General features: G+C 52.3%; 104 protein-coding genes, 7 tRNA genes and 4 pseudogenes (2 of these 115 cut by a window edge). 36 read left to right on the top strand and 79 right to left on the bottom strand.

The features are described from left to right. The 9 genes from nuoH to lrhA form a co-directional block, all read right to left on the bottom strand. A protein-coding gene (nuoH, locus tag J1G48_RS07050) for an NADH-quinone oxidoreductase subunit NuoH (protein WP_000118515.1) crosses the window boundary here: on the bottom strand, window positions 1-314 show its 5' portion. The gene continues 664 nt to the left of window position 1, outside the view; 314 of the gene's 978 nt are visible here — the first part of the coding sequence; the start codon lies at window positions 312-314; the stop codon falls past the left edge of the window. After that, complete coding sequence (gene nuoG, locus J1G48_RS07045) at window positions 311-3037, bottom strand: NADH-quinone oxidoreductase subunit NuoG (RefSeq protein WP_001518099.1); 2727 nt, start codon at window positions 3035-3037, stop codon at window positions 311-313. Before nuoG ends, nuoH begins: the two co-directional genes overlap by 4 nt. Before the next feature lie 30 nt (window positions 3038-3067). Beyond that, window positions 3068-4405, bottom strand: a complete 1338-nt coding sequence (gene nuoF / locus J1G48_RS07040; RefSeq protein WP_000800048.1) for an NADH-quinone oxidoreductase subunit NuoF — start codon at window positions 4403-4405, stop codon at window positions 3068-3070. Further along, complete coding sequence (gene nuoE / locus J1G48_RS07035) at window positions 4402-4902, bottom strand: NADH-quinone oxidoreductase subunit NuoE (protein ID WP_000545038.1); 501 nt, start codon at window positions 4900-4902, stop codon at window positions 4402-4404. Before nuoE ends, nuoF begins: the two co-directional genes overlap by 4 nt. A gap of 2 nt (window positions 4903-4904) precedes the next feature. Beyond that, window positions 4905-6707 carry an NADH-quinone oxidoreductase subunit C/D gene (nuoC, locus tag J1G48_RS07030; RefSeq protein WP_000247855.1) on the bottom strand — a complete coding sequence of 601 codons (1803 nt, stop codon included), beginning with the start codon at window positions 6705-6707 and terminating at the stop codon, window positions 4905-4907. Window positions 6708-6793: 86 nt separating this feature from the next. After that, window positions 6794-7456 carry an NADH-quinone oxidoreductase subunit NuoB gene (nuoB, locus tag J1G48_RS07025; RefSeq protein ID WP_000386728.1) on the bottom strand — a complete coding sequence of 221 codons (663 nt, stop codon included), beginning with the start codon at window positions 7454-7456 and terminating at the stop codon, window positions 6794-6796. A 15-nt stretch (window positions 7457-7471) separates the two neighbouring features. Next, window positions 7472-7915, bottom strand: a complete 444-nt coding sequence (gene nuoA, locus J1G48_RS07020; RefSeq protein ID WP_000062993.1) for an NADH-quinone oxidoreductase subunit NuoA — start codon at window positions 7913-7915, stop codon at window positions 7472-7474. Between the two features lie 394 nt (window positions 7916-8309). Then, the gene (locus J1G48_RS07015) at window positions 8310-8462 is read right to left on the bottom strand and encodes a hypothetical protein (protein WP_001121022.1); all 153 of its coding nucleotides are present in this window, start codon (window positions 8460-8462) and stop codon (window positions 8310-8312) included. A 79-nt stretch (window positions 8463-8541) separates the two neighbouring features. After that, window positions 8542-9480, bottom strand: a complete 939-nt coding sequence (gene lrhA / locus J1G48_RS07010) for a transcriptional regulator LrhA (protein ID WP_000606288.1) — start codon at window positions 9478-9480, stop codon at window positions 8542-8544. A gap of 931 nt (window positions 9481-10411) precedes the next feature. Here lrhA and alaA point away from each other — a divergent pair. Together alaA and yfbR are read left to right on the top strand one after the other, a co-directional pair. Then, complete coding sequence (gene alaA, locus J1G48_RS07005; RefSeq protein ID WP_000074540.1) at window positions 10412-11626, top strand: alanine transaminase AlaA; 1215 nt, start codon at window positions 10412-10414, stop codon at window positions 11624-11626. A gap of 93 nt (window positions 11627-11719) precedes the next feature. Further along, the gene (gene yfbR, locus J1G48_RS07000; protein WP_000813882.1) at window positions 11720-12319 is read left to right on the top strand and encodes a 5'-deoxynucleotidase; all 600 of its coding nucleotides are present in this window, start codon (window positions 11720-11722) and stop codon (window positions 12317-12319) included. 105 nt (window positions 12320-12424) lie between these two features. Here yfbR and J1G48_RS06995 read toward each other — a convergent pair whose 3' ends face one another. The 4 genes from J1G48_RS06995 to yfbV all read right to left on the bottom strand — a co-directional run bounded on the left by J1G48_RS06995 (window position 12425) and on the right by yfbV (window position 16030). Next, the gene (locus J1G48_RS06995; protein WP_001012854.1) at window positions 12425-14251 is read right to left on the bottom strand and encodes an SLC13 family permease; all 1827 of its coding nucleotides are present in this window, start codon (window positions 14249-14251) and stop codon (window positions 12425-12427) included. Between the two features lie 76 nt (window positions 14252-14327). Next, entirely contained in the window at window positions 14328-15005 is a 678-nt protein-coding gene (locus J1G48_RS06990) for a sugar phosphatase (protein WP_001555201.1), read from the bottom strand. Beyond that, on the bottom strand, window positions 14998-15492 hold the full coding sequence (locus tag J1G48_RS06985) for a YfbU family protein (protein WP_000426135.1): 495 nt from the start codon (window positions 15490-15492) through the stop codon (window positions 14998-15000). The genes J1G48_RS06990 and J1G48_RS06985 overlap by 8 nt, the downstream gene beginning before the upstream one ends. Window positions 15493-15574: 82 nt before the next feature. Further along, window positions 15575-16030: a terminus macrodomain insulation protein YfbV gene (gene yfbV / locus J1G48_RS06980; RefSeq protein WP_000106617.1), complete on the bottom strand. Its 456-nt coding sequence runs from the start codon at window positions 16028-16030 to the stop codon at window positions 15575-15577. 339 nt (window positions 16031-16369) lie between these two features. Between yfbV and ackA the strand changes: the two genes are divergently transcribed. The 3 genes from ackA (at window position 16370) to yfcC (ending at window position 21531) form a co-directional block, all read left to right on the top strand. Then, window positions 16370-17572 (top strand): acetate kinase, encoded by a 1203-nt coding sequence (ackA, locus tag J1G48_RS06975; RefSeq protein ID WP_000095689.1) that lies wholly within the window; start codon window positions 16370-16372, stop codon window positions 17570-17572. Between the two features lie 76 nt (window positions 17573-17648). Beyond that, entirely contained in the window at window positions 17649-19793 is a 2145-nt protein-coding gene (gene pta / locus J1G48_RS06970) for a phosphate acetyltransferase (protein ID WP_000086692.1), read from the top strand. A gap of 217 nt (window positions 19794-20010) precedes the next feature. Then, window positions 20011-21531 (top strand): putative basic amino acid antiporter YfcC, encoded by a 1521-nt coding sequence (gene yfcC / locus J1G48_RS06965; protein ID WP_000117932.1) that lies wholly within the window; start codon window positions 20011-20013, stop codon window positions 21529-21531. 48 nt (window positions 21532-21579) lie between these two features. On the opposite strand, the gene J1G48_RS06960 is transcribed toward yfcC, so the two are convergent. From J1G48_RS06960 to J1G48_RS06940, 5 genes are all read right to left on the bottom strand, one after another. Then, window positions 21580-22533: a transketolase family protein gene (locus J1G48_RS06960; protein ID WP_000593035.1), complete on the bottom strand. Its 954-nt coding sequence runs from the start codon at window positions 22531-22533 to the stop codon at window positions 21580-21582. Continuing rightward, window positions 22526-23356, bottom strand: a complete 831-nt coding sequence (locus J1G48_RS06955; RefSeq protein ID WP_001103262.1) for a transketolase — start codon at window positions 23354-23356, stop codon at window positions 22526-22528. The genes J1G48_RS06960 and J1G48_RS06955 overlap by 8 nt, the downstream gene beginning before the upstream one ends. Beyond that, entirely contained in the window at window positions 23353-24744 is a 1392-nt protein-coding gene (locus tag J1G48_RS06950) for a PTS ascorbate transporter subunit IIC (protein ID WP_001522266.1), read from the bottom strand. The genes J1G48_RS06955 and J1G48_RS06950 overlap by 4 nt, the downstream gene beginning before the upstream one ends. Window positions 24745-24764: 20 nt before the next feature. Continuing rightward, window positions 24765-25037: a PTS sugar transporter subunit IIB gene (locus J1G48_RS06945; protein ID WP_000699818.1), complete on the bottom strand. Its 273-nt coding sequence runs from the start codon at window positions 25035-25037 to the stop codon at window positions 24765-24767. A gap of 80 nt (window positions 25038-25117) precedes the next feature. Further along, window positions 25118-25561, bottom strand: a complete 444-nt coding sequence (locus J1G48_RS06940) for a PTS sugar transporter subunit IIA (protein ID WP_000901821.1) — start codon at window positions 25559-25561, stop codon at window positions 25118-25120. Window positions 25562-25813: 252 nt separating this feature from the next. Between J1G48_RS06940 and J1G48_RS06935 the strand changes: the two genes are divergently transcribed. Next, window positions 25814-26833: a LacI family DNA-binding transcriptional regulator gene (locus J1G48_RS06935; protein WP_000026949.1), complete on the top strand. Its 1020-nt coding sequence runs from the start codon at window positions 25814-25816 to the stop codon at window positions 26831-26833. A 5-nt stretch (window positions 26834-26838) separates the two neighbouring features. Here J1G48_RS06935 and yfcD read toward each other — a convergent pair whose 3' ends face one another. The 3 genes from yfcD to yfcF are packed head-to-tail and all read right to left on the bottom strand — an operon-like array spanning window position 26839 to window position 28701. Beyond that, window positions 26839-27393, bottom strand: coding sequence for an NUDIX hydrolase YfcD (gene yfcD / locus J1G48_RS06930; RefSeq protein WP_000230215.1), 555 nt, complete (start codon window positions 27391-27393; stop codon window positions 26839-26841). Window positions 27394-27449: 56 nt separating this feature from the next. Continuing rightward, complete coding sequence (gene yfcE, locus J1G48_RS06925) at window positions 27450-28001, bottom strand: phosphodiesterase (protein ID WP_000772458.1); 552 nt, start codon at window positions 27999-28001, stop codon at window positions 27450-27452. Window positions 28002-28056: 55 nt separating this feature from the next. Next, window positions 28057-28701 carry a glutathione transferase gene (yfcF, locus tag J1G48_RS06920; protein WP_000043012.1) on the bottom strand — a complete coding sequence of 215 codons (645 nt, stop codon included), beginning with the start codon at window positions 28699-28701 and terminating at the stop codon, window positions 28057-28059. Between the two features lie 142 nt (window positions 28702-28843). Here yfcF and yfcG point away from each other — a divergent pair, with 142 nt between their 5' ends. Together yfcG and J1G48_RS06910 are read left to right on the top strand one after the other, a co-directional pair. Then, window positions 28844-29491, top strand: a complete 648-nt coding sequence (gene yfcG / locus J1G48_RS06915; protein WP_000566563.1) for a GSH-dependent disulfide bond oxidoreductase — start codon at window positions 28844-28846, stop codon at window positions 29489-29491. Between the two features lie 125 nt (window positions 29492-29616). Then, on the top strand, window positions 29617-30510 hold the full coding sequence (locus J1G48_RS06910) for a TIGR01777 family oxidoreductase (protein ID WP_001166275.1): 894 nt from the start codon (window positions 29617-29619) through the stop codon (window positions 30508-30510). Between the two features lie 51 nt (window positions 30511-30561). On the opposite strand, the gene hisP is transcribed toward J1G48_RS06910, so the two are convergent. From hisP to J1G48_RS06860, 10 genes are all read right to left on the bottom strand, one after another. Next, the gene (hisP, locus tag J1G48_RS06905; protein WP_001293591.1) at window positions 30562-31335 is read right to left on the bottom strand and encodes a histidine ABC transporter ATP-binding protein HisP; all 774 of its coding nucleotides are present in this window, start codon (window positions 31333-31335) and stop codon (window positions 30562-30564) included. Window positions 31336-31348: 13 nt separating this feature from the next. Next, entirely contained in the window at window positions 31349-32056 is a 708-nt protein-coding gene (hisM, locus tag J1G48_RS06900; protein WP_000569771.1) for a histidine ABC transporter permease HisM, read from the bottom strand. Then, complete coding sequence (locus J1G48_RS06895) at window positions 32053-32739, bottom strand: histidine ABC transporter permease HisQ (RefSeq protein ID WP_000965498.1); 687 nt, start codon at window positions 32737-32739, stop codon at window positions 32053-32055. The genes hisM and J1G48_RS06895 overlap by 4 nt, the downstream gene beginning before the upstream one ends. Window positions 32740-32921: 182 nt before the next feature. Then, a complete protein-coding gene (gene hisJ, locus J1G48_RS06890) occupies window positions 32922-33704 on the bottom strand; it encodes a histidine ABC transporter substrate-binding protein HisJ (protein WP_000731868.1) in 783 nt (260 codons plus the stop codon). 237 nt (window positions 33705-33941) lie between these two features. Beyond that, window positions 33942-34724, bottom strand: a complete 783-nt coding sequence (gene argT, locus J1G48_RS06885; protein WP_000754422.1) for a lysine/arginine/ornithine ABC transporter substrate-binding protein ArgT — start codon at window positions 34722-34724, stop codon at window positions 33942-33944. A gap of 288 nt (window positions 34725-35012) precedes the next feature. Continuing rightward, window positions 35013-35582 (bottom strand): UbiX family flavin prenyltransferase, encoded by a 570-nt coding sequence (locus tag J1G48_RS06880; protein ID WP_000825682.1) that lies wholly within the window; start codon window positions 35580-35582, stop codon window positions 35013-35015. A gap of 26 nt (window positions 35583-35608) precedes the next feature. Continuing rightward, a complete protein-coding gene (locus J1G48_RS06875; RefSeq protein ID WP_000380353.1) occupies window positions 35609-37015 on the bottom strand; it encodes an amino acid permease in 1407 nt (468 codons plus the stop codon). 63 nt (window positions 37016-37078) lie between these two features. Then, window positions 37079-38182, bottom strand: a complete 1104-nt coding sequence (locus J1G48_RS06870) for an alanine/ornithine racemase family PLP-dependent enzyme (RefSeq protein ID WP_000281907.1) — start codon at window positions 38180-38182, stop codon at window positions 37079-37081. Between the two features lies 1 nt (window position 38183). After that, window positions 38184-39605, bottom strand: a complete 1422-nt coding sequence (locus J1G48_RS06865; RefSeq protein WP_000072512.1) for an APC family permease — start codon at window positions 39603-39605, stop codon at window positions 38184-38186. A gap of 90 nt (window positions 39606-39695) precedes the next feature. Further along, window positions 39696-41093, bottom strand: a complete 1398-nt coding sequence (locus tag J1G48_RS06860; protein WP_000132307.1) for an alanine racemase — start codon at window positions 41091-41093, stop codon at window positions 39696-39698. Between the two features lie 210 nt (window positions 41094-41303). Between J1G48_RS06860 and J1G48_RS06855 the strand changes: the two genes are divergently transcribed. After that, entirely contained in the window at window positions 41304-42731 is a 1428-nt protein-coding gene (locus tag J1G48_RS06855) for a sigma-54-dependent Fis family transcriptional regulator (protein WP_000168929.1), read from the top strand. A 35-nt stretch (window positions 42732-42766) separates the two neighbouring features. Here the strand turns inward: J1G48_RS06855 and purF are convergent, their stop codons facing one another. The 9 genes from purF to pdxB form a co-directional block, all read right to left on the bottom strand. After that, window positions 42767-44284: an amidophosphoribosyltransferase gene (gene purF, locus J1G48_RS06850; protein WP_000334205.1), complete on the bottom strand. Its 1518-nt coding sequence runs from the start codon at window positions 44282-44284 to the stop codon at window positions 42767-42769. 37 nt (window positions 44285-44321) lie between these two features. Beyond that, a complete protein-coding gene (cvpA, locus tag J1G48_RS06845; protein WP_000262102.1) occupies window positions 44322-44810 on the bottom strand; it encodes a colicin V production protein in 489 nt (162 codons plus the stop codon). A gap of 310 nt (window positions 44811-45120) precedes the next feature. After that, window positions 45121-45795, bottom strand: a complete 675-nt coding sequence (dedD, locus tag J1G48_RS06840; RefSeq protein ID WP_000157031.1) for a cell division protein DedD — start codon at window positions 45793-45795, stop codon at window positions 45121-45123. Beyond that, window positions 45785-47053 (bottom strand): bifunctional tetrahydrofolate synthase/dihydrofolate synthase, encoded by a 1269-nt coding sequence (gene folC, locus J1G48_RS06835; RefSeq protein ID WP_000792281.1) that lies wholly within the window; start codon window positions 47051-47053, stop codon window positions 45785-45787. Before folC ends, dedD begins: the two co-directional genes overlap by 11 nt. A gap of 67 nt (window positions 47054-47120) precedes the next feature. Beyond that, complete coding sequence (gene accD / locus J1G48_RS06830; protein WP_000118383.1) at window positions 47121-48035, bottom strand: acetyl-CoA carboxylase, carboxyltransferase subunit beta; 915 nt, start codon at window positions 48033-48035, stop codon at window positions 47121-47123. 149 nt (window positions 48036-48184) lie between these two features. Further along, window positions 48185-48844 carry a DedA family protein gene (locus J1G48_RS06825; RefSeq protein WP_000364318.1) on the bottom strand — a complete coding sequence of 220 codons (660 nt, stop codon included), beginning with the start codon at window positions 48842-48844 and terminating at the stop codon, window positions 48185-48187. 48 nt (window positions 48845-48892) lie between these two features. Beyond that, the gene (gene truA / locus J1G48_RS06820; RefSeq protein ID WP_000016631.1) at window positions 48893-49705 is read right to left on the bottom strand and encodes a tRNA pseudouridine(38-40) synthase TruA; all 813 of its coding nucleotides are present in this window, start codon (window positions 49703-49705) and stop codon (window positions 48893-48895) included. Continuing rightward, window positions 49705-50718 (bottom strand): aspartate-semialdehyde dehydrogenase, encoded by a 1014-nt coding sequence (locus J1G48_RS06815; protein ID WP_001289141.1) that lies wholly within the window; start codon window positions 50716-50718, stop codon window positions 49705-49707. Before J1G48_RS06815 ends, truA begins: the two co-directional genes overlap by 1 nt. Window positions 50719-50785: 67 nt before the next feature. Then, entirely contained in the window at window positions 50786-51922 is a 1137-nt protein-coding gene (pdxB, locus tag J1G48_RS06810) for a 4-phosphoerythronate dehydrogenase PdxB (RefSeq protein WP_000699176.1), read from the bottom strand. Between the two features lie 103 nt (window positions 51923-52025). On the opposite strand from pdxB, the gene flk reads away from it, so the two are divergent. After that, on the top strand, window positions 52026-53027 hold the full coding sequence (gene flk, locus J1G48_RS06805; protein ID WP_000553397.1) for a flagella biosynthesis regulator Flk: 1002 nt from the start codon (window positions 52026-52028) through the stop codon (window positions 53025-53027). Here flk and J1G48_RS06800 read toward each other — a convergent pair. Both J1G48_RS06800 and J1G48_RS06795 read right to left on the bottom strand, forming a co-directional pair. Beyond that, the gene (locus tag J1G48_RS06800; protein WP_000127723.1) at window positions 53024-54199 is read right to left on the bottom strand and encodes an MFS transporter; all 1176 of its coding nucleotides are present in this window, start codon (window positions 54197-54199) and stop codon (window positions 53024-53026) included. The two genes, flk and J1G48_RS06800, sit on opposite strands and share 4 nt — an antisense overlap. 179 nt (window positions 54200-54378) lie before the next feature. Then, window positions 54379-54753 (bottom strand): hypothetical protein, encoded by a 375-nt coding sequence (locus tag J1G48_RS06795; RefSeq protein ID WP_001051261.1) that lies wholly within the window; start codon window positions 54751-54753, stop codon window positions 54379-54381. Between the two features lie 172 nt (window positions 54754-54925). Here J1G48_RS06795 and J1G48_RS06790 point away from each other — a divergent pair, with 172 nt between their 5' ends. The 3 genes from J1G48_RS06790 to J1G48_RS06780 all read left to right on the top strand — a co-directional run bounded on the left by J1G48_RS06790 (window position 54926) and on the right by J1G48_RS06780 (window position 56229). Further along, the gene (locus J1G48_RS06790; protein ID WP_000433425.1) at window positions 54926-55174 is read left to right on the top strand and encodes a transcriptional regulator; all 249 of its coding nucleotides are present in this window, start codon (window positions 54926-54928) and stop codon (window positions 55172-55174) included. Window positions 55175-55342: 168 nt separating this feature from the next. Continuing rightward, a complete protein-coding gene (locus tag J1G48_RS06785; protein WP_000118258.1) occupies window positions 55343-55711 on the top strand; it encodes an NlpC/P60 family protein in 369 nt (122 codons plus the stop codon). Further along, the gene (locus J1G48_RS06780) at window positions 55711-56229 is read left to right on the top strand and encodes a YbjP/YqhG family protein (protein WP_000847547.1); all 519 of its coding nucleotides are present in this window, start codon (window positions 55711-55713) and stop codon (window positions 56227-56229) included. Before J1G48_RS06785 ends, J1G48_RS06780 begins: the two co-directional genes overlap by 1 nt. Window positions 56230-56295: 66 nt before the next feature. On the opposite strand, the gene J1G48_RS06775 is transcribed toward J1G48_RS06780, so the two are convergent. Both J1G48_RS06775 and fabB read right to left on the bottom strand, forming a co-directional pair. Then, entirely contained in the window at window positions 56296-56952 is a 657-nt protein-coding gene (locus J1G48_RS06775) for a type II CAAX endopeptidase family protein (protein WP_001142904.1), read from the bottom strand. 97 nt (window positions 56953-57049) lie between these two features. Then, complete coding sequence (gene fabB / locus J1G48_RS06770; protein WP_000817161.1) at window positions 57050-58264, bottom strand: beta-ketoacyl-ACP synthase I; 1215 nt, start codon at window positions 58262-58264, stop codon at window positions 57050-57052. 159 nt (window positions 58265-58423) lie between these two features. On the opposite strand from fabB, the gene mnmC reads away from it, so the two are divergent. Then, window positions 58424-60424, top strand: a complete 2001-nt coding sequence (gene mnmC / locus J1G48_RS06765; RefSeq protein ID WP_000816086.1) for a bifunctional tRNA (5-methylaminomethyl-2-thiouridine)(34)-methyltransferase MnmD/FAD-dependent 5-carboxymethylaminomethyl-2-thiouridine(34) oxidoreductase MnmC — start codon at window positions 58424-58426, stop codon at window positions 60422-60424. Window positions 60425-60475: 51 nt separating this feature from the next. Here the strand turns inward: mnmC and J1G48_RS06760 are convergent, their stop codons facing one another. The 6 genes from J1G48_RS06760 to prmB are packed head-to-tail and all read right to left on the bottom strand — an operon-like array spanning window position 60476 to window position 65022. Then, complete coding sequence (locus tag J1G48_RS06760) at window positions 60476-60751, bottom strand: YfcL family protein (RefSeq protein ID WP_000559749.1); 276 nt, start codon at window positions 60749-60751, stop codon at window positions 60476-60478. A 32-nt stretch (window positions 60752-60783) separates the two neighbouring features. Next, window positions 60784-61332 carry an elongation factor P hydroxylase gene (locus J1G48_RS06755; RefSeq protein WP_001066345.1) on the bottom strand — a complete coding sequence of 183 codons (549 nt, stop codon included), beginning with the start codon at window positions 61330-61332 and terminating at the stop codon, window positions 60784-60786. After that, window positions 61332-62141, bottom strand: a complete 810-nt coding sequence (locus J1G48_RS06750) for a sulfite exporter TauE/SafE family protein (RefSeq protein ID WP_000368599.1) — start codon at window positions 62139-62141, stop codon at window positions 61332-61334. Before J1G48_RS06750 ends, J1G48_RS06755 begins: the two co-directional genes overlap by 1 nt. Next, window positions 62141-62965: a penicillin-insensitive murein endopeptidase gene (mepA, locus tag J1G48_RS06745; RefSeq protein WP_000750428.1), complete on the bottom strand. Its 825-nt coding sequence runs from the start codon at window positions 62963-62965 to the stop codon at window positions 62141-62143. The genes J1G48_RS06750 and mepA overlap by 1 nt, the downstream gene beginning before the upstream one ends. 3 nt (window positions 62966-62968) lie before the next feature. After that, window positions 62969-64054, bottom strand: a complete 1086-nt coding sequence (gene aroC, locus J1G48_RS06740) for a chorismate synthase (RefSeq protein ID WP_000918457.1) — start codon at window positions 64052-64054, stop codon at window positions 62969-62971. Between the two features lie 35 nt (window positions 64055-64089). Next, a complete protein-coding gene (prmB, locus tag J1G48_RS06735) occupies window positions 64090-65022 on the bottom strand; it encodes a 50S ribosomal protein L3 N(5)-glutamine methyltransferase (protein ID WP_001542329.1) in 933 nt (310 codons plus the stop codon). 165 nt (window positions 65023-65187) lie between these two features. On the opposite strand from prmB, the gene smrB reads away from it, so the two are divergent. Next, the gene (gene smrB, locus J1G48_RS06730) at window positions 65188-65739 is read left to right on the top strand and encodes an endonuclease SmrB (protein WP_000730794.1); all 552 of its coding nucleotides are present in this window, start codon (window positions 65188-65190) and stop codon (window positions 65737-65739) included. Between the two features lie 99 nt (window positions 65740-65838). Here the strand turns inward: smrB and sixA are convergent, their stop codons facing one another. The 4 genes from sixA to J1G48_RS06710 form a co-directional block, all read right to left on the bottom strand. Then, on the bottom strand, window positions 65839-66324 hold the full coding sequence (gene sixA / locus J1G48_RS06725) for a phosphohistidine phosphatase SixA (RefSeq protein WP_001195800.1): 486 nt from the start codon (window positions 66322-66324) through the stop codon (window positions 65839-65841). A 208-nt stretch (window positions 66325-66532) separates the two neighbouring features. Beyond that, complete coding sequence (gene fadJ / locus J1G48_RS06720; protein ID WP_000214140.1) at window positions 66533-68680, bottom strand: fatty acid oxidation complex subunit alpha FadJ; 2148 nt, start codon at window positions 68678-68680, stop codon at window positions 66533-66535. Beyond that, complete coding sequence (gene fadI, locus J1G48_RS06715) at window positions 68680-69990, bottom strand: acetyl-CoA C-acyltransferase FadI (protein WP_001248128.1); 1311 nt, start codon at window positions 69988-69990, stop codon at window positions 68680-68682. Before fadI ends, fadJ begins: the two co-directional genes overlap by 1 nt. 177 nt (window positions 69991-70167) lie before the next feature. Further along, window positions 70168-70452: a YfcZ/YiiS family protein gene (locus tag J1G48_RS06710; protein ID WP_000030906.1), complete on the bottom strand. Its 285-nt coding sequence runs from the start codon at window positions 70450-70452 to the stop codon at window positions 70168-70170. A gap of 370 nt (window positions 70453-70822) precedes the next feature. Here J1G48_RS06710 and fadL point away from each other — a divergent pair, with 370 nt between their 5' ends. Next, entirely contained in the window at window positions 70823-72130 is a 1308-nt protein-coding gene (fadL, locus tag J1G48_RS06705) for a long-chain fatty acid transporter FadL (protein ID WP_001518618.1), read from the top strand. A gap of 60 nt (window positions 72131-72190) precedes the next feature. Here fadL and mlaA read toward each other — a convergent pair whose 3' ends face one another. Then, window positions 72191-72946, bottom strand: coding sequence for a phospholipid-binding lipoprotein MlaA (mlaA, locus tag J1G48_RS06700; RefSeq protein WP_000776787.1), 756 nt, complete (start codon window positions 72944-72946; stop codon window positions 72191-72193). 288 nt (window positions 72947-73234) lie between these two features. Between mlaA and J1G48_RS06695 the strand changes: the two genes are divergently transcribed. Together J1G48_RS06695 and J1G48_RS06690 are read left to right on the top strand one after the other, a co-directional pair. Further along, window positions 73235-74176 carry a formate/nitrite transporter family protein gene (locus J1G48_RS06695; protein WP_000377779.1) on the top strand — a complete coding sequence of 314 codons (942 nt, stop codon included), beginning with the start codon at window positions 73235-73237 and terminating at the stop codon, window positions 74174-74176. Between the two features lie 75 nt (window positions 74177-74251). Next, window positions 74252-74326 (top strand) — tRNA-Arg (locus J1G48_RS06690). Between the two features lie 147 nt (window positions 74327-74473). On the opposite strand, the pseudogene J1G48_RS06685 reads toward J1G48_RS06690, so the two are convergent. Continuing rightward, window positions 74474-75098: pseudogene (locus J1G48_RS06685) on the bottom strand (transposase); the annotation flags it as partial. Between the two features lie 320 nt (window positions 75099-75418). Here J1G48_RS06685 and J1G48_RS06680 point away from each other — a divergent pair. From J1G48_RS06680 to J1G48_RS06670, 3 genes and pseudogenes are all read left to right on the top strand, one after another. After that, complete coding sequence (locus J1G48_RS06680; protein WP_001576268.1) at window positions 75419-75808, top strand: GtrA family protein; 390 nt, start codon at window positions 75419-75421, stop codon at window positions 75806-75808. Continuing rightward, window positions 75777-75995 (top strand): annotated as a pseudogene (locus J1G48_RS06675) (glycosyltransferase); the annotation flags it as partial. The gene J1G48_RS06680 and the pseudogene J1G48_RS06675, both read left to right, overlap by 32 nt. A gap of 53 nt (window positions 75996-76048) precedes the next feature. After that, window positions 76049-77971 (top strand): acyltransferase family protein, encoded by a 1923-nt coding sequence (locus J1G48_RS06670; protein ID WP_000400616.1) that lies wholly within the window; start codon window positions 76049-76051, stop codon window positions 77969-77971. A gap of 170 nt (window positions 77972-78141) precedes the next feature. Here J1G48_RS06670 and J1G48_RS06665 read toward each other — a convergent pair. The 6 genes and pseudogenes from J1G48_RS06665 to pgtC all read right to left on the bottom strand — a co-directional run. Beyond that, a pseudogene (locus J1G48_RS06665) lies at window positions 78142-78588 on the bottom strand (transposase); the annotation flags it as partial. Window positions 78589-78960: 372 nt separating this feature from the next. Next, window positions 78961-79278 (bottom strand): annotated as a pseudogene (locus J1G48_RS23235) (tail spike protein). 194 nt (window positions 79279-79472) lie between these two features. Beyond that, on the bottom strand, window positions 79473-80411 hold the full coding sequence (gene pgtE / locus J1G48_RS06650) for an omptin family outer membrane protease PgtE (RefSeq protein WP_000716011.1): 939 nt from the start codon (window positions 80409-80411) through the stop codon (window positions 79473-79475). 267 nt (window positions 80412-80678) lie between these two features. After that, the gene (pgtA, locus tag J1G48_RS06645) at window positions 80679-81926 is read right to left on the bottom strand and encodes a two-component system response regulator PgtA (RefSeq protein ID WP_000930836.1); all 1248 of its coding nucleotides are present in this window, start codon (window positions 81924-81926) and stop codon (window positions 80679-80681) included. After that, window positions 81916-83922 carry a two-component system sensor histidine kinase PgtB gene (gene pgtB, locus J1G48_RS06640; protein ID WP_000678486.1) on the bottom strand — a complete coding sequence of 669 codons (2007 nt, stop codon included), beginning with the start codon at window positions 83920-83922 and terminating at the stop codon, window positions 81916-81918. The genes pgtA and pgtB overlap by 11 nt, the downstream gene beginning before the upstream one ends. Continuing rightward, complete coding sequence (gene pgtC / locus J1G48_RS06635; RefSeq protein ID WP_000467983.1) at window positions 83919-85112, bottom strand: phosphoglycerate transport regulator PgtC; 1194 nt, start codon at window positions 85110-85112, stop codon at window positions 83919-83921. Before pgtC ends, pgtB begins: the two co-directional genes overlap by 4 nt. A gap of 435 nt (window positions 85113-85547) precedes the next feature. On the opposite strand from pgtC, the gene pgtP reads away from it, so the two are divergent. Then, complete coding sequence (pgtP, locus tag J1G48_RS06630) at window positions 85548-86939, top strand: phosphoglycerate transporter PgtP (RefSeq protein WP_000955739.1); 1392 nt, start codon at window positions 85548-85550, stop codon at window positions 86937-86939. 274 nt (window positions 86940-87213) lie between these two features. Here the strand turns inward: pgtP and J1G48_RS06625 are convergent, their stop codons facing one another. Continuing rightward, a complete protein-coding gene (locus tag J1G48_RS06625) occupies window positions 87214-87456 on the bottom strand; it encodes a YfdY family protein (RefSeq protein WP_000639889.1) in 243 nt (80 codons plus the stop codon). A 521-nt stretch (window positions 87457-87977) separates the two neighbouring features. Between J1G48_RS06625 and lpxP the strand changes: the two genes are divergently transcribed. Both lpxP and ypdK read left to right on the top strand, forming a co-directional pair. Then, complete coding sequence (gene lpxP, locus J1G48_RS06620; RefSeq protein ID WP_000484430.1) at window positions 87978-88898, top strand: kdo(2)-lipid IV(A) palmitoleoyltransferase; 921 nt, start codon at window positions 87978-87980, stop codon at window positions 88896-88898. A 402-nt stretch (window positions 88899-89300) separates the two neighbouring features. Next, window positions 89301-89372 carry a membrane protein YpdK gene (ypdK, locus tag J1G48_RS06615; protein ID WP_010723117.1) on the top strand — a complete coding sequence of 24 codons (72 nt, stop codon included), beginning with the start codon at window positions 89301-89303 and terminating at the stop codon, window positions 89370-89372. 49 nt (window positions 89373-89421) lie between these two features. Here ypdK and alaC read toward each other — a convergent pair whose 3' ends face one another. Next, window positions 89422-90660 (bottom strand): alanine transaminase, encoded by a 1239-nt coding sequence (gene alaC, locus J1G48_RS06610; protein ID WP_000763118.1) that lies wholly within the window; start codon window positions 90658-90660, stop codon window positions 89422-89424. Window positions 90661-91382: 722 nt separating this feature from the next. Then, a complete protein-coding gene (gene glk / locus J1G48_RS06605) occupies window positions 91383-92348 on the bottom strand; it encodes a glucokinase (RefSeq protein WP_000170380.1) in 966 nt (321 codons plus the stop codon). A gap of 203 nt (window positions 92349-92551) precedes the next feature. On the opposite strand from glk, the gene J1G48_RS06600 reads away from it, so the two are divergent. Next, on the top strand, window positions 92552-93787 hold the full coding sequence (locus J1G48_RS06600; protein WP_000468920.1) for an ion channel protein: 1236 nt from the start codon (window positions 92552-92554) through the stop codon (window positions 93785-93787). A gap of 19 nt (window positions 93788-93806) precedes the next feature. On the opposite strand, the gene J1G48_RS06595 is transcribed toward J1G48_RS06600, so the two are convergent. After that, on the bottom strand, window positions 93807-95459 hold the full coding sequence (locus tag J1G48_RS06595) for an alpha-keto acid decarboxylase family protein (protein WP_001180860.1): 1653 nt from the start codon (window positions 95457-95459) through the stop codon (window positions 93807-93809). A gap of 179 nt (window positions 95460-95638) precedes the next feature. Here J1G48_RS06595 and mgrA point away from each other — a divergent pair, with 179 nt between their 5' ends. Both mgrA and ypeC read left to right on the top strand, forming a co-directional pair. Further along, window positions 95639-96637 carry an L-glyceraldehyde 3-phosphate reductase gene (mgrA, locus tag J1G48_RS06590; RefSeq protein WP_000640293.1) on the top strand — a complete coding sequence of 333 codons (999 nt, stop codon included), beginning with the start codon at window positions 95639-95641 and terminating at the stop codon, window positions 96635-96637. A 113-nt stretch (window positions 96638-96750) separates the two neighbouring features. After that, a complete protein-coding gene (gene ypeC / locus J1G48_RS06585; RefSeq protein ID WP_000490091.1) occupies window positions 96751-97077 on the top strand; it encodes a DUF2502 domain-containing protein YpeC in 327 nt (108 codons plus the stop codon). Window positions 97078-97137: 60 nt separating this feature from the next. Here the strand turns inward: ypeC and J1G48_RS06580 are convergent, their stop codons facing one another. Continuing rightward, window positions 97138-98379 carry an Nramp family divalent metal transporter gene (locus tag J1G48_RS06580; RefSeq protein ID WP_000131732.1) on the bottom strand — a complete coding sequence of 414 codons (1242 nt, stop codon included), beginning with the start codon at window positions 98377-98379 and terminating at the stop codon, window positions 97138-97140. Window positions 98380-98721: 342 nt separating this feature from the next. On the opposite strand from J1G48_RS06580, the gene nupC reads away from it, so the two are divergent. Next, a complete protein-coding gene (gene nupC / locus J1G48_RS06575; RefSeq protein WP_000376346.1) occupies window positions 98722-99924 on the top strand; it encodes a nucleoside permease NupC in 1203 nt (400 codons plus the stop codon). Window positions 99925-99976: 52 nt separating this feature from the next. On the opposite strand, the gene J1G48_RS06570 is transcribed toward nupC, so the two are convergent. The 3 genes from J1G48_RS06570 to J1G48_RS06560 form a co-directional block, all read right to left on the bottom strand. Continuing rightward, window positions 99977-102166, bottom strand: a complete 2190-nt coding sequence (locus tag J1G48_RS06570; protein ID WP_001112944.1) for a sensor domain-containing phosphodiesterase — start codon at window positions 102164-102166, stop codon at window positions 99977-99979. Between the two features lie 190 nt (window positions 102167-102356). Further along, window positions 102357-102432: transfer RNA gene (locus tag J1G48_RS06565), tRNA-Ala, on the bottom strand. Between the two features lie 42 nt (window positions 102433-102474). Beyond that, a tRNA-Ala gene (locus tag J1G48_RS06560) sits at window positions 102475-102550 on the bottom strand. Window positions 102551-102771: 221 nt separating this feature from the next. Between J1G48_RS06560 and J1G48_RS06555 the strand changes: the two genes are divergently transcribed. Further along, a complete protein-coding gene (locus J1G48_RS06555; RefSeq protein WP_000472034.1) occupies window positions 102772-103134 on the top strand; it encodes a YfeC-like transcriptional regulator in 363 nt (120 codons plus the stop codon). 1 nt (window position 103135) lies between these two features. After that, a complete protein-coding gene (locus J1G48_RS06550) occupies window positions 103136-103528 on the top strand; it encodes a YfeC-like transcriptional regulator (protein WP_000826514.1) in 393 nt (130 codons plus the stop codon). Window positions 103529-103581: 53 nt separating this feature from the next. Here J1G48_RS06550 and gltX read toward each other — a convergent pair whose 3' ends face one another. Continuing rightward, a complete protein-coding gene (gltX, locus tag J1G48_RS06545) occupies window positions 103582-104997 on the bottom strand; it encodes a glutamate--tRNA ligase (RefSeq protein WP_000695626.1) in 1416 nt (471 codons plus the stop codon). 258 nt (window positions 104998-105255) lie between these two features. Between gltX and J1G48_RS06540 the strand changes: the two genes are divergently transcribed. From J1G48_RS06540 to J1G48_RS06525, 4 genes are all read left to right on the top strand, one after another. Next, a tRNA-Val gene (locus J1G48_RS06540) sits at window positions 105256-105331 on the top strand. A gap of 45 nt (window positions 105332-105376) precedes the next feature. After that, window positions 105377-105452 (top strand) — tRNA-Val (locus J1G48_RS06535). A gap of 41 nt (window positions 105453-105493) precedes the next feature. Then, window positions 105494-105569 (top strand) — tRNA-Val (locus tag J1G48_RS06530). Between the two features lie 4 nt (window positions 105570-105573). Next, a tRNA-Lys gene (locus tag J1G48_RS06525) sits at window positions 105574-105649 on the top strand. A 163-nt stretch (window positions 105650-105812) separates the two neighbouring features. Here the strand turns inward: J1G48_RS06525 and J1G48_RS06520 are convergent. Genes J1G48_RS06520 through xapA form a run of 4 tightly spaced genes read right to left on the bottom strand, consistent with a single transcriptional unit; the run spans window position 105813 to window position 109110 of the window. Next, window positions 105813-106697 carry a LysR family transcriptional regulator gene (locus J1G48_RS06520; RefSeq protein ID WP_000438892.1) on the bottom strand — a complete coding sequence of 295 codons (885 nt, stop codon included), beginning with the start codon at window positions 106695-106697 and terminating at the stop codon, window positions 105813-105815. Window positions 106698-106748: 51 nt separating this feature from the next. Continuing rightward, window positions 106749-106907 carry a DUF1427 family protein gene (locus J1G48_RS06515; protein WP_000658727.1) on the bottom strand — a complete coding sequence of 53 codons (159 nt, stop codon included), beginning with the start codon at window positions 106905-106907 and terminating at the stop codon, window positions 106749-106751. Window positions 106908-106965: 58 nt separating this feature from the next. Then, entirely contained in the window at window positions 106966-108222 is a 1257-nt protein-coding gene (locus J1G48_RS06510) for a nucleoside permease (RefSeq protein WP_000513241.1), read from the bottom strand. Window positions 108223-108276: 54 nt separating this feature from the next. Next, window positions 108277-109110, bottom strand: a complete 834-nt coding sequence (gene xapA / locus J1G48_RS06505) for a xanthosine phosphorylase (RefSeq protein WP_001119748.1) — start codon at window positions 109108-109110, stop codon at window positions 108277-108279. Window positions 109111-109365: 255 nt separating this feature from the next. Here xapA and J1G48_RS06500 point away from each other — a divergent pair, with 255 nt between their 5' ends. Beyond that, on the top strand, window positions 109366-110127 hold the full coding sequence (locus J1G48_RS06500) for an outer membrane protein (RefSeq protein ID WP_000722926.1): 762 nt from the start codon (window positions 109366-109368) through the stop codon (window positions 110125-110127). A gap of 61 nt (window positions 110128-110188) precedes the next feature. Here the strand turns inward: J1G48_RS06500 and J1G48_RS06495 are convergent, their stop codons facing one another. Continuing rightward, window positions 110189-111115, bottom strand: a complete 927-nt coding sequence (locus tag J1G48_RS06495) for a LysR family transcriptional regulator (RefSeq protein WP_001109831.1) — start codon at window positions 111113-111115, stop codon at window positions 110189-110191. 89 nt (window positions 111116-111204) lie between these two features. Here J1G48_RS06495 and J1G48_RS06490 point away from each other — a divergent pair, with 89 nt between their 5' ends. Continuing rightward, window positions 111205-112203, top strand: coding sequence for a bile acid:sodium symporter family protein (locus tag J1G48_RS06490; protein ID WP_000765573.1), 999 nt, complete (start codon window positions 111205-111207; stop codon window positions 112201-112203). Here J1G48_RS06490 and J1G48_RS06485 read toward each other — a convergent pair. From J1G48_RS06485 to zipA, 3 genes are all read right to left on the bottom strand, one after another. Continuing rightward, on the bottom strand, window positions 112200-112418 hold the full coding sequence (locus J1G48_RS06485; RefSeq protein WP_001519708.1) for a DUF3820 family protein: 219 nt from the start codon (window positions 112416-112418) through the stop codon (window positions 112200-112202). The two genes, J1G48_RS06490 and J1G48_RS06485, sit on opposite strands and share 4 nt — an antisense overlap. Before the next feature lies 1 nt (window position 112419). Further along, the gene (gene ligA / locus J1G48_RS06480; protein ID WP_000433286.1) at window positions 112420-114435 is read right to left on the bottom strand and encodes an NAD-dependent DNA ligase LigA; all 2016 of its coding nucleotides are present in this window, start codon (window positions 114433-114435) and stop codon (window positions 112420-112422) included. Window positions 114436-114506: 71 nt separating this feature from the next. Further along, window positions 114507-115343, bottom strand: the 3' portion of a protein-coding gene (gene zipA / locus J1G48_RS06475; protein ID WP_000983126.1) for a cell division protein ZipA. 150 nt of this gene lie beyond the right edge of the window; only the last 837 of its 987 coding nucleotides appear in the window; the start codon falls outside the window, past its right edge; it ends in the stop codon at window positions 114507-114509.

Here is a 115343-nt window from a genome sequence, read left to right as displayed (position 1 = left end):
GGGCTAACCGGCACAATGGCGAAGGAGAGCAGCAGCGAAGTAAATGCGATCATCGGCGCCAGGGTAAAGATGACGCGATCCGAGAATTTCGGGATCCAGTCTTCTTTAAAGAACATCTTGATCATATCCGCGACCAGCTGGAGCGAGCCGCCCCAGCCAACGCGGTTTGGTCCATAACGGTTCTGGAACAGACCCAGCAGACGACGTTCGCCAAAGCTCATGAAGGCCCCGCAGGTGACGACCACCAGCAGAATCACCACCGCTTTGAGAATGCTCAGCAGGATCTCAATCAGATCCGGTGTAATCCAACTCATTGTTGCGCCTCCCGCAGATCCTCAAGACGCGCGCCAGCCAGAACCGGCGCGATGCCAGGCATACCCATCGGCAGCCCTACCTGCCCTGCCGCTAACCCTTCAGAGATTTCAACCGGCAGCGTCACCGTATTGCCATCGTAGCTAAAGGAGACGCGCGTCCCGGCATTGACGCCCAACTTCGCGGCATCCGCCGGGTTAAGTTTGATATACGGCTGCGGCATACGGCTCTGGAAGACCGGAGAACGCTGAGACAATTCGTCGCTGCCAAACAGGTGGTAATACGGCGCAATACGCCACTGACCGTCCTGCGCCTGGAAGCTTGCCGGCACGGTAGTGAAATAATCCAGACCGCCCTCAGTCGCTTCAATCAAACGCACGCCCGGATCGCCGTGACGCAGTTTGCCGCCCACTTCATCCTGGAATTTGTTCCACGCCTGCGGGGAGTTCCAGCCCGGCGCCCAGGCGAACGGAATTTCAGATCGCGGGGCAGTCGGTTGGTTATTCCCTTCCATCGAGAAGGCGAACATGGTGTCTTTATCCTGCGGCTGACGTGGTTCATGCACGCTGATATTGGCGCGCATCGCCGTACGACCGCTGTAACGATGCGGTTCGCGCGCCAGCTTCTGCCCACGAATGCGGAAGGTCGCATCCGGCGCGGCGTCTTTAATGCCGGCAAATTGCGGCATGGCGGCAATGACCGCGTCGATCACATGGTCAAGCTGTGTCCAGTCCACTTCGCGGTTTTCGACGGTGCTGTGCAGCGAATGCAGCCAGCGCCAGCTTTCCAGCATAATCGTCTTGTTATCGTAGTAGGCCGGATCATAAACCTGGAAGAAGCGCTGCGCGCGGCCTTCGTTGTTGATGACCGTACCATCGCTTTCGGCGAAGCTTGCCGCGGAAAGCACCAGATGCGCGTTTTCCATAATCGCCGTGCGCTGATGGTCAACCACCATCACCAGCGGCGCTTTGGCGAGCGCGGCGTTCACGCGCGTAGCGCTTGCATGACGGTGGAGATCGTTTTCCAGCACCACCACCGCGTCCGCGCTGCCGGTTTCCAGCTCGCCCAACGCATCGTCAAGCGAACCGCCTCCCATCATACCCAGCCCCATGCTGTTCACGGAGCGGGCAATCATAGTAATACCGACGTCGGCGCCACGGCCTTTCAGCGCTTTCGCCACGTTGGCGGCCGCCTGAATCACCTCACTGCTACCGGCGTTAGTGCCGGAGATAATCAGCGGTTTTTTCGCGCCGGCCAACGCCTGCACAATGACATCAATTTTGTTTTGCAAGTCGCTGTCGATACCGTCAACCGCAGGCGCTGTATTGTCCAGCGCATGGGCAATCGCAAAGCCCAGGCGCGCCTGATCTTCCACCGGCGCGCGATAGGTCCAGGCGGCGATATCATCCAGACGGGTGTCGTCCACGTTGGTCACGAACAGCGGATGTTTGGCACGCTGGCCGATGTTAAGGATGGCCGCAATCTGCCAGTCGGCCACTTTCTGCGCCGCCGCCATTTCACGCGCTTTACCTTTCACCGCCTGACGTACCGCCAGCGCAACGCGCGCGCCGGTCTGGGTAACGTCTTCGCCCAAGACCAGTACCGCGTCATAAGATTCGATTTCCCGCAGCGCCGGGGTGTAAATGCCGCCTTCACGCAGCACTTTCAGCGCCAGTTGCAGACGTTCCTGCTCGCCGCGCGCGATACCGGTGTAGAAGTTTTCCGCACCAACCAGTTCACGCAGCGCAAAGTTGCTCTCAATGCTGGCGCGTGGCGAACCGATACCGATCACTTTCTTCGACTGGCGCAGAATATCCGCCGCGCCCTGCATCGCCTGCTCGGCGTTGAGGGTGATGAAGTCGTCGCCACGGCGCTGAACCGGCTGACGCGGACGGTCTTTCAGGTTCACATAGCCATAGCCGAAACGACCGCGGTCGCAGAGGAAGTAGTGGTTAACGGTACCGTTGTAACGGTTTTCGATACGGCGTAATTCGCCATAGCGCTCGCCCGGGCTGATGTTACAGCCGATGGAACACTGCTGGCAGATGCTCGGCGCAAACTGCATGTCCCATTTACGGTTGTAACGCTCGGAGTGCGTTTTATCGGTGAAGACGCCGGTCGGGCAAATCTCGACCAGGTTACCGGAGAATTCGCTTTCCAGCGTACCGTCTTCCGGACGCCCGAAGTAGACGTTGTCATGCGCGCCATAGACGCCCAGATCGGTGCCGTCGGCATAATCTTTGTAGTAACGCACACAACGGTAGCAGGCGATGCAGCGGTTCATTTCGTGAGAGATGAACGGCCCCAGATCCTGGTTGCGGTGGGTACGTTTGGTGAAACGGTAGCGACGGAAACTGTGACCCGTCATCACGGTCATATCCTGAAGATGGCAGTTACCGCCCTCTTCACAGACCGGACAGTCGTGCGGGTGGTTAGTCATCAGCCACTCCACCACGCTTTCACGGAACTGTTTCGCTTCTTCGTCGTCAATAGAGATAAAGGTACCGTCGGTGGCTGGCGTCATACAGGACATCACCAGGCGACCACGCGTATCTTCCGCGTTTTGGTATTGCTTCACCGCACACTGGCGGCAAGCACCGACGCTTCCCAGCGCCGGGTGCCAGCAAAAATACGGAATATCAAGGCCGAGGGACAGACATGCCTGTAGCAGGTTGTCCGCGCCGTTGACCTCGTATTCTTTGCCGTCTACATGAATCGTAGCCATTAGCATGCTTCCAAATTAAAAATCGTTAACTCACCAGCGCTCTTTGAGCAGGTTCGGCTGAATACCATTGATTAAATGGGTATTGCTGAACGGCTGCTTGATGCCAGCTTCGAATTCTTCGCGGAAATACTTAATTGCGCTTTGCAGTGGCTCAACCGCGCCCGGCGCATGCGCGCAGAAGGTTTTACCCGGTCCGAGGAAACGACACAGTTGCTCAAGTGTCTCGATATCCCCCGGCTGGCCTTCGCCACGCTCCAGCGCGCGCAGAATTTTCACGCTCCACGGCAGCCCGTCGCGGCATGGCGTACACCAGCCGCAGGATTCGCGGGCAAAGAACTCTTCCAGGTTACGCACCAGCGACACCATGCCGATTTCGTGGTCTACCGCCATCGCCAGCGCGGTGCCCAGACGGCTGCCTGCTTTACCGATGCTTTCGAACTCCATCGGCAGGTCAAGATGCGCCTCGGTCAGGAAGTCGGTTCCCGCCCCGCCAGGCTGCCAGGCTTTGAATTTCAGGCCATCGCGCATACCGCCCGCGTAGTCTTCGAGGATCTCGCGCGCGGTGGTGCCGAACGGTAATTCCCACAGGCCCGGATTCTTCACGCGGCCTGAGAAGCCCATCAGCTTGGTACCCGCATCTTTGCTTTTCGAGATGTTCTGGTACCACTCCACGCCGTTGGCGAGGATTGCCGGGACGTTGCACAACGTTTCGACGTTATTCACACAGGTCGGTTTGCCCCATACGCCGGAGGTCGCCGGGAAGGGCGGCTTGGAGCGTGGGTTCGCGCGGCGGCCTTCGAGGGAGTTAATCAGCGCCGTTTCTTCACCACAGATGTAACGCCCTGCCCCGGTGTGGACAAACAGTTCAAAGTCGAACCCGGTGCCCATGATATTTTTGCCAAGCAGCCCGGCCTCGGTGGCTTCAGCAATCGCACGGCGCAAATGTACAGCCGCTTCGATATATTCGCCGCGCAGGAAGATGTAGCCGCGATACGCTTTCAGCGCGAACGCGGAGATCAGCATGCCTTCCACCAGCAGGTGCGGCAGTTGTTCCATCAGCAGACGGTCTTTATAGGTGCCCGGCTCCATTTCATCGGCGTTACACAGCAGGTAACGGATGTTCATGGATTCATCTTTCGGCATCAGGCTCCACTTCAGACCGGTGGAAAAGCCCGCGCCGCCGCGCCCTTTCAGACCGGCGTCTTTTACCTGGCTGACGATTTCATCCGGAGACAGGCCGGTCAGCGCCTTACGCGCGCCTTCGTAGCCGTTTTTGCTACGATATTCATCCAGCCAGACCGGCTGTTTGTCATCGCGCAGACGCCAGGTCAGCGGATGGGTTTCGGGAGTACGGATAACGTTTTTCATTTATACCGCTCCAGTAGTTCAGGAATGGCTTCCGGGGTCAGATGGCTGTGAGTATCCTCATCAATCATCATGTTCGGCCCTTTATCGCAATTCCCCAGGCAGCAGGTCGGCAGCAGCGTAAAGCGACCATCAAAGGTCGTCTGCCCCGGTTTGATGTTGAGATTTTTTTCCAGCGCGGCCTGAATCCCCTGATAGCCGGTGATATGGCACACCACGCTGTCGCAGTAGCGAATCACGTGGCGACCGACCGGCTGACGGAAAATCTGGCTGTAGAATGTGGCGACGCCTTCGACGTCGCTCGCCGGAATACCCAGCACATCGGCAATAGCGTAGATCGCGCCGTCCGGCACCCAGCCACGCTGCTTCTGAACGATTTTCAGCGCTTCAATGGACGCCGCACGCGGGTCTTCGTAGTGGTGCTTCTCGTGCTCTATCGCTTCACGCTCTGCCGCACTCAGCTCAAAAGCCTCGGTTTGTGGTTGTTGATTCTCGTGCATAATTAGCGGTCCACATCTGACATAACAAAATCGATACTACCCAGATAGACAATCAGGTCGGAGACCAGGCTACCGCGGATCGCCGAGGGAATCTGCTGCAGGTGCGCAAAGCTCGGCGTGCGCACGCGGGTACGGTAGCTCATAGTGCTGCCGTCGCTGGTCAGGTAGTAACTGTTAATCCCCTTCGTCGCTTCCACCATCTGGAAGGACTCCTGCGCCGGCATCACCGGGCCCCAGGAGACCTGCAGGAAGTGGGTGATCAGGGTTTCGATATGTTGCAGCGTGCGCTCTTTCGGCGGCGGCGTGGTCAGCGGGTGATCCGCTTTGAACGGCCCTTCCGGCATGTTATCGAGGCACTGCTGAAGAATGCGCAGACTCTGGCGCAGCTCTTCCACTTTCAGCATCACGCGGGTATAGCAGTCGGAAACGCCGCCGCCCACCGGCACTTCAAAGTCAAAGTTTTCGTAGCCAGAGTATGGACGCCATTTACGTACGTCGAAGTCGATCCCGGTCGCGCGCAGCCCTGCGCCGGTGGTGCCCCACTCCAGCGCCTCTTTCGCGCCGTAAGCGGCAACGCCCTGCGAACGCCCTTTCAGAATAGTGTTACGCAGCGCGGCTTTCTCGTAAGAATCCAGACGCTTCGGCATCCACTCAAGGAACTCTCGCAGCAGGCGATCCCAACCGCGCGGCAAGTCGTGCGCGACGCCGCCGATACGGAACCAGGCCGGGTGCATACGGAAACCGGTAATGGCTTCCACCAGGTCATAAATTTTCTGCCGGTCGGTAAAGGCAAAGAAGACCGGCGTCATCGCGCCGACGTCCTGAATAAAGGTCGAGATGTACAGCAGATGACTGTTAATGCGGAACAGTTCGGAGAGCATCACGCGGATGACGTTCACACGATCCGGGACGGTGATCCCTGCCAACTTTTCTACCGCCAGCACGTACGGCATTTCATTGACGCAACCACCGAGGTATTCGATACGGTCGGTATAGGGAATGTAGCTATGCCAGGACTGTCGCTCGCCCATTTTTTCGGCGCCGCGGTGGTGATAGCCGATATCCGGCACGCAGTCGACGATTTCTTCACCGTCAAGTTGCAGGATAATACGAAACGCACCGTGCGCAGACGGGTGGTTCGGGCCGAGGTTGAGGAACATAAAGTCCTCGTTGTCAGTCCCGCGCTTCATCCCCCAGTCTTCCGGCTTAAAGGTCAGCGCTTCCATTTCCAGATCCTGCTTGGCTTTGGTCAGCTCAAACGGGTCGAATTCGGTCGCGCGCGCCGGATAATCTTTACGCAGCGGATGGCCTTCCCAGGTTTGCGGCATCATGATGCGCGTCAGGTGCGGGTGGCCTTCGATATCAATACCAAACATCTCCCAGGTCTCACGCTCGTACCAGTTGGCGTTAGGGAAAAGTTTAGTGAAGGTCGGCACGCGCAGGTCGTTTTCAGACAACGCCACCTTGAGCATGATATCGCGATTACGCTCAATGGAAATCAGGTGGTAGAAAACGGAAAAATCCGCGGCGGGTAACCCGTCACGGTGCGTACGCAGGCGTTCATCCATGCCGTGTAAGTCAAACAGCATGACGTAAGGTTTCGGCAGTTTCTTTAAGAAATCGCCAACCTCCAGTAGTTGTTCACGCTTGACCCAAACAACGGGGATACCGGTGCGGGTCGCCTGAACGGTAAAGGCATCCGGCCCAAAACGGTTGCGCAGTTCGCCGATAACCGGATCATCAAGATGATCGCGGGTACTCCATGCAGCGTCTTGCGCGGTTAAGTCGGTCATATTGTTCACCATTGCAAATGGTCCGTGGTGGTCGGCAGTGCTTCGCGCTATTAAAATAGTGGTTAGCGAAGTGAAGTGCTGCTGCCGACAGGCGCAAATTAAATCTCGTCCGGGGTACGCAGGTTCGTGACGGCAATACGCTCGCCGCGTTTACGTTCGCGTTCTGGCTGCATATTGGCGCGATACACGCCCTGATCGCCCACCACCCATGAGAGCGGACGGCGCTCTTTGCCAATCGATTCTTGCAGCAGCATCAACGCCTGCATATACGCTTCCGGACGCGGCGGACAGCCAGGGATATACACATCCACCGGGATGAACTTATCAACGCCCTGCACTACCGAATAAATATCGTACATGCCGCCGGAGTTGGCGCAGGCGCCCATAGAAATGACCCATTTTGGCTCCAGCATTTGGTCATACAGACGCTGAATAACCGGGGCCATTTTGGTAAAGCAGGTCCCGGCCACCACCATCAGGTCAGCCTGACGTGGCGACGCACGCAGCACTTCCGCGCCGAAACGGGCAACGTCATGCACTGCGGTAAAAGAGGTCACCATCTCTACATAGCAGCAAGAAAGGCCGAAGTTGTAGGGCCAAATTGAGTTTTTACGGCCCCAGTTAACCATGTCATGCAGTTTGCCCATGAACACGTTTTTGTTAACTTCCTGCTCCAGGGGGTCGGTTACGATCTCCTGTTTTTGCAGGGGGTAACGGTCATTCTCACCGTTAGGATCTATGCGGGTGAGCGTATAATCCATCTTAATGCCTCGCGGTTAGCGTTGACGATTAGCGATACTGTTCGTTTCCGGGTTCATACGCTCGCGGCGTGAACGCGCGGGCGTCCAGTCCAACGCGCCAATACGCGCCAGATAAACCAGACCAGCCAGTAACACAAAAATAAAAATTGCAGCTTCCACAAAGCCAACCCAGCCGCTTTCGCGGATAGAAGTCGACCATGCGAACAGATACAGCGCTTCAACGTCGAAGATAACGAAGAACATGGCTACCAGGTAAAACTTGGCAGACAGGCGTAAGCGGGCGGTGCCGACCGAGTCGATACCTGATTCAAACGGAACGTTCTTGTGCCTCGCGCGTGCGCGACCGCCCAAAAACCAACCGCCTACCAGCATCAGGCAGCACAGGCCAATGGCAACGATAAGAAAGATAGCGAATGCCCAGTGATGAGCGATGACTTCAGTGGATGTTGACATACTCATTGCTTACTCATCAAAAGTAGCGCCAGTTCCTCTGCTCTTTACGGCAGATGGACGCCACATCGATTCATGGGGAGGAATAAAAAAAACCCTACAATTACTGTAGAAAATGATAAAAACAGCTAATTGATGTGGTTTTTTACTCCTTTCTATAACCTTTTGTCAACTTTAACAAAAGTTCCTTCACATTAATTTACATCAATTCATCATCATTAACATTAAGTGCCATCCTGGAGAAAATGACTCTTCGACCAGGGGGGATTTTATGTTGTTGAATCGTGTCCGTTGTGAAGCAAAAGAAATAACACACACCTATTTTGACAGGAATTTGTGAAGATGCCTCCCCCTAAATGGGAGTATTTTCTTGATCTGTGACACGCTTTTGTTAATTCACCCCCTAAAACAGCAACAATTTCTCTAGTTTTTTAACATGCAAATTCATAAAATGGATGTTCTGGTTATTTTTTACCCACATTGAACTGCGAATCGCTACTGGCTGATTTACCGCAACTTTTACAATTTGTGCGGTTAAGCGCGTACAGATGGGCACAAAAAAAGAGCCACTGAGCGTTTTTTCATCGCCAGCGGCTCTTTTTTACATTTACGACTTAGCGCCTTTTGCCTGCGAGCTACTCAAAACCCCCTTCCACCATCAGCGGATCATCTCCGCCCTCTGCAGAAAACTGGTTGTAATGCCATGGGTTTTGATAGCTTTCCATCGCATGGAAAATCACCATCGCCAGCTCGTTCTGGCTATTGGGATCGCGGCACAACAGATATTCCGTATCCGGCAAAGGCGGTAATCCGTCTGCGGCGCCCAGCACGCGAAGGTCGGGACTCATCATTTCGACAGGTCGAGCCGTTACGCCAAGACCGGCTTTAACGGCCGCGCGTACCGCCGGTAATGTAGACGCCACATAGGCCAGCCGCCAGGGAATACCCGCTGCATTTAGCGTCTCCAGCACCATATCGCGGAATGGACTGGGATCGTCCAGCAGGACTAGTGGTACGGGCTCTCCCCTTTGCAAAACATACTCAGCCGCACAATACCAATGGGTGGGCGAGGTCCGCAAATTCAGACAGTCCAGCGAATGAGGTTGGTTAGTCGTCACCACCAAATCTACTTCCTGCGATTTAACCATGTCCACCATATAGGCGTTGCGTTTTACCCGTACATCAAGCGCGAGTTTCGGATAAACCGAGCTGATTCGGCTAAGCAAAAAAGGCAGGATAGTATCAGCTGATTCATCAGAAGCGCCGATTGTTAACACTCCCTGAAGATTACTGAACATTAATGATGAACACGCCTCATCATTAAAACGCAGGATTTTTCTGGCGTACCCCAGAAGCTGGATACCGTGTTCGGTCAAAAGTTTGTTACGACCATGGCGGGCGAACAATTCCTTTCCCACGAGTTGCTCAAGACGCTGCATTTGCTGACTGACCGCAGACTGAGTACGACATACCGCCGCCGCCGCCGCGGCGAAGGTGTTCAGATCGGCAACGGCCACGAACGTTCTCAGCAGATCGAGATCGAGGTTAATTATCGGACGATTTGCATTTATCATAATTTTTCACTTACTGGCGGGTCATATCGGGCTGACCTGGTTAATGCTGTGCATTCAGAAACAAGCAATTCCATTTGTAATGTGCATCCTTCGCAGTACCGCCTGGTTACCCAGGTAAATGTTAGAATGTAATTGAAAATACGACCAAAACACTTCTCTTACTTACTGATATAATACCAAATGCAACCGATCTGGATATATCAAAGAGAATGTGTCATACCTTTAGGCGTCTACAGATTTCTGCTAATGATGGACGTGTAAATCTTGTAACAGCGTCAAATAGTTTACCGAGACGCACAGATACAAAAACAATATATTGAACAATAGGTTATGTATAAAATCGCGTCATGATAATTAGCAGACAACGCAGACTACGCCCCCGTTTCGGATCATTATCTTAACCTAAAACCGCTATATTTATAAGTATTATTACGAATAATCTTAACCTGGGATATGTTATACTAATCGGACCAGAAAGATATTATTACGACTTTAGTAAATGCTTTTTAAATATTAAATAATAATTAATTAAGATTTCTACCATTCATTAATTATACTTAACAATAGTTTCACACCCCCCGCCGCCGGAAAGGTCTAACCTTCTCATTTTACCTTTAATACTCAGTATTTCCGAAATAGCCGACGCGACACTAATGATGAATGCTTATCTCTCATAAAACAGATAATTTCTGACAACATAAAAAACCACATTACGCGCAATCACATAGAATAAAACACTATACATACAAACAAAAATAGAAAATACATCTAACCAAATGATTTTATGAAGTTTTAAACAGCACGAAAGCGCGTTAAAAATAAACAAAATCTTCTTCTGTTCACTCTTCAAAACTCACCGTCGTGGGAGTACATTGTTTCGTGCTGACTTCCACGGCAGGGAGTGGCAATAACAGCTAAAAGGTCAAGATTCATGTCCCCCATTGAAAAATCCAGCAAACTCGAAAATGTCTGTTATGACATTCGTGGCCCCGTTCTGAAAGAAGCGAAACGCCTTGAGGAAGAAGGTAATAAAGTTCTTAAACTGAATATCGGCAACCCCGCCCCCTTCGGATTCGAAGCGCCGGACGAAATTCTGGTCGATGTCATTCGTAATTTGCCGACGGCGCAAGGATATTGCGACTCGAAAGGGCTTTATTCTGCCCGTAAAGCGATTATGCAACATTATCAGGCCCGTGGAATGCGCGATGTAACCGTGGAAGATATCTATATCGGTAACGGCGTTTCCGAGCTGATCGTTCAGGCGATGCAGGCGTTGCTTAACAGTGGCGATGAAATGCTGGTTCCCGCGCCCGATTATCCGTTATGGACAGCGGCGGTATCGCTCTCCAGCGGCAAGGCGGTACATTATCTTTGCGATGAATCTTCCGACTGGTTCCCGGACCTTGACGATATCCGCGCCAAAATCACCCCACGTACGCGTGGTATTGTCATTATTAATCCAAACAACCCTACTGGCGCCGTCTATTCTAAAGAATTGTTGATGGAAATTGTCAACATTGCGCGCGAGCATAATCTCATCATCTTCGCCGATGAAATTTATGACAAGATTCTCTATGACGATGCCGAGCATCACTCTATCGCCGCACTGGCACCTGATCTGCTGACCATCACCTTTAATGGGTTGTCTAAAACCTATCGCGTCGCCGGCTTCCGCCAGGGCTGGATGGTGCTGAACGGGCCGAAAAAACATGCGAAGGGCTATATTGAAGGGCTGGAGATGTTAGCCTCAATGCGCCTGTGCGCCAACGTCCCGGCGCAACATGCTATTCAGACCGCGCTCGGCGGCTATCAAAGCATTAGCGAATTTATTCTGCCGGGCGGTCGACTGTATGAACAGCGTAACCGCGCCTGGGAGTTGATTAACGATATCCCCGGCGTTTCCTGCGTAAAACCGCGCGGCGCGTTGTACATGTTCCCCAGGATCGACGCTAAACGTTTTAATATTCACGACGACCAGAAGATGGTGCTGGACTTCCTGCTACAGGAAAAGGTGCTGCTGGTGCAAGGTACCGCCTTTAACTGGCCGTGGCCGGATCACTTCCGCATTGTGACGCTACCGCGTGAAGATGACCTGGAGATGGCCATCAACCGTTTTGGGCGTTTCCTCTCAGGTTACCATCAATAATCTTAAATTCAGGCTACTTCGGTAGCCTGAATTGCATCTTCATCACCCTCCCCGCACAATGAAGTCTGCCGCAGTGAAAACAAAAGGTAATCTATGAAGCAGAGCCATTTTTTCGCCCATCTCTCCCGCATGAAGTTGATTAACCGCTGGCCGCTGATGCGTAACGTGCGTACGGAAAACGTCTCCGAACATAGTCTGCAGGTGGCGATGGTCGCCCATGCGTTGGCGGCGATAAAAAACCGTAAATTTGGCGGTCAGCTCAATGCTGAACGCATCGCGCTTCTGGCGATGTATCATGATGCCTCGGAAGTACTGACCGGCGATCTGCCGACGCCGGTAAAATATTTTAATTCCCAGATAGCCCAGGAATATAAAGCGATCGAAAAAATCGCCCAGCAAAAGCTGGTTGATATGGCGCCGGATGAATTACGCGATATTTTCGCACCGCTTATTGATGAGAATGCCTGGAGCGAAGAAGAACAGGCAATCGTAAAACAGGCCGATGCGCTTTGCGCCTACCTGAAATGCCTGGAGGAGCTCTCAGCGGGAAACAATGAGTTTGGACTGGCAAAAACGCGGCTGGAAAAAACGCTGGAATTACGTCGCAGCCAGGAGATGGACTATTTTATGGCGGTGTTCGTACCAAGTTTCCATCTCTCTCTTGACGAGATAAGCCAGGATTCACCGCTTTAAACGGTTTTGCCGGATGGCGACGTCAACGTCTTATCCGGCCTGGACGTAGCGTGATATCCGTAGGCCTGATAAGCGTAGCGCCATCAGGCCTTTTCCTGTCTGGGGTTAAAACGGAAACAACATCGGAATCATCACAATACAAACCGCCATCACAATAAGCGTGAACGGCACGCCAAGCTTCACAAAATCGCTAAAGCTATAGTTTCCCGGCCCCAGAACCAGAGTATTGACCGGCGATGAAACCGGCGTCATAAAGGCGGCGGATGCCGCCATCGCCACCGCCATCGCAAACGGATAGGGCGACACCCCCATCGATTTCGCCGCCGCCAGCGCAATCGGCGCCATCAGCACCGCCGTTGCCGTGTTAGAAATGAACAGTCCTATGACGGCGCACAGCACGAACAGGCATCCCAGCATCATATACGGCCCATAGCCGCCGCCGATATCCATTAATCCTTGCACGACCAGAGAGACGCCGCCGGTTTTTTGCAACGCCAGCGCAAACGGCATCATACCCACAATCAAGATAATACTCGGCCAGTGGATCGCTTTATACGCGCTTTCAGCATCAATACAGCGAAATTTCCCCATCAGCAGGCAGGCGATAATCGCCGCGATCGGGTTGGGAATTTCATCGGTCAACATCAGCGCCACCATCAGTACCAGGCAGAAAATGGCGTGCGGCGCCTGGCTGTGCGCAGGAGAGGCTTCGCTGACCTCGACCGGCATATTCAGCACCACAAAGTCGCGGCCTTTTTGCCCCAGCAGGCTGATTAACTTCCAGTTCCCCACGACCAGAATGATATCGCCCATCAATAACGGTTCATCGGCCAGCGACCCTTCCAGCGCGACGCCGTCGCGTTTCAGGCCGACCATATTCAGCCCGTAACGTGTACGGAAGGCGATTTCACGCACCGACTTGCCTATCAGTTCAGACTCCGGAATAAGCGAAATTTCCGCCATGCCAACATCCAACGCCTGATCGGAAAAATATTCTCCACGCAATACCATCGGTTCCAGCAGTTGCTCGGCGCAGAACTCTCTGAGGTCAACCTCCGCCGCCGACATATCAATCAGCAGAACGTCGCGAGCGCGAAACTCCGATACGCCGTTCACATTGACGATAACCCGCCGAAAGCGCCGCCAGCGTTCAACGCCGATGACATTGGCGCCGTAACGTTCGCGCAGTTTAAGGTCGTCCAGCCGCTGTCCCACCATTGGCGAACCGGGGCGAATCGCCAGACGGCGAGCGCGCCCCGTCAGACGGTACTCGCGGATAAGATCGCGGAAAGTGCGCCGCTTACCGGCCTGTTGTCCGGGCGCATCGCCTTTTAGCATGAAGCGCATCACCAGCATATAAACAATGCCGAGCGCCAACACCACTATCCCCAGCGGCGTCACGCTAAAAAAGTTGAACCCGTGCAGGCCTTCACGCAGCAGTTCACTGTTAACCACCAGGTTCGGCGGCGTCGCCACCAGCGTCATCATTCCGCTGATAAGCCCGGCAAAACTCAGCGGCATCATCAGGCGCGAAGGCGAGGTCTGCATATGCATAGAAACGCTAAGAACAACGGGGATAAAGATCGCCACCACGCCGGTTGAACTCATGAAAGCGCCAAGTCCGGCGACGGTGATCATCAGTAAAACCAGCATTTTGATTTCACTGCTGCCCGCCATTTTAACCAGCCAGGTACCGACCACCGTCGCAACGCCGGTGCGCACGAGGCCGTCGCCAATAATAAATAAGGCGGCGATAAGAATGACATTCGGATCGCTAAAGCCGGAGAAGGCTTCCGGAAGGGTCAAGGTACCGCTAAGGACAAAAGCAACAATGACGAATAAAGCCACCGCATCCATACGTACTTTGCCCGTCGCAAACAACACGACGGCAATCGCCAGTAAAGAGAGAACCCAAATCAATTCACCGTTCACAACATATCCTTGTCAGATGAGAAGATAACGCGATTCTGCCATAAATATGCCCCGCCAAAGCGGGGCGATATCATGATCACGTCTTTCTTAACACCACCACATCGCCGTTTGGTTGTTTAGCGACCGATAATTGCGTCAGGCTATCCAACGCAAAATCAACATCCGCCAGACGCGGCGTGTCGGCCGGCGCATTGACCGCAATGACGTGGCAGCCCGCAGCCAGCCCGGACAGCACGCCAGCCGGGGCATCTTCTACTACGACGCACTCCTGAGGGGCCAGGCCAAGCAGTTGTGCGCCCAGCAAATACGCATCCGGCTCCGGTTTGCCGCGTTTGACTCGTTCGGCGGTGACAAACACCTCTGGCGCTGGAAGGCCCGCGACCTGATGGCGCGCACGCGCGACCGGCATTGAACCGGAGGTGACGATAGCCCACGGAATGCCCGCTTTATTCAGGTGATTGAGTAAATCGACTGCCCCCGGCAACGCGGTGATCCCTGCGGTTTCAGTGGCTTCTATTTGCTCCAGGCGCGTAAACTCAGCGGCAATTTCCGCCTCCGATTTACCCGCCATAAAATGCCGCAACGAGGTGATCGCCTGTTTGCCATGAATAAAGCCCAGCACCTCATCATGAGCAAGGTTAAAACGATCGGCCCAGCTACACCACGCGCGTTCGACGGCAGGTAATGAGTCAACCAACGTTCCATCCAGATCAAACAGAAAACCTTTACACTGCACGCGAGCCTCCTCAGGCATTAATGATTTGATTGATTTCATTCGCGCTCAGGTGGTACTGACGCGGGCAGGCATGCCAGACATTCAACATCCGCTGGTATTTTTCCCACATCGGCGTCTGGGCATTAAAGCCGTGTGTCCCGGCGTCAAAGTGAGTGTAGCGTCCTTCTATATTCACCATAAAACGGACATAGCCGAGGTAGCGCGCTTCCGTCGCGGCGTCAAACCCCAGGAAGGTGACGCGACGTTCGTCGATGGCTTGCGTATCTTTGAGGTTGGTCCAGGAGACGTGCAGCGCATGGTACATCTCCATAATATCGATGATGGTACGGCAGGTCTCTTCCGTCAGCTCGCCAAACTCGCGATCCAGCTCGCGCATCTGCAGGCCGTAGCCGCGTTCAATAATTGTTTGTAAGCGACGGTAACGCTCGGCGTTGGTGGGATCGAGCATCGTCATCATTTTGTACTGGTTAGACAAAATCAGACGTTGCGCGTTGGTCATTTCCATTTTGAACTCCTGTATCACGCTATGGCGATGAAAAAAAGAAGGCATTGGTATGCCTTCTTTTATATGCGTAATCCGGGGTCAATTACAAATCATCCAGGAAAGTTTTATCCAGTTGTTTGAAGGCGCGCTTAAGCGTGTCAGCTAATGCCTGGTAATCCGGCTTTCCTTCTACCGGCGCCAGCGCTTGTCCAGCCTCCTGCAATTTACCGCGAACTTCGTAAAACCAGTTAAGGATTGAAGGCGGCAACGGCGTCACGGAACGTTTCCCTAACCACCATAATCCCTGCATAGGCAAGCTCAGGGCGAACAGGGCGGTCGCCACGGCCGGACCTAACTGACCGCCCAGCGCTATCTGCCAGCATAATGTAAAGACGGCGACAGGCGGCATAAATCGTATGGCATAGCGCGTCATACGAATGACGCGGTTTTCGACGAAAACGGGCGCCAGCCGCTTTTCCATCGGCCACGTCTTCGCGTAGTGCTGCCCCCGGCGAAATAAGCTAAAAAAATTTACGGAGCGATTATCCGGTGTCGACATGGCCTACCTCAACTTCACATATAAAATTTAAAAAATTTGTGCAAAACAACAACTGCGAGGGACAACGTTCAAAACATTTTGTCTTCGATACCCACTATCAGGTATCCTGTGTCGGCCTGTCAAAGGCCGGTAGTTTAAAATCATTGAGTCGTCAATATTACACATAGTATGCCATTGGCTGAAAAATACGCAAAATGGCATAGACTCAAAGGTATTTCTTCCATCATGCCCAAAAAAACTCCTGCGCATGATGTTAATCATAAATGTCAGGGCTATCATGCGCTACGCTCTATGGCTCACTGACGTTTTTTTAGCCACGTATCATAAATAGGTACTTCCATGTCGAGTAAGTTAGTACTGGTTCTGAACTGCGGTAGTTCTTCACTGAAATTTGCAATTATTGATGCAGTTAATGGTGATGAATACCTTTCTGGTTTAGCCGAATGTTTCCATCTGCCAGAAGCACGCATCAAATGGAAAATGGACGGCAGTAAACAAGAAGCGGCTTTAGGTGCAGGCGCCGCTCACAGTGAAGCGCTGAACTTTATCGTTAACACTATTCTGGCACAAAAACCAGAACTGTCTGCGCAGTTAACTGCAATTGGTCACCGTATCGTACACGGCGGCGAGAAGTATACCAGTTCCGTAGTCATTGATGAGTCCGTCATTCAGGGCATCAAAGATTCCGCCTCTTTCGCACCGCTGCATAACCCGGCTCACCTGATTGGTATCGCCGAAGCGCTGAAATCTTTCCCGCAGCTGAAAGATAAAAACGTTGCAGTATTCGACACCGCCTTCCATCAGACCATGCCGGAAGAATCTTACCTGTATGCCCTGCCGTACAGCCTGTATAAAGAACACGGCGTTCGTCGCTATGGCGCACACGGCACCAGCCACTTCTATGTAACTCAGGAAGCGGCAAAAATGCTGAACAAGCCGGTAGAAGAACTGAACATTATCACCTGCCACTTGGGCAACGGCGGTTCTGTTTCCGCTATCCGTAACGGTAAATGCGTGGATACCTCTATGGGTCTGACCCCGCTGGAAGGCCTGGTCATGGGTACCCGTTCCGGCGATATCGACCCTGCGATTATCTTCCACCTGCACGACACTCTGGGTATGAGCGTGGATCAGATCAACAAAATGCTGACCAAAGAGTCCGGTCTGCTGGGTCTGACTGAAGTGACCAGCGACTGCCGTTATGTTGAAGACAACTACGCCACCAAAGAAGACGCAAAACGTGCGATGGACGTTTACTGCCACCGCCTGGCGAAGTACATCGGTTCTTACACCGCTCTGATGGACGGTCGTCTGGATGCAGTCGTGTTCACCGGCGGTATCGGTGAAAACGCCGCGATGGTTCGCGAACTGTCTCTGGGTAAACTGGGCGTGCTGGGCTTTGAAGTCGACCACGAACGTAACCTGGCGGCCCGCTTCGGCAAATCTGGTTTCATCAACAAAGAAGGTACCCGTCCGGCGGTGGTGATCCCAACCAACGAAGAACTGGTTATCGCGCAGGACGCGAGCCGTCTGACTGCCTGATTTCACACCGCCAGCCTCGCTGGCGGTGCTGTTTTGTAACCCGTCCCCAAAAGACGGTAACGAAAGAGGATAAACCGTGTCCCGTATTATTATGCTGATCCCTACCGGAACCAGCGTCGGCCTGACCAGCGTCAGCCTCGGCGTCATCCGTGCTATGGAACGCAAAGGCGTTCGTCTGAGCGTCTTTAAGCCTATCGCCCAGCCTCGCGCTGGCGGCGATGCGCCTGACCAGACCACCACTATCGTTCGCGCGAACTCTACCCTGCCGGCGGCTGAACCGCTGAAGATGAGCCACGTTGAATCTCTGCTCTCCAGCAACCAGAAAGACGTGCTGATGGAAGAGATCATCGCGAACTACCATGCGAATACCAAAGACGCGGAGGTGGTGCTGGTTGAAGGTCTGGTTCCGACCCGTAAACATCAGTTCGCTCAGTCTCTGAACTATGAAATCGCGAAAACGCTGAATGCGGAAATCGTTTTTGTCATGTCTCAGGGTACCGACACGCCAGAACAGCTGAACGAGCGTATCGAACTGACGCGCAGCAGCTTCGGCGGCGCGAAAAACACCAACATCACCGGCGTTATCATCAACAAACTGAATGCACCGGTTGATGAACAAGGTCGTACTCGCCCGGATCTGTCGGAGATTTTTGACGACTCTTCCAAAGCGCAGGTGATCAAAATCGATCCTGCTAAACTGCAGGAATCCAGCCCGCTGCCGGTTCTGGGCGCGGTGCCGTGGAGCTTCGACCTGATTGCGACCCGCGCTATCGATATGGCGCGTCACCTGAACGCCACCATCATTAACGAAGGCGATATCAAAACCCGCCGAGTTAAATCCGTCACTTTCTGCGCGCGTAGTATTCCGCATATGCTGGAACATTTCCGCGCAGGCTCGTTGTTAGTGACCTCCGCTGACCGTCCGGACGTACTGGTCGCAGCTTGCCTGGCCGCGATGAACGGCGTAGAAATCGGCGCCCTGTTGCTGACCGGCGGCTATGAAATGGACGCACGCATTTCTAAACTGTGCGAACGCGCATTCGCCACCGGTCTGCCGGTCTTTATGGTGAACACCAACACCTGGCAGACTTCGCTGAGCCTGCAAAGCTTCAATCTGGAAGTCCCGGTTGATGACCATGAGCGCATCGAGAAAGTTCAGGAATACGTCGCGAACTACGTTAACGCTGAGTGGATCGAGTCGCTGACCGCCACTTCCGAGCGTAGCCGTCGTCTCTCTCCGCCGGCGTTCCGCTACCAACTGACCGAGCTGGCGCGTAAAGCCGGTAAACGCGTAGTGCTGCCGGAAGGCGACGAACCGCGTACCGTCAAAGCGGCGGCAATCTGCGCTGAACGCGGCATCGCCACTTGCGTTCTGCTGGGCAACCCGGATGAAATCAACCGCGTCGCGGCATCTCAGGGCGTTGAGCTGGGCGCAGGTATTGAAATCGTCGATCCGGAAGTGGTGCGTGAAAGCTATGTCGCTCGCCTGGTTGAGCTGCGTAAGAGCAAAGGCATGACCGAACCGGTTGCCCGCGAGCAGCTGGAAGACAACGTGGTGCTCGGCACGCTGATGCTGGAGCAAGACGAAGTCGACGGCCTGGTTTCCGGCGCGGTTCATACCACCGCCAACACCATCCGTCCGCCGCTGCAGCTTATTAAAACGGCGCCGGGTAGCTCCCTGGTCTCTTCTGTGTTCTTTATGCTACTGCCGGAACAGGTTTACGTTTACGGCGACTGCGCAATCAACCCAGACCCGACTGCAGAGCAGCTGGCAGAAATCGCGATTCAGTCTGCGGATTCCGCCATTGCCTTCGGCATCGAACCGCGTGTGGCAATGCTCTCCTACTCCACCGGCACCTCTGGCGCGGGCAGCGACGTAGAGAAAGTACGTGAAGCGACGCGTCTGGCGCAGGAAAAACGTCCTGACCTGATGATCGACGGTCCGTTGCAGTACGACGCCGCGGTCATGGCTGACGTAGCGAAATCCAAAGCGCCGAACTCGCCGGTTGCGGGTCGCGCTACCGTGTTCATTTTCCCGGATCTGAACACCGGTAACACCACCTACAAAGCGGTACAGCGTTCTGCCGACCTGATCTCCATCGGGCCGATGCTGCAGGGTATGCGCAAGCCGGTGAACGACCTGTCCCGTGGCGCACTGGTTGACGATATCGTCTATACCATCGCCCTGACGGCGATCCAGGCTTCCCAACAGCAGCAGTAACAGTAAAAGCTAATGCCGGATGGCGGCGTGAACGCCTTGTCCGGCCTACAGGTGAGATACCGTTGTAGGCCGGATAAGACGCGTTAGCATCGCCATCCGGCATTCTGCTATTTACCCTGCAAAGCGGAATTTTTTGCTTAACTGCGCTGCATCAATGAATAACTATTCCCTTCTTCTCATACTTAGCCTCTTTGCTTTGCAACAGGGATAGTCTGTCATGTCTGTCGTTACAGAATCAAAAACAGCCAGAAAATGGGCAATGCCCGATACGCTGGTCATCATCTTTTTTGTCGCCATTTTAACCAGTATCGCCACCTGGGTCGTACCCGTTGGGATGTTTGATAGCCAGGAAGTGCAGTATCAGGTCGATGGTCAGACAAAAACCCGCAAAGTCGTCGACCCGCACTCTTTTCGCATTGTGACCAATGAGGCCGGGGAAGCGCAGTATCATCGCGTACAATTTTTCACTACCGGCGATGAAAGACCAGGGCTGATGAATTTTCCGTTTGAAGGGTTAACATCCGGATCGAAATTCGGCACTGCCGTCGGCATCATTATGTTTATGTTGGTGATTGGCGGCGCATTCGGCATCGTGATGCGTACCGGCACCGTGGATAACGGCATTCTGGCGCTTATTCGCCACACGCGGGGCAACGAAGTCCTGTTTATTCCGGTGCTATTTGTCCTCTTTTCGTTAGGGGGCGCCGTATTTGGCATGGGCGAAGAGGCGGTCGCCTTTGCAATTATCATAGCCCCGCTGATGGTCAGGCTGGGCTATGACAGCATTACCACCGTCCTGGTGACCTATATCGCCACCCAAATTGGCTTTGCCAGTTCGTGGATGAACCCTTTCTGCGTAGTCGTCGCCCAGGGGATTGCCGGCGTGCCGGTACTTTCCGGCTCCGGGCTGCGTATTGTGGTCTGGATTGTCGCCACGCTGATTGGGCTGGTTTTTACACTGGTCTACGCCTCACGCGTGAAAAAGAATCCGCTGCTGTCCCGCGTCCACGAATCCGATCGCTATTTCCGCGAACAGCAGGATGAAGTCGTCCAGCGCCCTTTCACCTTCGGTGACTGGCTGGTACTGCTGGTCCTGACCGGCGTAATGATTTGGGTCGTCTGGGGCGTGATTGTCCACGCCTGGTTTATTCCGGAGATCGCCAGCCAGTTTTTCACCATGGGCGTGGTGATCGGCCTCATCGGCGTTATCTTCCGCCTCAACGGTATGACGGTCAACGTGATGGCGTCCTCATTCACCGAAGGGGCGAGGATGATGATCGCGCCCGCCTTGCTGGTGGGTTTTGCTAAAGGCATTCTGCTGCTGGTCGGCAACGGTGAAGCCGGGGAACCCAGCGTGCTCAATACGCTGCTTAACAGTATCGCGCATGGCATCAGCGGGCTTAATAATGCTATCGCCGCCTGGTTTATGCTGCTCTTCCAGGCGGTATTTAATTTCTTTGTCACGTCCGGTTCGGGTCAGGCGGCGTTAACCATGCCATTACTGGCGCCGCTCGGCGATCTGGTCGGTGTTAACCGTCAGGTGACTGTTCTGGCCTTCCAGTTTGGCGATGGCTTCAGCCATATTATCTATCCGACATCAGCCTCGCTGATGGCCACGCTGGGCGTGTGCCGGGTCGATTTTCGCAACTGGCTGAAAGTGGGAGCGTCGCTGCTGGGACTACTGTTTATTATGTCCAGCGTGGTCGTCATTGGCGCGCAGATGATGGGATATCATTAATCCAAAATGCCGGATGAGCATCAGCGCCATCCGGCAATATCTCCATGATTAAAGCAGTGATTTCGCGGCTTCTACAATCGCTTCGGCGGTGAGTCCGTACTCTTGTTGTAAGAAATCCTGCGTTCCTACCTGCCCATAACGCTCTTTGACGCCAACACGGCGCATCGGCACCGGGCAGTTTTCCACCAGCACTTCCGCCACCGCTGACCCCAGTCCATTATGGATGCTGTGGTTTTCACACGTGACGATACGCCGCGTTTTTTCCGCGTAGTTTTTCACCAACATGCGATCGATAGGCTTTAAGGTGAACATATCAATGACCGCGGCGCTCACGCCTTCCTGCTCCAGTTGGCGCGCCGCCTCCAGCGCCTCCGCCACCATAATGCCGTTGGCGATAAGCGTAATATCATCGCCCTCGCGCAGTACGTTGCCCTTGCCAATGGTAAAGGTAGAGCCTGGCGCATAGATACTCGTCGCCTGCTTACGGATGGTACGCAGCCAGTAAAAACCGTCCAGGTCCATTAGCTGGCGTAAAATATCCGCGAACATCACCGCATCCGTCACCTCCAGTACTACGGAGTGCGCCAGCCCGCGAACAATCCCCATATCTTCAAAAGACATATGGGTGCCGCCGTTATGGCACGCCGTCACTCCGGCATCGGAGGCGATCACTTTGACGTTGTTACGCTGATAATCCAGCGCCATGAAGAGCTGATCAAAACAGCGACGGCTGGCAAAAGCGGTAAAGGTATGCACAAACGGTTTACGACCGGTCAGCGCCAGCCCCGCCGCAGTGCCAATCACATTCGCCTCCATAATACCGCAGTTAATGACATGCTGCGGGTAGTCACGCGCCACGCTGTCCATCGCCATTGAGCTCATTAAATCAGCCTCAAGCGCAATAATTGGGCTTCCGGCCTCAATCTGCCCGGCGACAAAACCGGCGTAAACTTTGCGCATTTCGATATCGTCTTTAAGCCCTGCGGGCGCAAGCTTAATCATGCATGACCTCCAGTTGATGAATGGCCTCATTGAGCGTCTGCTTCATGCCATCCGTCAGGCGTAAGTGGTGAGAATTCGTTAACTGCTCCAGGTATGGCACCCCCTGCCCTTTAATGCTGTCAAGGATCACAACCCGTGGCCGGGCATCAGCGGGCAGCACAGGCTGAACCACCGCCAGTAGTCCGGCGATATCATCGCCTTTGACGGTGACGACATCGAAACCAAACGCACGGAATTTCCCTTCCAGATCGAATGGATTGATAATCTCCTCCAGCTCGCCGTCAAGCTGCTGTTTATTCCAGTCAATGAAAACGGTCAGATTATTCAGGCGGTGGTGGGCAATAAACTGAAACGCCTCCCAGCACTGCCCTTCATTGAGCTCGCCATCGCCGACAATGCAAAATACCCGGTTGGGTCGCCGCGCCAGTTTATGCGACAACGCCATTCCGCCCGCAATAGAGATGCCCTGTCCCAGTGAGCCGGTCGTGGCGTCCACGCCGCGCGTTTTTAGCCGATCCGGATGGCTGGGAAGACGGGTGCCGTTCTGGTTAAGCGTATTCAGCTCTTCGCGCGGGAAATAGCCTTTAATCGCCAGGGTACTGTACAACGCGGGGCCCGCATGGCCTTTCGACAGTACGAAGTAATCGCGTTCCGGCCAGTCCGGGTCGGCAGGGTCGATTTTCATCACCGCGCCGTACAGAACCGCCAGAGTCTCCACTACCGACATGCTGCCGCCATAGTGACCAAAGCCAAGATGGTTTAAGGATTTGAGCGTGGCGACGCGAATATCGCGCGCCAGTTGGGTGATTTCGGTTACGTTCATTCTTTCGCTCCGCTATTTTCCTGCACTTCGGCAGTCGCTTTTTTGTTTTTGGCCAACACGTTGTACGCCACCAGTAGCGCGAATAGCGCCACCACCAGCCCCGTGATAGCCATCGGCGACAGATAACGCGCCAGGTTGCCCAACAAAATACCGATTACGCCAAAGTCAGCATCCGAGAACGTGGTATTGGCGAAGCCGATCGCGCCGAGAACCGGCAGTAACAGCACTGGCAGGAAAGTGATTAATAGACCATTAGCAAATGCGCCGATCATCGCCCCGCGGCGACCGCCGGTGGCATTGCCAAAGACGCCTGCGGTCGCGCCGGTAAAGAAGTGCGGCACAACGCCAGGCAGGATTAACACAAGCTTCATCTGTCCCAGCAGGAACAGCCCCACCAGCCCGCCGAGAAAACTGAACAGGAAGCCAATCAGTACCGCGTTAGGGGCATAGGGATACACCACCGGGCAGTCCAGCGCCGGACGCGCGTTTGGCACCAGTTTTTCTGAAAAGCCGGTAAAGGCCGGAACAATTTCAGCCAGAATCAGACGGACGCCTTGCAGAATGATGAACACGCCGGCGGCGAAGGTGATTGCCATGATGATGGCGTACACCAGATAGTTTTGCCCGCCGCTAAACGTCGCTTCGACATACTCACGCCCAGCGCTGACTGCCATGATCAGATAGATAATCATCATGGTCAGCGAAATCGAGATAGAACTGTCGCGTAAAAAACTGAGGTTTTTCGGCAGGTTCATCTCTTCCGTGGAGCGGGAGCCTTTACCACACAGGCTGCCAATCCAGCCGGAAAGCACATATCCCAGGGTACCGAAGTGACCAAACGCAATGTCATCGGTACCGGTAATCCGCCTCATATAACGTTGGGCCAACGCCGGGAAGAAGGCCATCACCAGCCCCAGGATTAGCGATCCGGTGAAGACCAGCCCTACGCCCTCAAACCCCGCCACGGTCAGGATTACGCCAATCATACAGGCCATGTAAAAGGTGTGATGCCCGGTCAAAAAGATATATTTAAGACGCGTAAAGCGCGCCACGACAATATTGGCCACCATACCAAATGCCATAATTAACGCCGTGGACGCGCCATATTTTTCCAGTGCGATTGAGACTATCGCTTCATTATTAGGAATAATGCCCTGAATATTAAAAGCGTGTTCAAACATCCCCCCTAGCGGGTTTAATGAACCCACCAGTACGGTTGCGCCGCCACCAAGCACAATAAAACCTAAAATGGTTTTAATCGTGCCTTTTACCACATCGGAAAACGCTTTTTTCTGCGCCACCAGACCAATAAGCGCAATTAACCCTACAAGCACCGAGGGTACTTTTAAAATATCAACAACAAAATTCAGCGTTTCAAGGATAAACATATCCACCTCGCCAGCAATAATTATTGTTTAGCGAACCATGCGCGCAACTGCGTTTCCAGTTCGTTGATGTCGATGATGTTATTGATCACCACCAGTTGGCTTTCCGGTACGCTGGCGCTGGCCGCGATATCTTTGGCCATTACAAAAAGATCGGCAGCCCCGGGCGTGGCCGATGAAAGATCGGAGTGTTCCACCTCGGCGTCAATATTGAGTTTCTTTAATACTTTTTTAATGTTCATTTCTACCATAAAACTACTACCCAGGCCGGAACCGCAAATTGCCATGATTTTCATTATTGTCACCTTTTAAAAGTAGAGTTGGTCTGCATCACGCACGGGCGTAATGTTATTTACCGCAAGAAAATGGAATAAAATCAGAAACGGTCAATAATCGTTTTAATGTCCTCCAGGTTTTTTGCCTGATGTAATTTTTCCATATCTACATCACTGGAAAATAATTCCGCCAGCGCCGATATCATTTCGATATGACTGTGCTTATCAGGCGCCGCCAGCATAATAATGATGTCAACCGGATCGAATTCGTCTGCGCCAAATGAAACGCCGTGCTGTAGTTTCAGTAACGATAAACCTAACCCTTTCGCCCCCTCTTCCGGCCTCGCATGCGGCATCGCTAACCCTGGCGCTAATACATAATACGGCCCAAGCTTTTGGTGCTGCTGAACAATCGCCGTAATGTATTCCGGTGCGATAACACCTGCGTCCAGCAGGGGTTTGCCGCAAATTTCCAGCGCCTGCGACCACGTTTCCACGCTCTCCCGTAGCGTGATGGTTGCGTCAGATAACCAGGTTCCCAGCATGTTATTCGCCCCCACGGTGTATGAAATTATGAACAAACTTTATTCAAGCCATTCGATATTAGCTGCGATCGTTATCACAAAGATAGCGCTACCAGCGACTATTACTCAGAATTGTGATAGCGCTATCAAATTAAAATCATGGTGTGAAATCACAGCAAAAAAGCGGATTTAAGGCGTATACTGCCAGTCATGCGAAGCAAAGAACGACAATAAAAAAGCATCTCAACATGTTGTAATGACGCAGGAATTTGTATGTCGATACCCCGTAAACGGCGCAGTACCGGTAAAGTGACTATCGCCGATGTAGCCCAACTTGCCGGTGTAGGCACGATGACCGTATCACGAGCCTTACGCACGCCGGAACAGGTCTCTGATAAACTCCGGGAAAAAATCGAAGCGGCAGTGCATGAGTTGGGCTATATGCCTAATCTCGCCGCCAGCGCGCTGGCGTCTGCCTCCTCGCACACCATCGCGATGGTCGTACCGAACCTTGCGGAAGCGGGGTGTTCTGAAATGTTCGCCGGGCTGCAACAAATTTTACAGCCCGCAGGCTACCAGATTATGCTGGCGGAATCGCAGCATCGCGTGGAACAAGAGGAGAAGCTGCTCGAAACGCTGCTGGCCTCCAACATTGCCGCAGCGATTCTGCTTAGCGTCGAACATAGCACTACCGTGCGCCAGTGGCTAAAAAATGCCTCTATCCCGGTGATGGAGATGGGCGCGATTCGCAGCGATCCTATTGATATGAATATCGGTATTGATAACGTTGCGGCAATGTATGAGCTGACGGAAATGCTGATTCAGCGCGGTTATCAGAATATCGGGCTGCTATGCGCCAATCAGGAGCAGTGGATTTTTCAGCAACATCTGCACGGCTGGTACAAAGCGATGCTTCGCCACCATATGTCGCCAAACCGGGTGATTAATGCCGCCTTGCCGCCCAATTTTTCTACCGGCGCGTCGCAACTGCCGGAGTTTTTACTGGCGTGGCCGGAGCTGGACGCGCTGGTATGCGTATCGGATGAGCTGGCCTGCGGCGCGTTATACGAGTGCCAACGACGGCGGATCAAAGTTCCGGACGATTTAGCGGTGGTCGGGTTTGGCGATAGCGATGTCAGCCGGGTCTGCCAGCCGCCGTTAACCACCATGGCCGTACCGCACCGTAAGATTGGCAGTGAAGCCGGACGGGCGCTGTTGGAAAGGTTAAATCAGGGAAACTGGAGCGATCGAAAATCCATCGCCTCCAGTTTATGTATGCGGGAAAGCTGCTAAAACGCTTATTCCGTCTCTTCCGGTTTCTCCTGGAGCGCGGCTTCGTTTTTGGCGTTGCGGGTCATCCACAGCGCCAGCGCTTTGAGCGAATCTGGCGTAAACTCATCACAGCGCGCGGTGATCTCCTCCGGGGTCAGCCAACACACTTCGCTGACTTCATCTTCCTGAAGCGCGAAAGGCCCGTGGGAAACGCAGCTAAACAGCGCGCCCCAAACCCGGCAATGTTGGTCTTCAAAGTAAAACAGACCGTGTTCGGCAAACGGCACGCCTGCAATACCCAACTCTTCTTCCGCTTCGCGGCGGGCAGATTCCAGTAGCTGCTCATCAGCCTGAACCACGCCGCCTGCGGTAGCATCTAACATACCGGGCAAAAAATCTTTTGTTTCGGTACGACGCTGCACCAGAATTTTACCCATACCATCATGAACGACGATATACGTAGCACGATGCCGTAAGCGTTGCGCACGCATCTGTTCCCGGCTGGACTGTGCAATGACTTCATTGTCTTCATTCACAATATCCACCCATTCCGTACTTGCCAAACGACGCTGTTCCACCATCAGGAAACCTTCTTATTTCTGGCGCTCTTACGGCGCATTTACGTTTGTGAGGTAAATTACGAGTTAATTGCAACCTGCGCAATGATACTTTGATCATTGAGTGCGATTACGCTCAACACATTATCATCCAGAATACCGTAGCTTGCCGCATACCCGCCTTTCGGGATACTCACTGACCCAGGATTAAAGTGATACAGTCCTTCCTGCTGTTGCGCCACCGGCAGATGCGTATGACCATAAACCAACACATCGCCAGTATGCAGAGCGGGCAGATTCGTCGGCCCGAAGAGGTGCCCATGCGTTAAAAATAGCCGCCTCTCTTGCGTCAATATTTGCTGCCACGGCGCAGTGATCGGGAAATGCAGCAGCATCTGATCCACTTCGCTATCGCAGTTGCCGCGCACGGCAATGATTTGCGTCGCCACCGCGTTCAGGCGTTCGGCGACCTGGGCGGGCGCATAGCCTTCAGGCAGCGCATTTCGCGGCCCGTGGTTAAGGACATCGCCTAATATCACCAGCCAACGCGCGCCGCTTTGCGCGAACCGCTCAAGCACGCGTTCCGTGGCGGGTAAAGAACCATGAATGTCCGATGCGAACATCAGTTTCATCGCTCACTCCTCGTTGTGAAAAACGGCGTTATGATACTGGAATATGAATAGATTTTCAGCCTGAACGCTTCGAGGAAAGCGCAATAAAACGCTGTACGGAAGCACGCTGCCACTGGAATGTCGCATATGCCGCCAGCGATGTCGGCACGTCATCGCCATGCAGCGCCAGACGATTGATCATCAATGCCAGATCGGTATCGGCAATGCACCATTCACCAAATAAATTTTGCGTCCCCTGCCCCAATAGCGCTTCAGCCGTCGCAAACAGTTTTGCCGCGCTGGCTTTTCCAGCCTCGCTTAACGGCGCTTTTTTCGCCCCGGCAAACACCACGTCGGTAGGCCGTTCTTCGCGAAGCGGCAGTAAATCGCTGCGTAGCCACGCCTGAATCTGTCGCGCGCGGGCGCGTTTTTGTAAATCGTGCGGGTAGATACGCTCCCACTGCGGCGGCGCGAAACGCTCCTCCAGGTATTCCGCAATAGCGGACGACTCGCTCAGCTCAAAATTGTCGGCCTCAAGCACCGGTACGCGCTGCGTCAGCGCATATCCTCGCCAGCCAGGTTGCAGATGTTCTCCCTGGTCCAGATCGCGAGTTTTCAGAGTAAAGGAAAGCCCTTTTTCTTGTAATGCCACCCAGGCGGACAAGACGTAGGGAGAGAAAAAGTTCGCATCCGACCACAGCACAATAACAGGCTTACTCATAATGTCCTCTTGAGGGCGTATTAGGTTTCTTCCCAAAATATAGCGTCTTTCGCCTGCTGTCACCTGATGAAAACTCACACACATCAGGAGGCTTTCTATACTTAATTCAGCCCAGACTCTTTACGCACATGCAGGAGCCAAAATGATTGACCTTTACTACGCCCCCACGCCCAACGGGCATAAAATAACGCTGTTTCTGGAAGAGGCGGAGCTGGCGTATCGTTTGCTAAAAGTAGATATCAGCAAGGGCAATCAGTTTCGCCCTGATTTTTTGGCTATCTCTCCCAATAATAAAATTCCTGCCATCGTCGATCACGCCCCGGCAGACGGCGGTCAACCGCTTAGTCTTTTTGAATCCGGCGAAATTCTTCTCTACCTGGCGGAAAAAAGCGGCAAACTGCTTAGCGGGGAGCTGCGTGAACGCCATACCACGCTGCAATGGCTGTTCTGGCAGGTCGGCGGGTTAGGGCCGATGCTGGGCCAGAATCATCACTTTAACCACTTTGCGCCGCAGGCCATCCCCTATGCAATTGAACGCTATCAGGTTGAAACGCAACGCTTATACAACGTCCTGAATAAACGCCTGGAAACCTCCCCGTGGCTGGGCGGCGACCACTACAGTATTGCGGATATCGCCAGTTGGCCGTGGGTTAACGCACATCAGCGTCAGCGAATCGATCTTGATACCTACCCGGCGGTGTATAACTGGTTTGAACGCATTCGCACGCGTCCTGCGACAGCGCGCGCACTGTTACAAGCGCAACTGCACTGTAACAGTACGAAAGCGTAACGCGGTAGCATACATCATGTATGATGTAGAGGTGTATACACGGAAAAAACCTGCGTCCGGCACCCTTATTCGTATTAAAAACCTGACATTAGGGAAGAGGAAATCCTCCCTACTCTGGAGGTCATATGCAGATTCTGATTACCGGCGGTACAGGCCTGATAGGGCGTCATCTCATTCCCCGGCTGTTAACACTGGGGCATCAGGTGACGGTCGTTACGCGCAATCCCGATAACGCGCGTCAGATTCTCGATTCCAGAGTGACATTATGGAAAGGGCTGGCGGAACGTGAGCACCTCAATGAGATTGATGCCATCATCAATCTGGCGGGCGAACCGATTGCCGACAAGCGCTGGACCTCGCAACAAAAAGAACGGTTGTGCCAAAGCCGCTGGGCTATCACGCAAAAGTTGGTGGATTTAATTCATGCCAGCGCTACGCCGCCCTCGGTGTTGATATCCGGCTCCGCCACGGGCTATTACGGCGATCTGGGCGACGTTGTCGTCACTGAAGATGAGCCGCCGCACAACGAATTTACGCATAAACTTTGCGCCCGCTGGGAACAGATTGCCTGTCGTGCGCAGAGCGACCAGACCCGCGTCTGCCTGCTGCGTACCGGCGTTGTCCTGGCGCCGCAAGGCGGGATTCTGGGGAAAATGGTTCCGCCGTTTCGCCTCGGACTCGGCGGTCCGGTGGGTAATGGTCGACAATATCTGGCCTGGATTCACATCGACGATATGGTCAACGGCATTCTGTGGCTGCTGGATAACGATCTTCGCGGTCCCTTCAATATGGTCTCGCCGTATCCCGTCCATAATGAGCAGTTTGCTCATGCGCTGGGTCGCGCGCTGCGCCGCCCGGCGATTATTCGCATTCCGGCGACGGCAATTCGCTTATTGATGGGAGAGTCGTCAGTGCTGGTGCTGGGCGGACAGCGGGCGCTGCCAAAACGGCTTGAAGCCGCCGGATTCGCATTTCGCTGGTATGATTTAGAAGAGGCGCTGGCGGATGTGATTCGCTAGTTCCTAAAGCGCCGTATCCTGCCCGGTACGCAATGCGCCGCCGGGCTTCTTTTATTTCAGCGAGCCTTTCAGGAATTGCTGTAAACGCGGGCTTTGCGGATTGCCGAACACCTGCTCCGGATCGCCCTCTTCTTCAATTTTCCCCTGATGCAGAAAAATAACGTGCGAAGAGACATGGCGGGCGAAGCCCATTTCATGCGTGACCACCACCATCGTTTTGCCTTCTTCCGCCAGTTGTTGCATGATGCGCAACACTTCGCCGACCAGTTCAGGATCGAGCGCCGATGTGGGTTCATCGAACAGTAAAACGTCAGGTTCCATCGCCAGCGCGCGCGCAATAGAAACGCGCTGCTGTTGGCCGCCGGAGAGATGGACGGGATATTTGCCCTGAGCGCGCTCATCAATCCCCACCTTCGCCAGATATTTCAACGCCCGCTCGCGCGCGTCGTGCTTGCTTAATCCCAGTACCTGAATCGGCGCTTCCATCACATTTTCCAGCACCGTCATGTGGCTCCAGAGGTTAAAGTGCTGAAACACCATCGTCAGGCGGGTACGCAACAAGCGTAGCTGATTTTTATCCGCCACTTTGAGCTGCCCGTCTTTGTCGCGCACCAGATTAATGTTCTGACCGTTCACGATAATCGCGCCTTCGCTCGGTTTTTCGAGGAAGTTAATACAGCGCAAAAAAGTGCTTTTACCGGAGCCGGACGAGCCGATGATGCTAATCACATCTCCGGCGCGGGCCTGCAACGATACCCCTTTCAGCACTTCATGACCGCCGTAGCGTTTGTGCAAATCGATAACGTGTAATTTATTTTCTGACATCATGTTACTCGAATTATTTAGAGGACACGTGCTGCAACCAGCGTCTTTCCGCCCGACGGAACAGGCTTATCAGGACATACGAAATGAGTAAATACAACACGGCGGCAATGCCAAACGCGGTAAACGGCTGGTAAGTCGCTGAGTTAATATCGCGGGCGATTTTCAACAAATCCGGCACCGTCGCGGTAAACGCCAGCGCCGTAGAGTGCAGCATTAAAATCACTTCGTTGCTGTAGGCAGGCAAGGCGATACGTAATGCCGACGGCAAAATAATGCAGCGATACATTTTAAATGACGAGAAGCCATAGGCCCGTGCCGCTTCAATTTCACCGTGCGGTACCGAACGAATCGCCCCCGCGAAAATTTCCGTGGTGTACGCGCAGGTATTCAGCGTCAGCGCCAGTACGGTACAGTTCAGTCCGCTGCGGAAAAACGCGTTAAGAAGATCGGTGCCTTTGACTATCTCCAGCGTATACATCCCCGAATAGAACACCAGTAGCTGTACGTACAGCGGCGTGCCGCGAAAAATATACGTAAACAGCCAGATGGGAAAACGGATGAATTTATTACTGGAAACGCGACCTACCGCCAGAATCACCGCCAGAAGACCGCCCATCACCACCGATGAAATTAACAACCACAGCGTAATCGCCACGCCGGTAAAACGATAGCCATCCGTCCACAGCAGGGATTTCCAGTACTCCTGAATGATCTCAATCACAAATCGGCCCTCTTCACGCCCACAGAATAGCGACGCTCAAGCAAGAGCAGCACACCATTGGAAACGGTGGTAAATACCAGGTAGATAAGTCCACAGACCACGGCAAAATAGAAAGGCTCCCAGGTGCTTTTACCGGCAAGCTGCGTGGCTTTGACGACATCTTCCAGGCCCAGCAGCGACACCAGCGCCGTCGCTTTGAGTATCACCTGCCAGTTATTGCCGATCCCCGGCAGGGCGTAACGCATCATCGCCGGGAACATAATCCGCCGGAAGGTTTGCCCGTGGGTAAAACCAAAAGCCGTCGCCGCCTCGATATGGCCTTTCGGCACCGCCATAAACGCGCCGCGAAAGGTTTCGGTAAAATAGGCGCCGTAGATGAAACCAAGGGTGATAATACCGGCCACCATCGGATCAATATCTATCTGGTCGATACCCAGCGAATCGGTCACCACGTTAAGCGCGATTTGCAATCCGTAAAATATCAGCAGCATTAATACCAGATCCGGCACCCCGCGAATCAGGGTGGTGTACCCTTCAAAAATAAGCCCCGTTACCCGGTTTTGCGAAAGCTTCGCCCCCGCGCCGACGAGACCGATAAGCACGGCCAGCACCACGGAACTGAGCGCCAGTTCCAGCGTGACGATCGCGCCCTGTAAAATTACGCCTGAAAACCCGTACAACATGCAGCCTGTCCTGTTGTGTGTGGTGAAGTAAGAAGCCTCTTTTGCATTTTTGCCTCACATCACGCCGGATGGCGGCTGTGCCTTGCCCGGCCTACGATGCTCCCCGTAGGCCTGACACGCACAGCGCCATCAGGCAATGCAGACAGTCAACATTCTTTGGGCTTTATCTGCACCGACGGTGATTAACCGCCATAAACATCAAAATCAAAGTACTTTTTCGCCAGCTTTTCGTAAGTACCGTCAGCACGCATTTCAGCAAAGGCTTTGTTCAGCGCTTCGCGCAGCTCGTTATCCTCTTTGCGCAGCCCCATACCGGTTCCTACGCCGAATAACTTCTCATCTTTCACCGCCGGGCCGCCGAATTTATAGTCTTTTCCGACGGGCTGTTTAAGGAAACCTTCGCTGGCCGCGACCTCGTCCTGGAACGCCGCATCAATACGGCCAGCCGTCAGATCGGAATAAATGTTGTCCTGCCCCTGGTAAGAGACGATCTCAATCCCTTTCGGCGCCCAGTGCTCATTGCCGAAGGTCTCCTGCGTCGTCCCCTGTAGCACGCCGACGCGCTTACCTTTCAGCGACGCGACGGTCGGCTGAATATCAGAGTTCTTCGCCACCACCAGACGGGAATCAGCGGCGTAAAGCTTGTCGGTAAACGCGATTTCCTGCTGGCGCTTTTCAGTGATGGACAGCGAGGACATGATGGCATCAATTTTCTTCGCTTTTAAAGACGGAATCAGCGCATCCAGCGGGTTTTCCACGAACGTACACTGTGTGTTGATACGTTTGCACAGCTCTTTGGCCAGATCGATATCAAAGCCGACCAATTCACCTTGTGCATTTTTGGATTCAAACGGTGCGTATGTAGGATCGGTACCGATACGAATCTTTTGTGGAATAGCGGCAAATGCTGCGGTAGCGCTGGAAAATGCCAGCACCAGAGAAAGGGATAACGCCAGTTTTTTCATAACTATCCTCAACAGACTGTCTTTCCAGGAGATCTTTACAGATCCGATGCGACTATCGTGCCATTAATCAGGCCGACAAGGCAAAGCATTCTACCTTGTCAGCCGGTTTATTTTGCATAAAAATCGATTAAGTATGCATTTATGCGCCTGTTCCGCAACGGCTTATGCACCAAAAAGGTGCAAAACATCTATTTTGCACCGTGATAGTTCCCCAGCGCGGCGCGTTATCCCCTTCCCTCAATCGCCGTAGACATTAAAATCGAAGTACTTTTTGGCCATTTTGTCGTAAGTCCCGTCCTGGCGCAGTTCGATCAGCGCTTTATCAAACGCGGCTTTTAGCTCGGTATCGTCTTTGCGCAGCCCAACCCCCGTCCCGTCGCCAAAATATTTTTTATCCTTCACGGAAGGACCGGCAAACGCATACTCTTTGCCCGCTGGCTGCTTCAGGAAACCTTCGCTGGCGGCGACTTCATCCTGTAATGCGGCATCCAGACGACCGGCGGTTAAATCGGAATAGATAAGATCCTGGTTGGCATAAGCCACCACATCCACACCTTTTGTGCGCCAGTTATCATTGGCGTAAGCCTCTTGCGTGGACCCTTGCAGCACGCCGACATGCTTTCCTTTCAGCGATTCCAGCGTCGGCTGAATGGGAGACCCTTTTGCCGCAATCAGGCGTGAATCCGCCGCGTAAAGTTTGTCGGAAAACGCAATTTCTTGCTGGCGTTTATCGGTAATAGAGAGCGATGAAATAATGGCATCAATTTTTTTCGCTTTTAGTGAGGGAATAAGCGCATCAAAGTCGCTGGCGACCCAGGTACATTTCACCTGCATACGCTTACACATTTCATTACCGAGATCGATATCAAAGCCAATAAACTCGCCTTTGGCATCTTTTGATGAGAAAGGCGCGTAGGTGGTATCTGTTCCAATACGAACCGTTTGCGGGAGCGCGGCGTAACTGGCCGCCGTCGCGCCCAGACCTATCAGCAAAGACAAAGCGAGAACGGTCTTCTTCATACATACCCCTCAAGTGGCGTCATTTTCTTATGTTTTACGTGGTGTTGTGTGTTTGCAGACTTTTTCATGCAGGTCTTATGCCATTTTCACGTCAGCAAAACGATTCGACGTTAAATTTGTTAATAAAACGTTGCAATATTGTCCTGATGTTGAAGATAGCAGGTATGACGGTTGAACCGCAGCGTTTCGGCGGCTTTTAACGAATTAAATGTTGAGGATATGATCGCGGTTACAAAATTGCCCTGAAACAGGGCAACAGGGACAATAATGCACGCTAAACAGACAACGCTATGCGCCCTGCCAGCGAACAAAAAGATCGTGCGGAAGGGGGATGTCAAACTGATCCAGTACTCGGTTAACCGTTTGATTTATAACATCATCTAACGTCTGAGGAAGATGATAAAAAGCCGGAACCGGCGGCATAATCACCGCGCCTATCTCAGCGGCCTGGGTCATTAAACGCAAATGCCCGATATGCAGCGGCGTTTCGCGCACACACAGCACCAGAGGTCGCCGCTCTTTTAATATCACATCCGCCGCGCGGGTAAGCAGTCCGTCAGTATAACTGTGGACAATCCCCGACAGCGTTTTAATCGAACAGGGCAAGATAACCATTCCCGCCGTCGGGTAAGAGCCCGAGGAAATGCTGGCGGCAATGTCGCGCGCATCGTGCGTCACATCGGCCAGCGCCTGCACCTCGCGCAGCGAAAAATGGGTCTCCAGCGCCAGCGTTTGCCGGGCCGCCTGGCTCATCACCAGATGCGTTTCCACGCTATCGACATCGCGCAAAATTTGTAATAAGCGCACGCCATAAATCGCTCCGCTGGCGCCGCTAATTCCTACAATGAGTCGTTTCATGTTCTCTTACCGTTTACGAGCGCCGTTCATCCCACTGTGTTACGTAATCGGCTCAAAGTGGGTCTGAAGAGATACCATGACAAAAGAATCCCTATCATAAAAGCCAGCTCAACCAACATTATCACTACCCCTTGCTCACTAAACCAGGTGCCGACCATAATGGCAAAATTGGTGATAATGACAAATCGGGCCGTCCAGGGGAAAAGCGGCGATCGATAGCGTAGCAAATCGCTGGCGTACGTTCCATTACGCACCGATTGTCGGAAACGATACTGGCACCATCCGATGGTTATCCATGCCAGGCAACCCACCTGCCCGGTACTGGCGATCAGATATAAATAAAATTGCTGTGCGGGAATATAGCGGGTCAGCAACGACACTAACGCCAACAAGGCCGTGATTAAAATAGCATACACCGGCACGCCGCCGCCGTTCGTTTTACCAAAGCAGGCTGGCGCAAAGCGATCGCCCGCCATAGACCACAGCATACGCGAACTGGCGTAAATGGCCGAGTTAGCGGCAGAAACCGCGGCGGAAAAGATCACCAGCGTCATCAGCGTATCCGCCCCCGGAATGCCCGCGTGGGAGAATACCCATACAAAGGGACTTTGTCCATTTGGCGTCAGTTCATGCGGATAGACCAGCGCCAGCACCGCAATCGCCAGGCCGTAAAACAAAATGATTCTGAGACCGATCCCCAGGATCACTTTCGGTAAAATAATGTGCGGCGATTCGGTCTCCCCTGCCGCATTTCCGACCAGTTCCACCCCCTGGAAGGAGTAAATCACGATCGTCATACAGACCACAATTTGCTCCCAACCGTGGGGAAACCACATTCCGTCTATTTTTAACGTCGGGTGCCAGTCACTATGGCCCATTAGCGAGTAGATCATGACCCCGCCCGCGCAGATAAACAGCACGATCGCGAAGACCTTAATGGCCGAAAGCCAGTATTCGCATTCGCCAAAACTTTTTGCGGAGGTGAGATTGATAGCCGTCAGGATGAGCAGAATCGCCAGGCAGAACATATATACCGGAACCGCGGGGAAAAACTGGTGAGCAATAAACCCTGCGGCAGTGAGGTCGGCTGCCAAGGAAAAGACCCAGCTAAACCAGTAAAGCCAGCCAATGGTATAGCTCCAGCAAGGTGACGGCATAAACATCAGCGCGTAATGTTGAAATGAACCGGAGTGAGGAAAAGCGCATGATAATTCGCCAAGACACATCATCGTCGCCAGCATAATGGTTCCGGCAAACAGATAGGCCAGTAAGGTTCCCGCCGGCCCGACGCTGCTTAACGGTTCGGCAATGCCGATAAATAAGCCGGTGCCAATCGTGCCGCCCAGCGACATCATCAGCAGGTGCCGCTTCTTCAGGTTACGCCGCAGACCGCCTTCAGGCTCTGCTGGCGGAGATTGTTGCAGGGTATCCATCGTTACTCCCTGTCTTTCGTGAGGTCAAAGATGCCGCCGCGACATAGCCGCGGCGGTTATGCGTTAACGCGTAAACCTCCAGGCGACGCCTTTGGTCTGGCAGGCCATTAACAGGCCCGTATAATCCAGCTCAAAGCGAACCACATCGCCTACTTTTAGCGACTGACGACAATCCTCAATATCCACCAGCGTATGATCGCTGGTTTGTCCTAAGATAGTGATAGCGTCGTCGCATGGCACACAGTTATCCGACGGCACATCCTGGCGACCAAACGCCAGCAATGCGCGTCGGCGTATGCCACGATCGACAAAGGTTTTACTTTGCAAAAAGGCATCGACGCCCAGCTCCCCGACCGGGACGGTAGGTTTACTGTTCAGTTCGATGATTTCCGCTTCCAGGATATACATATCGGAACAGGCTTTATCGACCGGTTTTGCGGAGTGGTGAAATTCATTCAGGTATTTCATGTCCACATATTCAATGCCGAATTCATGCAGTCCGCCGATGCGCAGATGATTCAGTCCCTGCGGCCAGATACCTTTATCCAGCAGGTGATAGCTGGTGCAGTTTCCCGCAGAAAGCCGCCGGACAGGAATACCGCTGTCAGCTTCCAGCCGGGCGGCCAGCGCCAGAAAATCCTCGCCATTTTTTACCGTTGGCAACACGGTGCCGTAACAATTAAAGTTGGTGCCCAGTCCATATAATTCCAGACCGGGCAGACCAGTAATCAGAGTCACGGTCTCAAGAATGCGTTGATATTCACCAAACCAGATACCCTCGCGTAAATCGCCCATATCCACCATCAGTAATACCTGATGCGTTTTCCCCTGGCGTTGGGCTTCTTGCGATAATGCCCGTAATACCACCGGCTCGCTATTTAAACTAATATCCGCGTAGCGCACCACATCTTCGATTTCACTCAGACACGGGCTGCGTAACAGGCAGGTCGTACATCCTGTCTCGCGTATTTTTTTCAAATTATAGGTTCGTGATTCAGCGATAACGGTAATTCCGCCGTTGAACACCGCCTGCGCGGTTTCCACGCAGCCGTCAAAAACTTTATTGACAGCCATCACGTCAATACCGCTGCTTGCCAGCAGAGCTTTTTCCGTGCGGGCGTTTTCTTCCAGCTTGCGTAGATTTATTTCCAGAACTGGCATATACATTTTATTTTCCTCCCGCCATGCTTAAACGGGCATTACGTTTCTGCGCCCGATGGTAAATGTACTCCGCGACGACAACCGCCAGCACGGCTCCGCCAATAATTTTCCCGGCGTACTGGAAATATCCGCCCATATCAATTTGAGAAGGCGGAATAAATAACAGCGCAACGGCAAAGGCGATAGAAAGAAAGCCCAGCGCGGGTAAAATAGCCGGTAAAACCTTGCCCGGAATTTTAAAACTTCTTGGCGTATCCGGCTGAGTCTTACGTAAACGCCAGAACGCCGGGAACATCACCAGGTAAGGAATAAAATAGGTGATGGTCGTTAGCGCCGTTAACATCCAGTAAGCCGCCGCAACGCTTGGCGAAATAAAAGTCGAAAAACACAGGACCGTGACAATAATCGCCTGTACAGTCAAGGCAAAGGCGGGCGTTTTCCACACCGGATGTAATTTGCCGATTCGGTCCCCCAGCAGATTATCTTCACGCGAGGCTTCCTGGAGCATATAAATCGGCCCCACCAGCCAGGAGTTAATCTGCCCGAGAGCGCCAAAAAACATACAGATGGCCATAACAGGAATTAACCACGGCATATGCAGCGTATCCGCAGCAGCATGCATAGCCTGCATGACGCCTGCCACAATGTCGGTTTTCCCGGCGGGTAAAAGCGTATTTAGCGCCCAGGTGCCGACCATATAGATCCCGACGATAACGGCGGCGGAGACGGCCATCGCTCGCGGAAAATCACGCTGTGGATTACGGGTACGCCCGGCAATCATCGGGGCGACCTCCAGTCCGGCAAACGCAAACATCATGCTGGATAAGAAAACGATCGTATCCCAGTGTCCGAGATCCGGAATCCAGTTTTTCGCTGTAGTGTAGTCCGTCTGCATCTGGTGTCCGGTACATAGCCATACTACCGCCAGCAAAATGAGGATGGCGGAGGGAATAAATACGCCGCACCAGGCGCTGATGCTATTAATAATTTTTGTCCATTCCATCCCGCGGATATTCATCAGCGTTAATAGCCAGAAAATTACCGCGGAACCAATACCGATAAACGCTTTATTTTCCGCCAGGCCGCCGCCGATCATATAGCCCAACGCGGTAAAGCCGAATTGCAGCATTAATGGGAAAAACAGTACGCAGGAAAAGAGAAAACAAACCACGACAATCCATGCAATACGTTTACCAAATGCCTCTTTAATCCAGACAAATATCCCGCCATCTTTCGGCCAGCCGGTTGACAGCTCGCCGCATACCATCGCTAAAGGAAAAAACAAGCAGAATGCGGCGATCACCCATAACAACATGGCCGATGCCCCGTAAGGCGCCACGTTAGGGATTTGCCGCAAACTCAGAATAGCGATGACATTCATAAAGACAATGTCTTTGATGCCAAGTAAGCCAGAATTCGTGTTACTCATGGCCATCTCCTGTTATGCATTCAGGCATCACTGCCCTCTTCTTATCATCTGACGACGGGCTTCAGCATGAAACTGAAGCCCAAAACAGTATTAATAAATGTCGTACTTGACCATATCTTCGTAACTGTCTTCCCGACGAATCAGACGCGTCTCACCATTTTTATCGATCATCACCACCCCCGTGCGCGGACGGTTGTTATAAACGGTTTGACTTTCAATGGTGTATGCCCCGGCATCAAGAAACGCGACAATATCGCCAACATGAGTCTCCTTCGGCAGTAAAAACTCTTCGCCTTTCACCCCCATGTGGAAATAATCTCCGCCATCACACAGCGGCCCGGCTAATTTTACCCAGGCGTCGTGCGCTGCCGTCATGCGAGAGGCGTTATAGACATAAAAGAACCAGTCAAAATGCTGGCTGTCAGAGAGTACGCTGTAACCAGCGTCGACAAATTTCCATTCAACGTGGCATTCCACATTGCCGTTAAGATCGTAATTTGTTTTACGTTTTTCGCAGGAGACTTCCGTCAGTAAAACCGCCGCCGACCCGGTCACTTTACGTCCCGGTTCAATACATATTTCCACATCGGTACGCCATTTATGCACTTCGCGAATGACCGCATCGGCAAAATCCTGGGCGGTAATACCGGCATACATATTATCTTTTAACGGGTCGCCATTCTCGTCGTCATATTTATAGGGAACCGGAATTCCGCCGCCCACGTTAATCAAATCAAATTTAATACCGAGCACCTCTTCCAGACGACGGGATTCATCCACCAGCACTTTAGTCGCTTTTGCGAAAGGCTCTGACTCCGGCACCTGATCGCCTACATGCATATGCAAGCCGCGTAAATGCACATAAGGCATCGCCAGAATGCGGCGGCAGGTTTCTTCCGCCTGTTCCAGGTCGAGACCCGACTTCGCATGGAAAGCGGTAACCAGTTCCGCATGCGTCGCCGAGGGAACATTCGGTTCTACGCGGACGCAAACATTGGCGACTTTCTTCAGCTTGCGAGAGATGGCATCAATATGTTCCAGCTCATACAGGCTATCAACATTAATAAGATACAGATCGTTAGCGATGGCATATTCCAGATCGGCAGGCTTTTTCACCACGCCGTTGAAGACGATCTGATCTCCGCGAAAGCCTATCTCCAGACACTTGCGAACCTCATATTGTGAGTTTGCCTCCGCGCAAATTCCGGCGTCACGAATGGCTTTCAATACCCCCATGACCGAGCAGGTTTTTGACGCAAAGAAGGTTTTGGTATTTTTATGCGCCGCAAATGCCTGCTGGATTTCATGAATGTTACGAATAATCTCCGGCTCAGAAAACACATAGAACGGCGTGGGGTACTGGCGCGCCAGTGCGTCCAGATCGACCCCTTCAAAACACAAATGACCGTCTTTGTGCTGGAAACGGCGATCGCCGTTGATTACCTGCTCACGTAGCTGGTTGTAATTCTGCATAATCGAGTCAGTCATAACGCCCTCTGCTTAATGTTTATGGTAAAAATACGCATTCTTTACAGGGATAAAGCAAAAGGCATGCCACTATTTTTTATCAAAATAATCAATTACTTATAAAAATAAGCTATTTCTCATTTTCGTCATTGAGTTTGCTATTCATCACAACGACGAAAATTCGTCACTTTTATAATGGCAACATGAACAATAGATATGAGGAATGCATGTATGGCATCCACCAATCAGGAACTGGCCTCGGCGCTCAGGATGTTTTCCCGCTTTTTCGATTTGATTCATCAGCCGTTGGCCGTCATTAATGAGCGTGGTGAATACGTTTACTACAATCAGGAAAGCGCGGATCTGGACGGCTACAGCATTGAACGGGCAATGGGAAAACATATGCTGGATGTCTATCCGGGCATGAAAGAGACGCAAAGTACGATGCTTTCATCGTTAAAAAAAGGCGTGGAATACATTGGCCATTATCAAATTTATTACAATGCGCGAGGCCAGGCCGTTGACTATCAGCACACCACCGCACCGCTCTATGCAAGCGATGGCGGCATGGTCGGCGTTATCGAAATCGGCAGGAATATGTCCGGCGTCAGGCGGCTCCAGGAGCAGGTGGTAGAACTGAACCAACTGCTGTATGCCGATCGCCATGAGAAGCACCATGCCATTATTACCGAAAACCCGGAAATGCTCAGTAATATCGCCAAAGCCAAACGGCTGGCCGCCAGTAATATTCCGGTGACGATTGTCGGGGAGACGGGTACGGGTAAGGAGCTATTTTCCCGCCTGATACATCAATGCAGCAAGCGGGCGAATAAGCCATTTATCGCCCTGAACTGCGGCGCTCTACCGCCTACGCTTATCGAAAGTACGCTTTTCGGCACCGTGCGCGGCGCCTATACCGGCGCGGAAAATAGCCAGGGCTATCTGGAACTGGCAAACGGGGGAACGCTCTTTCTTGATGAGCTGAACGCCATGCCGATAGAAATGCAAAGTAAGCTGCTGCGATTCTTGCAGGATAAAACCTTCTGGCGGCTCGGCGGACAACAGCAACTCCACTCTGATGTCAGGATCGTTGCCGCCATGAACGAAGCGCCCGTCAAATTAATTCAACAAGAACGCCTGCGGGCGGATCTTTTTTATCGGTTGAGCGTCGGAATGTTGACGTTACCGCCGCTGCGCGCCCGCCCGGAAGATATTCCCTTACTGGCAAATTATTTTATTGATAAATACCGTAATGATGTGCCGCAGGACATTCACGGACTAAGCGAGACGGCGCGTGCTGATCTGCTCAATCACGCCTGGCCGGGTAATGTCAGGATGCTGGAAAACGCGATTGTACGCAGCATGATCATGCAGGAAAAAGACGGGCTGCTGAAACACATCATTTTTGAACAGGACGAGTTAAATTTAGGCGTACCGGAAACCGCGCCGGAAAATCCCCTTCCCTCGTCACCCGATCCGCAGTATGAAGGGTCGCTGGAGGTACGGGTTGCTAACTACGAAAGGCATTTAATAGAAACCGCGCTGGATACGCATCAGGGGAATATTGCCGCCGCGGCCCGCAGCCTTAACGTATCGCGCACCACGTTACAGTACAAAGTACAAAAATACGCTATTCGCTTCGGCGTGGTGCGTAATTGACATCGGCCAGCGGCATTGCGCCGCTGGCAAAGCCATTAGCCTTCGTTATGCATTTCCAGGTTTTCCATTTCGTTCTGGAACAGCACCGCTTTGGCGTCGTCATTACGTAATGAATCCAGGAAGTCGAGGTATTGCTGGTCTACGTCTTTGGTGACATATACCCCGTTAAATACCGAACATTCAAACTGCTGGATATCCGGGTTTTCCGCGCGTACGGCTTCGATCAGATCGTTCAGATCCTGGAAGATAAGCCCGTCTGCGCCGATGATCTGCCGAATCTCATCCACCTCGCGACCATGCGCGATCAGCTCATTGGCGGTCGGCATATCAATGCCATAGACGTTGGGGAAACGAATTTCCGGCGCGGCGGACGCCAGATAAACCTTCTTCGCGCCGGCTTCCCGGGCCATCTCGATGATCTGCTCTGATGTGGTGCCACGTACGATGGAATCATCCACCAGCAGGACGTTCTTATCGCGGAATTCCGCGCGATTAGCATTGAGCTTACGGCGCACGGATTTACGGCGTAGCTGTTGGCCCGGCATGATAAAGGTACGTCCCACGTAACGATTTTTGACAAATCCCTGGCGGTACGGCTTGCCGAGAATACGGGCAATTTCCAGTGCGATATCGCAGGAGGTTTCCGGGATAGGGATCACGACGTCGATGTCCAGATCTTCCCATTCACGAGCGATTTTTTCGCCAAGTTTGGTGCCCATATTCACACGAGCGCTGTAGACGGAGATTTTGTCGATAAAGGAGTCCGGGCGAGCAAAATAAACGTACTCGAACAGGCAGGGATTACTGACCGGGTTATCCGCGCACTGGCGCGTGAACAGTTGCCCCTTTTCGGTAATATAGATAGCTTCGCCCGGCGCGACATCGCGCAGAAACTCAAAGCCCAGCGTATCCAGCGCCACGCTTTCAGAAGCGACCATATACTCCGTACGACCATCGCCAACGTCACGCTTGCCCAGCACTAACGGGCGAATGCCGTGCGGATCGCGAAAAGCCACCATGCCGTGGCCGATAATCATCGCCACGCAGGCATAGGCGCCGCGGATTTGACGGTTAGTCGCGGCAATCGCGGCAAAAATATTGTCGGCTTCCAGCGGATAGTGACGGAAGTTGTCGAGCTCGCTGGCGAAAATATTGAGCAGGATTTCGGAATCGGAGGTGGTGTTGATATGGCGGCGCTTTTCTTCAAACAGCTTTTTACGTAGCTCATGCGCGTTAGTCAGATTGCCATTATGGGCCAACGTGATGCCATACGGCGAGTTAACATAAAAAGGTTGCGCTTCGGAAGCGCTGGAGCTGCCTGCGGTAGGGTAGCGCACATGGCCGATCCCCATGTTGCCCTGCAAACGCTGCATGTGGCGAGCTTCAAAAATATCGTTCACCAGCCCGTTTGCCTTACGCAAGCGGAAGCAGTTATTCGCATCAATGGTGATGATACCGGCAGCATCCTGACCACGATGCTGGAGCACTGTTAACGCGTCATAAATCGACTGGTTGACCGGCATAACACCGGCGATACCGACAATACCGCACATACGTCATTTTCCTCGTTAAGCCACATCTCAGAACCTGTTACGTCCTGGGCAAGAAACTCGACGAGCTTTGCAGATAGTCAAAGAACCATCTGATGATGAAGCTGAACTGCGGGATGAGCTGCGATTTGCTCCAGTCTTCGCTTTTCGACAAGCCGGTAAAGGTATCAAGGAAGAACAGAATGGCGGCGACAATCAGCGCGCCTCGCAGTGCGCCGAAACAGATCCCCAACACCCGGTCAGTTCCCGACAGGCCGGTCTTCTCTACTAGCTGACCTATCACAAAATTCACGATAGCGCCGACGATAAGCGTCGCGATAAACAGTACCGCGATAGCAATCCCATTACGAACCAGTTCGTCTTCAAAGCCCGTAAACCAGACAGACAGGTAAGTGTAGTAGTGACTGGCGACAAAGAAAGCACAACCCCACGTCACCAGCGATAACGCTTCACGAACAAAGCCGCGGATCAGGCTAACCAGACAGGAAAAAGCAATCACCGCGATAATGGCGTAATCAATCCAGACCATAGATGTCCCACGATTTTACGCCCTGTCGTCCTGTTCGGGGCGCATTCTAACAGAAAAAGAAAACGTTTGCGTAGGGATTTCCTTCCCACGCGTAAATAAAAATGGCGCTGAAAAAATATTCAACGCCATCACACTTTTTATCTCTTCGGGCACGACCAGAAGAGCTGCCATCGGCCTGATAAGCGCAGGATACCAGGTTTATTCCTTCTGCCGGATGACGGCGTAAACGCCTTATCCAGCCTACAGAACTTCGGCTATTACCAGATGAACACCGTAGGCCTTAACGCTGCGCGCTCAGGCAAAACGCGCCTTAGTTCGGGCTATATCCCATCACCACGCCGCTTAACCCGGAAATCTGCTTGAGCTCGCCAAGCGATCCTTTCATCTTATCTTTCGACGCATCCGGCCCGACGAGAATACGGGTTATTTTACCCTGTACCGGCGTTGAGGGGGAAGTATAAACCCGGAACCCGGCGGAACGAAGCTTGCCGACTATCTCGTTGACTTTATCCGCGTTTTTCAGCGCGCCCAACTGTACGACATAGGCTTTGCCGGTCGGCGCAGGTTTATCGTCGGCGACTGGTTGCGGCGCGGGCGTCGGCGTGGAAGCGGCGACAACCGGCTGTTGCGGTTTAGGCTGCGGTTTCGGCTTTTCAACCGGCTTCGGTTTAGGCGTCTCCGCCGGTATCGGATCAAGCTCAACATTGTTAGACGCCATGCGCGACGGGTCCAGCGATGGCGCTGCCGCATCTCCCGCCCGCACCTCTTCAGCCGCCCCTTCCGGCGGCTGTGTCGGCAGCGCCTGCGTTGCGGCAGGCATCATATCCGGCTCATCACGGTCGCCAGGCTTCGGTACCAGTGGAATCGCAGCAAATTCATCCTGATAATGCTTTTTCTGTCCGTCCAGCAGACCGGGAAGCACAATAACCCCCAGCGCGACTAACACAATCGTGCCGACTAAACGATTCTGAAACTTACTCGCCACCGATTCTCCCCGCGTCTATCACTTCCATAACATGTGCGACGGTGTGGAATGATCCGCACACCAGCACGGTATCTTCTGGCTGCGCCGCGTCGATAGCGGCCTGCCATGCCTGCGCGACGCTATCATAGACATTCCCTTTCCCCAGATGTTCCAGAAGTTGTTCCGCCGTCGCGCCGCGCGGCCCCTCTAACGGAGCACAATACCAGTCGTCAACCACGCTTTTCAACCAGGCTAACGTGCCGGCGATATCTTTATCATGCAGCATACCAATCACCGCAAGCACGCGCCCGCGTTTCGGCAACATTTTCAGACGACCCGTCAGGTATTCCGCCGCGTGGGGATTATGGGCGACATCAAAGATAACGCGCGGCGACTCACTCACGATTTGAAAACGTCCCGGCAAGGTAGCCTGCGCAATACCGTCGCGAATCGCCTGCTCGTCAATGTTCAACCTGCTGGCGCGCAGCGCGGCCAGAGCGGTGGCGGCATTCGGCTGAGGAACCTGCGGCAACGGCAGTCCGGCAAGCGTGCCGTCACCATCGGTAAACGCCCAGTGGGTCGCTGTCACCTCATAACGCCAGTCAACGCCGCGACGCCGCAACAGCGCGCCGGTCTCCTGCGCGACATCCGCGATGGTTGTCGGCATTTCCGGTTCGCCGACGATAGCGGGTTTTTCCGCGCGAAAAATCCCGGCCTTCTCGCGGCCGATACTTTCGCGATCCGGCCCCAGCCAGTCAGTATGGTCAAGCGCGATGCTGGTAATTACCGCTACATCGGCATCCACAATGTTCGTGGCGTCCAGGCGGCCGCCCAACCCGACCTCCAGAATCACCACGTCAAGGTTAGCCTGTTTAAACAGCCACAATGCCGACAACGTACCATATTCAAAATAGGTCAATGAAATATCGCCGCGCGCCGCTTCTATTTCCGCAAAGGACGCGGTATGCGCGGATTCCGCTAATTCTTTCCCCTGCACGCGCACGCGCTCGGTGTAACGTACCAGATGAGGCGAACTATAGACGCCCACACGGTATCCCGCCGCGATTAACACCGACTCCAGCGTTCGACAGGTCGTACCTTTACCGTTGGTTCCCGCCACGGTAAAAACGAACGGCGCAGGCTTGAGGATGTCCAGACGCGCTGCCACCTGGCTTACGCGCTCAAGGCCTAAATCGATACTCTTGCTGTGCAGGTTTTCCAGATAAGAAAGCCACGAGGCCAGGGGCGACGCAGCTTGAGGTATAGATTTGTTTTTCATTGATTCCGCTGCTTCTTTACGGTGAAAAGCAAAAGGGCAGAGCCTGCGGCCCTGCCCTTTTCAGTTATCAGGCCTCAGACTCCTGATCCGGCGCCGGAGGCACCACCACGCCTTCACGCGGGGCGTCCGGGTTCGGCGCGGGCAGATTCATCAGCTTCGCCAGAATGCTCGCCAGCTTCAGGCGCATTTCCGGGCGGCGAACTATCATATCAATAGCGCCTTTTTCGATCAGGAACTCACTGCGCTGGAATCCCGGCGGGAGCTTCTCACGAACGGTTTGTTCGATAACGCGCGGGCCAGCGAAGCCAATGAGGGCTTTTGGCTCGGCGATGTTGAGATCGCCCAACATCGCAAAACTGGCGGAAACGCCGCCCATTGTCGGATCGGTCAATACCGAGATGTAGGGCAGACCACGTTCCTGCATTTTAGCCAGCGCCGCCGAGGTTTTCGCCATCTGCATCAGCGACATCAGCGCTTCTTGCATACGCGCGCCGCCGGAAGCAGAGAAACACACTAACGGACAGTTGTCTTCCAGCGCCTGTTCAACGGCGCGAACGAAGCGTGCGCCAACGACAGACCCCATTGAGCCGCCCATGAACGCGAATTCAAACGCGGCGGCGACAACCGGCATACCGTGAAGCGTCCCTTTCATGACCACCAGCGCGTCTTTCTCGCCGGTTTCTTTCTGCGCGGACGCCAGTCTGTCTTTATATTTTTTGGAGTCGCGGAACTTGAGCACGTCTTTTGGCTCCAGCTCGCTACCCAACTCCACAAGGGAACCTTCATCTAACAGGCTATGCAGGCGATTGCGCGCCGACATGCGCATATGATGGTCACACTTAGGACAGACCTCAAGATTACGTTCCAGCTCAGCGCGGTATAAAACCTGACCGCAGCTATCACACTTGGTCCACACCCCTTCAGGAATGCTAGCCTTGCGGGTGGGAGTAATGTTGCTTTTAATTCGTTCAATCCAGCTCATTGGTGACCTTTCTGCCTGAACCTTAGTCAGCTTTATTATAAGGGGCGCATAATGCCATTTTTGCCCCCAACAGACCATGAATGTTGCACATTAAAACATAACAGCCCGAAACTTTGGATAAAAAAGTGGTCGAACCGCTGAGTTACTTTCTATTTTGCGGCACGCGACGCAGCGCGCTTATGCCGGACAATCTCAATGACGCCAGGTAATATCGAAACCACGATAATCCCCACAATCAGCAGCTTAAGGTTATCCTGAATCAACGGTATCGTACCGAAGAAATAACCGGCGTAGGTAAAGAGCAGCACCCACAGCAGCGCGCCGATGACGTTATAGGCGGCAAAATGCCGATAGGACATGTGCCCCATCCCTGCCACAAACGGCGCAAAGGTTCTGACGATCGGCACGAAGCGAGCGAGAATGATAGTTTTACCGCCGTGTTTTTCATAAAACTGGTGGGTTTTATCCAGATAACTGCGGCGGAAAATTTTCGAATTCGGATTACTGAACAGTTTTTCGCCGAACAGTCGACCAATCGTGTAATTTACCGCATCGCCGACAATTGCGGCGATCAGCATTAACGCCACCATGACATGCACATTGAGATCGTTGGTTTCCAGCGAAGCCAGCGCCCCGGCGACAAACAGCAGCGAGTCACCCGGCAGGAACGGCGTGACGACCAGGCCGGTTTCACAAAACAGAATCAAAAACAAAATAGCGTACACCCAGACGCCGTACTCCGCGACCAGCTCCGCCAGATGCACATCGATGTGCAGAATAAAATCAATAATAAAGTAGATCAGGTCCATATTTGTCTTTGCCTTTCTACCCGACACGTTTCGGGTGTACGATTCGGATTAGTCCGCCAGAAATAGCGGGCCCATTGGCGGTTTTGGAAGGTCAAACCGGTCAGGGTAATCCACCGCAACCAAATATAGCCCCTCCGCCTTCGCCGTTGCCGCCGCCAGCGTTCTGTCCCTGGCCGCTAACAGCTCTGCGATCCAGCTCTCCGGCTGGTTGTGAGCGCCTACTTCCAGCAGGCTGCCGACAATATTCCTGACCATATGATGAACAAAGGCATTCGCTTTGATATCGACCACCACATAAGGGCCGTGGCGGGTAACGTTGATGTGCATCACATTACGCCACGGCGTGCGCGACTGGCACTGCACCGCGCGAAACGAGGTAAAATCATTTTCGCCAAGCAGACACTGCGCCGCGCGATGCATCCGCTCTGCATCCAGCGGCTCATAGTAATGCGTCACGCCTTTTGCTAATACCGCAGGACGCAGTCGATGATTGTAGATGATATAGCGATAACGGCGAGCCGTAGCGCTAAATCGCGCGTGAAAATCATCCGGTACAGTTTTCACCCAGCGCACGGCAATGTCACCAGGCAAATTCGCATTTACCCCCAGCGTCCATGCCGCATCTTTGCGCAATGCGGTCGTTTCGAAATGGACAACCTGCCCGGTGCCGTGAACGCCGGCATCGGTGCGCCCGGCGCAGAACACGTTAATAGGTTCATTTGCCACCTGCGAGAGCGCTTTTTCCAGCTTTTCCTGCACGCTGCGCACTTCATTCTGACGCTGCCAGCCATAATACTTGCTGCCGTCGTACTCAATACCCAGCGCAATTTTATAGACCGGCGATGATTGCTGTCCGGACATCAGTACAGATACTCCTGCACCAGCTTCTCCGCAATTTTAACGGCCATCAGCGCGCCGCCGAAACGCACGTTGTCCGCCACTGACCAGAACTGAATTTGTTCCGGCATACCGTAATCATTATGCACACAGCCAATAGAGAGCTGTGGATTGCCGGAAGCGTCGCCCACCTGCGTCGGGTAATCCGTCTCTTCTGACAGTACGATATCTTCACCGCGGGAAAATGCCTCGCGCGCCTCTTCCGCCGCCAGCGGACGGAGCGCTTCAAAGCTCACCATCTGCGCATGGCCATAGAACACCGGTGACTGCACGACACTGGCGGAGATCATCACGCCATCGTCCTGCAAAATTTTACGCACTTCATCGACGATACGACGTTCCTGGCGCACGCTGCCTTCCCGATCCGGCAGCAGCGGCAGCATATTGAACGCCAACTGGCGGCCAAAGAAATCATCTTCATCAATCGGTATGCCGTTAAGCAGCTTCGCACTCTGTCCAGCCAGCGCATCGACCGCTTTTTTCCCCTGCGCGGACGCTGATAACATACTGGTGACGGCGATGCGCGACAGTCCCCCCTGATCGATTAACGGCTTGAGCGCCGCCAGCAGTTGACTGGTCAGACTATCGGCGACCGCAATCACGTTACGGTTACGGTAATCCGCCAGTACATACGGGTTAACTTCCGGCACGACCAGCGGCACATCAGGCTCCAGCGCGAACAGACCGCTGGAATCTATCACCAGGCAACCTGCATTAGTCGCGTCGTCTATCCAGGCAGCCGATGCCTCTGCGCCGGCAACGAAAAACGCCAACTGCGCCTGCGTCCAGTCAAAGTCCGCCGCATCCTGGACAATGACCGACTTGCCACCAAAACGGAGGTGCTCGCCCGCGCTTTCATGACGCGCCAACGCATAAATTTCACCGACCGGGAACTGGCGTTCAGCCAGTGTTTCAAGCAGGGCTTCGCCTACGGCGCCCGTTGCGCCCAGAATGGCAATGTTCCAGCCTTCAGACATGGTGATTTACTCCAGAAATACATAAGCGTCCCTGTCGCATTATTCGACAGGGAGCATTAAGAAGACATTAATGTGCCGGGTGATGAACAGCGTTAAAACCTAGCTTACACAGCAAGGCGGCTGCCGTTTCGTCGTCACACATCACGTATAAAGACGACCATTCACGGCGCTCAAGATAATTTTTACGCAATTTATCAAATTCACCCGGAATTCCAGCGACTTTACGCAGCGGCGCATCGTCGCGGCGCACATCATACACCAAATGCGCCAGTCTTTTCAGCGTCGGTTGATCCAGCGGGCCATGAAGCGTAATACGACCAAACTCAGGCGCAGGCAGTAATGTCTCCAGCGCGACATGCTGCTCGCGGCCAATAAACGCGCTATACGCCTCAAAGACCTGAGTGGTGCCGCGCGCTTTGCCTTCCAGCGTATAACCGGCAATATGCGACGTGCCGATATCCACGGCTTCCAGTAGCGCGACGTTAAGATCCGGTTCGCCCTCCCACACATCAAGCACCACGCTCAGCGGCTGCCCGGCATTAAGTCGCGCCAGCAACGCGGCGTTATCCACCACCGGACCGCGGCAGGCGTTAATGAGAATGGCGCCGGGTTTCAGTCGACGGATCAGCGTCTCATCGGCCAGATGCAGCGTTTTGTACGGTCCGTCTTTATAGAGCGGCGTATGGAAAGTCAGGACATCCGCTTCCTGCACCAGCTCATCCAGCGTACGAAAATCACCCTCGTCCCCGCGTGCGGCGCGTGGCGGATCGCACAGCAACGTGCGGATACCCAACGCTTCAAGCCTGGTCTGTAGCCGGCTTCCGACGTTACCCACGCCGACAATCCCTATAGTGCGATCGCGTAACGAAAAGCCGTCACGTTCGGCCAGCATCAACAGCGCGGAAAACACATACTCCACCACGGCGATAGCATTACAGCCGGGCGCGGCTGAAAAACCGATGCCCGCCTGCTTCAGCCATGCCTCATCCACATGATCGGTGCCTGCCGTAGCAGTACCAACGAAGTTAATCGGCGTGCCGCTCAGCAGCGATTCATTCACTTTCGTGACCGAACGCACCATTAACGCATCGGCATGGTTCAATTCTTCAACGGGGATCGGGCGACCCGGCACTGCCTTTACCTCACCCAGGCGGCTAAATAATTCGCGGGCGTAAGGCATATTTTCATCAACGAGAATTTTCACGACTGTCGTACCTGTTTGAGAACGAGAGTTAACCGGACAAGTGTGCCATAATCTGGCCGCCAGGCATATATTGCTCAGATTTATGGTTAAAGGATAATTAATTATGCATCCCATCTCCGGCGCCCCTGCACAGCCTCCAGGCGAAGGGCGTAATCCTCTTTCCGCTGCGAGCGAGCAGCCGCTTTCCATGCAACAGCGTACGGTACTGGAAAGGCTGATCACGCGCCTGATTTCACTGACCCAGCAGCAAAGCGCGGAAGTATGGGCCGGAATGAAACACGATCTGGGGATAAAAAATGACGCGCCGCTACTGTCGCGCCACTTCCCCGCCGCTGAACAGAATCTTACCCAGCGTCTGGGCGTAGCGCAGCAAAATCATGCCAATCGTCAGGTGCTTTCACAGCTAACAGAGCTGCTTGGCGTCGGGAATAATCGTCAGGCCGTCAGCGATTTTATCCGTCAACAATACGGTCAAACCGCGCTTAGCCAGCTTACGCCCGATCAACTCAAAAACGTGCTGACGCTCCTGCAACAGGGGCAGCTTTCCATTCCGCAGCCGCAGCAACGTCCGGCAACGGATCGGCCATTATTGCCTGCTGAACATAATACGTTGAATCAGTTGGTGACGAAGCTGGCAGCCGCGACCGGCGAGTCAAACAAACTTATCTGGCAATCAATGCTGGAACTCTCCGGCGTGAAAAGCGGCGAGCTCATTCCGGCAAAGCAGTTTACCCATCTGGCGACATGGCTACAGGCGCGGCAGACGCTGTCACTACAACACGCGCCTACGCTACATACGCTTCAGGCTGCGTTAAAACAACCGCTTGAGCCGGACGAACTCACAGCGATCAAAGAGTATGCCCAGCACACTTATCAAATTCAGCCGCAAACGGTGCTGACCACCGCCCAGGTGCAGGATTTACTTAACCATATTTTCCTGCGTCGCGTAGAGCGGGAGACTGATGAGCTGGAACCGCTCTCTATTCAACCCATCTACCGCCCGTTTGCGCCGATGATTGAAACCGTGAAAAATCTGTCTGCGCGGCCAGGCCTGTTGTTTATCGCGCTAATAATTGTACTGGCGCTTTTCTGGCTGGTTTCTTAACCACGCCGGAACGATAATATCGTCACCAGGATGCCAACCACAGCGGAGATCGCTCCCGCGAGGAATACGGAAGGATAGCCGCATGACGTGGCCAGCATGCCCGCCAGCGGGCCGGTAACGCCGTAGGAGATATCCTGAAACGCGGCGTAGCCGCCGAGCGCCGTACCGCGTACCTGTGCAGGTACGCGTTTCACAACCTCCACGCCCAGCGCCGGGAAAATCAGTGAACACCCTGCCCCGGTGAGCGCCGCGCCTACCAGCGCTATCCAGGCCGTCGGCGCCAGCCACAAGAGCAGCAACCCTGCCGTCTCAACCAGCAATGAGACAACGGCGACCTTCACGCCGCCAAAGCGGTCCGGCATCCAACCGAACAATATGCGCATCAGTACAAACGCACCGCCAAACGCGGTCAGGGTGAATCCCGCCATCGTCCAGCCATTGCTGACAAAATAAAGTGAAATAAACGTACCGATGACGGCAAAGCCCACGCCCTGCAATGCCAGGCCCAGGCCCGGTTTCCAGATAAGCCCGACCACGCTCCACAGTGAAGGTCGCTCCCCCGTATACGCAGGCACTTTACGCACGGTGCCGTTGAATGCCCAGGCCAGCAGCGGTAAAACCATCGTCGTCCCCGCCAGCGCCGCGAAGCCGTGGCTATGGATCAGCAAGCCCAACGGCGCACCGGCCGCCAGCGCGCCGTAAATCGCCATCCCGTTCCACGACATCACCTTACCGGAACGCGTTGGGCCAACCAGCCCCAGTCCCCAGGTCAGGGTTCCGGTCAGCAGCTGGCTTTCGCCAAATCCGAGGATCAAACGCCCGACAATAAGCAGCGCGAATTTTATCGGCGCGGAAACCGGCAACAGCGCGGCCAGGAGCCAGGCGGCGCCCGCCAGCCCGCAGGCAAACATCCCCTGTAACGCCGATCGTTTAGCGCCATATTGATCCGCCAGTCGTCCGGCATAGCCGCGCGTCAGTACCGTCGCAAAAAACTGAATGCCCACGGCGATCCCAACCATCGTATTGCTATAGCCCAGTTCGTGATGAACAAAAAGCGGGATGACGGGTAACGGCAGGCCGACCGTCATATAGGTCAGGAAAACCGCAAAGGCGATGCGGAACAGCGAAAAATTCGCAGACGGGGTCGTTGTTTTTTGGCTAACTGCTGTCATGCATTACTCCAGAATGCAGAGTAAGGCGGGGAAAGGCCACGCCCCCCTCTACCTGAACGTCAGGATTAAGGTGCGTTGGATAACGTTAAACGCTTACGCATTATCGGAAGGATAATGTAGAGAGTGAAGTCTGCCTGTGAGACGCGAAACTTGTCAACCTTGAAATTGCAGCCAGGGTATCAACGTGGCGGCGTGTCATCAAACAGAAAGGGAAAGACCGCTTTCATCCCTCTCACCTTAAACCGTCCGGTCACCTGCTTGCGCTGTTCTGGCGTCAGTAACCTGAACATCATCTCCCAGATATCTTCAGGCTCCGCTTCCTGTAAGGAAATGGGTTCTGGCGTCGGTTCCTCTCCGCTGTCGTCCAGATAACGATGAACATAGAGAGGGAAAACAGATATATGAAACTCCTCGGCCTTTGATTTAACACGCTTACGCCTGACCCCCGCTTTCCCTTCACTGTACTTATATAAACGTTCGCGAACCGCAGGCTCGCTTCCCGGAAACCCCGGTAAGCCAAGACATTCCTTAACCGTGAACCATTCCTTTGCCATCGGTTTCTTTCCTTTCCCCTGATGAAATAAAAATATTTCTTCTTTTTCGCGAAATTTTGCTTTCTTTCTGGCACTATTCTCAGAGTGAAAAAGAAAGTAACTTTCTTTTTCTCGCGCTAATTTTTACCTTAAAAATATCGGTGCCGATAACACATCTTCTTAGGATTACAGAATGGAACCAAAAAGCCAAGACTGGCATCGTGCAGATATTAAAAGTGCACTTGAAAAAAGAGGTATTACGCTCAGAGATCTTTCTCGTCAGGCCGGTTTATCACCTGATTCACTGCGCAATGTCTTTACCCGTTCCTGGCCGAGAGCTGAACGGATTATTGCGGACGCGCTGGGCATCACGCCGCAGGAGATCTGGCCGTCGCGCTATGATGATATGCAAATAAAAAATGATGCCGATATCGCAGAATAATAGTTAATGCTGAATAAATTAGCCCTAACTTATCAATCTCAACAATTAATAAATATTTAAACTTATTCTATTGAAAATAGTAATAGCACTATCTGTCATGCTTCCCGAATCAAATACTGTTAAAGCATTACGTCATTGCTATTACGTATTTTATTAACAGGAATCATTATGAGTTGGGATAAAAGAGTGGCGGTTAATTATGCCAAAACGCATGCAGGTTCTCATTCTCAAGGCCGGTGTGCGGAATTTACCCGAAAGGCAATTCAGGCGGGCGGTATCACGCTGGGGCATACGTATCATGCGAAAGATTATGGCCCAATGTTAAGAAGCGCCGGATTCACCGCTATTGGTACCTATGAAATGCCGCGCGAGGGTGACGTCATCATTATTCAACCTTACGCTGGCGGAAACCCGAGCGGTCACATGGCGATATACGATGGCACAGAGTGGTATTCAGATTTTAAACAACGCGATATGTGGGCCGGCCCGGGCTACCGGGCAGCCAGGCCCTCATATACCATCTACAGGAAGAATTAATGAAAACGTTCTCCCTTGTCGCGCTTATCCTGTTGCTTTGTAGTTGCTCCACGCCTCATCACGACAGTACGCAGGCCGTGAAGCAGTTCTATACCTCATGGATGACGACGTTCACGAACGATGTGAATCCCCCTGACGACACCACCGCCTTAATGCAACGTTACGTTGCCAAAGAGGTTATTCATCGCCTGGCGCTAATACAGTCCCTTTATGAACAGGAGATTGTGGGGGCAGATTATTTTATGTATGCGCAGGACTATGCGCCAGAGTGGATTCCACAGTTACGGGTTGGGAAGGCACACCCTTTCCTCGGCGGAGAAAAAGTGGATGTTCTGTTGGCTACAGAGTCAACGCCCATCCACCTGGAAGTTTATACCCGTTGGGAAGAGGGACGCTGGAAAATTTACCGCGTTCGGGATGCTGACAGGGGTTATGAACAGCCGATTTATGACGCAGGCGCCATCACCCAGGCTGAGGCCTGGTCAGCGAAAGTCGCGCCGGAATATAAGAAGCATTAAAAAAGGGAACCGCCATCGGTCTCTTGTTCGTACCGGAGAGGTTAAAGCGCCTCTTGCATCAGGCGCTTATTCCGTCGCTGAAAACAGTAAGCCGAAAATAACCCAGGCATTATTTAAAATATGAAGTATTATCGGTATCATTAACCCTCGACTTCTCATTCGAACAACGCATAATATCGATGAAAAAACAAACAGATAAACAAAAGTCACCGCAAAGAGATATTGTGTATGCATAAATGCAAAAGCGAGTGAAGTAATAATAATACCGGAAGCTCTTGAGTATCGACCCCAACCGATACTGCTGTTTAATAAAAACCCTCTGAATATAATTTCCTCCGCCACAGGAGCCAGAAAGCACATCGCCAGCGTGTTAAGAAATTTATGAAGAAAAAATTGCCTTGATAACTCGGCCATCCAGGGTTCCGGGCCACTAAAAACATTGTAGAGAACGGTAAGGCACACCAGGGCCAGCGCCGGAACAAAACACTCCACGAATGATAAGCGACCCAATGATAAAAACGGGTAATACTTTGAATAAATACTCCAGGCGGCAATCGCATAGACAAAAACAATACTATATATAAAAGGCGCAGCCAGACCTCCCAAATAAAGCCAGGCATAGGAAGGCGAAAATGAGGCAAAAACAAAAATGCCGAACAAACCAAATAAAACAGCCACACAACTCAAACTATGCCTAATTTTATCTAATGTATTAGTTGGCATTTATATAATATCCATATAATTTGTTGTTCCCTGAATGAAAAAACAGGTCGCATTAGCGACCTGTTTCATTATTGATACTACAACGTAATAGTCAGGCTTACAACTTACGCATCACCAGCGTGGCGTTGGTGCCGCCAAAACCGAAGCTGTTAGACATTACGGTAGTCAGTTCACGCTCGGTCGTTTCGGTCACGATGTTCAGACCCGCAGCCTGCTCATCCAGCTCTTCGATGTTGATACTCGGCGCGATAAAACCGTGCTCCAGCATCAGCAGAGAGTAGATGGCTTCCTGCACGCCAGCCGCACCCAGCGAGTGGCCGGTCATCGCTTTGGTCGCGGAGATAGCCGGGCTGTTATCGCCAAACACTTCACGGATTGCACCGAGTTCTTTCACGTCGCCTACCGGCGTGGACGTACCGTGAGAGTTCAGGTAGTCGATCGGCGTGTCTACGCCGTGCATCGCCATCTGCATGCAACGTACTGCGCCTTCACCAGACGGAGCAACCATGTCTGCGCCGTCGGATGTTGCGCCGTAACCGACGATTTCCGCATAGATATGCGCGCCGCGCGCCAGAGCGTGTTCCAGCTCTTCGACAACAACCATACCGCCACCGCCCGCGATGACAAACCCATCACGGTGCGCATCATAGGTACGGGACGCTTTTTCAGGCGTATCGTTATATTTGGTGGACAGTGCGCCCATCGCATCGAACTCACAGGCCATTTCCCAGCACAGCTCTTCGCCGCCGCCAGCAAAAACGATGTCCTGTTTGCCCAGTTGGATCTGTTCAACCGCATTGCCGATACAGTGTGCGGAGGTCGCGCAAGCGGAACTAATGGAGTAGTTCACGCCATAAATTTTAAACGGCGTAGCGAGGCAGGCGGAAACGCCGGATGCCATTGCTTTCGTCACCACATACGGGCCCACGGCTTTCAGACCACGCGGGCTACGCATGGCATCTGCGCCAAAGACCTGGAATTTCGGGGAGCCGCCGCCGGAACCTGCAATCAGGCCGACACGCGGGTTATTCTGATAGACTTCCGGCGCCAGACCGGCGTCGGCCACTGCCTGCTCCATAGACAGATAAGCATAGATGGAGGCGTCGCTCATAAAGCGCACGACTTTGCGGTCAATGAGGCCAGTGGTATCCAGTTTTACGTTGCCCCATACCTGGCTACGCATGCCGGCGTCCTTCAGCTCCTGAGAGAAAGTGATCCCTGAACGTCCTTCACGCAGAGATGCCAGGACTTCCTGCTGGTTATTACCGATGCTGGAAACGATGCCCAGGCCAGTAATCACTGCACGTTTCATTCAATACCTCTGTAATTCGCACTATTTTTAAGTTTCGATTGGCACAATAGCGTACACTTGTACGCCGAACAAGTCCGATCAGCCATTTAGTACGGAAATTTGCGCCATCAGGCACACATCGTTAAGATCGCGATACCGCCCGTCAGACGAGTAACTTACGTGAAACAATACGCCATACAACCCGCCACACTCGAATTTAACGCTGAGGGTACACCTGTTTCCCGAGATTTTGATGATGTCTATTTTTCTAATGACAATGGACTCGAAGAGACACGCTACGTTTTTCTTGGCGGCAATCGTCTTGCGGAGCGATTTCCCGTACATTCACATCCATTATTTATAGTCGCGGAAAGCGGTTTTGGCACCGGACTCAACTTCCTGACGCTGTGGCAGGCGTTTGACAGCTTTCGTTCTGCGCACCCACAGGCGACGCTGCAAAGGTTACATTTCATCAGTTTTGAGAAATTCCCGTTAACGCGCGACGATCTGGCGCTGGCGCACCAACACTGGCCGGAGCTCGCGCCCTGGGCAGAGCAGCTGCAGGCGCAATGGCCGCTGCCGCTCCCGGGGTGCCACCGCCTATTGCTGGATCGGGGTCGGGTGACGCTGGATTTGTGGTTTGGCGATATTAATGAGCTGACCGACCAACTGGACGCCACGCTGAATCAAACAGTCGACGCCTGGTTCCTCGACGGTTTTGCCCCGGCGAAAAATCCGGATATGTGGACGCCAAACCTGTTTAACGCGATGGCGCGGCTGGCGCGGCCCGGCGCAACGCTGGCGACGTTTACCTCGGCGGGCTTCGTTCGTCGGGGATTACAGGAAGCCGGTTTTACCATGCAAAAACGCAAAGGCTTCGGACGTAAACGCGAGATGCTTTGTGGAGTGATGGAACAACACCTCATGCCGACCCTTTCCGCGCCCTGGTTTTACCGCAGCGGAAGCGAAAAACGTGAAACGGCGATCATTGGCGGCGGCATCGCCAGCGCGCTGTTATCACTGGCGTTACTGCGTCGCGGCTGGCAGGTGACGCTCTATTGCGCGGACGACCAGCCCGCCCAGGGCGCCTCCGGTAATCGACAGGGTGCGCTTTATCCACTCCTTAGCAAACATGACGCCGCCATTAATCGCTTTTTCCCGACCGCATTCACCTTTGCCCGTCGCCTGTATGATGCCCTGCCCGTCTCTTTTGATCATGACTGGTGCGGCGTGACACAGCTCGGATGGGATGAGAAAAGCCAGCAGAAAATTGCCCAGATGCTGTCCCTGGCGCTGCCCGCCGAACTGGCCTCGGCGCTCAATGCCGAAGAGGCGGAACAGGCGGTTGGCGTGACGACACGCTGCGGAGGAATTACCTATCCGGCAGGCGGCTGGCTATGCCCGGAACAATTAACTCGCGCAGTCATCGCACTGGCGACCGAACAGGGTTTACAAACGCGCTTTCGCCATACGCTCACGTCGCTCGTTGCGCAGGAGTCGCGCTGGCAACTGCGCTTTATGTCAGGTGAAACCGCCAGCCATGAGACCGTCGTCCTGGCGAACGGCCATCAGATTAACCGTTTTGATCAGACCCGGCCGCTGCCGGTGTATGCCGTCGGGGGGCAGGTCAGTCATATTCCCACCACCCCCGCCCTCTCGGCGTTGCGTCAAGTGTTATGCTACGACGGCTATCTGACGCCGCAAAATCCGCATAATCAGCAGCACTGTATTGGCGCCAGCTATCACCGGGGCGACGAAAGCACCGTCTGGCGCGAAGAAGATCAGCGTCAGAACCGACAGCGTCTGCTTGACTGTTTTCCGGATGCGAAATGGGCCACAGAGGTTGACGTTAGCGGCAACAGCGCCCGTTGCGGCGTGCGTTGCGCCACCCGCGACCATCTGCCGATGGTGGGCAACGTCCCGGATTACCACGCCACGCTGACGCATTACGCCGATTTAGCCGATAACAAAACGTCGGCGGCGCCTGCGCCTGTGTATCCGGGTTTATTTGTGCTTGGCGCACTGGGATCGCGCGGTTTGTGCTCAGCGCCATTATGCGCAGAAATTCTGGCGGCGCAGATGAGTAACGAGCCGATTCCACTGGATGCCGGTACGCTGGCGGCGTTAAATCCAAATCGGTTATGGGTGAGAAAGTTATTGAAGGGAAAAGCGGTGAAGTAATGGGTCAGTCAATAGCGGAAGGCGGCAAGCGTCGCCTTCCGGCCCACGGCGTTATTGTTTTGCCTTGTCGAACAAATTGTCCCACATCGCTTTGACTAACGCCTGATCGCGCGGCGACAGTTCGCCGGCGCCGATCGCTTTCTCCAGACTTTGGCTAACGTTGGCATAGACCGCCTCAACGGAGTGGTCATCACCGCTCTCCAGCTCGGCAATGGCTAACGTCAGGTGGCCACGCAGGTATCCACTGGCAAAAAGCTCATCGTCGCTGGCGTGCTCTACCATATCGTCAATTAATGCCAGAATGCGTGATTCAAACTCCGCGATCATCTTCTTTCCTCATTGTAAACGTGGCGCTGGCTTTAATTAAGCGCTTCCGGCCACGGGAACTGTTCCGCCTTAAGTTCGGGCGTGTGATAGTAATTCTGTAGCGCTTTGATGAAGCGGGCCGGACGTTCAGGAATGCCCTGCTCCAGATACGCCATTACCTGCGCATGAACCCGGCGCTGAAACGCCACGCGATCCGGCTCAATATCGCCTTCCAGATTGTCGCAACTGACGTTAAAGGGATACCCCGCCGCCACGCAAAACAACCAGTCGAAAGCCTGTGGCTTCACCTCGACGTCTTCAAATTGACTTTGGGTCTGCGCGTCGCGTCCATCCGGGCAGTACCAGTAACCAAAGTCAACCAGTTCGCGGCGCGCCTTACCGGCGATACACCAGTGAGAAATCTCATGCAGCGCGCTGGCGTAAAACCCATGCGCAAAGACGATGCGGTGGTACGGTACCTGCGCGTCAGCAGGAAGATAGATCGGTTCGTCGTCGCCTTTAATCAGACGGGTATTAAATTCTTCGGCAAAGCAGCCGTTAAAAATCTCAATTAACTGTTCGTAATGGTGCGTATTGTTCATTAATTCATCCCCAACCAGTGGAGGATCTCCTGTCCGTGGCTATCATAAAGTAACCTGGCGCTCATTACCGCCGAGACAATAACGATCATCGGTCTGATAAGCTTTTGGCCTTTGCTCAATACCAGACGCGACCCCATTCGCGCCCCTAAAAACTGACCAACCAGCATCACGAAGCCCGTCGCCCAGATCACTTTGCCGCCGATGATAAATAACAGCAGGCCGCCAACGTTGGAGGTAGCGTTAAGCACTTTGGCATGTGCCGTGGATTTCGCCAGGTTATAGCCACATAAGGTGACAAACGCCAGAGCGTAAAACGACCCGGCGGCAGGCCCGAAAAAGCCGTCGTAAAACCCGACGCATCCCCCGGCTATCAGCGCGAACGGTAATCCATACAGGCGGCGCTGGCGATCTTCCTCGCCCAGCTTCGGCATCAATAAAAAATAGAGGCCGATGAAAATCACCAGGATAGGCAAGATCTGGCGCAAAATATCCGCCTGCACGTGCTGCACCAGCAGCGCGCCGCTCATCGAGCCAATGAACGTCATCAGAATATTGAGCTTTTGCTCGGCCAGGTTTACCACTTTACGGCGAATAAAATAGAGCGAAGACGAGAGGGAGCCGCCGCACGCCTGTAATTTATTGGTCGCCAGCGCGTTTGCCGGCGACATCCCGGCGGCCATCAGCGCAGGGATAGTGAGCAGCCCTCCGCCCCCGGCGATAGAATCGATAAATCCTGCCAGTACGGCGACAAAAAACAGCACCACCAGCAGCAGCGGGGAGACCATAAACAGATCATAAAAATTGTCCATCAGAGTACATGCTCATCCAGTAGCGCCTGGCAGGAAGGCGGCAGCGGCGGCGGTGTCTTCTTCTCAGGCTTTGTGGTGCCAGGTTTTGGCGGTTCGAACCAGCTTTGCAGTTCAGCGCCGCATCCATCGCCCGGCGGGGGTAAAGGTTGATCTTCGCACTCCAGGCTGTCGGCAGGGCAGCGTAAACGCACGTGCATATGCGCGCGATGCTGGAACCAGGGGCGTACTTTACGTAGCCAGTCACGATCGTTTCCGGCATCGAGGCAAAGCTGTTGTTTAATAGCCGGATTGACGAAAATACGGGTGACGTCATTGTCTTGTGCCGCCAGTTTGATCAGACTGGCGATATCCGACGACCAGCGCGACGGCACGACGTGTTTACCGTCGCGGGACACCAGATCTAACGCCTGCGGGCGCAATAGCTGCGCCTGGCTCCAGCGCGTTTTCGGCAACTGCAAGAAAATATCCACATCAAGCCCGGTCTGATGACTGGCGTGTCCGCCATTAAAGCGGCCTCCGGCAGGCATCCCCATGTCGCCTATCAGGACGGTTCCGAGCCCCCGTTGCTGCGCCTGATGACTCAACCGCTGGATAAACATGACCAAGTCCGGGTGGCCGAAATAACGGCGCTGATCGGTGCGCATCACCTGATAATTATCGGACTGTACCGGCAACGTGTCGGCGCCGATGATGCATCCGTTGGCAAAGCTACCGATAGACTGGGCGGCGCCGGGGACAGGATGGGTTATTTTCTGCCACGGCGTCGCCGCCAGGCTGGCGCTACTGACAAACCATGCCAGCAGCGCAATCGCGGTTTTTTTCATTTCTTACCAGCGTGGAATCTCTGTCTTTACATCCGCATTCTGTGCCCGATGGCGCAGCAGGTGATCCATCAGCACGATCGCCAGCATGGCTTCTGCGATCGGCACTGCGCGAATCCCCACACACGGATCGTGGCGCCCTTTGGTGATCATTTCGACTTCTTCACCCATCCGGTTGATCGTACGTCCCGGCACGGTAATGCTGGAGGTAGGTTTCAGCGCCATATGCGCCACAATGTGTTGCCCGCTACTGATACCACCGAGGATGCCGCCAGCGTGGTTGCTCTGAAAACCCTGCGCCGTGATTTCATCGCGATTCTGGCTGCCGCGCAGCGCCACCACGTTAAATCCTTCGCCGATCTCCACGCCTTTCACCGCATTGATGCTCATCAGCGCATGGGCGATGTCCGCATCCAGTCGGTCAAAAACCGGTTCGCCAAGCCCTGCCGGCACGCCGCTCGCCATCACCGTCACTTTCGCGCCGATGGAGTCGCCCTCTTTTTTCAGCGCGCGCATCAGTTCGTCCAGCGCGTCAAGTTTGTCCGCATCGGGACAAAAGAACGGATTAAGCTCAACCTGACGCCAGTCTTTAATCTCCAGCGGAATATCGCCCATCTGGGTCAGGCAGCCGCGGATTTCGATGCCGAACTTTTCCGCCAGGTATTTCTTGGCGATCGCCCCTGCCGCTACGCGCATCGCGGTTTCACGCGCGGAAGAACGTCCACCGCCACGGTAATCGCGCAGGCCGTATTTCTGCTCATAGGTGTAATCCGCGTGTCCCGGACGAAAAACATCTTTAATCGCGCTGTAGTCCTGCGAGCGCTGATCGGTGTTTTCAATCAGCAGGCCAATGCTGGTGCCGGTCGTCACGCCATCAAACACGCCGGAGAGAATTTTTACCTGGTCCGGTTCGCGGCGCTGGGTAGTATAGCGCGAGGTGCCGGGGCGGCGTCTGTCGAGATCGTGCTGCAGATCGGCCTCCGTCAACGGGATGCCGGGCGGCACGCCATCGACGATACACCCAAGCGCCAGCCCGTGTGATTCGCCGAAAGTGGTTACGCGAAAGAGTTGTCCAATTGTGTTTCCTGCCATCACGGCTCCGTTATCGTTGTTGTCGTTTGCGTGTTTTAATCTTTATAAATGTTGAAATGTTCACGGGCCGCGAGCAACTGCGCTTTGGTCAACATAAAGACGCCATCGCCGCCGTTGTCAAACTCCAGCCAGGTGAACGGCACATCCGGATACTGCTCCATCAGATGTACCATGCTGTTTCCGACTTCACAAATCAGAACGCCGTCATCGGACAGATAATCCGGCGCATTCCCCAGGATACGACGGGTCAATTTGAGGCCGTCAGTGCCGGACGCCAGCCCCAGCTCAGGTTCGTGGCGATATTCGTTCGGCAGATCGGACATATCCTCCGCATCGACATAAGGCGGGTTAGTGACAATCAGATCGTACTGAACTTTCGGCAGATCGCGGAACAGATCGGAACGGATTGGCGTCACGTGATGGATAAGACCGTGTTCTTCAATGTTATGCTCGGCGACAGCCAGCGCATCCGGCGAAATATCGACCGCATCAACCTCTGCGTCCGGGAAAGCATAAGCACAGGCGATGGCGATGCAGCCGCTGCCGGTGCACATATCCAGAATATATTTCGGCTGTTGGCTAATAAGGCCGGCGAAGTGGTTATTAATCAGCTCGCCAATGGGCGAACGCGGCACCAGCACGCGCTCATCGACATAAAATTCGTGGCCGCAGAACCAGGCTTTATTGGTCAGGTAGGCGACCGGGATACGCTCGTTAATGCGACGAATCACTCGCTCGACAATGCGGTGTTTTTCGCTGGACGTCAGCCGCGCGGTCCGCATATCTTCCGGAATATCCAGCGGCAGATAAAGAGACGGCAACACCAGTTGTACCGCTTCATCCCACGGGTTATCGGTACCGTGTCCATACCAGATATTCGCCGCGCTAAAGCGGCTTACCGCCCAGCGCAACATGTCCTGAATGGTATGCAGTTCACTTACTGCTTCATCGACGAAAATTTTATCCACGTATTCCTCCAGGGCATGCTCGCATTAAATTCGGCGGCTAGTTTGCCACGAAGACAGGGATAAATCAGCATTGACGCGGCGGGAGAATACGAAAAATCCGTTTTGACCGTTCGGATATCCTCCGGGTCGGGTAAACTAAGGCAAAAGATCAGACGAGACCCACGAATGAAAAAGAAAACATCGCTCAGCGAGGAGGACCAGGCGCTGTTCCGTCAGCTGATGGTCGGCACCCGAAAGATTAAACAGGATACTATCGTCCATCGGCCGCTGCGCAAGAAAATCACGGAAGTCCCTACCCGAAGGTTAATTCAGGAACAGGCGGACGCCAGCCACTATTTTTCCGATGAGTTCCAGCCGCTGCTCAATACGGAAGGGCCGGTAAAGTATGTCCGTGAAGATGTCAGCCATTTCGAGCTAAAAAAAATGCGTCGCGGCGACTATTCGCCAGAACTGTTTCTGGATTTACACGGCTTAACGCAGCTTCAGGCCAAGCAGGAACTGGGGGCGCTGATTGCCGCCTGCCGTCGGGAACATATTTTTTGCGCCTGCGTCATGCATGGACACGGTAAACATATTCTGAAACAGCAAACGCCGTTATGGCTGGCGCAGCATCCGCATGTGATGGCCTTTCATCAGGCGCCGAAAGAGTACGGCGGCGACGCCGCGCTGCTGGTGTTGATTGAAGTGGAAGAGTGGCAACCGCCCGAATTACCCTGATGCGGAATTGCCGGATGGCGGCGCAAGCGGCTTATCCAGCCTACGAACAGCCAACGCTGTCGCAGGCCTGATAAGCGAAGCGCCATCAGGCAGCAAAGATTAAATCGCTTTCGCCATTTTCAGATTGCAGGGACTCATTTGCCAGTTGAATGTCCCCTTGCCGCTTTCATCAAGCGTAACGTTGGCAATTGCGGACGTCGTGAACATCGGCGGCGTTTCGCCCGGACAAAGCTCAGATACCAGGTATCCGACCAGAGGTAAGTGAGAAATCACCAGCACCGATCCGATCTCTTCATTGGCCAGCGCCTGGAGGTAGGCGCTGACCAGACCGACATCGCCACAGGGCGTTAGCTCCGGCAGGACATCCACCTGAGCCGGCAGATTCATACAATCGCCGACCACATCTAACGTCTGTTCGGCCCGAAGAAACGGACTCACCAGAACACGTTCGATATCCACTTTTTGACCTTTCAGCCAGTTCGCCATCAGGCGAGACTCGTCACACCCACAAGGGGTCAAGGGACGAACCGAATCACTGGCGGCATCGAGGGCTGCGTCGCCGTGACGCATGATAAAAACTTGCATATTGCACCGCTTTTGTTAACCAGTTTCACCAACACGCTTACCACATGCCCCTATTGGCTGCGGCAAAAATGCGGTGGCCGGCATTGTGCCTTATCCATTCACTGAATGAAACGCTGTTTTTTACCTCAATGGCGTAAGTATAGTCAATCCTTGATTATTATTTCGCCACTAAGGAGGCATTCAGTGCGGATTCATATTCTCTTTGACCTCAATTTCCCTGGTCAGTTTCCCCATTCGTCCAGAAATGCTCCCTGCGCTCCGCCATGCGCACTAATTGTTCACAAGGCGCGTAACGAGGACCGTAAAGTGCGGCCAGGCGCTGTAATGTCGCCACCATTTCACCCGGCCCGAGAGCATCCATATAGCGGAACGGGCCACCGAGAAACGGCGGAAAACCGATACCAAACACGGCGCCGATATCGCCATCGCGCGCGCTGCGAATCACTTTTTCGTCGAAACAGCGCGCCGCTTCGTTAAGCATTAACATGACACAGCGCTCTGCCACCTGCTGCGCAGACAATCGACTCTGCCCTTGCACGCCAATAAGCTTATAAATAGCAGGGTCAACCTGTTTTTTGCTTTTACGCCCTTTTTCGCCATAAAGATAGAAACCGCGACCATTTTTTCTACCTTTGCGATCGTCATTCAAAATTGAAGCGACAACATTTGCAGGCGCGCTAAAACGTTCTCCATACGCCGCCTCAAGCACAGGAATAATTTTAGTGCCCGTGTCGATTCCTACCTCATCCAAAAGTTGGATTGGCCCCACCGGAAAACCAAATTTTACCAGGGCGGCGTCAATATGTTCGACGCGTTCGCCTTCAGTCAGCATCCGAATCGCCTCATTGATATATGGCGCAAGAATTCGGTTAACATAAAACCCGGCTTTATCACTGACGACTATCGGGGTTTTACCCTGTTTTTTCGCCAGCTTAACGGTCGTGGCGATGGTCTGCGCGGAAGTAGACGCATGAGGAATAACCTCAACCAGCGGCATTTTTTCGACCGGGCTAAAAAAGTGCAATCCAATCACCTGTTCCGGTCTGGCCGCATTCGCCGCAATATCGCCAATCGGCAGGGAAGAAGTATTGGAGGCAAAAATGGTGTGAGCAGCGCAATTTTGTTCCACTTCCGCCACCATCTGTTGTTTTAACGGCAGATCTTCAAACACCGCTTCAATGACCAGATCACGATGACTGAAACCACGGTAATCGGTCGAACCTGATATCAATGCCAACTGTTTATCGCGTTCGTTGGCTTTGATATGGCGGCGGCGTACTTTTGTTTCAAGCAGATCCCAGCTGTATTTCAGAGCATGATTGATCCCCTGAGTATTTATATCCTTAATTCGTACTGGCAAACCGCCTTTACAGGCCGTAACCCAGGCGATACCGCCGCCCATTAACCCGCCGCCTAAGATGCCCACGCTGTTCAGCGGGCCGGGCGGCGCATCGCTACCGGGATCTTTTTTCACCTCGGTACTGGCAAAGAAAACAGCGCGCAGCGCCTGCGATTGAGGCGTCATCGCCAGCTCGCCGAAAGCGCGCGCTTCCGCGTCATAGCCGCTACTGCTGCCCTGCGCCAGTCCGGTTTCAATCACATCAATGATCCGCTCCGTCGCCGGATAATTACCCTGCGTTTTTTGCGCTGTCTTTTTACGCACCAGGCGAAATAACAGCGCGCGCCCCAGCGGCCCCGCCAGGATACGTTCACGGACCGGTAATGTCCGCTGCGCCAGGCGTTCTTTTTTAGCCAGCTCGACAGCCGCTTCCAGTAAAATAGTTTGCGGCACCACATCATCAACCAGCCCGGCTTTAAGCGCCTGCCTGGCGCGAAGCTGTTTACCTGTCAGGATCATATCCAGCGCGGTACTGACCCCCACCAGCCGTGGAAGTCGCTGCGTTCCGCCCGATCCCGGTAAAAGCCCTAACTGTACCTCCGGCAGTCCGAGAACGGTTTTAACGTCGTCGGTACAGATACGTCGATGGCAGGCCAGCGCCATTTCAAGGCCGCCCCCCAGACAGGCGCCATGAATGGCGGCGATAACCGGAACAGGCAACGCCTGGATCTCCGCCATCAGTTGTTGCCCCTGACGCGCCAGCGTTTCCGCTTCCTGCGCGTTTTGGCAGTGACCTATCATGTTGATATCAGCGCCAGCAATAAAGTTATCTGCTTTGGCTGAGATAAAAACAACGCCCTGCAACGCTTTATTTTCCCGGATCTGCTTCAGGATGGCGCGTACCTGCGCGGCAAACTCCGCTTTCAGGGTGTTCACCTTTTCTCCAGGGACATCAATAGCGACAACCGCGACATTATCCAGACGCACGTTAAGCATAAAAGCTGATGTGGTAGTCATTATTCCGCCTCCAGAACCATCGCCGCGCCAAGACCGCCAGCCGCGCAGGCCGTGACCAGGCCAAAACCTCCGCCCCGACGCCGTAATTCATGCAACGTTTGGGTTATCATCCGCGCGCCCGTTGCGGCAAAAGGATGCCCGTAGGCGATTGAGCCGCCGAGCACGTTGAATTTAGCGTCATCCACCTCCCCTGTCGCCTGCGCACGACCAAGCACCTCACGGGCAAATCGTTCGCTGCCCAGCAGTTGTAAGTTCGCCAGAGTCTGGGCGGCAAACGCTTCATGCATGTCAAAAAGCGTCAGATCGGCCATCGTCAACCCGGCCCGCTCCAGCGCCAGCGGCGTTGACCAGGCCGGCCCCAATAGCATGTCCTGCCAGACATCAATAGCGGTAAAGGCGTAGCTGCGCAGATAACCAAGCGGGCGCAGCCCCAGCTCTTTAGCGCGGGATTCGGTCATCATAATAACGGCGGCAGCGCCGTCGGTCAGCGGTGTACTGTTGGCGGCGGTTACGGAGCCATGTTTTCGGTCAAAAGCGGGACGCAGTTTAGCGTAGTCCGCCAGCGTGGAGGCGCCGCGAATGTTGTTGTCTTCTGCAAAGGGGTTTTTATACGGCGGCACATAGGTCGTCATCACTTCTTCCGCCAGTTTACCCTCCGCCCATGCCTGCGCGGCGCGCTGATGTGAACGATGCGCCAGTGCGTCCTGCTGTTCACGCGTAATACCATACGTTTTCGCCATCTGTTCGGCGGTATCGCCCATGCGCAGACCGGTGGAATACTCAGCAACGGCGGGAGGCACGGGCAGCAGGTCGCGTAAGCGCAGACGAGAAAAAAGCGTCAGCCGTTGGCGGGTCGTCCGGGCTTTATTGACATCAACCAGTACCCGCGCCAGGGCTTTACTCACGCCTATTGGCAGTACCGACGACGAATCTGCGCCGCCAGCGATACCCGCGCGTATCGTGCCGGCCATCAGGCTTTCCGCCACATTCGCTACCGCCTGAAAACTGGTGGCGCAGGCGCGGCTTACGCTATAGGCATCGGTATGAACATTCATTCCCGTACCCAGCACAATTTCGCGCGCAATATTGGGGGCTTCCGGCATTTGTACTACCTGACCAAAAACCAGTTGCTCAATGGCATCGGCTGGAATTTCACTGCGCGCCAGCAGCTCGCCTACCACCATCTTGCCGAGATCAACAGCGGGAATACCATGAAATGCAGTGGCCTGACGAGCGAAGGGGGTTCGTAACCCACTGACAATAGCAATGCGATCGCCCTGACGGGTGACCAACGGTAAAGCCTGACGCATAGTACTCCCCTGTAAAAAAATAAATTAGTGGTCTGACCTGATCACAGTCTTAACCAATTTTTTACATTTAGCCAAGCAGAGAGAAAAGAAAGTGGGAGCTAAGGCACAGTGAAGGGAAACGACAAAAAAAGAAAACGCCTCCGCCAGATGATGACGGAGGCGTCGTGAATGAACGGATTAACGCAGGCCGAGCTGGAAGATCAGCGTTTCTGCTTCGCAGGCGAAAACAAAATCAATATCCAGACGAACGCCTTCGGATTCCTCGGTAAAGGTTGGCGTAATTTGGCAAGGCTCAGACTCCACGCTACGCGCTTTTTCGGTTAACGCCGCCAGCGTCCCTTCAGCCTCTGCGCGGGTAGCGAATACGCGGCTGTATGACGCGGTGCAATCGGAGTTGTCCATGATGGTTCCAACATCCATACAGCAGCAAACCGGGGTTTCATCAGCACTGCATTTACTCATTGTAGATTTCCTCTGTATTTGCACCCAGGGTGCCAGATAAACGATGGGGATATTTTACGCTCCCGGCATTCGCCTCTCCAGTCGTTAATGGTGGGAAACGCGTTAAGTGACCGAAATCACACTTAAAAATGATCTAAAACAAAAATCGCGCGATCGGGTGACCGTTAAGCCCGCCGATTTTGCCAGCCAGATCTCGTTTCTAAGATCACAATTGAAAAAACTTATAAACATACTTGCAACATTCTAGCTGGTCAGACCTATACTCTCGCCACTGGTCTGATTTCTAAGTCGTACCGCAGACCCTACACTTCGCGCTCCTGTTACAGCATGTAACATAGTTTGTATAAAAATAATCAATGAGGTTATGGTCATGAGCCAGAAAACCCTGTTTACAAAGTCTGCTCTCGCAGTCGCAGTGGCAATCATCTCCACCCAGGCCTGGTCTGCAGGCTTTCAGTTAAACGAATTTTCTTCCTCTGGCCTTGGCCGGGCCTATTCGGGTGAAGGCGCAATCGCAGATGATGCGGGTAACGTTAGCCGCAACCCGGCGTTAATTACCATGTTTGACCGCCCGACGTTTTCAGCGGGCGCGGTTTATATTGATCCTGATGTTAATATTAGCGGGACATCGCCATCTCGTCGGACGTTAGATGCGGATAACATCGCGCCGACGGCCTGGGTGCCGAACGTCCATTTTGTCGCCCCGATTAACGATCAGTTTGGCTGGGGGGCTTCTATTACCTCTAACTATGGTCTGGCGACAGAGTTTAACGACACATACGCCGGCGGCTCGGTTGGCGGTACGACCGATCTTGAAACCATGAACCTGAATTTAAGCGGCGCTTATCGCTTAAATGAGGCCTGGAGCTTCGGCCTTGGCTTTGATGCGGTATACGCGCGTGCGAAAATCGAACGTTTTGCGGGCGATTTAGGCCAGTTGGTCGCGGCACAGAATCCGGCGCTGGCGCCGGTCGCGGGTCAGATTCCCAGCGACACCAAGATTGCCCACCTGAACGGTAATCAGTGGGGCTTTGGCTGGAATGCCGGTATCCTTTATGAACTGGATAAAAATAACCGCTACGCGCTGACCTACCGCTCGGAAGTCAAAATTGACTTTAAAGGCAACTACAGCAGCGATCTTCCCATCGCTATAAACCGATTTAACCTGCCTATCCCAACGGCAACCGGCGGCGCGACGCAGTCAGGCTACCTGACGCTGAATCTGCCGGAAATGTGGGAAGTGTCCGGTTATAACCGTGTGGCGCCACAGTGGGCCATCCACTATAGCCTGGCCTATACCAGCTGGAGCCAGTTCCAGGAATTGAAGGCAAAATCGACCGCCGGCGATACGCTCTTTGAGAAGCATGAAGGCTTTAAAGACGCTTATCGCATTGCGTTGGGTACCACCTATTACTACGATGACAACTGGACGTTCCGTACCGGTATCGCCTTCGATGACAGCCCGGTACCAGCGCAAAACCGTTCTATCTCTATTCCGGACCAGGACCGTTTCTGGCTGAGCGCCGGTACGACTTACGCCTTTAATAAAGATGCGTCTGTCGACGTTGGCGTCTCTTATATGCATGGTCAGAGCGTGAAAATTAATGAAGGCCCTTATCAGTTTGAATCTGAAGGGAAAGCCTGGCTGTTCGGTACTAACTTTAACTACGCGTTCTAATCTCTTTCTGAAACGGATCAAAAAGGTGAGCATTGCGCTCACCTTTTTATTTACTGCCGTTTATTCCGAGTCGATCTCTTTGAGTTCGTCCTGAATCGCCTGCGCGTTCGGGTTTTCCTGCGGCTTGAGTTTTCCGCCATTGGCGATAAAGTCATGACGCTGGAAGTACGCCTCACGCACCATAATATAAGGATCGGAAGACTGGCGCAGCAAACCATCGGAGTCCAGCAACTGCGCGCGGGTTTCTATCCCTTCGATAGTCCATTTTCCTATGGACATTGGCCAGGTCAACCACGAGAGCACCGGATACAAGGTATCCGCCATATCCCCGCCATCTTCACGCAGCGTGAAGCTGCCGTAGAACGGAAGTTGCATATAAGGCCCATACCCCACGCCATAATGGCCCAGCGTACTGCCAAAGCGATGCGGTTCAACGCGCTGCAGCTTAGGATTCGCCATTCCCGCGACGTCAATAAATCCGCCCATCCCTAATAAGGTGTTCAGGAAGAAACGGGTGAAATGCACCATACCCTGATAAGGATCGCCCTGCAGGAAATAGTTCACCATGATCGCCGGTTCTTCGAGGTTGCCGGTGAAATTACTTAAACCGTTACGCGCAGGCTGTGGAACATAATCACGCCAGGCGACCGCGACCGGCCGAACAACATACGGGTCCAGCACATTAAAGTTGAAGTTGTACATGGTGCGGTTAAACCCTTCAAATGGGTCTGAACGCCCCTGCTGTTCTGTACCGGAACTCGCACACCCGACCAGCAGTGTGGTTCCCAGCGCCAGCGCCGACAGGCGAAGCTTCATAGATGTCTCCCTGTGAATTATGGCTATCGCTGATTGCCATCCATGACGGAACGCTACCGTATCCGCCTGTTTAGGTGTGAGCGATTTTAACAGCACGTCAAACGATGTCTATATGCGCGATCTCATTGCTTTGAGCATAGCCTGGTAACGCAACAACGTGACGGCCCTATTCTAACGAAACAGATAAAAACGAGCGTGATCATTTTTATTTTTTCGGAGAATGCCCCGGCCTGGGTAAATGAAAAACCGCTACGCTTTATTAATATGTGTTAATCAGCAGAGATCATCATGGATAGCCTTAACGACGATAAAATTAACCGGCAAAGCAGTGACCTGGAAGTTGAAAGCGAAGAAAAACAAAGCGGTAAAGAGATTGAAGTGGATGAAGATCGTCTTCCTTCCCGCGCCATGGCGATTCATGAACATATTCGCCAGGATGGTGAAAAAGAGATGGAACGCGATGCGATGGCTTTGCTCTGGTCAGCCATTGCCGCAGGACTTTCTATGGGGGCATCACTCCTGGCGAAAGGGATTTTCCACGTGCAGCTTGAAGGCGTTCCCGGCGGCTTTTTACTGGAAAATCTCGGCTATACCTTTGGTTTTATCATTGTCATCATGGCCCGCCAGCAATTATTTACTGAAAATACCGTTACCGCCGTGTTGCCGGTAATGCAAAATCCCACTCTGAGTAACGTTGGCCTGCTGATGCGCTTGTGGGGCGTAGTCTTATTGGGCAACCTTATTGGCACCGGGGTTGCGGCGTGGGCATTTGAATATATGCCTATATTTGATGAAGAGACCCGCGACGCCTTTGTCAAAATTGGTATGGAGGTCATGAAAAATAGCCCAACGGAGATGTTTGCCAACGCGATTATCTCTGGCTGGATCATCGCCACAATGGTATGGATGTTTCCTGCAGCAGGCGGGGCAAAGATTGTGGTCATTATTTTGATGACCTGGCTTATCGCGCTGGGCGATACCACCCATATTGTCGTCGGTTCCGTTGAAATTTTGTATTTGGTTTTCAACGGCACGCTGCCCTGGAGCGACTTTCTCTGGCCCTTCGCCCTTCCCACACTTGCCGGAAATATCTGCGGCGGCACTTTTATTTTCGCATTGATGAGCCACGCGCAGATCCGCAACGATATGAGCAATAAGCGTAAGGAAGAAGCGAGGCTACGCGGCGAGCGCCTGGAACGGGAGCGGAAAAAAGCGGAAAAACAGCGCTGAGTGGCGACGGTTTAACCAGTCAGGCGGCGCTACACTTACTCCGGCGAATAAAAAACGCTATACTGGCGCCGCGTTGTCCCCTTAGTTAAATGGATATAACGAGCCCCTCCTAAGGGCTAGTTGCAGGTTCGATTCCTGCAGGGGACACCATGACCTCTTTTACCCACCTCTCACAAATCTCAGCAACCCCACACCACACAAGGCGTTGCAGCGTTTTTGATGTCTTATGATTTCCAGCGAATAGTGCCTATAAACATAACGAAAAGCATCCCTTTAAAGTACCCTCTCGCTGTTAGAACTTAACCAAAAGTTAGCACCTTCACTTTCCGACAGATATAGGCCCAGAACTTCTTTTTTGCCTTCCAGATTCAGTGCCAGAACGGTATAAACCGCCTTGCTCTGATAACGGCCATCCTCACGGTTTTTATAATGAATAGCGTCCAGCCAGACGACGGGATAAACCTTCTCCAGCGGGCGCTGTTGCCACTGTTTTAGTTCAGGGATAACTTTATCGGTACTGCACTGACGGTGGCGGTTGAAACGCTGAAGGCATAAAGATCTTCACTCTCCCGGCCGATGTCCTGATAACTCATCTCCAGCGCAAACAGTCGAATGATATTGCGCTCGATCTCGTCGTACAGGGGGTCTGAAGCTTCTTCACCAGTTATGGCTCAAAAGTGCCGTTACGATTGCGCGGAGTTGCCAGTTCAAAACTGCCTGTTGGGGCTTTAATGGCTTTTTGCCGGAACCATTTTTACGGTTTGCCTCAACATCCTGAGCCAGATGGGAATCAAGTTCAGCAGACAGGGTAGACTCGGTTAAATACTTGATTAATGGCGTTAAGATGCCATCTTTGCCCGTTAATGCCTGGCCGGACCTGAAGGGCTTTAAGTGCTTTGTCGAAATCGAAGGGATGGGACATGTGCCATTCTTTTTTATTTTATGTTACTAAAATTATACAGAATTTTTAACGCTCCCCCTCCCCCCAGCACTTCCACCCTTTCAAGTACCTCTCCCTGAAAAAAAATGCAAAGCCTTGTAAGACGATGCAAAGCTTTACATGTCCCGTTTTTATTCCAAGACGCTTGGCAATCAGCAATACCAATTGATCGATAATATCGATCAATATATTAAAACTCAATAGTTTAAAACTATTAAAAATACAATTATTGATCGCTTATATCGATCAAACCAATTTGTAGTGCTACACTCCAGACCTTTCTGAATCTGATAATTTTCATAATGTTGAAGTTATTCGCTAAGTACACATCGATCGGTGTTCTTAACATGCTCATTCATTGGAGAGTATTTGCTTTCTGTATGTATGGGATGCATACGCATCAGGCGCTGACGAACTTTTCCGATTTTGTTATCGCTGTATCGTTCAGCTTCTATGCTAATGCGCGCTTCACCTTTAATGCCAGCACTACTGCAATTCGCTACATGATGTATATGGGATTCATGGGAGCACTGAGCGCTGTTGTTGGATGGATGGCTGACCAATGTTCTTTGCCACCATTGGTTACCCTCATCACTTTCTCGGCAATTAGCCTGGTATGCGGCTTTATCTATTCCAGATTCTTTATCTTCAGGGATAAAAATGAAAATCTCTCTTGTCGTCCTAGTTTTTAACGAAGAAGACACGATACCGATTTTCTATAGAACGGTACATGAGTTTAATGAACTTGAAAAATATAAAGTTGAGATTATTTTTATTAATGACGGAAGTAAAGATGTGACAGAGTCAATAATTAAAATAATAGCCGTATCTGATCCACTCGTCATTCCGTTTTCGTTTACACGAAACTTCGGGAATGATGCAAGATGCACAACCATTTTATTAATCTTTTTTTAAAATTGAGGTAATTTAAGTTGGAACACTTAAAATACAGACCTGATATAGATGGATTACGCGCAATAGCGGTTTTATCTGTGGTAATATTCCATTATTTCCCATCATTATTGCCGGGTGGGTTTGTTGGAGTAGATATATTCTTTGTGATATCTGGATACCTTATAACATCAATAATATTAAAATCTGCATCAAACAAATCATTTTCATACCTTGATTTCTATAAAAGGAGAGTGCTTAGAATATTTCCAGCATTATCCATAGTTCTTGTATCATGTCTTATTGTTGGCTGGGTTTATTTATTCCAGGATGATTACAAATTACTTGGTAAGCATGTTTTTAGCGGCTCATTCTTTATATCAAACTTTACTCTTTGGAGTGAGTCTGGCTATTTTGATTCAAAGTCATACCTTAAACCTTTACTACATTTGTGGTCACTGGGAATTGAAGAGCAATTTTATATAATATGGCCAGTAGTTATATTGCTATGCTTTAGAAGCAAAAACCATAACAGAAACATAGTATTATCATGCGCAACTATATTTATAATTAGCTATGCGATTAGCATTTTTACAATGGCATCTGATGGCGGAGCTAATTACTACTCTCCCGCATCAAGATTTTGGGAGTTAATGGCTGGAGCGATTATATCCACATTGAGATTTATAGGAATAAACACTTCGTTATCAAAATTAATGTCCCTGTTAGGAATTATACTAATCGCATTATCAATAACCATGATAGATGAAAAGATGTCATTTCCTGGATATATAGCAATAATCCCAGTACTTGGCGCCTCTCTTATAATAGCATCTAATGGTAATGATTTAGTTGTGTCGAAATTGCTTAGTGTTAGGCCTGTTGTTTTCTTTGGTCTTATTAGCTATCCTCTTTATTTGTGGCATTGGCCTATTTATTCATTCTATCGTTCAATATTTGCTGGTTCACCAGACTACCATGAATTAATTCTTCTTTTATTATCATCGTTCTTTTTGGCGATATTAACTTATTATTTAATTGAAAAACCACTGAGAAATGCCAGAAATAAATATATCACAGCAATATTATTAGCATTATCAGTATTTGGGACAGGTTTAATTGGCGCATTTATTTTTCATATAAATGGAGTTAAAGACAGGGAAATCAATAAATCAGCAGGTGAATATGCTTCTGTTACTGACGTGTACAATTATTATAAATATGGAGAACTACTCCGTGGAGGGATATGCCACTCAGTACAACTTACTGCTGCCATATCCAATGGATGTATAAAAAATGGCAAGCATAATATATTTATCATTGGTGATTCTTATGCGGCGGCTCTTTTCAATGGACTTTCTCATTATATAGATAATAAAGGTTCTGATTATATAATAAGCCAAATGACAGATGGTAACGCTCCTCCTCTATTTGTTGACGGTAAAGATGATTTACAGAGAAGTGTCATCACTCTAAACAATAATAGAATTAATGAAATTAAACGTGTTCAGCCTGAGGTGGTTCTGCTGACATGGTCAGTTCGAGGAACAAATGGAGTACATGATAAAAAGTTAGCAATTGATACGTTATCATTAACCATAAAAAAAATTAAAGAGGCATCCCCTGACTCAAGGATTATTTTCATTGGACCAGTCCCGGAATGGAATGCAAATTTAGTTAAAATAATATCTAACTACCTGAGTGAGTTTAAAAAAACCCCACCATTGTATATGACATATGGATTAAATAGTGAAATAAGCGAGTGGGACTCTTACTTTAGTAACAATGTTCCAAAAATGGGAATTGAATATATATCAGCATACAAAGCATTATGTAACGAAAGTGGATGTCTTACAAGAGTTGGTAATGGTCCTGATTTTATCACTGCCGTTGATTGGGGACATTTAACAAAGCCTGGTTCTGATTTCCTTTTTAATAAAATCGGAAATAAAATAATCAAATAGATAGGCTGTTACTATTACATATAAATCCAATATAGAACCTGCCAGTCATACTGTGTAACTGCCACTATATTAACGGTGATCGCTCAGGCGGTCACCGAACTCGATAATAAAGCGACTCATTGCCAGCGACCAGTCCTGGATCGGCATACTCCATTTTTTGACGCCCCTTTGACCAACTCTTTTACTGCGGCGGTGATCTTAAGTATCAGCATGGGCGACACATCAGCGTTGTACATCTCTTTGAAGGTGGCGATGATTTCGCGGGTAGTCATGTCATGCCTTTGGCATAAAGGGATAAATCTGACTGTCCATCTCGTAATACGCGTCTGATGCTCCTTAATCAGCTGCAGTTCAAAGGTATTTTCACGGTCACGCAGCATGTTCAGCACTATCTCGCCGCCATCATACAGCACCGTTTTTAATGAGTAGCCATTGTGGGAGTTTGAGCTCGTTTTAGGAGCATTTTTCTCATGCCCGAGATGGTCAGCCAGCTCAGCATTGAGCGCCGTTTCGACGGTTAATGTCGTCAGCATATGGGAAAACTGACTGAGGTCGGCTTCAGTTTTAAGACCTTTAGCCAGTTCAGCCGCAAGAGCTGTGAGTTTCTTTTCGTCCATAATTGCCTTTCTCCTTTGCTGGAGTGAATATATAATAATCAGACAATTACATAATTTTTAATTACAATCTCCCAATACTTATATTTTACCCCCATATTCATTACACGTTCAAAGTGTTGTTAACGTTAATCTAACTAATTATCCATTAGGTATTTCCCCTAAAGACCTTAACGAAGCCGAATTATTTTTGCATGTGACACAAAACATGAGTAATCTTTTATAAATTTATCTGACACGATATTAGAACTAACGACATCTCAACTACCATACAATCTTTATAGTTAACTATTAAGGATGCGGGGTCTGACAGATTACCAGATGGTGTTTGTTTTATGTCAATGAGTCTCAAACCATTAATAATGCAACCACTTTCTACAAACAATTAGTTAGTGTTAAAGTTTTAGTATCGATTACAGAAATATATGTGAATGCCTTCCCATATGTGTACCATAGATCACCAGACCCTGCGCAATCTTGCATAAGAATGTTCGATACATAACTTCCCCAGCCATCCATACCAAGACCAACACTCTATGAACCAATGGCAACGAGACCATCGACTAAATGATTTGTTGGTAGTTGGTAGTTGGTAGTTGGTAGTTGGTGTACCGGATATTCTGATAGCGAATAGTTGCCTGGTCTATCTTTTTCATTTCCGATATCTGCCCAAAGGTTGAAGCAGTCCCACAAAAAGTATATGGAAAGTAACTTTCTGAATTGAAGTTTATAACATCTGGATGAGGTCCCCCTCTACTGTTCCTTGCCACGTCTTAACGCCAAACCCGCCAGATCTATATGAGGTAAACACAATATCACCGGACATGCCATACGTTCAGCAAAAAGTCGTCATCGGCCGGTTATGACCGATGACATCCTGATGTGGTCTAGAAGCGGTACTGCAACCCCGCGGTAACCGTATAGTTATTATTAGCTATACCTGCGGCATCGCCACCAAAATACGCCGTATCACCGCTGGTTTTATCTATGATTTGCGTACCGCCCTTACCTTCTTCATATTTACTGTAAGCGAACTCAGCAAAGATTTTTGCATTACTGGTAATATAATATCCGGCGTCAATAGACGCGCCATAATATCGTGAATTTTCCGTTTTTTCACGGAAGGTAAGTTTGCGCATGTAGTGTTCGTCATTATCATGCGCATTTACCCAGTCGCTGTATTTAAACAGTACATTACACTCAAAGTCATTAATACGATAATCACCCGCCAGCCCGATATAGGGCATTTCGAAACGCTGGCTATAACCTATACCGCGCACGCCATGAGGAAAGTTACCAATATACCGACCATTATCATAAATATAAGACCCGCCTCTTGCCGTCCAGCTAAAACGGGTTTCCTGATAGCCCGCTGTCACGCCCGCCTTGTAGTTATCGCCCTGCAATAACCAACCTTTCACATTCAAATCGTATTCATTAGCATAGTTGGCGCTGGTGTCCGGATGAATTGAACGATCGGTCCAGCCAGGCTGCTCACTGCTCATCCAGTCATGGTCAACCATATGACCCGATCCCGACGCCAAAGACGTCCAGCCGCGGGCGTCCAGCGTCATGAACGAATAGGGTTCCCATGATAAATCCCCCTGCAACGTGGCGACATTTTTTATTTTCCAGTCCAGTTGACTCAGCTTCCGCCCGGTGTCGGTATCATAAACCAGCTCCCTGGATTTACCATTTAACACCCCCACAGAAAGGGATGTCGTGACGCTATCAGGAGAGACGTCCGGAATAAATAAGGTAGACTCCGCATAAACCGACTCAGAAAATACGGCGATCATCATTACTGCAATAGCATGTTTTTTCATTTCTCTTGTCCTCATATTCAGATGTAATCTGGAGAGGTGATGAAGTTTTCATCTTGTCAAATCGTCGGACAAGAGTACATTTATTACGCCAGAGAACTTGACGCATTTTTACCTTATATTGAAGTTAAGAAATAGAATTTGATGCTCAGGTGAATAATAAGCAATCTATAATCATGATGGAATGATTTACCATTACGGTGATGCGACGTTATCTGGCTAACGACATCGTTGCTGTTGTTGTCAGCCAGATTGAAAGTAACTGTAATATCAGAATTTATAATGCTCTTTACTTAGACCATATTTTTTCATGCGCAGATAAAGTTTTTTACGGGGAATTTGCAGATACTCCGCCACTTCATTAATTCGTCCCTGATGAATATTTAATGCTTCGGTAATAATTTGTCGCTCATACTCTTCAACGCGCCGGTCAAGCGGGGTCGGCTCCTGAAGAAGCAACTGCGGGTTGACCGTTTCCGCCAGCGGCAGCACGCCAACAGCAAAAAGCTCTGCCGCATTAGCCAGTTCGCGCACATTGCTTGGCCAGGCGCGTCGCATTATTCCTTTCAGTAATTCCCCCGCTATTTCCGGCACTGGATGATTGAGCCGCAGGCAGGCTTTTCGAAGATAATGGCGAAATAACGGTTCGATATCATCCGGTCGCTGAGAAAGAGACTGGCAGGCGATTTGGGTCATGGCGAAACAGTAGTAAAGCTCGGCCGCAATCTGGTTAGCTGCCGCCTGCTCCACCAGCGAAGCGCTGCCAACGCCCACCAAACGAAAAGGCCGATGCTCCAGGCTTTGTAAACGCGCCAGATGGTGCTGCTGTTCGCGTGTCAGATATTCGGGATGACTCAACACCAGCGTACCTCCTTGCGCCTGGTCGATGAATGTCTCCAACTGCCCGGCATTCTCCGGCGTGAGTTCATAGCGTACAAACGGCCCTTTCGCGTTACGCCCCAGTTGATGGAGATAACGGGCGCCAGTCATACGTCCAGTGCCATGCTCACCGTAAAACCATACGGCAATGTCCGTTTCCGCCAGTTGTTGTAACCGTTGTCGAAACTGATTCATCCACTCGCTGCGCCCAATCAGTTCAACCTGTAACGTCTGCTGGCAATATTGCCGCCGTGCAATGACCGACCGGCGCTGGCGTAGCGCGTCTTCAATTAATATCAACAGCTTGCCCGGATCGACGGGTTTTTGCAGAAAATCCCAGGCGCCCTTTTTCACCGCATCAACCGCCATCGGTACATCGCCATGTCCGGTAATCAATAAGATTGGCAGTTGATCGTCATCCTGATGAAACAGCGTCATAAGATCGATACCGGAACACCCCGGCATACACACATCGCTCAAAACGATCCCCTCCCAATCCGCTTCTACCCACTCTTTGGCCTCGAAAGGATGGGTAAAGCCACGCACGCGGTAGCCTGCCTGCTCAAGCATTTGGGTGTAGGCGTCAAGTACATCAACGTCATCATCAATCAGCAAAATAGAACATTCATCATTCAACATCATCGACATCCGTTACAGAGAATTGCAGCACCACGCAAGCGTTACGCGTCAGCGTCGACGCCAGACGCAGGTCGCCCTTCATTTGCGCCATCAGCGACACGCTAATCGACAGCCCAATACCCAACCCGACAGCTTTACTGGTAGTAAACGGCTTGAGTAAAGAGGGCAACAGCGCCACAGGCCAGCCAGGGCCGTTATCTGCAATATAAACCTCCAGCGCCTCTCCCTGCGTCTGCCATGTCACCGCGATCGCCGCATCATGCGAACAGGCGTCAAGCGCATTCGCCAGCACATTCACCAGAACCTGCTGAATACGCACTTCATCGCCGCTAACCCATACGGTGTCGGTTGGCAGTGAAAGCGCTCCCTGCCGGGATTGGTGACGCATGGCTAATAACTCCCATGCCGCCACGAAGGTTTGGCGCAGATCAACGGGATACAATGGCGTTTCCAGCTCCGCCCGGCGGGTAAACTGCCGCAGCGAACGGATAATGGCGTCAATCCGGTTAATGAGCCCTTCCGCTTTGGTGAGCGTATTTCTCGCCTGTCCGCTCTGACCTTGTTCAATCGCGCGTCCCGCCGTAAATAAATACATTGAAAGCGCATTCAGCGGCTGGTTAATTTCATGCGCCAGCGTGGTCATGGTCTGGCCGACTACCGCCAGTTTCGCCGTCTGAATCAACTCATCCTGCATGGCGCGCAGGTCGGCTTCTATCTCTTTGCGCTCGGCGACCTCTTGTTCAAGCTGCCTGCGTTGCATATTGAGCTGGCCCAGCGTATGACGTAGCAAACGGGCTATCCGTCCTAGCTCATCGCGCCCGTAAACCGGGATAGTCGAGTCGGTTCTCCCCAGCCCTATCTGTACCACAGCCTGATTAAGCGCGGTAAAACGCTTTACCAGCCGGGAACGGATAAAATAGTGGTTGAGTCCCCAGGCCAGCAGCAATGCCAGGAGCGTCGCCACTAAAATAAGCCCGCCGCTAACGCGAACAATCTGTTCCAGGCGTTGATTGAACATCTGCATTTGCTGGTGACTACTACCTAACTGCGCCTCAAGCAGCGTGCGAAAGCGCCCTAGCGTAGCCTCTCTGGCGCGGCTGGCGTCCAGTAAGGCTTTTTGCGCCGCAACATAATCGCGCATGGTATCGGGCATCTTATTTTTTACCATCCCGATTTCCAATAGTTCGTCGATGGTTTGCCGCAGCGTGATCGTACTGGGCCAGTCATCCAGCGCACGAATATTCTCATCCGCCGTTTTTTTTAGGTTTTCCAGATAGCGAATATGGGTCTCCACCAGCATCCCGTCATTATTGCCGGACTTGAGCTCATTCAATCTGTCGCGCAGGTCATCAACAATCTGATTTTCAATTCGCGCCAGGGTATATACCTGCTGCTGCTCGTTCTGCACCTCGCGCGAACGTTGCAAATACTGCGCTGCATCGCCCTGATTCGCCTCAATTTGATCGAGTAGCGTCCCTTGCTGCCAGGTAAAATCCTGTACCAGCGAATTTAGCTCCGTGGTGAAATCATCATGGAGCCAGTCGATGCGAGCGGAAAGCTCACTGACTTTCTCCCGCACCAAAAACATGTTGTAGAGGGCGTTGTCCAGCTCCGCCAGCAAGGTCCGGCTATCCTGTAAAATGACGGCCAGTTGCCGGCGCTCAGCAAGCTGAAGCCCCTGGCTGAGACGCTCAATCTTATCCAGATGCTGAATAATCTGCGTACGTAACTGCAAACGTACCGTCGTGTTCGGCGCCAGCAAAAATTCATTGAGTTGATCCACAGCCAGATTCAGGTTCCCCTCAATTAAAAAAGCGGAGTGGATGCGAGGAAAATATTCATCAAGCGAATAGCGAACCTGCGAACTTTGCTCATGCCAGGAATAAAGGCTGACCATACTGACAATCAGCGTCAGTAATGCGCCCGTTAAAAATGCACCCCGTAAACTGTTGCTGATACTGAGCTGACGAAGCCGTTGCAATAATCTCCCCTTCATTTCAGCTCTTCCAGTTTGTGAATCGCTAGCCGCTGATTGTTCAGAAACCAGATCTGCCACTCCATCATTTTTTGTTCGGCAAAGCTTTTATTATCAAACTGCGCCAGCCAGGTTTCATCCTCGCTGCTTGCCGCATCCACCGGGACGCTGGTCAATAAGGCTCTGATTTCAGGTAAGGGGCGTTTAAGCCGCGTTTCTGCGCTATGCAACGCTCGCCATGCATCTTTAAGCTGCGCGAGACGAAAACTGATCGCGGTATCAAACATGCGTTGTACCAGTTGCTGACGCTTCAGGATCAGACGATAGTTCAACGGCGGCTGGGCCATCAAACGCTGTTGTTGCGCGGCGCGAGGATTATCGGCGCTAAGCGGTGCGACGGGATACTTACCGGTATTCGCGTCAGCCAGTATCCTTTGCCCTTTCGGACTTAATAAGTAATGAATAAAAGCACGCGCTTCGTCTGCATGACGGCTGTTTTTCAACACCGCGACGTAAGTGGGCGACACCGCAGAATACGGGAAATAGGTAAAAGCAAGATTAGGATCGTTAAGTAGCAAATTAGCATAGTTATCAATGACCGGCCCGGCAACGCCAAGCCCGCTTTTGATTTTATCCGCTACGCCGAAACTGCGAGAGGAAATCGTGACCAAATTACCCGAGATTGCCAGCAGCGTCGCCCATCCTGCCGTCCAGCCTTTTTGCTGCAACAGCGACTCCACCATCAAATGATTCGTGTCTGAACGTGACGGACTGCTCATTAATAGAGCGCCCTGGTAACTGGGCAGGCCCATATCCTGCCAGTCAGCAGGCGGCGGAAGATGGCGCGCAGCGAGCGCTGAACGGTTGATCAATAGCCCAAATCCGGATACCGCTACCGCCACTGAAGTTGAGCGGATAGAACGCGGCACCAGCTTCTGGCTGGCGGCAGGCGCGCTATCTAATAGCGCCAGCTTTTGGTGCTCCTGAAGGTGTTGCAACAGCATGGGGGATGACGTCAGGATCAGATCGACATTTTCCGCATTCGCCGTATCAAGTAATTGCTCTAAAGAACCGCTGGTACGGTTGAGCGTACGAATCATGACGGAACCCGGCTCCGTCTGCCAGCGCTGGATAATCCAGGCGGTCGCGCTGGGTGAAAAGGTCGTTGCCATCACCAGCTCGCGGCTGTACGCCTGGCAAGAACCGAACATTGCCGCCAGCCATAGCGTAAAAGCGCCCACTCTGGCGAAACGACTACAGCATGAGAAAAGTCGATTTGTGATCCCGTTCATAAATATCGATATCACATAAAGAAAATATTGAGACAAAACTTACCCTTTTATTTCTGTTGGCATCCAGAACAACGTTATTTGAATAATAACGGGTCCGTCGCCCGAAAACATCAATAAAGCGTATCAGATCACTGGCAGCAAATTTGTTAATATCCGCACATGCTAACGATAAAACGGCCATGCCAATAATTAAAGTTTCACCACCCCCTTCAGGATGGGTCAAAAATAACCTTTAAATTCACCCAATTGAGTCAATTTTGACACATTTCTTCGACTTGAATTTTATTGTCACTCCTTTCACTCTACCGACAAAACCTCCTGATGTTCATCTCACTATAAAATACAGGTGACTCCATGTTAACAATATTAAAAACAGGGCAATCGGCGCATAAAGTCCCACCGGAAAAAGTCCAGGCCACATATGGTCGATATCGTATACAGGCATTGTTAAGCGTATTTCTGGGATATCTCGCTTACTATATAGTCAGAAACAATTTCACATTATCGACGCCTTATTTAAAAGAGCAATTGGATCTCAGCGCTACGCAAATCGGCCTGCTGAGTAGCTGTATGCTTATTGCTTACGGAATCAGTAAAGGCGTAATGAGCAGTCTGGCGGATAAAGCCAGCCCAAAAGTCTTCATGGCGTGCGGTCTGGTACTCTGCGCGATTGTTAACGTTGGGCTGGGATTCAGTAGCGCATTCTGGATATTTGCCGCTCTGGTGGTCTTCAATGGCCTTTTTCAGGGCATGGGCGTCGGCCCCTCGTTTATTACTATTGCAAACTGGTTCCCTCGTCGGGAACGCGGACGCGTAGGCGCCTTCTGGAATATCTCGCATAACGTTGGCGGCGGGATCGTCGCGCCTATCGTCGGTGCGGCTTTTGCGATATTGGGCAACGAACACTGGCAAAGCGCCAGTTATATCGTTCCGGCCTGCGTCGCCGTCATTTTTGCCTTAATTGTTCTGGTCTTGGGAAAAGGTTCGCCACGCGAAGAAGGTCTTCCCTCACTGGAACAGATGATGCCGGAAGAAAAAGTCGTACTGAAAACGAAGAATACGGCAAAAGCGCCGGAAAATATGAGCGCATGGCAAATCTTCTGTACTTATGTGCTGCGCAATAAAAATGCCTGGTATATTTCGCTGGTGGATGTCTTCGTCTATATGGTGCGGTTTGGCATGATTAGCTGGTTGCCTATCTATCTGTTGACAGTAAAACACTTTTCAAAAGAACAGATGAGCGTCGCGTTTCTCTTTTTCGAGTGGGCGGCGATTCCCTCCACGCTACTGGCAGGCTGGCTGTCAGATAAACTGTTTAAGGGCCGCAGAATGCCGTTAGCCATGATTTGCATGGCGCTGATTTTTGTCTGTCTGATCGGATACTGGAAAAGTGAATCTTTGCTGATGGTAACGATTTTCGCCGCCATTGTAGGTTGTCTGATTTACGTCCCGCAGTTCCTCGCGTCCGTACAGACAATGGAGATAGTCCCCAGCTTTGCCGTAGGTTCCGCCGTCGGTTTACGTGGGTTCATGAGCTATATTTTCGGCGCCTCGTTGGGCACCAGCCTGTTTGGTGTAATGGTGGATAAACTTGGCTGGTACGGCGGATTTTATCTTCTGATGGGCGGCATCGTGTGCTGCATTCTATTCTGTTACCTCTCCCATCGCGGCGCGCTGGAACTGGAACGCCAGCGCCAGAATGCGTTACATAATCAGGACTCACTGCAGCTTGCGGACGCGCAATAAACGATTAGCCTTCCCGGGGAACAGAAGCGCCGACATTGTCGGCGCTATCTATTCGCTGACATCGTGTATACCCAAAATAATTCGAGTTGCTTAAAAGCGGCAAGGGAGTGAGTCCCCAGGAGCATAGATAACGATGTGACTGGGGTGAACGACAAATCTGCCGGGAACAGATTTGAACGTCGCGTGCGACGGCCGTCAGGGCGAGGCCCATCGATGGGCCGAGTAATCCGTAGCCAACACATCAGCAACTTGAAGTATGAAGGGTATGTACTGACTAACGCTTACCGTATCCCACCATAAAGCGAATAATTAACCCACATGCCGGTGCGAGAAAAAGCAATAATCCGCTAACGATGTCATCGCCATCCTGCAACCATACATTGAGTAAATAAATCAGCGCGGCAAGGATAACCATTCCCGTAAAAGAAGAAACCGCAGAAAAAGCCCCCATCACCTGACCGATATAGCCACTCACGGCAAGTATACTTATTGCAAGAAATGTCCATAAATAGATCATCTATAATACCTCCTGTCTATGGCAAGGCTTCCATATAGCCTTACGGTCCCTCTCACTTCTCCTTTAAGATAAACCTTATCAGCCCGTCATTTCCATAACATTTATCTCACATTTTATTTTTTTAATCATTTTTCAATGACCTTCGTCTGAAATAAAATTATCACTGTAAAAACAATGCATTAAAAATAATGATTAGCTTATTTTTGCTACGGGAGAAATATTTACGCTTCTTGATAAAGAATTTCTGGGCGCGAGTAAATAACTGGTGGTACATTAGCCTGCCTGGCGTTCATGCCCTCGTGGTTTAGTACTGACTTAGTTTTACACTCCTTACGGGAACCATTGTCGTACATGATGGCCTAACTATACGTAAATCATTCAAGTTACCCTGATGAGCTTACTCAAGTAAGTGCTTCGGATAAGCTAACGCAACTTGAAGGATGATGCGTATTTCAGAGTGTACCGCTGCGGATAATGACTCTTCTGCGATACATTATTTTCGTATCTACAGAAGGTATTTTATGTTTCCTCAAAGCAAATTTTCACGCGCGTTTTTGCACCCGCGCTACTGGCTGACGTGGTTTGGCGTTGGCGTCCTCTGGTTACTGGTGCAGCTTCCCTACCCGGTTTTGCGTTTTCTGGGCACCCGCACCGGTAAACTGGCGCGCCCCTTCCTGAAGCGACGTGAGTCAATCGCCCAGAAAAATATTGAACTCTGTTTTCCGACCCTCTCCCGGGAAGAAAGGGAAAAACTGATCGCCGAGAATTTCCACTCTCTTGGCATGGCGCTGCTTGAAACGGGCATGGCCTGGTTCTGGCCTGATAACCGGGTTCGCAAATGGTTTGATGTGGACGGGCTGGACAACCTTACCCGTGCGCAGGAGCAAAATCGCGGCGTAATGGTCGTTGGCGTGCATTTTATGTCGCTGGAATTGGGAGGCCGGGTAATGGGTCTCTGCCAGCCGATGATGGCGACCTATCGTCCGCATAACAATCCGCTCATGGAGTGGGTGCAGACGCGCGGTCGTATGCGCTCAAATAAAGCGATGATCGGCAGAAACAATCTGCGCGGCATTGTGGGCGCGCTAAAAAAAGGGGAAGCCGTTTGGTTTGCTCCCGACCAGGACTACGGCCCTAAAGGCAGCTCCTTTGCGCCATTTTTCGCGGTTGAAAACGTCGCCACCACCAACGGCACCTATGTACTGTCCAGGCTGTCTGGCGCCGCCATGTTGACCGTTACAATGGTAAGGAAATCCGATAACTCGGGTTATCGTCTGTATATTACCCCTGAAATGGAAGGTTACCCGGCAGATGAAAATCAAGCCGCTGCCTATATGAATAAAATTATTGAGAAAGAGATCATGCGCGCCCCGGAGCAATATCTCTGGATCCATCGCCGTTTCAAGACTCGCCCGTTGGGGGAAGCGTCACTCTACATCTGAAAAAGGCCGCAAGGCCTTTTATTTTGGCATTTCGCATTGTCATAATATTCATATCGTAAATTACTCATTCCTGCTTTTAGCGATAAATCTCCTGTTTACAGGCGATTTTTTACTGTGTCGGCGGCGTCGCTCAATAGCGATTCATCACTGTCAGAAATTAAACTGTCGCCGATTCCCGACACTTGTAAGTTACTAAAAGTAAATAAGAAAATGCCTCTTGTTTCACCTCATTTTTAGGCGTACATTAGCGCCGTCTGGAGCGATGACGCGCAGAATTCTGAGGTGATGCAGGCGGTAGAAACACGAATAATTCTCAATTTCGTATTGTCCGGCATCAACTCTCTATAATCAGGTAAGTGTAAGTTCATTTAGGCGTACGACAGGTACGCGGAGAGATGAAACGTGAAATATTTCTTTATGGGCATTTCATTTATGGTCATCGTTTGGGCCGGTACTTTCGCCCTGATGATTTAAAAGTACAATGCAAAGAAAAACAGGAGCCATGGGGCTCCTGTTTGCTTTTCTACTCCGTGCTCGCTTCAACGGGTTTTGGATGTGACGGCAGCACGCCATCGGCGCGGAACATCGCTTTAATCCCTCTGACGGCCTGGCGAATGCGGTCGCGATTCTCTATTAATGCAAAGCGTACATGGGTGTCGCCATAATCACCAAAGCCTATCCCTGGAGAAACGCAAACCTTCGCCTCATTCAGCAGCTTCTTGGCAAACTCAAGCGATCCCATCGCCGCATATTGCTCCGGGATTTTCGCCCAGACGTACATTGAGGCTTTCGGCATTTCAACCATCCAGCCCGCCTCATGCAGCCCCTTCACCAGCACATCGCGACGACGTTTATACTGCTCGGCGATATCGCGCACGCACTGCTGATCGCCTTCCAGAGCGGCGATAGCCGCCACCTGAAGCGGGGTAAAGGTGCCATAATCGTGATAACTTTTAATGCGCGCCAGCGCGCTGACCAGGGTTTTATTGCCCACCATAAACCCAATACGCCAGCCCGCCATATTATAGCTTTTCGACAGCGTGAAAAATTCAACCGCCACGTCGCGCGCGCCGGGCACCTGCATAATGGATGGCGCTTTCCAGCCGTCGTACACGATATCGGCATACGCCAGATCGTGCACCACCAGCACATCATAACGTTTAGCCAGAGCGACCACTTTTTCAAAAAATTCCAGTTCGACGCACTGGGCCGTAGGGTTAGACGGAAAACCCAAAATCATCATTTTCGGTTTCGGATAACTTTCGCGAATAGCGCGCTCCAGCTCGTTGAAGAAATCCACTCCCTCTACCAATGGAACCGAACGCACCTGCGCCCCGGCGATAACGGCGCCATAGATATGAATCGGGTAACTGGGGTTCGGCACCAGTACCGTATCGCCATGATCCAGCGTCGCCAGCATTAAATGCGCCAGTCCCTCTTTGGAACCGATGGTCACAATCGCTTCGGTTTCCGGATCGATATCGACATCATAACGTTCCTGATACCAGTGAGAAATCGCGCGGCGTAAACGCGGTATGCCGCGGGACGTGGAATAACCGTGCGTATCCGGACGCTGCGCGACGGTGCAAAGTTTTTCGACAATGTGGGGAGGGGTTGCGCCATCAGGATTACCCATACTGAAATCAATAATATCTTCACCGCGCCGACGCGCAGCCATTTTGAGTTCAGCGGTGATGTTAAAAACATAGGGCGGAAGGCGATCGATACGCGTAAAGCGACGTTCAGGGCGGAAGTCAGCCATAATATCCTCAGATTAACGTTAGCGCCCGGACCGTCCGAGCGACGCTGCCACGATGGTGGCTCCTTTAGAAAATAGCCTGAAAATTTTCTTCCTGTCGAGAGGCTAATGAAAATATTTTTTAGCGACGAAAAAAGAGGAACAAGCGTAAAAATTTACCTTTTAAGCATGTCAGTTATAGCATCAAACAAATCATATTATTAACAACTTGATATCATTGAATTTACCTAATGTGTTACAGCCGACGATAATTTCCTGTCAATAAACCTTATCTCAAATAATCCCCTTTTGATTTTGTGGTTTTTCCTCTTTAATCAAAACCCTTACTAACGCTAAAGGTATTCAATCATGTCATATTGCGGTATTTTTCAGGGACATTTCCCCGAAAATGAGGATCCTTTCCAGCAAGATGCCGCGATGAAACCGTAAATAAGGCAGCGAACCGGATACGTATAGTAAAATAAATCCCTGTTTTCGCCTGACTAACCGCCATGACGTGATGACTCAACGCGCTGGTGTTTGACCTTTCGCTCAGCAAGAGTAAAGTGAAATAATTCAGTCAGTTGAAGCATTCATGCACAGGAAAGGCAATGAAAAAAACCGCGTGAGGCACGCGGTTTGAGACTGACAAGAGAATGATTAATTGCCTGATGACGCTGCGCTTATCAGGCCTACAGATGACACACTTTTGTAGGCCGGATAAGGCGTTTATGCCGCCATCTGACTTATAGAATATGGCCTAATGTCTGGCGCAGATGCGCGCCGGAGCCTAACAAGCCAGGGTTATCATGGACAATCAGATAGACCGGAATACCGTGTACATAATCTTTAAAGCGGCCTTTATCTTCAAAGCCACCACGGAAGCCGGACGCTTTAAAAAATTCCAGGAAGCGCGGGACAATACCGCCAGCGATATAAACGCCGCCAAATGTCCCCATGGTTAACGCCAGATCGCCGCCAAATCGCCCCATGATGACGCAAAAGAGCGACAACGCGCGGCGACAATCGATACAGCTATCCGCCAGGGCGCGTTCGGTAATATCTTTCGGGCGCAGATTTTCCGGCAGACGGTTGTCGGACTTAACAATCGCCCGGTAAAGATTCACCAGCCCCGGGCCAGACAGCACGCGCTCGGCGGAAACGTGGCCAATTTCGGCGCGCAATATTTCCAGAATCATAGCTTCTTCTTCGCTATTAGGCGCAAAATCGACATGCCCGCCTTCGCCCGGAAGGCTAATCCAACGCTTATCCACATGCACCAGATGTGCCACGCCCAAGCCGGTTCCCGCGCCATACACCGCAATAGGTTTGCCGTCTACCGGTTCGCCGCCGCCGAACTGAATTAAATGCTCTTTTTTCAGCATCGGGATCGCCATCGACACGGCGGTGAAATCGTTGATGATTTCCAGATGGCTAAAGCCGAGATTTTTTTTCATTTCCGCAATAGAAAAAGCCCAGGTATGGTTAGTCATCGCTACCCAGTCACCGGTAATCGGGCAGGCTATGGCGATACAACCATCTTCCACGCTGACGCTATGCTCATCGAGATAAACGCGCACCACGGCCTCAAGACTGGGATAATCCAGGCCGGAATACGTTTTGGCCTGCGAGATTTCTCCACTGGCGATATCACACAGGGCAAGACGCGCATTCGTGCCGCCTACATCTCCTACTAAAGCATACTTTGTCATTCTTCTACTGCTCCGCTAAAGTCAAAATAAGTCTTTGTCACACTGTAAATTCATGGGGGCATAACAACAACGGCCATCAGGCTGACTGCCTATAAATATAGATCTTCATCACAGAATTACTTTCTTGTTTCAGCACCAATTGCAGCAATGCCGTCGGGCAGGCTGTGCAAAATAGGTATACGACCCCGTGTAAGGAAGAGATTATGTTCCACCCGCGTGCCCGAACGATGCTGCTGCTGTCGCTCCCCGCGCTGATTATTGGCGTAGCGTCAAGCCTGGTTTTAATCGCTGCGATGAAAGTCGCGTCGGTTTTTCAGCAATTTCTTTGGCAACGACTGCCCACCAGCATCGGCATCGCTTATGATTCGCCGTTCTGGATAGTGGGTATGCTCACGCTAACCGGGATCGTGGTGGGTTTGATTATCCGTTACAGTCCCGGACACGCTGGCCCCGATCCGGCCATCGAACCGTTAATCAGTATGCCGGTCTCGCCATCTGCGCTACCCGGGCTGCTTCTCGCCTTAATCATCGGCCTTGCTGGTGGGGTAAGTTTGGGGCCAGAGCATCCGATAATGACAATAAATATCGCGCTGGCGGCGGCTTTCGGCTCCCGCCTGTTTCCGCGTATCACGGCGTTAGACTGGACGATTCTGGCCTCAGCGGGCACCATCGGCGCGCTGTTCGGCACGCCCGTCGCCGCAGCGCTGATTTTTTCGCAAACACTTAGCGGCTCTAACGATATTCCCATGTGGGATCGCCTGTTTGCGCCGTTAATGGCGGCAGCGGCGGGGTCACTCACCACCAGTCTGTTCTTTCATCCGCATTTTTCGTTACCCATCGCCCATTACACGCAGATGCGGCTGGTGGACATTGCCAGCGGAGCGATCGTCGCGGCGATCGCCATTGCCGCCGGGATGGTCGCCGTCTGGTGCCTTCCGCGTCTGCATGAGTTGCTGCACCGCCTGAAAAATCCGGTCCTGATTCTCGGCATTGGCGGTTTTATACTGGGCATCCTGGGCGTCATTGGCGGGCCGCTTACCCTGTTTAAAGGCCTGGACGAAATGCAACAAATGGCGTTTAGCCAGACGTTGGGCGCGGGAGATTATTTTACCTTAGCCGTCGTCAAACTCGCCGCGCTGGTCATCGCGGCGGCGAGCGGCTTTCGCGGCGGGCGCATTTTTCCGGCTGTGTTTATCGGCGCGGCGCTGGGGCTCATGCTCCATGCCCATGTTGAGGCCGTACCCGCGGCGATTACCGTCTCCTGCGCGATTCTTGGCTTAGTGCTGGTAGTGACGCGCGACGGCTGGCTCAGTCTGTTTATGGCGGCAGTCGTCGTACCGGATACCAATCTGCTGCCGCTGCTCTGCATTGTGATGCTCCCCGCCTGGCTATTGCTGGCGGGAAAACCGTTGCTGGCCGCCAACCGTCACGAACCCTAATCCGGCGCAGCGGGGGCCATTATCCCCCGTTGCGGGCTTCCAGCGCCCGGGTCACGGTACGCAGTAATTCCGGCAGATCGGCTTTTGGCAACATCACTTCAATAAATGACAGACGTTGTGGGCGCGCCAGACGTTCGAGGACCTCTGCCAGTTGGATAGCCTGCGTCACCCGCCAGCACTCCGCCTGTTGCGCCGCGTTTAGCGCCGGTGGTATCTGCGTCCAGTTCCAGCTCGCGATGTCGTTATACCGCTGGGCCGCGCCGTGAATGGCGCGCTCTACGGTATAGCCGTCATTGTTGAGCAGCAGGATGACCGGCGCCTGCCCGTCGCGTAACATCGAGCCCATCTCCTGAATCGTGAGCTGCGCCGCGCCATCGCCGATAATCAGAATCACCCGCCGATCGGGACAGGCGGTTTGCGCGCCAAACGCGGCGGGCAAGGAATAGCCGATAGACCCCCACAGCGGCTGTACCACAACTTCCGCGCCGTCAGGAAGCGACAGCGCGGCAGCGCCAAAGGCGGCGGTCCCCTGGTCGACAAGGATAATATCGCCGGGTTTGAGATACTGCTGTAAGGTTTGCCAGAAGCTTTCCTGGGTCAGTTCTCCCTTATCAATCCGCACTGGCTGTCCGGCGGAACGCGTCGGCGGCGGCGCAAAAGCGCATTCCAGGCACAGTTCGCGCAGCGTAGACACCGCCTGCGCCATCGGGAGGTTGAACCAGGTTTCGCCGATGCGCGACGCGTAAGGCTGAATCTCCAGCGTGCGTTCCGTCGGTAATTGTTGGGTAAATCCGGCCGTAAGGGTATCGACAAAACGGGTGCCGACGCAGATAACCCTATCGGCGTCCTCTATGGCCTGACGCACTTCTTTGCTGCTGGCGCCAGCGCTATAGGTGCCAACGAAGTTCGGGTGCTGTTCATCAAAAAGCCCCTTCCCCATCAGTAGTGTCGCATGAGCGATGGGCGTTTCCGCCATCCAGCGCTGCAACAGTGGTCGTAAACCAAAACGCCCGGCAAGAAAGTCGGCCAATAGCGCAATACGCCGACTGTTCATCAGGCACTGACGGGCGTGGTAACGAAAAGCCGTCTCCACGCCGCTTTGCGCTTCATGCACGGGCAACGCCAGCGCCTGCGTAGGTGGGATGGCCGTTTTTTTCGCCACATCGGCGGGCAACATGATGTATCCTGGCCTGCGTGCGGCAAGCATTTCACCCAACACGCGGTCAATCTCGAAACAGGCGTTCTGTTCATCTAATATTGCGCTGGCAGCGGATATCGCCTGACTCATGCGATAAAAATGACGAAAATCGCCGTCACCGAGGGTATGGTGCATCAATTCGCCACGCTGCTGCGCAGCGCTACAGGGCGCGCCGACGATATGCAAGACCGGGACATATTCCGCGTAACTGCCCGCGATACCGTTAATAGCGCTAAGTTCTCCCACGCCAAAGGTGGTGAGTAGCGCTCCAGCGCCCGACATGCGCGCATAGCCGTCCGCGGCATAAGCGGCGTTCAGCTCATTGGCGCATCCCACCCAACGCAGGGTCGGGTGGTCAATCACATGGTCAAGAAACTGCAAGTTATAATCGCCCGGTACGCCAAAAAGATGGCCAATGCCGCATCCTGCCAGTCTGTCCAGCAAATAGTCGGCCACGGTATAGGGGTTTTGCATGACAGCTTTCCTTCTGACGTTGATATTATGTTGAGTATTAAGGAATGCCGATGGCTGTCCAGCACGGTGGGGATGAAAGCCTGGAAAACAATGTTTACAGCGGCAAACAGTAAAAGCCGGATACCGCCTGGCGAGTGTAACCGTATACACTATTTATTCACGCCACAGGGGGAAAGGTCATGATTTATCAGCCCGATGAGAATCGTTATCACACAATGGAGTATCGTCGCTGCGGACGCAGCGGCGTCAAACTTCCCGCTATTTCGCTGGGGTTATGGCACAACTTCGGCGATACGACACGGGTAGAAAATAGCCGGGCGCTGCTGCAACGCGCGTTCGATCTGGGCATTACCCACTTTGATCTCGCCAATAATTATGGGCCGCCGCCGGGCTCCGCAGAATGCAATTTTGGCCGCATTCTGCAGGAAGATTTTTTACCGTGGCGTGATGAATTGATCATCTCCACCAAAGCGGGCTACACCATGTGGGATGGCCCTTATGGCGACTGGGGTTCACGGAAATACCTTATCGCCAGCCTCGATCAAAGCCTGAAACGTATGGGGCTGGAGTATGTCGATATCTTTTATCACCATCGTCCCGATCCCGAAACGCCGCTTAAAGAGACGATGAAAGCGTTAGATCACCTTGTGCGCCACGGCAAAGCGTTGTACGTGGGGATCTCTAACTATCCTGCCGATCTGGCCAGACAAGCTATCGATATTCTGGAGGATCTCGGCACGCCTTGCCTGATTCATCAGCCTAAATATTCGCTTTTTGAGCGTTGGGTAGAGGACGGGCTGCTGGCGCTGTTGCAGGAAAAAGGCGTCGGCAGTATTGCCTTCTCGCCGCTGGCGGGCGGGCAGCTCACTGACCGTTATCTGAATGGCATTCCGGAAGATTCCCGCGCGGCGAGCGGAAGCCGTTTCCTTAAACCAGAACAGATTACCGCCGACAAACTGGAAAAAGTTCGCCGGTTGAATGAACTGGCCGCGCGACGGGGCCAAAAATTGTCTCAGATGGCGCTCGCCTGGGTGCTGCGTAACGATAACGTTACCTCGGTACTGATTGGCGCCAGCAAACCGTCGCAAATCGAAGACGCCGTAGGAATGCTGGCCAATCGCCGTTTTTCGGCGGCGGAATGTGCAGAAATTGACGCTATTCTGGAGGGCCGGTTTTAGCAAAAAATGCTCTCCTTCATGATTTAAGAGTTAAGGCGATGAAACAAATCTTTACTGCTTTGTAATATTGCATTAACAGGCCGGCGACGGCTCGATCGTGAAGGAGAGAAAGTATGTTCAGGTCACTGATTCTGGCGGCAGCCTTGCTGGCTTTTACACCGCTTGCCGCGAATGCGGGCGAAATCACCCTGTTGCCCTCAATAAAATTACAGATTGGCGATCGCGATGATTACGGTAACTACTGGGACGGTGGTCGCTGGCGCGACCGGGATTACTGGCACAACCATTATGAATGGCGTAAAAATCGCTGGTGGCGCCATGACAACGGCTATCATCGCGGCTGGGATAAGCGTAAAGCGTATGAACGCGGTTATCGGGAAGGCTGGCGCGATCGCGACGATCATCGCGGGCGAGGCCGGGGTCACAAACATCATCACTAAGCCTCCTGCTGAATAACAGCCCGATGACGCCCACGCATCGGGCCTGCTATCTTTCTGTCTTTATGACAATCCCATCACCGTTCCAACCAGCAACCAGATATTCAGGGCGACGACCAGCACGACAATTATCCAGCCAATCTGTTTTACTCGCCGCGTGTTCACCAGCTCGCCCATTAGCGTAGCGTTACTGGTGAAAATCAGGAGCGGCACCAGCGCCAGCGCAATACCAAAACTCAGCAGCACCTGGCTCATCACCAGAATTCGGGTAGGGTCCAGCCCCATCAAAATCACAATAAATGAGGGCAGCATGGTAATGCTGCGCCGTACCCACAGCGGAATGTGAAAACGGACAAACCCTTGCATCACCACCTGCCCCGCCAGAGTCCCTACCACGGTGGAGGAAAGCCCTGCCGCTACCAGACTAAGACCAAACACCGTTGCCGCCGCATGGCTTAGTAACGGTTCCAGCGTCAGGTATGCCTGATCGAGGTCGGCGATGCCAGTGTGGCCGCTAAAATGAAACGCCGCCGCGGCGGTCGCCATCATTGCCAGATTGACAAAACCGGCAATCGTCATGGCAATAGCGACATCCCATTTCGTTGCTGAGTACCGTTGTTGCCGCGTTCCGCCGTGCAGATGCTGTGTTAATGACGAGTGCAGATAAATCACGTGCGGCATAATCGTCGCGCCAAGCACGCCGGCGGCTAAGAATACGGCTTCCGGGTTCGGTAGCGCCGGGATAACCATTCCTTTGCCAAGCTGCGCCATATCAGGCTGAGAGAAAAACAGCTCCACAATGTAAGCAGCGGCGACAAAAAGCAGTAAACCGCCGATGACTTTTTCAAGCGGTTTTTGACCGCGGCGTTGTAACATTAAAATCAGAAACGTCGCGATACCGGTCAATACCGCGCCCTGTAATAAAGAGACGCCCAGGATCAGCTTAAAACCTATTGCCGCGCCGATAAATTCAGCTAAATCGGTGGCCATCGCGATGATTTCCGCCTGTACCCAGTAAAACCAGACTACCGGGCGCGGATAATGGTCGCGAATTTGCTCCGCCAGGTTCTTGCCCGTGGCGATTCCGAGTTTTGCCGAGAGGATTTGAATCAGCATCGCCATCAGGTTCGCCCAGACCACCACCCAGAGTAGCTGGTAGCCAAAGCTGGCGCCGGCCTGAATATTGGTCGCGAAGTTACCAGGATCGATATAACCAATCGCGGCAATGAACGCAGGTCCCATTAATGCGAGCCTTAGCTTGCGCGCCGCCCGTCCGCTGCTATTCTCTACGCGATTGTCAGTCATCTTTTGCCTCAAAAACATAGCCTTTGCTATGTTTCATGCTATGTTTATTGATAATGATTATCAAGTGCATTTCAATGGGTACGGGTGATTACTTTGATAGTGTGAAACGATAGACCGATACGATGACGACCTGTATCAGAACAGTTTGGCTTAACATTACAAGATTAGCACACTGATATAACTTTTCATTTTCATATTCAGTACAGTAAAAGTGTATTACAGATCACTAATTTTGAATCTCGTCACAGGTCCTTATTATAGTGTGTGTTGGATCTCGTTTTCTTTACGGCTGTTGCATAGAATGTGCACGAAAATTAAACCTGCCTCATATTTGGAGCAAATATGGACCGCGTCCTTCATTTTGTCCTGGCGCTTGCCGTTGTTGCGGTACTCGCACTGCTGGTTAGCAGCGACCGTAAAAAAATTCGCATTCGTTACGTCATTCAGTTACTTGTTATCGAAGTATTACTGGCCTGGTTCTTCCTGAACTCGGATGTTGGCCTTGGCTTCGTAAAAGGTTTCTCCGAGATGTTTGAAAAACTGCTCGGATTTGCCAACGAAGGGACAAACTTCGTCTTCGGCAGTATGAACGATCAAGGTTTGGCGTTCTTCTTCCTGAAAGTATTGTGCCCGATCGTCTTTATTTCCGCGTTGATCGGTATTCTCCAGCATATCCGCGTTCTGCCAGTGGTCATCCGCGCTATTGGTTTCCTGTTGTCCAAAGTAAACGGTATGGGCAAACTGGAGTCTTTTAACGCCGTCAGCTCGCTGATCCTCGGCCAGTCTGAGAACTTTATCGCTTATAAAGATATCCTCGGCAAAATGTCCCGTAACCGCATGTACACCATGGCGGCGACCGCAATGTCTACCGTTTCCATGTCTATCGTGGGCGCGTATATGACCATGCTGGACCCTAAATATGTGGTCGCAGCGCTGGTTCTGAACATGTTCAGCACCTTTATCGTTCTGTCGCTGATCAACCCCTATGTCGTTGATGCCAGCGAAGAAAATATTCAGATGTCGAACCTGCATGAAGGCCAAAGTTTCTTCGAAATGCTGGGCGAGTACATTCTGGCAGGTTTTAAAGTGGCGATTATCGTCGCGGCGATGCTGATCGGCTTCATCGCGCTGATCGCGGCGCTGAACGCGCTGTTCGCAACAGTTACCGGTTGGTTCGGCTACAGCATCTCTTTCCAGGGCATTCTGGGTTACATCTTCTACCCGGTCGCATGGGTAATGGGCGTACCGTCCAGTGAAGCGCTGCAGGTAGGAAGTATCATGGCGACCAAACTGGTTTCCAACGAATTCGTGGCGATGATGGATCTGCAGAAAATCGCCGCTACCCTCTCTCCACGCGCTGAAGGCATTATCTCCGTCTTCCTGGTGTCCTTCGCGAACTTCTCTTCCATCGGTATTATTGCGGGCGCGATTAAAGGCCTGAACGAAGAGCAAGGCAACGTGGTTTCCCGTTTTGGTCTGAAACTGGTTTACGGTTCTACGCTGGTGAGCGTACTGTCCGCCTCTATCGCGGCGCTGGTACTGTAAGTCTGCGTTTAATGTAGAAACCGGGGAGCTATCCCCGGTTTTTTTATGCCACTTATTTACCTAACGGGCGCGGGCGGCCAATCAGATATCCCTGCAAACTGTGTACGCCAAGCTGCAATAGCAGATCGCGCTGCGCAGGCGTTTCAACAAACTCAGCCACGACGCTCAACGATTTCGCTTTCGCTAAATCAGTGATGGATTTCACGATCATCGCATCCAGGGAGTCCGTCAGAATATCTTTTACGAAACAACCGTCGATTTTAATGATGTCCGCCTTGAGGCGTTTTAGCCGTTCATAGTTTGCATAGCCGGTGCCGAAATCATCAATGGCGATTTTTAGGCCAAACTTACGCAGCTGGTTGATATTGTGCATACTGATTTCGGAATGAGAGAAGGCCTGTTCTTCAGTAATTTCGATGATGACCGAAGCAGGCGGGACGCCATAGCGTTTAAAAAGCTGCATAATGCGCGACGCCGTCTCTTTTTGCAGCAGCGTCAGCGGCATCAAATTAACCGAGAAACGCGCCCCCTGCTCCGCCGAAGGATGCGCGGACAACCATTGCAGGAGCGCTTCCATCACCTGCATATCAAACCGTACGCTCAGGTTAAACTGGGCGATAAGCGGAATGAACTGATTGGGCATCATGATACCGTCGTCGCACCGAAGCCGCGTCAGAATCTCGTCATACCCTTTTCCCTGCGAGTCGCGAATGGGTTGCGCATACAAAACCAGCGCGCCGCGCTCCAGCGCCTGACGGATTTTCTGCAACCGCAGCACCCGTTCCGTCGTCTGCCCGGAAGCGGCTTCAATACTCTGGGTCAGTGCAAGCACCCGACGGTGCGAACAGGATTGCTCCGCCAGCCAGCTTAATTGCCCCAACAGCGGTTGCAAGGTTTCCTGGCGACCATCGAATGTTCCCCACGATGCGCCGTATTCCATGTCCAGACCGGTATTGTTCCAGTAAATTTTGCGGTTATTAAGCACATTGAGCATATATTGCAGGCGGGCTTCCGTCTCCGGTCCCGTCAATACCAGCAATAACTCACTGCCCGGCAGATGGAAAATTTTCTCCTTTTCCAGCAGCAGCGGCTGCAACACGCGAAACACCTCGCGTTCGCAATGCACGCGCATCTGCATACCGTAATGACGGCTCAGAAATTCCAGGTTTTCCATGCGTAGATAACACACGCTTTGCCCGGCATCCTGTAAAAGAAACTGCTCCAGCGCACGCAGGTTAGGCAGTTGCGTCAACGGATCGGTTAATGCCTGCGAGTGCCACTGTCGATTCAACCATTCGCTACGCTGATTAATCCGCGCCATGTACAACAAACAAATACTAAAAGAAATGAGAACTGAAAGGATAAATGCCAGCGAATATTCTGAGCCCACGCCCTGCAGAAAATTGCGGTTATAGCTAAGCAGGAATAGCGCAGTGAGAGCCCAACTAAAATTCAACAGCGGATAGCTGATTTTCCCCACGCCGATGGTAAATCCAATGAACAGAACTGGCACCAGATAGCCAGCAATATACTTTGTCTCGAAAGGCGTACACAGCACCGCTAATAGCGTCGCCAGAGTGGCAAACCAGAGAAGCGTAAACAGGCGTTTTTCTTTGGCGAGATAAGGAGCGACATCCCTCCGCCAGAAAATACGAATATAGTGCGGGCTGACTATCATCCGCAGCGGATAATAGAAAAAGAGGGTAAAAATAAGCGCGGCAGAAATCAGACTCAATAAATCAACAATCGAGAAAATAGCGGTGCCGGTGCCAAAGAAGGTAGAGATTGTCACCGGGAAAGCCAGGTAGTGCCCCGCCAGATGCATACTGATTTTTATGCCAAACGGCGTCATTAACCCTAACCAGAAAACGCGTAGCCAGATGCCTTGGTTGGGTATTCCGTAGCGCCAGCGCGCGCCCAGCTGCCAGCGTACGATAGCGCAAACCAGCAACACGGGAAACGTCTGGCAAAATAGCAGCACCATCGCCTGTGGCAGAGGTAAATGAAAATTCCATTCATTAGTCAACATCATTCCGCCTACCATCGGCGCGACGCCACGGCGGCCAAATAAAAACAGCACGGAAAACATGACGCAGAGCGGTAGCCAGGCCAGAAAGATATAGCTGGAATCAATTGTGGCGCGGGGAGAAATGAGACGAGATAGCAGAATAGCCGGAACGGTCAGGCAGAAGGCCAGTAAAAATATTTTTATATTTTTTAATACGTTACACTTATCCGGCATTGCTTTAATGCTCACATCATTATATAAGGCGCATGAATAATAAGTATATTCGCATTATGAAGCAATCTAACAAAAGCTCATATTGACCGCAAAAGCAGCGGCAAACAAACGCACCTGAAGAGCAGCTCAGAGGCCATAAATTTTGTGACAAAAAGCAAAAACCCCCGCTTTTCAGCGAGGGTTTGAATGTTGGTGGAGCTAAGCGGGATCGAACCGCTGACCTCTTGCATGCCATGCAAGCGCTCTCCCAGCTGAGCTATAGCCCCATAGTGCTTTTACGTATACGCCAAATTTATCGGGAGTAAATTTGGTGGAGCTAAGCGGGATCGAACCGCTGACCTCTTGCATGCCATGCAAGCGCTCTCCCAGCTGAGCTATAGCCCCACTACGTAAAGCTTGTCGAGTTGACGGGCGGCATCATATGAATTCCCTCGGCATGTGTCAACGGCAAAATGAACTTGCCGAATTCAATCGCTGAAAAAGCATTCAAATAAAGGACATTGCGGCACAACTCGCATTCAGTAGTTAAACACGTCACGGTTTCGACTAAAATGGTGCTATAAAATGAACCACTAATTAACCCCACGACTATTCAGGGAATCGTTATGTTCAAGGAACGGATGACGCCAGAAGAACTCGCTAATCTCACCGGTTACAGCCGACAAACCATCAATAAATGGGTACGGAAAGAAGGCTGGGCAACATCGCCCAAACCTGGCGTCCAGGGCGGTAAAGCCCGTCTGGTTCATGTAAACGAACAGGTTCGTGAATATATCCGCAGCGCTGAACGTTCAGTTGACCATCACGCAGACACATTCACGCCTGCCAGCAACGCATCGCTTGAAGCGCTGCTCATGACGCTCGCCAAAGAGATGACCTCATCCGAGCAGAAACAGTTTACCTCTCTCCTCGTTCGTGAAGGGATTACCGGTTTGTTACAACGCTTAGGGATACGCGATAGCAAATAATATGAAAAGATTACGCAGTAAAATGACCACTGAAGAGCTGGCTGAATGCCTCGGCGTGGCCAGACAAACCGTCAATCGCTGGATCAGAGAACAACACTGGAAAACCGAAAAATTTCCCGGCGTCAAAGGCGGACGCGCAAGACTCATCCATATTGATGCCAGCGTGCGGGAGTTTATTCTCAATATTCCGGCTTTTCGCAAACTGCCTGCGTTTTATCAGGCGGAAGAGGCTTTCGCAGAATATGCGAACGCGGCGCACAGTCACGCTTATCGACAAATTATTGATGCCGTTGAAAATATGTCTGCTCAGGAACAGGAAAAACTGGCGCTGTTTTTATCGCGGGAAGGTATTCGCGGATTTCTGACGCGTTTAGGTATCAATGAGGCGGACTAACAAAGAATAAACGGCAGGCGTCTGCCCTGCCGTTTATTCTGTTTCAGCGGGCGTTACTGCTGGCTTTCACGCTCGGCGATAAAGCCCAGCGCTTTGTTGATGCGCTCAATGCTGCGGGTTTTACCAATCGCATGTACGGTGACATCCAGCGCAGGCGACTGCCCGGCACCGGTCACAGCCACACGCAGCGGCATCCCCACTTTACCCATCCCCACTTCCAGCTCATCCGCCGTGGCCTGAATCGCGTGGTGGACGTTTTCTGCTGACCAGTCCGTAATCGCCGACAGCTTGTCGCGCACCACTTCCAGCGGCTGACGCGCTACCGGGCGGAGGTGTTTTTTCGCCGCATCGGCGTCAAACTCGCTGAAGTCTTCATAGAAGTAGCGGCAGCTCTGCGCCATCTCTTTCAGAGTCTTGCAGCGCTCGCCCAGCAACTTCACCAGTTCAGCAAGCTGCGGGCCGTTACGGGTGTCGATATTTTCCTGCTCAATATGCCACTGCAAATGCGTCGCCACATATTCCGGCGCCAGCGTATTGATATAGTGGTGGTTCAGCCACAGCAGTTTATCGGTGTTGAACGCGCTCGCAGACTTGCTCACCGCACCGAGGGAGAACAGCTTGATCATCTCTTCGCGAGTGAAGATTTCCTGATCGCCGCTGGACCAGCCCAGACGCACCAGATAGTTCAGCAACGCTTCCGGCAGATAACCGTCATCGCGATACTGCATCACGCTCACCGCACCGTGACGTTTAGACAGCTTTTTACCGTCGTCGCCGTTAATCATCGACACATGCGCGTACATCGGCACCGGCGCGTTTAACGCTTTCAAAATGTTAATCTGGCGCGGAGTATTGTTGATATGGTCTTCGCCACGAATCACATGGGTAATTTCCATATCCCAGTCGTCCACCACCACACAGAAGTTGTAGGTCGGCGAACCGTCGGTACGACGAATGATCAGATCGTCCAGTTCCTGATTGCTGAATTCGATCGGGCCACGGATCTGATCATCAAAAATAACGGAACCGTCCTGCGGGTTAGCAAAGCGCACCACGCATGGCTCATCGTCGGCATGATGTTCGTAACTGTGACGGCAACGCCCGTCATAACGCGGCTTCTCGCCTTTCGCCATCTGCTCTTCACGCAGTTGCTCCAGACGCTCTTTAGAGCAGTAGCATTTATAGGCTGTTCCCGCCTCCAGCATCTCGTCAATCACCGCGTTATAGCGATCAAAACGTTTGGTCTGGAAATATGGGCCTTCGTCCCATTCCAGGTTCAGCCAGTTCATACCATCCATGATGGCTTCAATGGCTTCCGGCGTGGAACGCTCAAGATCGGTGTCTTCAATACGCAGCACGAATTCACCGCCGTGGTGACGTGCGAAAAGCCAGGAATAAAGAGCAGTACGCGCGCCGCCGACGTGCAGATAACCTGTCGGGCTAGGCGCGAAGCGAGTTTTGATTTTCATGAAATGGCCTTACGTTTATAAAGATGCCGACAACCGGCAAATCCTGGAAAGATGAATAGCCTTGTATTCTATCACTGTGGCTTGATTCCTCAATGTTGATCCGGTCAGAACACTGCGCTTTGCTATTTCCGTATAGAAATCATGCAGCGCGGGGTAATTCACGATCGTTTTGTTTAATTTTACGACGAACAAACAAAAACTTTAGAAAATGCGTTGACTCATTTTCAACTCTCCCTATAATGCGACTCCACACAGCGGGGGTGATTAGCTCAGCTGGGAGAGCACCTCCCTTACAAGGAGGGGGTCGGCGGTTCGATCCCGTCATCACCCACCAACTACTTTATGTAGTCTCCGCCGTGTAGATAAGAAATTGAGAAGTGGGTGATTAGCTCAGCTGGGAGAGCACCTCCCTTACAAGGAGGGGGTCGGCGGTTCGATCCCGTCATCACCCACCACTTTCTCGCCAGCTAAATTTCTTATTGTGAAGTACCGAAGTGGGTGATTAGCTCAGCTGGGAGAGCACCTCCCTTACAAGGAGGGGGTCGGCGGTTCGATCCCGTCATCACCCACCACTTCGGGTCGTTAGCTCAGTTGGTAGAGCAGTTGACTTTTAATCAATTGGTCGCAGGTTCGAATCCTGCACGACCCACCAATGTAAAAAAGCGCCCTAAAGGCGCTTTTTTGCTATCTGCGATATGGAAGATTCGAACCTGCAGCAGGTTCGGGTCTTGCCTGATGCGCTGCGCTTATCAGGCCTACAGACGACACCGCACACGTAGGCCGGATAAGACGTTAGTCGCCATCCGGCACAGACATCATACCGTCAACGCCGCCACCAGTTTCTCCAGTGCTGGCGTTGCCTGCTGCTGGTCATACACAATATACAAATCCGCCGGAATACGTTCCTCTAACGGACGGAACACCACACCCGGCCAGCTCATTTGCGCATAGCCATCAGCCATCAACGTAATCCCGATCCCCATACTGATCATCGCCAACACCGTTTGCGGCTCAACCACTTCCCGAATAATCATTGGCGAGAAACCCGCCTGTTGGCATACACGTTGTAAAAATCCCCAATCAGAATGTACGGAAGGCAACGTAACAAAATATTCATTGCGCAACGCCGACAGCGGCACAGAATCTCTGGATGCCAGATCGTGATCTTCCGGAACTGCAACCATGAATGCAGATTCATGCAAACGTATGCTGGTAAAACCGACTGCCGGTTCGATAGCCATACGCCAGATCCCTGCATCAAGTTCCCGACGCTCTAACAACGCCATTTGCATACCGGGAGACTTTTCGCGAAAAAGTACTTCAACATTGGGATTTGCTTTCAAAAAGTGACGCATCGCAGGACGCATTCTTCCCCACAGCGCCGTACCAACCACACCCAGTTCAATGCGCCCCGCTTCACCGCGACCAATCTGCTCCACTCGCGCCAGCGCCTGATTTGCACTGGCTAACAAGCGACGTGACTCCTCCATTAAAACTTTCCCGGCATGGGTTAATGCAACGCTGCGGGAATGACGAATAAACAGCAATGTACCCAGTTGCTGTTCAAGTTCTTTGATATGGATACTCAAGGGAGGTTGTGACATATTTAACCGGGCAGCAGCCCGGCCAAAATGCAATTCTTCTGCAACAGCGAGGAAATAACGTAATAGCTTTAGATCAATACGATGGGCTCGTTCCATCACTATCGCACTCCAGGAATAAGGGATAACGTCTGGAATTTACCATATTACCTAGTAAAAAATAGATTTAACGACAAGATACCCAATATACATAAATACAATAGATAATACCCCGGGTAAAACATTTGGTGCGGGAATAGGTATACGGCATAAAGTAAAAAATGCGCCAATACCAAATCCAATACCGGAGGAGAGAATAATTTCTTTCATGCTGTGTCCTTGTTCATAAAAATGGACTGGCGAACATCCTCTCGCCAGTCAAATAAAATTAATGTGCTAATGATTTGGTCGACAGTTTTTCTGGATGGTGCTGATATTTAAAGAACAATGCAAAAATAACGGCCAATGCCAGAGCGTAGGCGGCAAAGACCAGCCAGATGGTTTGCCAATCTTTTACGCCATCAATAGAAAAATAATCCACGGCCATACCGCTTAAAAGAGACCCAATCCACGCCCCCACGCCGTTAACCATGGTCATAAACAACCCCTGCGCGCTGGCGCGAATACTTGAGTCCACCTCCTGCTCTACAAATACTGACCCTGAGATGTTGAAGAAATCAAATGCGCAGCCATAAACAATCATCGACAGCAGCAGTAGCACAAAGCCAAACGGGGATGGATCGCCAAAGGCAAAGAAGCCGAAACGCAGCGTCCACGCCAGCATACTCATCAGCATTACCGTTTTAATACCAAAGCGTTTAAGGAAGAACGGAATGGTGAGGATAAAGCCCACTTCCGCCATCTGCGAAACTGAAAGCAAGATAGAGGGATACTTCACCACAAAGCTGTCGGCAAACTCAGGATTACGGGCAAAATCATGCAGGAACGGATTACCGAAGACATTGGTAATTTGCAGCACCGCCCCCAACATCATCGCAAACAAAAAGAAGATTGCCATGCGTGGATTTTTAAACAGAACAAAAGCATCCAGTCCGAGCTTACTGGCAAGCGTGGTGTTCGCCTTCTTCTCGGCTACCGGAATTTTCGGTAACGTCAGCGCATACAGGGCCAGCAATAACGATGCGCCAGAAGCGATGTATAATTGCGCACTGCTCAGTTCCAGCCCCATCAGGCTCACCGTCCACATCGCAACAATAAAACCTATTGTGCCGAAAACGCGCACAGGCGGAAATGACGTTACCGGATCCTGACCTGCTTTCGCCAGACAGGAGTACGAAACGCTATTGGATAATGCAATCGTTGGCATATACGCCATCGCATTAACCAACATCACCCAGAACATCGTCTGGGGATCGGTAACGGTGGTGGCGTACAATAACGCCCCCGCGCAAACCAGATGGCAAAGCATATAGGCTCGCTCAGCGCGCAGCCATTTATCAGCAATGATCCCCATAATGCCCGGCATGATAATCGCTGCCAGTCCTTTTGAGCTGTAGACCATACCGACATTCGCGCCGGTAAAATCCAGAGTGTTGATCATGTAAGAGCCCAGGGTAACCAGCCAGCTCCCCCAGATAAAATATTGCAAGAACGACATGACTTTTAAGCGGGACGTAATACCCATTTTTTATTCCTTGCCGTGAGATAAAGCCCCAATACGGGGCCGTAGTCATTGTGTTTAGGCCAGTTTACGTAAAAAGCCGCAAATCAGATTTATAAAGTTCTGCCGGGAAAGTTCAGCCGCCGCCAGCGTTTGCGCATGGGAGAGTTTTACATCGCCCAGCCCTTCCGCCAGATTGGTGATCGCTGAGACGGCAACAACTTTGAGGCCACAATGACGTGCGCTAATCACCTCAGGGACAACGGACATTCCGACCACATCGCCGCCAATAATCTGCATCATGCGGATTTCTGCCGCCGTTTCGAAGTTCGGACCCGGATAAGAAACAAATACGCCTTCAGTGAGGGGGAATCCCTCCTCTGCCGCAACGGACTGAAGCATGGCGCGATAATCTGCGTCATAAGCATTAGCCAGCGAGAAGAAGCGATCGCCATAACGATCATCGTTTGGCCCCACCATCGGCGTACCGGGCATCGTATTAATGTGATCGCTAAGCGCAACCAGGCTACCCGGCCCCACTTCCGGACGCAGAGATCCTGCCGCATTGGTGCAGAACAACACTTCACAGCCCAGTAATTTCAACGTGCGAATGGCATCGGTCATCACCGCCATTCCACGCCCTTCATAAAAATGTCCGCGACCTTTCATACAGGCCACCGGAACACCCGCCAGATGGCCGAGCACCAGTTCACCAGCATGGCCGTGTACGGTGCTGACGGGAAATCCCGGCAATTTCTCGTAAGAAATGGCTACCGCATCTTCGATTTGATCCGCCAGAGCACCCAACCCGGAGCCTAAAATAAACGCGACTCGCGGGGTAAATGCCGGTTTATGTGCATGAATAATATCAATACAATACTCAGGATTATGAGAAAAAAGAGCGTGAGGCATAAGTTTCCTTGTTCTATCGGATTTAATTTGACTCCTTTTTATAACGACCATCGCCCCTTGCTGACCAATACACTTTTCACGTGTCATCAATAGCCATTTAATATCGATAGATTTAGATCGCTTCTGTATTAATACAGAGGGAAAACAGTATTGGTTTTTGCTTGCACTTCATATTAACAATATGCCGCTTTCATATTTATAAATTGCCTCTTTTTAATTAACCCATTAATAATTATCGGCATAGGGAAATATGCTATGAAAAAAATTCTTACTCTGACGCTTTCTTCTTTACTCATTATTCCCGCACTCACCCATGCGGAATTTAAAGGCGGGTTCGCCGATATCGGCCTCCATTACCTCGACTGGACATCAGACACCACGGAAAAAACCAGTAAAAAATCCCATAAAGATGATTTTGGGTACCTGGAACTGGAAGGCGGAGCGAATTTTAGCTGGGGAGAAATGTACGGGTTCTTCGACTGGGAAAATTTTTACAATGGCCGCCACGCTAAACCAGGCAGCGAACAGCGTTACACCTTTAAAAATACCAACCGTATTTATCTGGGCGATACAGGATTAAACCTCTATCTCCATGCCTACGGGACGTACGGTTCACCTCATCGCGCTAATTTCCATGATGACATGTTTCTCTATGGTTTAGGCTATAACTTCACAGGTAACGGTTACTGGTTTAAACCCTTCTTTGCCAAACGTTATACCGATCAGACCTACTACACAGGCGATAATGGTTATGTATTAGGTTGGGTGGCCGGCTATAGCTTCTCGTTGGGTAGTGAGAAATTCAGCGTAACGAACTGGAATGAGTATGAGTTTGACCGCGATGCGTCCTACGCTGCGGGCAATGGCGGGAAAGATGGCATTAATGGCGCAGTAGCGCTGTGGTGGAATGCGACTCCTCACCTGACCGCAGGAGTACAATATCGTTACGCTGATAATAAGTTAGGAGAATCCTTCCTGCAGGATGGCATTATTTATTCCATCAAATACCTGTTTTAACACACTGCCCTGTCAAAAATGGCAGGGCAAGACCGCACCTCACACACGGACAGATAGATATTTATAGCTGATACAGCGGATCTTTCGCCCTCGCGGCGGTTAATTCGCTGGCCTGGGTACGCACCACGTCCCACAACGCCTGCGCCGCCGTGGAGAGCGATCGGTTTTTTCGTCGCGCCAGCATGAGCTGCCTTTCAACTACGGGCGTCAGCCGTTTAACCTGCAAGTGGCTGCCCTGCGGGAGCGGTAACGCCAGCGCGGGCAGCACGCTGATGCCGATTCCCGCTTCCACCATTGGAAACAGCGTGGCCGGGTGACCAATCTCCTGCACGATATCCGCCTCAATAGCAAAATGGGCCAGCGCCGCATCAATCAGCGGTCGACTGCCGGAAGCATAATCCTGTAAGACCAGCGAGGCCTGTTTAAGATCCTGCCAGCTCACCCATTCCTGATGCGCCAGCGGATGATCCTGGCGACACAACAGTAAAAAAGGCTCTGATAAGATGGCTTCACACTGTAAATCCACCGCTGCGCCGGGATCGATAACGATGCCAAAATCCACTTCACCCTGGCGGATGCTCTCCAGCACCCACTGCTGCGGACGATCGTGCAATACAAAATCAATAGCGGGATAAAGTGAATTACTTTGGGCAATGCATTGCGGAATAAGATGCGCAGAAATGGTTTGGCTCGCGGCAACGCGCACGGTGCCGGTTAATTGTGTCCCTACTCTGCCTGCATCGCGCAGTATGCTGTTCAGTTCATCAAGCACCCGCTCCAGACGCGTCGCCAGTTGTTGCCCCGCCTCGGTCAGCACCACCTCACGCGTGGTGCGATCCAGCAGTCTGACGCCGGTTTGCCGCTCCAGCTCTTTTACGCTATGACTGACCGCAGACTGGCTCAGTCCAATCCTGTCCCCTGCCCGACTGAAACTTTTGGCCTGGGCGACGGTAATAAAAATACGCAGTTGACGCAGTGAATAGTTCATCGACTAGATTCATATATAGATGCAATAAATTAATTTTATTTCTCAAAGCGAAAAACGCAAAATAGCTGCACCGACTTTCAGGAGTTTTTATGAAACTTTTTCGTATCCTTGACCCTTTCACGCTGACACTTATCACCGTGGTACTACTGGCCTCTTTTTTCCCGGCGGAAGGCGGCTTTGTGCCTGTCGTTGAAGGCATTACGACAGCGGCCATCGCTCTGCTGTTTTTTATGCATGGCGCGAAGCTTTCACGTGAAGCGATCATCGCTGGCGGCAGCCACTGGCGGTTGCATCTGTGGGTCATGTGCAGCACTTTTGTGCTCTTTCCTGTCCTCGGCGTACTGTTTGCCTGGTGGGCGCCTGTCAATGTCGACCCTATGCTCTACAGTGGCTTTCTGTATCTGTGCATTTTGCCCGCCACCGTGCAGTCGGCGATTGCATTTACTTCACTCGCGGGCGGTAACGTCGCGGCCGCGGTGTGCTCAGCGTCTGCGTCCAGTCTGCTGGGCATTTTCCTGTCGCCGCTGCTGGTCGGTCTGGTAATGAATATTCATGGCGCGCAGGGCAGTCTGGAAGAGGTGGGCAAAATTATGCTGCAACTGCTGCTGCCTTTTGTGCTGGGACACCTGTCTCGCCCGTGGATCGGCAACTGGGTCGCGCGCAACAAAAAGTGGATCGCGAAAACAGATCAGACCTCTATTTTGCTGGTGGTCTACTCGGCGTTCAGCGAAGCGGTGGTCAACGGCATCTGGCACAAAGTCGGCTGGGGATCGCTGCTGTTTATCGTCGTGGTCAGTCTCATACTGTTGGCGATCGTCATCACCATTAACGTCTTTGTCGCCCGTAAATGCGGCTTCAATAAAGCCGACGAAATCACTATTGTTTTCTGCGGTTCGAAAAAAAGCCTGGCCAACGGGATCCCGATGGCCAATATTCTGTTTCCGACGTCAGTGCTGGGTATGATGGTATTACCGCTGATGATCTTCCACCAGATCCAACTGATGGTCTGCGCAGGGCTGGCGCGGCGCTACAAACGCCAGACCGAGAAGTTACAGGCGCAGCAGGAAAGCCGCGCCGCGAAAGCTTAAAGCGGGCGTTTCAGGGGCTGTACCAGTTGCGTCAGCCCCTCGGTTTTAATCAGCAGCGTGATTTGCATCAACTCCCCCAGTTTACCCGCCGGAAATTGATCTTTACGGGCAAACCACAGCAAATACTCTTCCGGAAGGTCGATCAATCGACGTCCCTGATATTTGCCAAAGGGCATCACGGTGTTGGCGATTTCAACCAGCTGCTCTTTTTCCATCTCAGGCACCCAGTAAGCGGATCATTTCCGCTTCATCAATCACGGTAATACCCAGTTCCTGCGCTTTGGCCAGTTTGGAGCCCGCCGCTTCACCGGCAATCACCAGATCGGTTTTCTTCGATACGCTGCCTGCCACTTTCGCGCCCAGCGCCGCTAAACGCGCTTTAGCGTCATCGCGGGACATCTGGCTCAGGCTACCGGTTAGTACCACGGTTTTACCGGCAAACGGGCTATCGACCTCTTGCACATTAATGACTACCGGCGCGGGCCAGTGAACCCCTTCCGCCAGTAGCTGCCCAATCACGTCACGATTGCTCTCTTCGGCAAAAAAGTTAAAGACGTGCGTAGCGACCACAATCCCCACGTCGGGTACTTTCTGCAACTCGTCAATGGTAGCGGTCTGCAGCGCCTCCAGCGTGCCGAAATAAGCCGCCAGCCCCGCCGCCGTCGCTTCACCCACTTCACGGATGCCCAGCGCATAGAGAAAACGCGCAAAAGTCGTCGCTTTGGCTTTTTCCAGCGCGTTTACAACATTTTGCGCGGACTTTGGCCCCATTCGGTCCAGGCCGGTCAGTTTACCCGCCGTCAGACGGAACAGATCCGCTGGCGTATGGACATACTCCCTTTCCACCAGTTGGTCGATGATCTTATCGCCCATCCCGTCTACATCCATCGCCCGGCGCGACACAAAATGTTTCAGCGACTCTTTACGCTGCGCGCCGCAAATCAGCCCGCCGGTACAACGGGTAACGGCTTCGCCTTCAACGCGCTCTACGTCCGATCCGCACACCGGACAGTGCGTTGGAAACACAATCGGACGCGTCTCTTCAGGGCGTTCGGACAGAACCACGTTGACCACCTGAGGGATCACATCGCCTGCCCGACGGATAACCACCTTATCGCCAATGCGCAAGCCAAGTCGCTCAATTTCATCGGCATTATGCAACGTGGCATTGCTGACCAGCACACCAGCCACCTGAACCGGTTCCAGACGCGCCACCGGCGTAATCGCCCCGGTGCGCCCGACCTGAAACTCAACATCGCGCACAAAAGTCATCTGCTCCTGAGCAGGAAATTTAAACGCCACCGCCCAGCGCGGCGCGCGGGCCACAAAGCCCAGCTGTTCCTGCAAAGCCAGCGAGTTGACCTTAATCACCACGCCGTCGATATCAAAACCGAGCGTGGGGCGATCTTTTTCGACGTTGCGATAAAAATCCAGTACCGCCTGGGGAGAATCGCACAGCGTCACGCGATCGCTGACCGGTAACCCCCACGCTTTAAATTGCAGCAAACGTCCCAGATGCGTATCCGGCAACTCGCCGCCTTCCAGAATACCGACGCCGTAGCAGAAAAATGTTAGCGGTCGCTTCGCCGTAATACGCGGATCGAGCTGACGCAACGAGCCCGCCGCCGCGTTACGCGGATTAGCAAACACTTTGCCGCCAGTGCGGCGCGCGTCTTCATTGATCTTTTCAAACCCGGCCTGCGGTAAAAATACCTCTCCGCGAACTTCAAGACGCGCCGGAATGTTATCGCCGTGCAGCTTTAACGGAATGGCGCGAATCGTGCGCACGTTTGAAGTAATATCTTCACCGGTGGTGCCGTCGCCACGCGTCGCAGCGCTCACCAGCACGCCGTTTTCATACAGAATGCTGACCGCCAGACCATCCAGCTTTAGCTCGCAGCACCAGATGACATTTTCCGTGCTTTTTAGACGATCCTGCACTCGCTTGTTAAACGCCAGGAAGCTTTCTTCATCAAATACGTTATCGAGCGACAGCATCGGTACTTCATGGCGAATCTGGTTGAATGCCGTCAGCGGCGCCGCGCCAACGCGCTGCGTGGGCGAATCCGGCGTGATAAGGTCCGGACGTTGCGCCTCCAGCTCTCGCAGTTCCCGCATCAGGCGGTCATATTCGGCGTCGGGAATCTCGGGCGCATCCATCACATGATACAGATATTCATGATGGCGAAGCGTGGTTCGCAGTTCTGTCAGTTGTTGTTCGATTGGTTCCATATCACACCATCAATGATAAAAAACCCCCGACAGGCGGGGGTTACGTTAAAAATGTCACACCTGCGTTAACCTCAGGCGTTAGCGTCCATCACCTCGCGGATGCGGTCCTGATATTCGCGCAGTTTCTGCGGCGTCATCATCCGACGCTGGTCATCCAGCACGACGCCGCCGACCTCATCAGCGATATGCTGCGCGGATTGCAGCATCAGCTTGAAATTCTGCAGCGCATCGCCGTAAGACGGTACCTGCATAAAGATAGTGACGCCAGGCGTAGTGAAGTCCGTCATTTCAGGATCGAACGTTCCCGGATTGACCATATTCGCGAGACTGAACAAGGCCGGGCCGCTGCCGTCCGGGCTCAAATGACGATGGAAAATATTCATATCGCCAAATTTAAAGCCTGACTGCTGAATACTGTTCAGTAACACTTCACCATTAAGCTCGCTGCCATGATGGGCCGCGACGTTCATAATGATGACCGCCTCTTTACGCTGCGGTTTTTCCACAACCGGCGCTTCTTCCACTACCGGTTCCGCCTCAACCACAGGTTCCGCAGGCTGGAAGGTTTGCGCTGATGGCGGCGGCGCGGGCTGCGCAACAGGCTGCGGCGCTTGCGACGGCGGTGCAGGCTGCTGTTGCGGCGGCTGTACCGGCGGCGCAGATGGCTGAACCTGCTGAGGCTGCGGCGCAGGTTGGACCGGTTGCTGAACCGGCTGTTGCATCGGCGCTTGCGGCTGCGGCGGCGCCGCTGGACGCGGTTGCGCAGACGCATAAGGCGGCTGGTACTGGTGTTGCGGCGACTGACGAGGGGCATCATGCTCCTGCGACTGGCCGGGGGCATGATTTACGCGGTGAACACGAACTTCACCCACGCCTTCGTCTTCTTCGACATCGTCGTCATACGAGTC

Source organism: Salmonella sp. SAL-020 (assembly GCF_017372215.1).
Lineage (GTDB): Bacteria > Pseudomonadota > Gammaproteobacteria > Enterobacterales > Enterobacteriaceae > Salmonella > Salmonella enterica.
This window is presented reverse-complemented; position numbering and strand designations above follow the sequence as displayed.

What these genes read in the sequence shown, in the direction of transcription:
- sixA (WP_001195800.1), bottom strand. Translation starts at nt 66,324, where the DNA reads ATGCAAGTTTTTATCATGCGTCACGGCGACGCAGCCCTCGATGCCGCC.
- J1G48_RS06910 (WP_001166275.1), top strand. Translation starts at nt 29,617, where the DNA reads ATGCAGATTCTGATTACCGGCGGTACAGGCCTGATAGGGCGTCATCTC.
- nupC (WP_000376346.1), top strand. Translation starts at nt 98,722, where the DNA reads ATGGACCGCGTCCTTCATTTTGTCCTGGCGCTTGCCGTTGTTGCGGTA.
- J1G48_RS06490 (WP_000765573.1), top strand. Translation starts at nt 111,205, where the DNA reads ATGAAACTTTTTCGTATCCTTGACCCTTTCACGCTGACACTTATCACC.
- J1G48_RS06785 (WP_000118258.1), top strand. Translation starts at nt 55,343, where the DNA reads ATGAGTTGGGATAAAAGAGTGGCGGTTAATTATGCCAAAACGCATGCA.
- purF (WP_000334205.1), bottom strand. Translation starts at nt 44,284, where the DNA reads ATGTGCGGTATTGTCGGTATCGCCGGTGTTATGCCGGTCAACCAGTCG.
- J1G48_RS06985 (WP_000426135.1), bottom strand. Translation starts at nt 15,492, where the DNA reads ATGGAAATGACCAACGCGCAACGTCTGATTTTGTCTAACCAGTACAAA.
- J1G48_RS06515 (WP_000658727.1), bottom strand. Translation starts at nt 106,907, where the DNA reads ATGAAAGAAATTATTCTCTCCTCCGGTATTGGATTTGGTATTGGCGCA.
- J1G48_RS06495 (WP_001109831.1), bottom strand. Translation starts at nt 111,115, where the DNA reads ATGAACTATTCACTGCGTCAACTGCGTATTTTTATTACCGTCGCCCAG.
- nuoA (WP_000062993.1), bottom strand. Translation starts at nt 7,915, where the DNA reads ATGAGTATGTCAACATCCACTGAAGTCATCGCTCATCACTGGGCATTC.
- J1G48_RS06935 (WP_000026949.1), top strand. Translation starts at nt 25,814, where the DNA reads ATGTCGATACCCCGTAAACGGCGCAGTACCGGTAAAGTGACTATCGCC.
- folC (WP_000792281.1), bottom strand. Translation starts at nt 47,053, where the DNA reads ATGAAAAACAAATCTATACCTCAAGCTGCGTCGCCCCTGGCCTCGTGG.
- fadI (WP_001248128.1), bottom strand. Translation starts at nt 69,990, where the DNA reads ATGCGTCAGGCTTTACCGTTGGTCACCCGTCAGGGCGATCGCATTGCT.
- fadL (WP_001518618.1), top strand. Translation starts at nt 70,823, where the DNA reads ATGAGCCAGAAAACCCTGTTTACAAAGTCTGCTCTCGCAGTCGCAGTG.
- J1G48_RS06755 (WP_001066345.1), bottom strand. Translation starts at nt 61,332, where the DNA reads ATGAACAATACGCACCATTACGAACAGTTAATTGAGATTTTTAACGGC.
- J1G48_RS06875 (WP_000380353.1), bottom strand. Translation starts at nt 37,015, where the DNA reads ATGGATACCCTGCAACAATCTCCGCCAGCAGAGCCTGAAGGCGGTCTG.
- pgtA (WP_000930836.1), bottom strand. Translation starts at nt 81,926, where the DNA reads ATGTTGAATGATGAATGTTCTATTTTGCTGATTGATGATGACGTTGAT.
- yfcE (WP_000772458.1), bottom strand. Translation starts at nt 28,001, where the DNA reads ATGAAACTGATGTTCGCATCGGACATTCATGGTTCTTTACCCGCCACG.
- pgtP (WP_000955739.1), top strand. Translation starts at nt 85,548, where the DNA reads ATGTTAACAATATTAAAAACAGGGCAATCGGCGCATAAAGTCCCACCG.
- argT (WP_000754422.1), bottom strand. Translation starts at nt 34,724, where the DNA reads ATGAAGAAGACCGTTCTCGCTTTGTCTTTGCTGATAGGTCTGGGCGCG.
- yfcG (WP_000566563.1), top strand. Translation starts at nt 28,844, where the DNA reads ATGATTGACCTTTACTACGCCCCCACGCCCAACGGGCATAAAATAACG.
- flk (WP_000553397.1), top strand. Translation starts at nt 52,026, where the DNA reads ATGCATCCCATCTCCGGCGCCCCTGCACAGCCTCCAGGCGAAGGGCGT.
- J1G48_RS06800 (WP_000127723.1), bottom strand. Translation starts at nt 54,199, where the DNA reads ATGACAGCAGTTAGCCAAAAAACAACGACCCCGTCTGCGAATTTTTCG.
- J1G48_RS06955 (WP_001103262.1), bottom strand. Translation starts at nt 23,356, where the DNA reads ATGAACGTAACCGAAATCACCCAACTGGCGCGCGATATTCGCGTCGCC.
- pgtB (WP_000678486.1), bottom strand. Translation starts at nt 83,922, where the DNA reads ATGAAGGGGAGATTATTGCAACGGCTTCGTCAGCTCAGTATCAGCAAC.
- truA (WP_000016631.1), bottom strand. Translation starts at nt 49,705, where the DNA reads ATGTCCGGACAGCAATCATCGCCGGTCTATAAAATTGCGCTGGGTATT.
- nuoF (WP_000800048.1), bottom strand. Translation starts at nt 4,405, where the DNA reads ATGAAAAACGTTATCCGTACTCCCGAAACCCATCCGCTGACCTGGCGT.
- alaA (WP_000074540.1), top strand. Translation starts at nt 10,412, where the DNA reads ATGTCCCCCATTGAAAAATCCAGCAAACTCGAAAATGTCTGTTATGAC.
- J1G48_RS06550 (WP_000826514.1), top strand. Translation starts at nt 103,136, where the DNA reads ATGAAAAGATTACGCAGTAAAATGACCACTGAAGAGCTGGCTGAATGC.
- yfbR (WP_000813882.1), top strand. Translation starts at nt 11,720, where the DNA reads ATGAAGCAGAGCCATTTTTTCGCCCATCTCTCCCGCATGAAGTTGATT.
- J1G48_RS06485 (WP_001519708.1), bottom strand. Translation starts at nt 112,418, where the DNA reads ATGGAAAAAGAGCAGCTGGTTGAAATCGCCAACACCGTGATGCCCTTT.
- fadJ (WP_000214140.1), bottom strand. Translation starts at nt 68,680, where the DNA reads ATGACTACCACATCAGCTTTTATGCTTAACGTGCGTCTGGATAATGTC.
- gltX (WP_000695626.1), bottom strand. Translation starts at nt 104,997, where the DNA reads ATGAAAATCAAAACTCGCTTCGCGCCTAGCCCGACAGGTTATCTGCAC.
- J1G48_RS06680 (WP_001576268.1), top strand. Translation starts at nt 75,419, where the DNA reads ATGTTGAAGTTATTCGCTAAGTACACATCGATCGGTGTTCTTAACATG.
- J1G48_RS06710 (WP_000030906.1), bottom strand. Translation starts at nt 70,452, where the DNA reads ATGAGTAAATGCAGTGCTGATGAAACCCCGGTTTGCTGCTGTATGGAT.
- lrhA (WP_000606288.1), bottom strand. Translation starts at nt 9,480, where the DNA reads ATGATAAATGCAAATCGTCCGATAATTAACCTCGATCTCGATCTGCTG.
- yfcC (WP_000117932.1), top strand. Translation starts at nt 20,011, where the DNA reads ATGTCTGTCGTTACAGAATCAAAAACAGCCAGAAAATGGGCAATGCCC.
- J1G48_RS06950 (WP_001522266.1), bottom strand. Translation starts at nt 24,744, where the DNA reads ATGTTTATCCTTGAAACGCTGAATTTTGTTGTTGATATTTTAAAAGTA.
- nuoC (WP_000247855.1), bottom strand. Translation starts at nt 6,707, where the DNA reads ATGGTGAACAATATGACCGACTTAACCGCGCAAGACGCTGCATGGAGT.
- yfcD (WP_000230215.1), bottom strand. Translation starts at nt 27,393, where the DNA reads ATGGTGGAACAGCGTCGTTTGGCAAGTACGGAATGGGTGGATATTGTG.
- alaC (WP_000763118.1), bottom strand. Translation starts at nt 90,660, where the DNA reads ATGGCTGACTTCCGCCCTGAACGTCGCTTTACGCGTATCGATCGCCTT.
- J1G48_RS06865 (WP_000072512.1), bottom strand. Translation starts at nt 39,605, where the DNA reads ATGAGTAACACGAATTCTGGCTTACTTGGCATCAAAGACATTGTCTTT.
- J1G48_RS06600 (WP_000468920.1), top strand. Translation starts at nt 92,552, where the DNA reads ATGTTCCACCCGCGTGCCCGAACGATGCTGCTGCTGTCGCTCCCCGCG.
- J1G48_RS06510 (WP_000513241.1), bottom strand. Translation starts at nt 108,222, where the DNA reads ATGGGTATTACGTCCCGCTTAAAAGTCATGTCGTTCTTGCAATATTTT.
- J1G48_RS06880 (WP_000825682.1), bottom strand. Translation starts at nt 35,582, where the DNA reads ATGAAACGACTCATTGTAGGAATTAGCGGCGCCAGCGGAGCGATTTAT.
- J1G48_RS06945 (WP_000699818.1), bottom strand. Translation starts at nt 25,037, where the DNA reads ATGAAAATCATGGCAATTTGCGGTTCCGGCCTGGGTAGTAGTTTTATG.
- J1G48_RS06895 (WP_000965498.1), bottom strand. Translation starts at nt 32,739, where the DNA reads ATGTTGTACGGGTTTTCAGGCGTAATTTTACAGGGCGCGATCGTCACG.
- yfcF (WP_000043012.1), bottom strand. Translation starts at nt 28,701, where the DNA reads ATGAGTAAGCCTGTTATTGTGCTGTGGTCGGATGCGAACTTTTTCTCT.
- J1G48_RS06825 (WP_000364318.1), bottom strand. Translation starts at nt 48,844, where the DNA reads ATGGACCTGATCTACTTTATTATTGATTTTATTCTGCACATCGATGTG.
- J1G48_RS06750 (WP_000368599.1), bottom strand. Translation starts at nt 62,141, where the DNA reads ATGGACAATTTTTATGATCTGTTTATGGTCTCCCCGCTGCTGCTGGTG.
- J1G48_RS06860 (WP_000132307.1), bottom strand. Translation starts at nt 41,093, where the DNA reads ATGACTGACTCGATTATGCAGAATTACAACCAGCTACGTGAGCAGGTA.
- hisJ (WP_000731868.1), bottom strand. Translation starts at nt 33,704, where the DNA reads ATGAAAAAACTGGCGTTATCCCTTTCTCTGGTGCTGGCATTTTCCAGC.
- J1G48_RS06870 (WP_000281907.1), bottom strand. Translation starts at nt 38,182, where the DNA reads ATGTATATGCCAGTTCTGGAAATAAATCTACGCAAGCTGGAAGAAAAC.
- ligA (WP_000433286.1), bottom strand. Translation starts at nt 114,435, where the DNA reads ATGGAACCAATCGAACAACAACTGACAGAACTGCGAACCACGCTTCGC.
- glk (WP_000170380.1), bottom strand. Translation starts at nt 92,348, where the DNA reads ATGACAAAGTATGCTTTAGTAGGAGATGTAGGCGGCACGAATGCGCGT.
- J1G48_RS06790 (WP_000433425.1), top strand. Translation starts at nt 54,926, where the DNA reads ATGGAACCAAAAAGCCAAGACTGGCATCGTGCAGATATTAAAAGTGCA.
- J1G48_RS06775 (WP_001142904.1), bottom strand. Translation starts at nt 56,952, where the DNA reads ATGCCAACTAATACATTAGATAAAATTAGGCATAGTTTGAGTTGTGTG.
- mlaA (WP_000776787.1), bottom strand. Translation starts at nt 72,946, where the DNA reads ATGAAGCTTCGCCTGTCGGCGCTGGCGCTGGGAACCACACTGCTGGTC.
- aroC (WP_000918457.1), bottom strand. Translation starts at nt 64,054, where the DNA reads ATGGCAGGAAACACAATTGGACAACTCTTTCGCGTAACCACTTTCGGC.
- fabB (WP_000817161.1), bottom strand. Translation starts at nt 58,264, where the DNA reads ATGAAACGTGCAGTGATTACTGGCCTGGGCATCGTTTCCAGCATCGGT.
- J1G48_RS06855 (WP_000168929.1), top strand. Translation starts at nt 41,304, where the DNA reads ATGGCATCCACCAATCAGGAACTGGCCTCGGCGCTCAGGATGTTTTCC.
- accD (WP_000118383.1), bottom strand. Translation starts at nt 48,035, where the DNA reads ATGAGCTGGATTGAACGAATTAAAAGCAACATTACTCCCACCCGCAAG.
- lpxP (WP_000484430.1), top strand. Translation starts at nt 87,978, where the DNA reads ATGTTTCCTCAAAGCAAATTTTCACGCGCGTTTTTGCACCCGCGCTAC.
- nuoB (WP_000386728.1), bottom strand. Translation starts at nt 7,456, where the DNA reads ATGGATTATACGCTCACCCGCATAGATCCTAACGGTGAGAATGACCGT.
- hisP (WP_001293591.1), bottom strand. Translation starts at nt 31,335, where the DNA reads ATGTCAGAAAATAAATTACACGTTATCGATTTGCACAAACGCTACGGC.
- xapA (WP_001119748.1), bottom strand. Translation starts at nt 109,110, where the DNA reads ATGCCTCACGCTCTTTTTTCTCATAATCCTGAGTATTGTATTGATATT.
- mgrA (WP_000640293.1), top strand. Translation starts at nt 95,639, where the DNA reads ATGATTTATCAGCCCGATGAGAATCGTTATCACACAATGGAGTATCGT.
- J1G48_RS06990 (WP_001555201.1), bottom strand. Translation starts at nt 15,005, where the DNA reads ATGCCTGAGGAGGCTCGCGTGCAGTGTAAAGGTTTTCTGTTTGATCTG.
- J1G48_RS06500 (WP_000722926.1), top strand. Translation starts at nt 109,366, where the DNA reads ATGAAAAAAATTCTTACTCTGACGCTTTCTTCTTTACTCATTATTCCC.
- ackA (WP_000095689.1), top strand. Translation starts at nt 16,370, where the DNA reads ATGTCGAGTAAGTTAGTACTGGTTCTGAACTGCGGTAGTTCTTCACTG.
- J1G48_RS06695 (WP_000377779.1), top strand. Translation starts at nt 73,235, where the DNA reads ATGGATAGCCTTAACGACGATAAAATTAACCGGCAAAGCAGTGACCTG.
- smrB (WP_000730794.1), top strand. Translation starts at nt 65,188, where the DNA reads ATGAAAAAGAAAACATCGCTCAGCGAGGAGGACCAGGCGCTGTTCCGT.
- pgtC (WP_000467983.1), bottom strand. Translation starts at nt 85,112, where the DNA reads ATGTTCGGTTCTTGCCAGGCGTACAGCCGCGAGCTGGTGATGGCAACG.
- J1G48_RS06580 (WP_000131732.1), bottom strand. Translation starts at nt 98,379, where the DNA reads ATGACTGACAATCGCGTAGAGAATAGCAGCGGACGGGCGGCGCGCAAG.
- cvpA (WP_000262102.1), bottom strand. Translation starts at nt 44,810, where the DNA reads ATGGTCTGGATTGATTACGCCATTATCGCGGTGATTGCTTTTTCCTGT.
- J1G48_RS06940 (WP_000901821.1), bottom strand. Translation starts at nt 25,561, where the DNA reads ATGCTGGGAACCTGGTTATCTGACGCAACCATCACGCTACGGGAGAGC.
- ypeC (WP_000490091.1), top strand. Translation starts at nt 96,751, where the DNA reads ATGTTCAGGTCACTGATTCTGGCGGCAGCCTTGCTGGCTTTTACACCG.
- J1G48_RS06520 (WP_000438892.1), bottom strand. Translation starts at nt 106,697, where the DNA reads ATGGAACGAGCCCATCGTATTGATCTAAAGCTATTACGTTATTTCCTC.
- J1G48_RS06625 (WP_000639889.1), bottom strand. Translation starts at nt 87,456, where the DNA reads ATGATCTATTTATGGACATTTCTTGCAATAAGTATACTTGCCGTGAGT.
- J1G48_RS06595 (WP_001180860.1), bottom strand. Translation starts at nt 95,459, where the DNA reads ATGCAAAACCCCTATACCGTGGCCGACTATTTGCTGGACAGACTGGCA.
- J1G48_RS06555 (WP_000472034.1), top strand. Translation starts at nt 102,772, where the DNA reads ATGTTCAAGGAACGGATGACGCCAGAAGAACTCGCTAATCTCACCGGT.
- J1G48_RS06760 (WP_000559749.1), bottom strand. Translation starts at nt 60,751, where the DNA reads ATGATCGCGGAGTTTGAATCACGCATTCTGGCATTAATTGACGATATG.
- pgtE (WP_000716011.1), bottom strand. Translation starts at nt 80,411, where the DNA reads ATGAAAAAACATGCTATTGCAGTAATGATGATCGCCGTATTTTCTGAG.
- J1G48_RS06780 (WP_000847547.1), top strand. Translation starts at nt 55,711, where the DNA reads ATGAAAACGTTCTCCCTTGTCGCGCTTATCCTGTTGCTTTGTAGTTGC.
- J1G48_RS06570 (WP_001112944.1), bottom strand. Translation starts at nt 102,166, where the DNA reads ATGCCGGATAAGTGTAACGTATTAAAAAATATAAAAATATTTTTACTG.
- J1G48_RS06795 (WP_001051261.1), bottom strand. Translation starts at nt 54,753, where the DNA reads ATGGCAAAGGAATGGTTCACGGTTAAGGAATGTCTTGGCTTACCGGGG.
- J1G48_RS06815 (WP_001289141.1), bottom strand. Translation starts at nt 50,718, where the DNA reads ATGTCTGAAGGCTGGAACATTGCCATTCTGGGCGCAACGGGCGCCGTA.
- J1G48_RS06960 (WP_000593035.1), bottom strand. Translation starts at nt 22,533, where the DNA reads ATGATTAAGCTTGCGCCCGCAGGGCTTAAAGACGATATCGAAATGCGC.
- nuoE (WP_000545038.1), bottom strand. Translation starts at nt 4,902, where the DNA reads ATGCACGAGAATCAACAACCACAAACCGAGGCTTTTGAGCTGAGTGCG.
- nuoG (WP_001518099.1), bottom strand. Translation starts at nt 3,037, where the DNA reads ATGGCTACGATTCATGTAGACGGCAAAGAATACGAGGTCAACGGCGCG.
- mepA (WP_000750428.1), bottom strand. Translation starts at nt 62,965, where the DNA reads ATGAAAAAAACCGCGATTGCGCTGCTGGCATGGTTTGTCAGTAGCGCC.
- yfbV (WP_000106617.1), bottom strand. Translation starts at nt 16,030, where the DNA reads ATGTCGACACCGGATAATCGCTCCGTAAATTTTTTTAGCTTATTTCGC.